This is a genomic window from Actinomadura sp. NTSP31 (assembly GCF_041951385.1).
Classification (GTDB): domain Bacteria; phylum Actinomycetota; class Actinomycetes; order Streptosporangiales; family Streptosporangiaceae; genus Spirillospora; species Spirillospora napierensis.
Genome location: NZ_JBGNUT010000012.1, coordinates 112,951 through 227,702 on the forward strand (window position 1 = coordinate 112,951; position 114,752 = coordinate 227,702).

Here is a 114,752-nt window from a genome sequence, read left to right on the forward strand (position 1 = left end):
GCCGACCTCCTCGTCCGCGACGACGACGGCGCGGACGGGCGCGGGCACCGCGATCCCGGCGGCGTCGAGCGCCTGGAACGCGGTCTCCAGCGCGACGAGGCCGCCCTTCATGTCGAAGACGCCGGGGCCGGTGATGGTCGTGCCGTCGTCGGTGTAGGGCATGTCGGCGAGGCGCCCGACCGGCCAGACCGTGTCGTAGTGGCCGACCACGAGCAGGTGCCCGGGTCCGTCCGGCCCCCAGGACGTGACCAGATGGTCGCCGCTCGGGGACGGCACCCGGCGCACCCGGCCGCCGGCGGCGGCCTGCCCGGCCTCGACCAGGCCGGCGCAGCGGGCCAGCGCCGCGGCGTCGCCGCTGGGCGACTCGGCGAGGGCGTATGCGCGCAGGCGGGCGCGGGAAGGGTCCAGCAGAGCGGCGGCGGCCTCGGTGATGCGGGCGGCGGCAGCAGGGTCCAGCGCGGTCATGTCCCTCCGGCTCCGAAGATCGTTGACGAACATACGAATCGTATGTCCGTCAGCATCCTCGCAATATTTGACGCTGACAAGGCATGATGCTACAACGAGGACATAGATCTACAACATATCTAGGTCAGGACATGTGCTGACAGTAAGCGATGCGATGCCTGTGAGATCCCCGGCCGTCCACGTGCGGCCCCTGTCCGGGCCCGCGGAGATGCGCGCCGCGGTCGCCCTGTACCGCGAGGTGTTCCGGCTCGGCGAGACCGACCCCGCGGTCAGCCCGCGGCTGCTCATCTCGCTCGCGCACAACGGCGGTTCGGTCGTCGGCGCGTTCGACGGCGGCGAGCTGGTCGGGTTCGCCTACGGCTTCGGCGGCATCGCCCCGTCCGGCGCCGTCTACCACTACTCGCAGATGGCCGCCGTCCGCGACGACCAGCAGGGCCGCGGCGTCGGCCGCGCCCTCAAGCTCGGGCAGCGCGAGCAGGTGCTGTCCACCGGCGTCACCGCGATGCGCTGGTCGTTCGACCCCGTCCGCACCCGCAACGCGCACTTCAACCTCGACGTCCTCGGCGCGGTCGCGCGCTGGTTCGAGCCGAACCTGCTCGGCGTCGAGGACGTCGGCCGCGACCGCGGCATGCGCACCGACCGGCTCATCGTCGAATGGGACCTGACGGCCGATCCGGAGTCCGCGCCCCGCCGGGCGCCCGCGCCGCCGCGCGTGCCCTGGGGCGAGACCGCCCGCGACGGGGACGCCGTGCTGCTCGGCCTGCCCGCCGACTGGGACGCCCACGTCGCCGCCGACCGGGCCGCCTCCGTCGCGCTCCGGCAACGCGTCGCGGACGTCATGGGCCGCCTGGTCGCGGGCGGCCACGCCGCCGTCTCGTGCAAGGTCGCCTCCGGCGTCACCAAGGTCGCCTCCGGCGACACCGCCGTCTACCGGTTCGTCCCCGACCCGCAGGAGAAGAACTGATGCCCGCCGTCGCCGCCGTCGAGGCGTTCCGGCTGCGCCTGCCGCTCGTCCACACCTTCCAGACCAGCTCGCACCGCAAATCGCATCTCGAGCACATCGTCGTCCGGGTGACCGACGGCTCCGGCGCCGCCGGCTGGGGCGAGATCGCCTCGCCGAGCGACCCGTACTACTGCCCGGAGACCGTCGACACCTGCTGGGCGATGCTGCGCCGCTACCTCGCGCCCGCGCTGGTCGGCGCCGAATGGGACCACCCGTCCGAGGCGGGGCGCGCCTGGGCGCGGGTCCGCGGCCACCACTTCGCCAAGGCCGGGCTCGACATCGCCTGCTGGGACCTGTGGACCCGCGCCACCGGCACCCCGCTCGCCGCCGCGCTCGGCGGCACCCGCGAGCGCATCGCCGCCGGCGTCAGCCTGGGCATCGAGCCGACCGTCGAGGACCTGCTCGCGCAGGTCGAGCGGCACGCCGCCGACGGGTACCGGCGCATCAAGCTGAAGATCGCGCCCGGCTGGGACGTGGCGCCGACCCGGGCCGTCCGCGAGGCGTACCCGGACCTGGCCGTCCAGGTCGACGCCAACGGCGTCTACCCCGAGTCGCTCGAAGCGCTCGCGACCATGCGGGAGCTGGACGGCCTCGGCCTGCTGCTCATCGAGCAGCCGTTCGCGCCGGGCGCGCTCGCCGCGCACGCCCGCCTCGCCGCCACGATCGGCACCCCCGTCTGCCTGGACGAGTCGGTCGACGACCTCGACCAGCTCGACACGGCCATCGCGCTGAGCGCCGGCAGCATCCTGAACGTCAAGGTGTCCCGGATGGGCGGGCTCACGGCGGCCCGCGCGGCGCACGACCGCGCCGTGGCGGCCGGCTGGAAGGTGTGGTGCGGCGGCATGCACGAGTTCGGCGTCGGCCGCGCCGCGAACGTCGCGATCGCGTCCCTGCCCGGCTTCGACCTGCCCAGCGACGTGTCCGGCTCCGACAAGTACTACGCCCACGACATCGTGGCGCCGCCCATCCGCGCGACCGACGGCACGGTGCCCGTGCCGTCGGGCCCCGGCCTCGGCCACGAGGTCGACGAGGCCCTGATCCGCGCCCAGGCGACCGAGACCTTCCGCACCTGACCCCTTACGGGGCGGGTGGCGGGGGCGTGAGGCCGGTCGCGGTGTAGACGGCGCGGCCGGTGTCGGCGATGAGGGCGGCGGCCTCGTGCTCGCTGTCGATGCCCTCCGTCATGGCCACGAGGATGATCGGCTCGCGGCCCTTCGCGAGGACGATCCCGGCGTCGTGGCAGACGGACGCCAGCTCGCCCGTCTTGTGGGCCAGCGTCACGCCCGGCGGTAGGTGGCGGGGCAGGCGGTCGTTGACCTGCTGGCGGGCCAGCACGTCGAGCGCGAACGCGGTGCCCTCCTCGCCGAGCAGCTCGCCCCGGACCAGGCCGGTCAGCAGCGCGGCCACGTCCGCCGGGGTGGTGAGGTTCTCCTCGCCGCGCTCGCGGGCCGCCGCGTCCATCATCACCCGGGCCAGCACCGTGCCGTGCAGGCCGCGGCCGGCGCACCAGGCGTTCACCGCGTCCCTGCCGACCAGGTCGATCAGCAGGTTGGTCGCGGTGTTGTCGCTGACGATGATCATGAGGGTGACCAGGTCGCGGACGCTGAACTCCGCCGCGTCCGCGAGGTCCTTGATGACGCCGCTGCCCGGGACGCGGGCGTCCGGCGGCGCCGGCAGCCGGTCGTCGAGCGACCGGCCGCCGGCCCCGGCCTCCGCCAGCACCGCCGCCATCACCGCGAGCTTGATCACCGACGCGGAGGTGAAGCGGTGGCCGGCGTTCACCTCCGCGCGCTCGCCGGTGCCGAGGTCGTGCGCGACGACGCCGAGCGTCCCGCCCAGGCGGTCCGCCCGCCGCACCAGTCCGTCGAGTTCGCCGCGCATGTCAGACCTCCAGGGGGCAGTTCTTCCCGAGGGGGGACGACCCCCCACCCCCCCGGGCCGACTTCGTCGGGATTAAAGCAGGATCGCGAACAGCACCAGGAACCCCGCCGTGTTCGCGACCATGATCGCCCAGCCGTTGAACAGCATCATCCGCAGATCGCTGGAGCGGGCCAGGCCCATCTGCCCCATCATGTCCGCGGTCGGGTACGGGCCGAGCTGGTCGATCTGCGCCGTCCCGAGCAGCGACACCGCCCACGCGGCGGGCGGCACGCCCAGCGACGTCACCAGCGGCCCGAACAGCTTGTTGATCAGGACGACCTGGGCGACCGCCGCGCCGGGCACCGCGTGCACGTAGCCGAGGAGCACCACCAGCAGCAGGAACGCGTACGGGCCGACGTCCGGCATGACGTCCTTGAGGTGGTCGAAGATCGTGTCGAACGCGCCGGTCTTCTGCACCAGGGTCAGCAGCGGGTCCAGCAGCCAGAACAGCATGAACAGCCAGATCAGCCGGGCCGCGCCCGCGTAGACGGCCTCCGCCGTCCCCTTGGCGCCGAGGCCGCCGGCCAGGCCGGTCGCGGCGGCGGTGACGACCATGACGACCAGCGCGTAGGAGTACCCCGCCTTGACCCACACGCCGTACACGGCGAGCGCGACGAGGACGGCGATGAAGGCGAGCGCGGCCCATTGCCCGCGCTTGTTCGGCGCCGCGTCGGCGTCGTCGTCCTTGGCGGCGTCCTCCGGCGCGTACTCCTGGTCGGTGTGCTTCTGGATCCAGCGGGCCATGAAGAACCCGGTCACGAGGGTGATCGCGCCGACGGGCAGGCCCGCGTGCAGCAGGTAGTCGCCGTAGGACAGCTTCGCGGCGGCCGTGATCGTCACGACCGGCGGGGTGAACGGGCCGAGCATCAGCCCGGCCGCGCCCGCCGCGTGGAACATCGCGGCGACGGCCGGCGGGCGCCAGCCCATCCGCGCCGCGATCGGGATGACGATCGGCGCGATGATCGCGTTGCCGCCCGCGAGGGTGCCGAGCGCGCCCACGATGACCAGCGACGACACCATGACGCCGAGCTGGACGCGGGTCGGGGTGCTGAGCCCGATCCGGCCCATCACCGTCCGCACGAGGGTCTGCGCGGCGCCGGTCTCCTGCGCGACGTGGCCGAGGCCGGCGCCGAGCAGGATGATCAGGCCGATCACCGCGACCAGCGAGCCCATGGACGTGGCGAGCTGCTCGCCGAGCGGCACCGGCGCGGTCCTGGTCATGATCGCGGCGACGATGACGGCGCCGATCGTGGCGAGCACGACGTCGACGCCGAGCAGCGCCAGGACCGCGTACATGATGATGGGGACGAGGCCCCAGATGCCGGCCTTGCCGCCGGCGACGGCCAGGCCGATGCCCGCGGCGACGCAGATCGCGAAGCAGACCACCGCGGTGAGCTGCCTGCGGTCGAGCCGTCCGCCGAGCGTGACAGCGCTACTCAATCGCGCTCCTGTTCAACGGGGATCCCGGGGGGATCCGGAAAAATGCGCTCAGCCGGCACGGCGCAGCACGCGTCCGGGACGCGCGCCGGTGGCCGTGCCGTCGCGCAGCACGGGGACGCCGCGCACGAGCACGTGCCGCACACCCGTGGCGAGCCGCCAGGGATCTGCGAAGTCGGAGTTGTCGGTCACCGCGTCCGGGGCGAACACGGCGAGGTCGGCCACGCGGCCCGGCCGGATCTCGCCGCGGTCGGCCAGCCCGAGGCGGGCGGCGGGCAGGGAGGTCATCTTCCGGACGGCCTCGGGCAGCGTGAGCAGCCCGTCCTCCCGGACGTAGCGGCCGAGCACCCGCGCGAACGTGCCGAAGCTGCGCGGGTGCGGGCGGCCCGCGCCGGACGGGGCGAGCGTCCAGCCGTCGCTGGCGACGCTGACGAGCGGGTGCGCGAGGACGGCCGACACGTCGGCGGCGGACATGGCGTGGTTGACGATCGAGACGGTCGCGTTGTGCGCGGCCAGCAGCTCGAGCGCCGCCTCCGCGGGATCCATGCCGGTCTCGGCGCCGATCTCGGCGAGGCTGCGGCCGGTGAACCGGGAGTAGGGGCCGTCCGGCAGCCCGGCGACGACCACGCCGGCCGGGTCGATGTCGCGGCCGAACCGGGCGCGCAGCTCCGCGGCGATCCGGCTCCGGGTGGAGCGTTCCATCAGGCGTTCGAGCAGCCGCGGGGCGCCGCCGTCCATCGCCCAGCCCGGCAGCCGCGACGTCAGCGTCGTCGACGAGGCGGTGTAGGGGTACACGTCGGCGGTGACGTCCACGCCCTCGGCGCGGGCCGCCTCGATCCTCGCCAGCGCCCCGTGGACCGCGCCGTGGTTGGCCGGGCCCATCGCCTTGAGGTGCGAGATCTCCAGCCGCGCCCCCGACCGGCGCGCCGCGTCCAGCGCCTCGTCGACCGACGCGAGCAGCTCGTTGCTCTCGTTGCGCATGTGCGTGGAGTACAGCAGGCCGCGCCCCGCCGCCTCGGTGGCGAGCGCCGCGACCTCGGCGGACGAGGCGTAGGACCCGGGCGCGTAGATCAGCCCGGTGGAGAAGCCGAACGCGCCCTGCTCGGCGGCGGCGGCCAGCAGCGACCGCATCCGCGCCAGCTCGTCCTCCGTGGCGGGGCGCTCGTCGGCGCCCATCACCAGCGTCCGCAGCGCCTGGTGCCCCACCTGCGTCGCCAGGTTGATCGCCGGCCGTTCCGCCTCGACGGCGCGGGCGTAGCCGTCCAGGTCACTCCACTGGAAGTCGACGCCGGACGCCAGGAACCCGGCGGCGCCGCGCAGCTCCTCCGCCTCGGCGACCGGGAACGGCGAGAACCCGCAGTTGCCGCCGAGCAGCGTCGTCACGCCCTGGTGCACGGCCGTGTCGGCGGCCGGGTGCTCCTGGACGGTGAAGTCGGCGTGCGAGTGCAGGTCGATGAAGCCGGGCGCGACGACCAGCCCGGTCGCGTCCAGCTCCGGGCCCTCGTGCGTCTTGCCCGGCGGGACGACGTCGCGGATCACGCCCTCGCGCACCACCACGTCGGCCCGCCGCGCCGGCGCTCCGGTGCCGTCCAGCACGTCGCCGCCGGTGATGACGACGTCGTCCGCCTCGTGCCTCGCGTGCGTCGCGTGCCTCATCCGTCCGCGCCCCCTCGTTCGTCGGAGTAGATCGTCAGGGCCCGCGCCAGCCCCTCGCGCCTGGCCAGCCGCCGCCGCGCCCCTTTGGCGCTGGCCGCGGTGAGCGTGGCGAGCGCGTGCACGACGGCGGAGATCGCGGTCGGGGAGTCGCTGAAGGACGCGCTTCCGGTGTCCACCACCACGGTGGTGTGCGCGGCGGCGGCCAGCGGGCTGCCCGCGTCGTCGGTGATCGCGACGACGTGCCCGCCCGCCGCGGCGAACTCGCGCGCCACGACGATGGTGGGGCGGGCGTACCGGCGGAACGAGAACGCGATGAGCACGTCCGTGGGCCGGACGTCGCTGAGCACGTCGATGGCCCGCACGGCGGACTCGTCGATCAGGGTGACCCCGGCGAGGCTGGCCGACAGCTCCAGGTGCAGCAGCGCCGCGTGCGCGCGGCTCTTGGCGGTGCCGAGGACGAACCGGCGGCGGGCCGCGACGACCCGCGCGGCGGCCTGCTCCAGCGTCCCGTCGGCCTGCAGCGCGGCCATGGTGTGCTCGAGGTTGGCGCGGTCCGCCTCGATCACGGCGTTGAGCAGCACCGAGGCCGAGGACTGCCGCCGCAGGCGCGCGCCGTAGCGGGCGTTCGGGCTGCTGAGCCGGCGGTTCTCGGCCGCCGCCTCGTCCCGCGCGTCCGCCGCCGGGGGCCGGCGGGACTCCTCGCTCACGAGCCGCTCCCGTCCATTGATACGTAACCTATCTTGCCGCGCCCTGTTTCTAGCAGTATGGCGCAGCACACGTCAATGATGCTGCTCAGTCCAAATCCAGCCGGGTCGCTCAGAGACCCCGCCACCCTTGGCATCCCCTGACGATAGGGAACGTATCCCGACATCCACGATCCGCACCGATGAGGGCTCCCGACGGGAGGCCGGTCCGGCGCCGGGTCGTCCTGGCGCAGCGCGGCCGGCGCCCGGGACGGGCGCGAACAGTGAGTCTGGGGGTTTTCTGGAGATCTTGACAAAATTCGCGGCGTATCTCCCACGCAGGTCTAGCCTGTCGGAATGATCCCACCCTTAGGCGTTTCCACCCCCGCGACGCGGCTCGGGTGGCTGGACGTGCTGCGGGGGTGGGCGGCGCTGGCGGTGGCGCTCCACCACGCCACGTACGTGTACCTGCCGGACGTGCGGATCGGGCTGCAGGGCTGGTTCGACCCCGGCACCTACGGGGTGCTGGTCTTCTTCCTGGTGAGCGGGTACATCGTCCCGGCGTCGCTGGAGCGGCGCGAGAGCGTGCGCGGGTTCTGGATCGGCCGGTTCTTCCGCATCTACCCGCTGCTGGCGGTGGCGTCCTTCCTCGCGGTGCTGCCGTTCCTGCTGGGCGTGCTGGGCCTGCGGGCGGGACTGGAGCACTACCATCCCGTGACGGCGGTCCTCGCCCACCTGACGATGATGCAGGACCTCCTCGCCGTGCCGAACGCGATGAACGTGCTGTGGACGCTGTCGTACGAGATGGCGTTCTATCTGCTCGTCGTGGCGCTGTTCGTGGTGCGCGCGCACCGGCGGTCGGCGCCGGTGTCCGTCGGGATCGCGGCGGCGGCGGTGGCGGTGGGCGGGCTGCTGCAACCGTGGCTGCTGTCCGGGCTGCTGTCCCGGAAGGCCGGGGTCGGCGTGGTCGTCGCGGCCGGTTCCGTCGCGCTGGTCGTGGCGGTCGCGGCGGCGATGGCGCGCCGTCCGGGGGCGCGCCTCGCGGGCGGGCTGCTCGGCGGGCTGCTCGCGGCCCTCCTGGTGACGCTGAACGGCCGGGTCGACGCGTGGCAGGGCCTGGCGATGATGGCGCTGATGTTCGCCGGGACCGCCGTCTACCGCGCGGAGCACGGGCAGATCCCGCGCTGGTCCGGCGGGGCGGCGGCGGTGCTGGTGCCGGCGGGCGCGCTCGCCGCCGGGCTCTGGAACATGCACGGCTACTGGCACGCCCAGCTCGTCTGGGCGGGAACGGTGGTGACGGCGACGGCGACGTTCGCGGGGGGCTGGCTGCTGCGGCACCGCCGGTTCCCGCGCTGGGCGACGGGCCTCGGCGCCATGAGCTTCTCGGTGTACCTGCTGCATCCCCTGCTGCTGATGGTGTCGGCCCAGTTCCTCGACCGGTCCGGCCGCGAGGACGTGCTGGGCCTGCTGGTCTTCGTCGCCGTCCTGCTGGCCGCCGGCTGGGCGTCCCAGCGCTGGATCGAGGCGCCCGGGCAGCGGATGGGCCGCCGCCTCGCGCGGCGCGCCCCGTCCAAGGCGGCCGAGCCGCCGGTGCTGGTGTCCTGAGGCCACCGCCTCCCGCGCCTCGGCCTGGGGTCAGCGCCGGGTGCGCGGCAGGAAGGCGACCAGCGCGGTGCCCGCCGCCGTGATGATCGCGGCGATCAGGAACGCGGTCGCGTAGCCGCCCGCGAGATCGGCGCCCGACCGGGCCGCCGCGGTCGCGAGGATCGTCAGGCCGATCGCGCCGCCGATCGTCCGGGAGGTGTTGACGACGCCCGCGACGGCGCCCGCCTCGGCCCGGCTCACCCCGGCCGTCGACGCCTCCACCAGCGGCGTCATCAGCAGGCCGAAGCCGGTCGCCATCACGATGCCGGGGCCGAGGATGGAGCCGGCGAACGTCCCGCCCGCGTCCAGGACGGCGCTCTGCCACGCGAACCCGGCGGCGGCCATCAGCCCGCCCCCGGCGGCCAGGAGCCGGGCGTCCATCCGGGCCATCAGCGTCGGCGCGAGCTTCGAGCCCACGATGATGCCCGCGGTGTGCGGCAGGAACGACACCCCGGTCCGGACGGCGCTGTAGTGCAGGACGTTCTGCATGTAGAGCGACAGGAAGTACCAGAGCGCGAACCCCGCCATCGTGCTGACGAGGGTGGCGAGGTTGCCGACCGCGACGCTGCGCAGCCGGAACAGCCGCAGCTGGACGAGCGGCTGCGCCGTCCGGGACTCCACGGCGACGAACAGCGCCAGCAGGGCGAGCCCGGCGAGCAGCGGGAGCAGCGAGTCCGCCGACGTCCAGCCGTGGTGCTCGGTCTGCCCGATGCCGAAGGCGAGCAGGCCGACGCCGCCGGTGACGAGCACCGCGCCGGGCAGGTCGAGGCGCTGCCGGGCGGCGGGCGCGGCCTCCTCGCGCAGCCACCGCGCCGCGACCACCGCGATGGCGGCGCCGACCGGCACGTTGATCAGCAGCACCCAGCGCCAGCTGAGGTAGTCGGTCAGCAGCCCGCCGACGAGCCCGCCGGTCGCGCCGCCGGCGGTGCCGACCGCCGTCCACATCGCGATCGCCCTCGTCCGCGCCGGCCCCTCGGGGAACGTCCCGGTGATCAGCGACAGCGTGACGGGCGCGAGGATGGCGGCGCCGAGGCCCTGCACGGCGCGGGCGCCGATGAGCATCCCGGCGTCCTGCGCGAGCCCGCCCGCGAGGCTGGCGGCGGTGAACAGGCCGAGGCCGGTGATGAACACCCGCTTGCGGCCGAACAGGTCGGCGGCGCGCCCGCCCAGCAGCAGGAACCCGGCGAACGCCAGCGAGTAGGCGTTGACGACCCACTGCAGGCTCGTGGCGCCGAGGCCGAGCCCGCCGCGCATGCCCGGCAGCGCCACGTTGACGACGGAGATGTCCAGGACGACGAGGAACTGCCCGGTGGACGCGGCGAGGAGGGCGGCCCAGGACGGGGTGCCGCCGGCCTCCCGTTCCCCCGCCTCGGCGGCGTCGCTTTCTCGGATCGTGGTCATGGGCCTCATGCTGTCGGCGCCGCGCCCGGCCGCGCGTCGGCCGCCGGACCCAATCCGCGGGGTCCCATCGACCTAGGTCCTCGCCTCGGCCCCGCCGCGCCCGGCGGGCGCGGCGGGGCCGGGACGGTCAGTGGGAGGGGCGGTGCCGGACGCCGATCGCGGCGACGGCGGCGCCCACCGCGCACAGCACGCCGGTGACCAGGACGGCCGCGTGCACGCCGTTCATGAACGCCTGCCCGCTCGCCTCCACGACGGCGGCCTTGACCTGCGCGGGCATCGCGCCCGACGTCGGCGAGACGCCCATCGCGACCGCGTCCTCGGCCCCGGCCAGACCGCCGGTCAGCGGGGCGGGCACGCCGGCCGAGGACAGCTCGCCGGCGTAGGTCGCGCCGACGCGGGCGCTGATCAGCGACACGAGCACGGACGTGCCGAGCGCGCCGCCGATCTGCAGCACGGTCGCCTGCAGCCCGCCCGCGACGCCGCCGTCCCGGACCGGGGCGTTCCCGACGATCGCGGCGGACGACGCGGACAGCACCATCCCGGCGCCGAGCCCGAGCGCGACGAACGGCGGCCACATCACGGCGAACGGGGAGCCGGCGTCCCAGCCGAGCATCGCCAAGCACGCGGCGGCCTGCAGCGCCATGCCGAGCGGCATGGTGAACCGCGGCCCGAACCGGTCGGTCAGCGCGGCGCCGAGCGGCGACGCGACGACCGACGCCAGGCTGAGCGGCAGCGTCCGCACGCCCGCCTCGACCGGCGAGAGCCCCCGGACGTTCTGCAGGTACAGCATCACGAAGAAGATCACGCCGAGCAGGACGAAGAAGTTCAGCGCGGTGATGATCGCGCCGATCGTCAGCGCGGGGTCGCGGAACAACCGCATCGGCAGCAGCGGGTGCGCGACGCGGGTCTCGACCCAGCCGAAGACCAGCAGGACCGCGAGGCCGCCGCCGATCGCGCCGAGGGTGCCGGGCGACGACCAGCCCCACGTCTCGCCCTTGACGACGCCGAACACCACCGCGAGCAGGCCGACCGCGAGCAGCGCGACGCCCGGCAGGTCGAAGCGCTCCTTCCCGGCGTCCTCCTGCTTGCTCTGCGGCAGGACGAACGCGCTGAACACCAGCGCGACGACCCCGATGGGCGCGTTGATGTAGAAGACGGACTCCCAGCTGACGTGCTCCACGAGCAGCCCGCCGACGATGGGCCCGAGGGCCGTGGACACCGTGGACACCATCGCCCAGATGCCCACCGCCATGCCGAACTTGCGCGGCGGGAACACGGCGCGCAGCGAGGCGATGGTGTTCGGCATCAGCAGCGCGCCGAACAGGCCCTGGAGCGCGCGGAAGACCAGGACGCCCTCGATGGACCCGGCGAGCCCGATCGCGATGGACGCCGCGACGAACCCGGCAACGCCGGCCAGGTAGAAGGTGCGGCGCCCGAAGCGGTCGCCGAGCTTGCCGCCGAGGATCAGCGCGGCCGCCAGGGCGAGCAGGTAGGAGTTGGTGACCCACTGCAGGTCCGCGGTGGAGGCGTGCAGGTCGCGGCCGATCTCCGGGTTCGCGATCGACACGACGGACCCGTCGAGGCCGACCATGAACAGGCCGAACGCGACGGCGATGAGGGTGAGCCACGGGTTGGCCCGCAGGCCCCCGCGCTTCCCGTGCGCGGGCCGCGAGCGCGGCCCGGCGGATTCCACGGACGTGGACGGCATTGATGGAACCTCTGTTCTTGCGGTACGTGACGGCAGGCCGGCGCGGCACGTCCTGGCGCGGGCACGCGGGCACGGCGACGAACGCGCACGGCATCGCGCGACCAGGCACGGCGCGGCCGGCTGCCGGGTGATGGGAGGGACGCGGCGCGCGCCGCGGCGTCCGGCCGGGCGTGCGGCCCGGCCGGCGCGGTCAATCGGGGCGCCGGGGAGGCGTCAGGAGTTCAGCGCGCCCAGGGCCGAGCCGAGGGCGTCCCTCGCGCCGTCGCTGAGGGCGCACGGAACCGCCGCGCCGCGCGTGCCGCTGAGGGGCCCGGGCGCGGTCGTTCGGGTCGTCCACCTGCGCATCGACATGGTTCAGGTGGCCGGACTTCCGGAGGCCGTGACGTCGGGCTCCAGGAACTCCGGGGACGAAGGAAGTTCGGCGGCGGCGCGCTCGAAGGCGGCGGCGAGGAGGGTGAGGGCCTCGACGACCCGCTCGCGGTCCGCGCCGAGCCCCGCGACCAGCCGGGATTCGATCCCGACCTGGCGCGGGAAGAGCGCGTCGACGGCCGCCTTGCCGGACTCGGTGATGGAGACGAGGGACGCGCGGCGGTCGGCGCGGCTCGGCGCGCGCTCGATGAAGCCCCGCCTCTCCAGCTTGCCGAGCGCCTTGCTGACGCCGGCCCGGGACATGCGATGGTGCTCGGCGATGCGGCGGGCGATGACGGGCTGCTCCATGTGCCGCAGCGGGATGAGCAGGTCGAGCTCGGGCGCGGTCAGGGGCGCGTCGTCGTAGAGCGGCTCGACCGCGCTCTCCAGCTGGCCGACGATGCGCTTGACCAGCTCGACGATCTGCATCGCCGAGGCGTCCATGTCCGGGTGGCGGGCGGTCCACTGGCGGCGGACGTCCGACGGCCGGGGCAGCATCCGCGCCTCCTTCTGTAAACCAGCGAACTACTCGTTACCGTTCACCATGGTATCCAATCCCCCGACCTGCTGACGGGCCGCACCCGCCGGTGCCAGACGACCAGCGCGAGCACCGCCAGCGCGATGCCGTAGCCGAGGGCGTGCAGGACGAGCGGCAGCGCCGAGTCGCTCGCCTACCACCTGCGCGAGGCGGGCGACGCCGCGCGCGCTCTGGAGGCGACCCTCGAAGCCGCCCGGCAGGCCGCGTCCCGGCTCGCCCACGAGCATGCCGCGGCGCAGTACCGGCGCGGCGCTCACCCCGCCCGACGCCGCCGCCCGCCGCGCCGGGCTGCTGGTGGAGCTGGCGCGCTGCGAGTTCCGCAGCGGCGACGTGGAGGAAGGCTGGCGGCACTGCCGCGAGGCCTGTCGGAGCGGACCGTGGAGAACCACATCTCCCACATCCTCGACAAGCTCGGCGTCGGCAACGGTGGCCGTCCCGGTACGCGCGGCCGTGTTGCAGGATGGAGGGGTGCGTGCGCGAGCGATCACTCCCGAGCGGGCGGTCGAGGAGGTGTGCGGCCGGATCGACGGCGCGCCGCGCGAGGCGTGGCGGCGGGTCGCGGTCGACGGCGCGCCGGCGGCGGAGCCGTGGGTGCTCGCCGACGCGCTGGTCGGGCCGCTGCGCGCGGCGGGACGCGACGTCGTGCGGGTGTCGGCGCGTGACTTCCTGCGGCCCGCGTCGCTGCGGTACGAGTTCGGCCGCGAGGACCCCGACGTGTACTACGACGAGTGGCTCGACGTGGGCGGGCTCATGCGGGAGGTGCTGGCGCCGCTGGAGCCCGGCGGCACCGGCAAGGTGCTGCCGAGCCTGTGGGACAGCGAGCGGGACCGGGCCACGCGGGCGCGGTACACGGCCGTCCGGCCAGGTGGCGTCCTGCTGTTGGACGGGGCGCTGCTGCTGGGCCGGGGCCTGCCGTTCGAGCTGGTCGTCCATCTGACGATGTCGCCCGCCGCGCTGGCGCGCCGGACCCCGGACGAGGAGGCGTGGACGCTCCCCGCGTTCGCGCGCTACGACCGCGAAGCCGAGCCGCTGCGGACCGCCGACGTCGTTCTGAAGACCGACGACCCGCGCCGCCCCGCCCTCGTCGAGTCGGTCTAGGCGCGCCATTCCTCCCGGTAGTCGGGGTGGTGCGCGTACGGGAGGGCGAGGAGGCGCAGGGCCTGTTCGCGGACGGCCTGGGCGGCCTGCTGCTCGGGGGCCGCGCGGCCCTGGGCGATGATCCAGGCGTGTTTCTCGCAGTCGTCGACGAGCTGCCGCCGGGCGGCCACGTCCTGGAGGACGCGGGACGGGTCGTGGCGGGCGATGTGCTCGGCGTACGACGCGTTCTCGGCCGACGCGACGAAGCCGGGCTCGCCACCGGGTTCACCGCCGCCGTCGAGCCGGACGGTGCCGGCGGGCGCGGCCGCCCAGGCGGCGCCGGAGCACGCCCGGGCGACCTGCTCGTCCTTGGCCAGCCGGGCGCGCAGGAAGTCCACCAGATCCATGCGACCATCCTGCCTCGCGGGGACGACATCGGCGCCCGGATACACTCACGGCGGGGAGGATTCATGTCATTGACGACGTCCCATGGCGAGCCGGGCACCGCGCGCACCGGGTTGCGGGCGCGCCGCGAGGGCGGGCCGCTGCGGGTGATCGAGAGCGAGCTCGTCGACTACGCCGAGGCGATCGCGGCCATGGAGCGGATGGTGCGCGACCGGCAGTCCGGCGCGGCCGACGACACGCTGTGGATCCTGTCGCATCCGCGCACGTACACGGTGGGGCGGCGGACGCCGCCGGAGGAGCGGCCCGACCCGGCGCACGGCATCCCGGTGGTGGAGGTGCGGCGCGGCGGGAAGCTCACCTACCACTCGCCGGAGCAGATCGTCGGGTACCCGATCCTGAAGCTCGCCGATCCGCGGGACGTGGTGGGGCTGCTGCGCGACATCGAGAACCTGCTGGTCGGGGTGCTCGGCGAGCTGGGCATCGCGGCGGAGCGGCGGGACACCCCGCCGGGCAGCCCGCTGCTGACCGGGGTGTGGACGGCCGGGGGACGCAAGATCGTCTCGCTGGGGATGCACATCTCGCGGGGCGTCAGCGCGCACGGGTTCTCCATGGACGTCGACGCCGACCCCGCGCCGTGGACGTGGGCGGTGCCGTGCGGGATGCCGGACGTGGAGATGACGTCGGTGTGCCGGGAGCGGGAGCGGCAAGGGCTGGCGCCGGTCACGCAGGCCGAGGTGCGGCGGCTGATCGTGGACGCCTGGCGCAGCGAGGCCTGAGGGGCGAGCCGTTCCCGGCCCGCCCCTCTGTGTCACTTGGCAGAGCAGGTGTCACTTGGCCGGGCAGTTGCCCTGGACGGGCTTCCCGGCGAACCGGTCGGCGAGGAAGCCCATCATGTCCCCCTCGCTCTGGAGCATTCCGGTCGCGTGCTCGGCGATCCAGTAGCTCTTGTAGGTGACGTTGGCGCCCTTGGCGCACCAGTCGCGGTCGAGCGTCTCGGCCTGCTTCGCCGGGATGATCTCGTCCAGCAGCGCCTGCCCCTGGAAGACGGGGACGCTCGGCGCGGTGGAGCCGAGCTTGTTCTCGTCCAGCCGGGCCCGCCACTGCGGGGTGTCCAGCGGGTTGGTGGTGGTGTAGTCGCCGATCTTCTTGAACGCGGTCTCGAGCACCGTGGCCGGGCCGTCGAAGCTGACCAGGCACATGTCCTTGGCCTTCGCCAGCAGCGCGCGCCCGTTGTCGTTGAGGTAGCCGTCCAGCTTCAGTTCGGGGTAGGCGGCGTCGTAGCCGACGGCGGCCATGAACATGAGCGCGACGAACGGGCTGCCGTCCAGGCTCGCCGCGACCGCGCGCAGGTCGGCGGGGACGCCGCCGGCGGCGACGCCCTTGAGGTCGAGGTCCGGCGCGTAGGACTTCGCGAGCTCGGCGGCCCATCCGGCGGACGTCCCGCCCTGCGAGTAGCCCTTGATCGCGACGGGGGCGCCGGCGAGACCGGCGTCCGGGAGGCGCTCGGCGGCCCGCGCCATGTCGAGGACGGCCTTGCCCTGCGAGCGTCCGACCTCATAGGTGTGCTGGCCGGGGGTGCCGAGGCCCTCCATGTCCGTGAGCGCGACGGCCCAGCCCTGGTTGAGCGCGTCGATGACGAACAGTTCCTCGTAGTCGAGGCCCTGGGTGAGGGTGTAGGACGGGGCGCAGGCGTCGCCGAGCCCGCGCGTCCCGACCGCGTAGGAGACGAGGGGGCGCTTGCCGGGGCCCGTCCACGGCTTGTCGGGGACGAGGACGGTGCCGGACACCGCCACCGGCGCGCCGGCGGCCGACTGCGATCGGTACAGCACCTGCCAGGACTTCACTCCCGCGTAGGGCGAGTGGCCGGCCGGGTCGACGGTGAACAGCGACCGGCGGGAGCGGATGACGTCGCCGGGCTGCCCGGCGGGCAGCGGGGAGGGCGGCCGGTAGAACGGATCCTGGCCGGGGGGCTGGGTGGGAGCCGGGGCGTCCTGCGGCGCCGCGGCGGCCGTCCCCTGCAGGGCGGCCGCCGTCACGGCGGCTCCCGCGCAGGACGCCACCACGGCGTGCAGGACCCGGCGGACACTGCTGTGCATGACCTGAACCCTTCGTGTCGTCCCCCCGTCGCCGTCCCGGTGACGGCCACCGAACACTAAGGTAATTAGACACTTATTCCAATGGGCGCCGGTACGCATCGGCGGGCCCGCCCTTGTCAGCCGTGCCACAAACCGCAGGGCCGCGTGCGCGAGGACGTCTCGGCGCCGCCCGTCAGGAAATCTCGGCGCCGCCCGTCACGATGACTTCGCGCCGACCCCGCACAGGAAGTAGTCGCCGCCGGCGCCGATCCTGCCGGTGCCGGGCTCGGGGCGCCATTCGTCCAGCCGGACCAGGCCCGGCTCCAGCAGCGTCCAGCCGTCGAAGAAGCGCAGCTGCCGCTCGCGGCTGCGGTGCGTCATGCCGGTGTTGGCCTGGCCGTAGACCTCGGTCGAGTTCTCCGTGACCGCGTCGTCGCCGGTGATGTGCGAGATCACGACGTGGCTGCCGGGCGGCAGCGCGTCGCGCAGCGCCGCGACGGACCCGTAGGGGTCCTCCCCGTCGCTCAGGCAGTGCAGGACGGCCAGCAGCATCAGCCCGACCGGCTCGCCGAAGTCGATCGTCTCCCGCAGCACCGGGTCGGCGAGGATCGCCTCGACGTTCCGCAGGTCGTGCTCCAGGACGGTCGTCCGGTCGTCGGTGGCGGTGAGGGCGCGCCCGTGCGCGACCACGACCGGGTCGACGTCGAGGTAGGCGACCCGCGCGTCCGGCACGAGCTCCCGGACGACCTCGTGGACGTTGCCGCGCGTCGGCAGCCCGGTCCCGACGTCGAGGAACTGGCGGACGCCCGACGCGGCGAGGTGCCGGGCGGCGCGCAGCAGGAAGGCCCGGTTGTGCCTGGCCAGGACGGGGGTGAACGGCGCGTGGGCGAGGATCTTGTCGGCCGCCTCGCGGTCGGCCGCGTAGTTGTCCTTGCCGCCGAGGTAGTAGTCGTACATGCGGGCCACGTTCGGCACCCGCATGTCCACTTCGCGTGGCGTCCAGCCGTCGTTCACCTCGGGCCTCCCGTCCGGCATTGGAGCGATCTTCAGCCTAACCTGGCGGGTGAGGCGGATTCACGTTTTCCCGTGACAAGCGCGCATCGCCGCCCGGCGGAGACGGCCGATCCGCCCGCGGGCGGTGCTCGCGGCGCGGACCCGGACTGCCTAGAGTCTGCCGATGTGACGCAGACGGGAATCACGGAACTGCAGGACGTCCTGTGGAAGGCCGCCGCGAAACTGCGTGGGTCCATGGACGCCTCGCAGTACCGGGATTTCGTGCTGGGCCTCGTCTTCCTCAAATACGCCTCGTCCGCGTTCCCCGGCATTCCGGAAACGGCCCGATGGCCCGCCGTCGTCGCCGGATCCGGGCCGATCGGCGCGCGGATCGACGCCGCCATGGCGGCCGTGATGCGGGCGGAGCCGTCGCTGGACGGCGCCCTCCCCATGATCTTCGGCGCGGAGAACGTCGACCAGCGGCGGCTCGCCGACCTCGCCGGCGTCATCGGCGACGCGCGGTTCACCGGGCGCGACCGGGAGTCCGCCCGCGACCTCCTCGGCGAGGTCTACGAGTACTTCCTCGAGACGTTCGCCCGCGCGGAAGGCCGCCGCGGCGGCGAGTTCTACACGCCGAAGAGCGTGGTGAAACTGCTGGTGGACGTCCTCGAACCGTACAAGGGGCGGGTGTACGACCCGTGCTGCGGCTCGGGCGGGATGTTCGTCCAGGCGGAGAAGTTCGTGCTGAGCCGGCGGGGCCGCAGCGGGGACATCGCGGTGCACGGGCAGGAGGCCAACGCCCGCACCTGGCGGCTCGCCCGGATGAACCTCGCCATCCACGGGATCGCCGGCGACCTGTCCGCCCGGCACGCCGACACCTTCTACGAGGACGCGCATCCCGGCCTGCTCGCCGACCACGTGCTGGCCAATCCGCCGTTCAACATGTCGGACTGGTACCGCGACACCGGCGACCCGCGCTGGCGCTTCGGAGTGCCGCCGGCCGGGAACGCCAATTTCGCCTGGATGCAGCACATCGTTTCCAAGCTCGGCCCGCGCGGCGCCGCCGGAGTGGTGATGGCGAACGGCTCGATGTCGTCGCGGCAATCGGGCGAGAGCGGGATACGCGCCGCGATGGTCGAAGCCGACCTCGTCTCCTGCGTGGTCGCGCTGCCGCCGCAACTGTTCCGCACGACCCCTATTCCCGCGTGCCTGTGGTTCCTCTCCAACGACAAGGGCCCGGAAGGCGGCCGCGACGACCGGCGCGGGCAGGTGCTCTTCGTCGACGCCCGTTCCATGGGGACGCTGCTCGACCGCACCGAACGCGTCCTGACCGGCGACGACATCGCCAGGATTGCAGGGACCTACCATTCCTGGCGCGGCGGCCCGAGCGCCTCGCGGCCGTATGCCGACGAACCGGGTTTTTGCCGTTCTGCCGCGCTGGAAGAGATCCGGGACCACGGTCACGTCCTCACTCCCGGCCGTTATGCCGGCGCGGCGGAAACGGCGGGAGAGGCGTCCGAACCGGTCCGCGACCGGGTGGAGCGGCTGACCAAGGAACTGCTCACCCGGTTCGACGAATCGGCCCGGCTCGAGCAGGTCGTCCGGACGCGGCTGGAGCGGCTGGACGGCTGAGGGGATGACCAGGCTCGGCGACGTCGTCGCCTTCACGAACGGCAGGGCGCGGTCCGCCGCCGGCACCCGCTACCCGACGTACGGGGCCAACGGCGTCATCGGCACGTCCGGGGAATTCAACGCCGACCGGAACAGCACCATCGTCGGGCGCGTGGGCTCCTATTGCGGCGCCGTCCATTACGCGCACGAGCGGTGCTGGGTCACCGACAACGCCATCATCGCGACGCCGAAGGACGGCGTGCATCCCCGGTACGTCTATTACCTGCTCAAAGGGCTCGGCCTGAACCACCATCGCATCGGGTCGGGCCAGCCCCTGCTGACCCACGCGATCCTCAACACGCTTCCCGTCCACGATCTGCCGCGCGCCGGCCAGCATGCCGTCGCGGAGATCCTCGGCGCGCTCGACGACAAGATCACCGTCAACGAGCGGCTCGCTACCGACGCCGACGCGCTGGTCAGGGCACGGTACGCCGAACTCGCCGCGTCCGCTGCGGACTCGGTCCGGCTGGACGCGCTCGGCGGGCCGGTGACGGCGACCGTCCCCGCCGCGGACATCGGCGCCGGCGAGAACCACATCGGGCTGGAACATATTGCGAAACGGCACATGTGGCTCTCGGAATGGGCCGGCACGTCCGCCGTGCTGAGCACCAAGAGGCGGTTCAGCGCGGGCGACGTCCTCTTCGGGAAACTGCGGCCCTATTTCCACAAGGTCGGCCTGGCCTTCGTGGACGGCGTCGCCTCGACCGACATCCTCGTCGTCCGCCCGAAGGACGCCCGCCGGCGCGGCTGGCTGCTCGCGGCGCTGTCCAGCGACGAGGTCGTCGCGCACGCCGCCGCCCTCAGCGACGGCACGCGCATGCCGAGGGCCCAATGGCCCGACCTGGCCCGCTACGCGGTCCCGTGGCCGGGCGAACCCCGCGCCCGCGAATTCGGCGAGCTCGTGGACGCGCTCGCGGACCGGGTGCGCGCCGCGAGGGCCGAGAGCGCGGCGCTCGCCGGGCTGCGCGACGGGCTGCTCCCCGAAATGCTGGCCGGACGGACGAAGGCGGCTCCATGAGCGACGACCCCGAATACCTGCTGGACAACCGGCGCGCCGAGGCCGGCGTCCGGTTCCAGGCGATCTCCGAGCTGTTCGACCCGTGGACGTTCCGGCACCTGGACGAGCTGGGCGCCGGCCCCGGCCTGCGGTGCTGGGAGGTCGGCGCGGGCGGCCCATCCGTCCCGCGGTGGCTGGGCGAGCGGGTCGGCGAGCAAGGGCGCGTGCTGGCGACCGATATCGACGTGTCCTGGACGCACCCGGCGGCCGGCGGTTCCGTTGAGGTCCGCCGGCACGACATCGTCCGGGACGCGCCGCCCGCCGAGACGTTCGAGCTGGTGCACGCCCGGCTCGTCCTGGTCCATCTGGCCGACCGCGAGCGGGCGCTGCGCACGATGATCGACGCGCTCCGCCCCGGCGGGACGCTGCTGATCGAGGACGCCGACCCGGCGCTGCAACCCCTGGCCTGCCCGGACGAGCACGGACCCGCCGAACGCCTGGCCAACAGGCTCCGCCACGGCTTCCGCGCGCTCCTCGCCGGGCGCGGCGCCGATCTCGCCTACGGCCGCACCCTGCCCCGCCTGCTGCGCGAGGCGGGCCTCGACGACGTCCGCGCCGACGCCTACTTCCCGATCACGTCCCCGGCCTGCGGCGTCCTGGAGGCCGCGACCGTCCGGCAGCTCCGCGACCAGCTCATCGCCGCCGGCCACGCCGCACCGGAGGAGATCGACCGGCACCTCGCCGCCATCTCCGACGGCCGCCTCGACATCACCACGGCACCGCTCATCTCCGCCTGGGCCCGCAAAGGCTGAGCCCCCAGGGAGGCCGAAACCCTTTGCGCCGAAATGGCGGCGCTCCCTAACCTGGGGACCGACAGCGTGTAGCTCAGCAGTAGAGCATCGGGCTTCATACCCGAAGGGCGCGGGGGCGGAACCCGCCACGCTGGCTATGAACGAGGACGTACAGGCCAATCCCGGCTACGCCGCGGGACAGATGTCCAAGGCTTTCGTGACCGCGCTGACGCACGAGAGCGAGGAGACGCGCCGGCTGGCGGAAAAGCGGTTGGAGCGCTGGAGGAGCGTCCTCTCCGGAATGGCGGACGGATCGCTGTCCATCGGCTCCCGGACGCCCGTCGAGGGACTTCCCGCATGGGTGACGCCCGAGGTCGTGCGCGGCGGCTTCGCCACCGGCACCGCCGCCGCGAGCGGCCCGCCGCTTCCGCACGAGCAGGACACCGCACGCCGAGTCGGCATCGCGGGCGACCGGCGCTCGCTGTTCCTGCATTACCTGACCGCCGAGGGCATCGACGAGCTTCACGCGTTGCTGGACAGCGGTGAATACGAGGTCGCCCTTCCGGAAGAGGGCGCGCTGCTCACCGTCGCCTGGCTTCTGCGGGCGGGCGACCGCGCGGGCGCGCTGGAGATCCTCGACGCCATCGGCCCGTTCGCGGACCGGCTCCGTTTCGCGCCCCGGCCCGGCACTCCCCTGGGCGACGCCTCGCTCGTCCACCGGGAGACCGTCGGGCAGGTGCGCAAGCGCATCGAGGGCAAGCCGACGAACAAGGCCGTCGCCGCGATGAACGAAGCGCTCGTGGTCTGGAATCCGTTCGCGGACGAAGTGCTGGAGCATTGGCTGGAGACCGTCCATGAGGGCCGGGTCTTCGCGGTGCTGCCTAAGGGATGGGGCGAGCGCGGCGCGGAACTGCTGGCGCGGTACCGGCGGCTGGCCCGCACCCACACCCTGTGCGGCAAGCACCGCAACCCCAAGGAGAACCTCGCCATTCTCCGGATGTCCCTGGAGAGCCTTTTCGAGGGACGGGGCGTGCCGCGCCTGCTGCAGCACGCCGTCGACTCGATGGTCGCCAGGCGCGGCGTGCCCGGGTCCGCTGAGCACACGGCGCTCCGCGAGCGGCAGGCGGCCGATGGCGCACGGCCCGCGCACCACACGCTCGCGCAGATCGTGCTGGCGCGCCTCGCGGACGTCCCGCAGGACTCCGGGGTGCCGTCCATCGACCCGTTCGTGGCGCCCGTTACGGAGGACGAGACTCGCCGTACGGGCGTCGAGGCGGGCACCGCGCTCCCCGAAGGGCTTTGCGAGATCGTCAAGAACGCGCTCCATGCGCCGGTGCCGGCGCTCATCGAACGCGGGATCGTCCCGTCGGCGGAGGTGCTCGCGGACCTCACTCCCCAGCTCGTCGCGGCGACCACCGCACGCGCCTATCCGGACCCCGCGCTACGCCGCCTGATGGCGGCGCAGTACACCGCGTTCCGTAACCGCCGCACCCTGCTCCTGCTCAACCTGGAAAGTCAGGTGCGGATGGAGGAGCTGCCATGGGTGCGCGCCGTGCAGCGGTACCGCCGCACGGACGGCACCGGTCAGCGGGAGGCGCGCGCCGTTCTCGTTCAGCTCGGTGAGCTGGCTCTGCAGGGCTTCCCGGGAACCGTCCTGCCCAACCCGCTCCTCAGCGAGCTGAGCGCCCTCACCAAGCGCGCGGGGCTGCAGGTGCCGTTCGTAGAGGAACTGGCGGCGGACATCTTCATGGGCACGTTCTCCACCAAGTACCTGCGTGCCGCCCAGCTCGCGGCGGACGTGCTGGAGGGCACCCTCTACGAGCGCTATTACGGGATCGACTACGCGGCCGTACGCACAATGGACGACGGCGGGCGCACGTCCGACGCCTTCGACGAGCTGTGCCGTGCCCGAGCCGGTGACCTGGCGGGCCGCTCGTGGGTCGCCGCCAACGGAAAGGTCATCGAGCAGGCGCAGATCCTGACGTCCCACAACCTCGCCGCGCTCGTCCACCCCATCGGGGTGAGCCCGTCGCCCGGCTGGGACGACCTGGCGCGCCGCGCGTTCGCCGTCACCTGCCGGCTCGTCGAGCAGGTGCACGGGAACCCGCGCCCGCTGGGGACCGTCAAGGACGCCGCGTACGCGTGGCGGCAGGCGGTGTTCTTCCTCGCGCTGTGCGGGTTGAAGGAGCAGGTGTCCGTCATCGCGTGGATGCAGGACGAGCTGGACCGGCGGCCGCCCCGCACCACCGCCCGCCTCGACCCGGTGCTCGCGGGGCTCCGCCACGTCCTGACGGGCGGGAGCCTGGACGACGGAACGGCACCGGGCGCACGCCGGTTCACCGGCTGGGCGCCGTCCGGCCACTGGCTACTGAAGACCCGCTGACCTGCGCCTTCACCATCGCCGTCAGATTGTCGGTGGGCGATGCAAGGCTTTTTCCACCTGCCCGGTCCGGGTGGGAGAACTTTGCGCGGGCCATGATCGTCCGCGCCGAGGGTGGAGGTCGAGGCGTTGGACGCGGAGAGGGCCGCCGGGCGTTCCGGGAGCGGCGGGGACCGGCGCAGCGTGGTGCGGGTGGTGCGGCCGGTCCGGCCGCGCAGGCTGGCGAAGGTGCCGTTCGTCGAGCTGGCGGAGGGCCGGCTGCAAGGGGTCGTGTCGAGCGGGTCGGACCTCGCGCGGGTGTACGTGTCGTCCATCGCCGCCGGCAGCCACGACTTCAGCTGCAGCACCAACAACAACCGGCCGTGCGGCGGGCTGGGCGGGTCGTCCATGTGCAAGCACCTGCGGTCGCTCGTCGACGAGGCCGTCATCCAGTACGGGCTCGAACGGGTCGCGCGCTACCTGAAGGCGGAGGCGGGCGACGGCGACCTCGCCGGGGCGCTGCGGGGGGCCAAGGCGTCCGCGCCGGCGGCCGGGGTGTTCAGCCGGTTCCTGCGCCACCTGTCCTATCTGGAGGTGCCGGGCGCGGCCGAGCCGCTGCCGGAGATGCACTGGTTCCCGGCGATGGGAGCGGCCAACTGATGCTCGGAACGCATCTGGCCGGGCTGCTCGGCGCGACGCCGCCGGGCGTGGACGAGGCGCTCGACGTCGTCGCCGGGTTCGACGGCGCGCTCGTCGACGGCTTCGGGCGGCTCGGCGACGAGGGCGCGGCGGCGCTGAGAGCGCTGGCGGACGCGCTGGCCGGGTCCCCGCTCGGCGGGCCCGCCGCCGAGGCGGCCGAGAAGGTCGCGGCGGGCTCGGTCGCCGGCACGCACCTGGCCGCGCTGGCCGGCGGCCGCACCGCCCTGCTCGGCGCCGTCCACGACGCCCTCCTCACCCACCTCGACACCGCGCTCGGACGGACCCGCGCCGGCTGGACGGCGGGCGACGATCTCCCGGCCGCCGCCGAGAACCTGCTCGCCGGAAGCCGGTCCTGGCTCGGCGAACTGGCCATCGCCGGATGGCGCGGCGTCGACCACGACCTGGTGTCCGCCTCGGACCAGGTGGTCGAGGCGCTGCTGGCGGAGCCCGCGCTGCGGCGGCAGGCCGTCCTGCTCGACGGGCTCGCCGCCGAACTGCGCGCCTGCTCCCCCGTCGCCACGATGGACGAGATCCCGGCGCGCCGCTGGGCCGACCTGTGGGCGCGCGGGGTACTGCTGGCGCAGCCGGGCGGCGCCGCGCCCGCGCGGGAAACGGTCGACGGGCGGCTGCTGCTCCTCGGCGTGGACGTCCACGAGCACGGAACGGCCGTCCAGGTGCAGGCGCACTGGATCCTGGAACCGGCCGGCGACGGGCCGCCCCGCCTGGTCCGCACCAGCGCCGCCGCGGCGAAGGTCGACACCATCGTCGGCCCGGCCGTGTGGCGGGTCCTCGCCGACCGTCCCGTGCTGCTGCGGGCGCTGGCCGAACAGCGCGCCGTCCAGGTCGAGGGCCTCGTGCTGGCGGGCGGCGACCTGCTGTGGGAGGAGGACAAGGCGCGCCTCGGCTTCGTCGCCGACCCGTTCGCCTCGGCCCGGCTGCACCTGCCCGGCGCGGTCGCCGCGCCCGTCCCGCCCCTGGAACGGCACCCGGCCCGCATCGGCGAACCCGTCCTGCTGGAGGGCTACTCGGTGGAGGGAACGACCCTGCTGCTCGACGGCCACGCGCTCGACGTCGACATGGACCGCCTCCCGGCATGCGGTCCCCTCACCCCCGACCTGGTGACCGCGTCGTCCGCGTGCATCGGGCTCGTCCGCTGGGACGCCGGCCGGTGGACGCTCCAGCCCCTCGCCGTCCAGGCGACGGTCAGGAAGAAGCAGGTGGACGCGCACAACGGCGACTGGGCCCTCGGCCCCACCGACCCCAAGGCCGAGAAGGCCATGGCCAGATCCGGCGACACGGTGCTGGTCCTCCAGGAACGAGCGGGACGGCTGCTCCGGAAATGACCGAGACCGAAGCGAAGGCCGACGAGAACCGGCGGCAGGTCCTGTACTGGCGGCTGCTGGCCCGCCTCTTCGACTCCGAGGAGCAGGCCCCGCTGGAGGCCGCGAGCGTCGCCGTCGTCGACGACCTCGGCCTGCCCGCCGCCCTCCTCGACCCGTCCGTCTCCGTCGACGCCCTCGTCCAGCGCTTCCCCGACCTGGCCGCCGACTTCGACGCCCTCCTCCCCTCCCCCGCGACCGCCGGCGGGGCGCCGGCCGCCGAGGATTCGCGGGAGCGGGTGCGGCGGGCCGCGCTGGTCTCGAAGCTGCTGCTCAGCGTGTTCGCGACCGGCTCGGGCAGCGTCAGCGCCGCGCAGCTCACGGAGTGGCAGCGGGACGCGGCGCGGCTGAGACGAGCCCTCGGCGGCGACCCGGCAACCGGAGCCGGGCCGGGCGCCGGCGCAGGACAGGGACCGGGCGCCGGTGCAGGTGCCGGTGCGGAGGCCGGCGCCGGAGATGGCGCCGCTGCCGGAGAGAACGGGACCGGAGACGGCGATACCGGAGGAAACGGGACCGGAGACGGAGGCGGCGGAGACGGTGCCGGGAGCGGCGGGCTCGGGCGCGGACTCGGGCGCGGGCTCGGGACGGGGGACGGGCTGCGGCCGCTGCTGGCGGAGATCGAAGGCGACCTCGTCCGGCGCATGCAACTGCGAGAGGTGCTCTCGGACAACCGGCTCGCGCGGCAGCTCACGCCGAGCATGTCGCTGATCGAGCAGCTCCTGCGCGACAAGGCGAACCTGTCCGGCGTCGCGCTCGCCAACGCCAAGGCGCTGATCCGCCGGTTCGTGGACGAGGTCGCCGAGGTGCTGCGGACGCAGGTGCAGCAGTCGAGCGCGGGGAAGATCGACCGGTCCGTGCCGCCGAAGCGGGTGTTCCGCAACCTCGATCTCGACCGGACGATCTGGAAGAACCTCACGAACTGGAGCCCGGAGGACGAGCGGCTCTACGTGGACCGGCTGTTCTACAAGCGCACCGCGAAACGCACCACGCCGGCGAAGATGATCGTCGTGGTGGACCAGTCGGGGTCGATGGTCGACTCGATGGTGAACTGCACGATCCTGGCGTCCATCTTCGCGGGGCTGCCGAAGGTGGACGTGCACCTGGTCGCCTACGACACGCGGGCGCTGGATCTGACGCCGTGGGCGCACGACCCGTTCGAGGTGCTGCTGCGCACGACGCTGGGCGGCGGCACCGACGGGACCGCCGCGATGGCCCTGGCCCGGCCGAAGATCACCGACCCGCGCGACACGGTGCTCGTGTGGATCTCCGACTTCTACGACAACCGGGCGCTGATGACCGACTTCGAGTCGCTGCACCGGTCCGGGGTGAAGCTCATCCCGGTCGGGTCGGTGACCGGCTCCGGGCAGGCGATGGTGGACGGCTGGTTCCGCGACCGGCTGAAGAGCCTCGGCACGCCGGTGATCTCCGGCCACATCCGCAGGCTCGTCGACGAGCTGAAGTCCTTCCTCGCGTAGCGGACGCGAGCCCCCCGAACCGATGAGGAGAGCGATGACCGACGACATGCTGCGCGCCCCGGCCGAGGTGAAGTACGCCGAGGAGCTCGACCACCTCGAGTCGATCGACGACGGGCCGAAGCCGTTCTCGTGGCGGCTGAGCCCGCGGATGGTGCGGCTGTTCGTGCTCGGCTCCGAGCGCGCCGACGGCCTCGACCGGGAGATCCCGCAGAAGTGGTTCGGCGACCGCGGCTTCGTGGAGCGCGCCATCGTGACGCTGGCGTCCGACCGGGGGCTGCTGCTGATCGGCGACCCCGGCACCGGCAAGAGCTGGCTCGCCGAGTTGCTGGCCGCGGCGATCTGCCGGAACTCGACGCTGGTGGTGCAGGGCACCGCGGGCACCACCGAGGACCACATCAAGTACTCCTGGAACGTCTCCATGGTGATCGCCAAGGGGCAGTCGCGGGCGTCGATGATCCCGTCGCCGATCATGACGGCGATGGAGGGCGGGGTGATCGGCCGGTTCGAGGAGCTGACCCGCTCGACCAGCGACGTGCAGGACGCGCTGATCTCGATCCTGTCGGAGAAGTACGTCTCGATCCCCGAGCTGGACACCGACAACATCGTGTTCGCCAAGCCCGGGTTCTCGATCATCGCGACGGCCAACAGCCGGGACCGGGGCGTGAACGACCTGTCGTCGGCGCTGAAGCGGCGGTTCAACTTCGTCCGGATCCCGGTGGTGACGAACAAGCGGAGCGAGGCGGAGATCGTCCGGTTCCGCACGGCGGAGCTGCTGCGCCGGCACGCGATCGAGCTGGAGGTGCCGCCGTCGCTGCTGGACGTGCTGCTGCAGAGCTTCGCCGATCTGCGCGCGGCGGCGGCCTCGGCGACCGGCGACGACGAGCGGCTGGAGTCGGCGCTGTCGACGGCGGAGCAGATCGGGGTGCTGGAGGACGCGATCCTGCACAGCCAGTTCTTCGGCGACCGGACGCTGAAGGCCGAGACGCTCGGCGGGTCGCTGGTGGGGTCGCTGGCCCGCCGCAGCCCGGAGGACCTGGCGATCCTCAACAAGTTCTGGCACGGGGTGGTGGAGCCGCGCAGCCGCGACGACGAGCGGGACGGGCCGTGGCGCGGCTTCCTCGACGGCGGCCGCCAGGCGATCTCCACCCTGTCGTGACCGTCTTCGAGCCGCTGCGGGAGCAGCTGACGGACGCGGCCCGCGCGTTCGGCGGGGACGCGGTCGCCGGGATCCTGACCGGGATCGTCGACGACGTGGGCCGGGCGCTTTCCGAGGAGCCGGAGATCTTCCCGGTGTGCCACCACTCGCCGGCGTCGGCGCTGGTGATGGCGCGGCGGCTGCGCGGCAAGCGGCCGTCGGTGATCTACCTGGAGCTCTGCGAGGACCTGGCACCGCTGCTGGCGGAGCTGCGCAACTGCAAGCTGCCGGTGGCGCTGCAGGCGTTCGCGAGCCGGCTGGAGGGCTTTCCGGCGGCGTGGGCGCCGCTGAGCGTCGTCGCGCCGATCACCGAGGCGTCGGCGGAGTACCAGGCGATCGCGTACGCGCTGGACACGCCGGGCGTGGAGATCGTGCTGGTCGACCGGTCCACCGACCACGTCTTCCAGTGGCAGCCGCGCGACGGCGACGAGGACGCGGCCGCCCCCGCCGCCGGGGAGGACGACGACCGGCAGGAGGCGCTGCACGGCGACTCGGTCGGCATCGAGATCGGCGAGCTGCGGCCCGGGTTCGCGGAGCTGGAGGAGCACCTGCTGCGGCACGGGAGGGTGCGGCACTGGTCGGAGTGGTGGGACCAGTACGTCGAGCAGCCGCTGTCGGGCGCCGACTACGCCACGTACCGGCAGGTCATGGTGATGATCGGCAGCCTGTTCCGGCGGCTCCGCCCGCAGGACGCCGCCCGCCGCGACCGCGACGAGGACCGCGAGCGGTACATGTGGACGCGGATGCGCGAGCACCTCGCCGCGACCGGCACCGACCCGGCCGACTGCCTGTACGTCTGCGGGGCGTTCCACGCCGCGAGCCGCGTCGAGCAGTTCGGGCTCGCCTCGGACGCCGAGCCGTTCGCGATCACGCCCCGGACGGGGACCCGCTGGCGGTACGGGCTGATCCCGTCCAGCCATTCGGCGATCGAGGCGCAGTTCGGGCTGGCGTCCGGGTCGGTGTCGATCGCCGCCGCGACCTGGGAGAAGGCCGTCAAGCGCAGCGGCGTGAAGCCGTTCCGGCTCAGCGGGCAGCAGGGCAAGGCGCCGCGCGGCCGGAAGGTCCCGGCGGCGAAGGACGGGCCGCCCGCCGACCGGCTGTCGGGGTTCCTGTCCGGCCCGCCCGCCCTGGACGGGCTGGACGAGGCGGAACTGCTCGGCTGGTGCGTCGACATCGTCCGGCTGGCGCGCCGCAACGGCTACCTCGCCAGCACCGCCGACGCGATCGCGGTGTTCGAGACGTCGGTGCTCCTGGCGGGGATGCGCGGCCGGGCGCGCCCGACGCCCTACGACTTCCAGGACGCGGCCGTCACCTGCATCGAGAAGGACCGGGTGCCGGGCCGCCGGGACGTGGCGCGGCTGTGCGAGATCCTGCTCGGCGGCGACCGGATCGGCGCGGTCGGCTACGACGCGCTGCCGCCGCTGGCCCGCGACGTCCACGACCGGCTGGAGCCGCTCGGGCTGGACCTGCAGCGGCGGACCGTGCAGCGCGCCCTGCTGGACCTGCACGCCGAGCCGGACCTGGTGCCGTGCTCGGACCTGCTGTGGATCCTGCGGCGGCTGCTGCCGGACGGCGCCGCCCGGCCGATCATGGGGTCGCGGCGGCTGGGCGAGCGGCCGATCCAGGAGAGCTGGGACCTGGCGATCGGCCGGCACCAGCGGGAGCTGGTCGAGCTGGGCTACGAGGGCGTCAGCGTCGAGCAGGTGCTGGAGCAGCGGCTGCGGCGCGCCGCCTGGGGTCCGGACGCGACGGCCGTGACGGCGCTGGAGGCGGTCGAGGACGCGATCCTCTACCTGGGCGGCGGCCGGTTCGCGGGCGAGCTGGGCGCCCGCGCGGTGGAACTGCTGGCCGCGGAGCGGACCGTCGACGAGGCGCCCGAGGTGGTGCGGCGGATCCGGCGGCTGCTGGCGCACTACCGAGCGACGCGGCCGGAGCTGCCGCGCTGGTGCCAGGCGTTCGTGGTGGAGGGCTACGCGCACTACTGCACGCTGCTGCCGACGGCGTTCGCGGACGAGGCGTCCGGCGTCCGGCAGGTCGCGGCGATGCTGGGGTTCCTGTTCGGGATGGAGAGCCTGGCGCTGTCGCTGGGCTGCGACCACGCGCAGCTCGAGCTGGCGGTGCGGCAGTCGCATCCGGAGGCGCCGGCGAAGGTGGCGCTGCTGTGGGCGGCGAAGGCGCAGCTCGGCCTGATGACGCGGGACGAGCTGCGGGCCCGCTGCGACGCGCTGCTCGCGAACCCGCTGGTGGTGCCGTCGTTCCCGCTGTACCTGAGCGGGTTCGTGCAGGCGCTGGACCCGGCGCCGGCACTGGCGCCGCTGGTGGTCGAGGCGATGTCGAAGGCGTTCGGGCGGCTGCCCGACGCGGTGCTGCTGCCCTGGCTGCCGAACCTGATCGGCACGCTGCGCGAGCATGCGCGGGAGCTGGTGCCGGTGCTGGTGCGGGAGGCGGCGCGCACGTTCCCGGCGTCGCTGCCGGCGCTGGACTCCTGGATCCCGCCGTGGGAGTCGGCGGCACCGGCCGCCGCGCCGGCCGCGCCGGTCGCGTCCGGCCCGGTCGCGGAGCTGCTCGCCGCCGGACCGCTGACGTGCGACGCCGTCGCCGCGCTGCTCGGTCACCCGGTGCGATGGGACGAGCCGGCGCGTCCGGCCGGAGACGGGAAGGCGCGGGAGCTGCTGGAGCGGCATCCGGAGACCACCGGGGCCGTCGCCGAACTGCTCGCCCTGGCGGGCGGTGCCGCCCGGTAGCGGTCCGGGGCGGGACGGGCGGCCCCGCCCGTCCCGCCGCCGCGGCCGCACGGGCCACGCCGGGCCGGGGCAGGGCCCGACGTGGCGGATCTTGGACGGACGGTGACGCTCCGCAGCGTGCCGCAGGGCCCTTGCGTGCGTGCAAGCGACGGTGACCGCCGCCCGTTCACTGCGTCAGAGTGTCTGTCGTGTGAGCGGCGGCATGGCGCTCGAAGGCCGGACCCGCTCGCGCGTTCCACGTCCACGCCCGACTCTCCCCCAGGCCGAGAAGCACATGTTCGCTTACAGCCCGACACGGAGACGTGAAGCCGTCGCTGCCATGAACGCAACAGACGTGGGGACGGGCGCGCTCGTCCCGGCCCCCTCGCCCTCGCTGGAACTCGGCACCACCGCCGCCCGCAACGGCACGGCCGCCGGCCGGCTGCTCGGCGAGATCGACCTCGCGGCGACGCCCGCCGCCGTCCGGCTCGCCCGCTCCTACGTGCGCGAACTGGTCGGGCTGTGCTTCGGCGCCGACCGCGCGGAGCTGGCCGACCTGGAGCTGCTGACCAGCGAGGCGATGACGGAGTCGGTGCTGCGGTCCCGCCCGCGGCCGGACGGCACCGTGACCCTCGCCGTCCTGCACCTCGACCGGTTCCTCCGGGTCGAGATCACCGACGGGGGCGTCCCGCCCGGACCGCCCCGGCCGCCAGACGACCAGCTGCCCGGCGGCGGGCGGGGGCGGCTGCTGATGCAGGCGCTCGCCGCCGACCAGGGCGCCCACCGCAACCGGAACGGGACGAGCACCTCGTGGTTCGGGGTGCCGGTCGGGGAGCGGTGGAGGCGCCCGTGATCCCCGGGCCGATGCCGAGCCTGAGCCGGTGGGCGGAGCTCACCGGCGGCGAGGAGGACGGCGTCGCCGCGGTCCCCGCGCGGGCCCCGAGCGTCGCCCGGATGTACGACTACTACCTCGGCGGCAAGGACAACTACGCCGCCGACCGGGAGATGGCGGAGCGGGCGCTCGACCGGGCGCCCGTCGTCGCGCGGCTCGCCCAGGTGAACAGGGGCTTCCTGGAATACGCCGCGGGACTGCTCGCCGAGTCCGGAACGCGGCAGTTCGTGGACGTCGGATGCGGGCTGCCCGCCGCGCGCAACGTCGGGGACGTCGTGCGGCGGGCCGCGCCGTCCTGCCGGGTCGCCTACGTCGACAACGACCCGCTGGTCCTCGCGCACGCGCGGGCGCTGCTGGCGGTCGACCGGAACACCGGCGCGTTCGGCGGCGACGTGCGGGCCCCGGCGGCGCTGCTCGGCCATCCGGGGCTGCGCCGGCTGATCGACTTCGGCCGGCCCATCGCGGTGCTGCTGCTCGGCGTGCTGGACTTCGTGACGGACGGGGAGGACCCGCGCGGGATCGTCCGGGCGCTGCTCGGCGGCCTGCCGGCCGGCAGCCACATGGTGGTCACGCACACCGAGCGGACGCCCGCGCTGGAGTCGCTGGCGGAGACGGCCCGGCGCGCCGGGCTGGCGTTCACGCCGCGCCGCCGCGCGGAGATCGCGGAGATCTGCGCGCCGCTCGACCCGGTCGGCCCGTACCCGGCGGCACTGCCGCTCGCCGACGCGGCGGGCCTGGACGGCCCGCTGCCGCTCGTCGGCTGCATCGGGCGCAAGCGGGGCTGACGGCCGCGATGCTCTCCACCCTCAGTCACAAGGCGGCCGCATATCCGCGCGAACCGTCCCCGGAGCCGCGCCCTTCGCTACGATCGGGGCGTCGAGAAATGCCGGCTCTAGGGCGAGTGATGACAGCGGACGGCGCGCCGAAGTCTCTCTCTGAAATCACCAGGGACATGGGCCTCAACATGTCCGACGTGGCCGCGTTCTCGGGGCTCGACGAGAGCACGGTCTTCCGGCTCTGGGACAACGCGGAATGGCTCGACCGGGTCAGCGGGCGCTCGCTGCAGAGCCTGATGTCGTCCATTCCGGGAATCGCCGAATACTCGAAGGCGCACGCGATTCGCAAGCGCCTGGACGCGCTGGTGTCCGATCTGGGCGCGGAAGGCCTCGCGGTCGACCTGAACGCGCTCGACCGGTCCCCGGTCCCCCGGCAGCTGCTGCTGAACGCGCTGGAGGCCGGGCTGCGCATCGTCCGGGGCGAGGCGAACCAGCGGACGTCGTCGTTCATCGCCCGGTTCTGGGGGCGCGAGCCCGACACGGCGCTGGAGGCGCTCTACTCCACCGAGCCCGGGCACGGCCTGCTGTCCGACCCGGCCAGGCTGTTCGAGTCGTCCGTGGAGCTGGCGCCCCGGCTGAACCGCAAGAGCTACTCCTTCCACTCCATCCTTGCCCTGAACATCCTTACCCACCAGGTCAGCAAGGTGACGGGCGCGCTGGACGCCGACCTCGGCTTCGAGGTGCCGGGCCGACAGAGCGCCTTCATGATGCGCGGCGTGGTGATGGGCTCGCTGATCAGCTCCGACGACCTCGACCTGGCCGAGCGGTACCGCCGGGAGCTGGACGCGACCCCGGTCTACGCCGCGCTCGAGGAGTGGTCGTTCCCGACCTACATGCGCGACGGCCGGATCAGCTCCGACTTCACCCTGCCGAGCGCCCTGTCGCTGCGCAACACGGCGGAGGAGGTGCTGCGGGAGATCGCCGGCTACAGCGACGCCTACGTGTACTACCTGGCGTCGACCTACATCCCGCTGGCGCTGCGGCGCGACCCCGCCTTCGGCGGGCGGCTCGCCGAGCTGGCGCACGCGCTCGAACTGCGCGGCGCCGACTGCCGCGACCGGAAGATCAGAGAGACGTGCAACGCCCTGGTACGGCGGCTGAAAGGGCTGCCGTAGCCGGACGGCGCATTCTCGGGGGTGCCCGCGCGGCGCAGGAGCCGCGCACATCAGGTCGGTGACGTGAAAGGCCCGCGAGCGGGCCGGAGAAATGGGGAGCCGGTGGAAGAGACGGCGGAGGCCATCGCGAATCTCACCCGGGAGCGCTGGGAGGCCAACGCGGACTACTGGGTGAAGGTGATCAGGGAGGGCCGCGACCGGTACCGCACCGAGCTCACCGACGCCGCCATGCTGGACGCGATCGGGCCGTGCAAGGGGCTGCGGGTGCTGGACGCCGGCTGCGGCGAGGGCTACCTGGCGCGGACGCTGGCGTCGATGGGCGCCGACGTCGTCGGCGTGGACGCCTGCCAGGGGCTGATCGACGCCGCCGGGGAGCTCGCCGGCGGGGCGGACGCCGGCCCCGGTTCGCTGTCGTTCACCCGGGCCGGCGTCGACGCGCTGCCCGCCGAGGACGACGGGTTCGACCTGGTCGTCTGCAACCACCTGTTCAGCCACCTGCAGGACCCGTCGCGCGCGATCGCCGAGTTCGGGCGGGTGCTGAGGAGCGGCGGGCGGCTGGTGTCGCTGACCCTGCACCCGTGCTTCTACGTGCAAGACTCCGAGCGCGGCGCGACCGGGAGCGTGCCCGCGGCGCAGTACTTCGCCTCGCGCGGGGTCGACCAGCGGTTCCTGGTGGACGGCCTGGAGTCGCCCTCGATGATCACATCGTGGCTGCGTCCGCTGGAGTTCTACTCTGGAACGCTCCGAGACAACGGTTTCGTCATCGCGGACCTGCGCGAGCCGCATCCGACGCCGGAGCAGCTGCGCGACGACCCGTGGTGGCGGGAGGGCTTCCCGACGGCGCTGTTCCTGCTCCTGGTCGCGGAGCGCCGCTAGGGTCGCCCCATGGACTCCGGTGCGGACGCGAACGAGGGCCCCGGCGAGGACGCGGGCGGCGCTGAGGTGCCTGCGGGCCTCGCCGGGCATCCCGACCGGCTCCGGTGGAACGCCAAGTACGAGAGCGCACCGGAGCCGTCGTTCGCACCGCATCCGCTGGCCGTGCGGGCCTTGGAGGCGACGCCGGGAGAGGCGCTGCCGGACGGGCCCGTCCTGGATCTGGCGTGCGGGACGTCGGGGTCGGCGCTGCTGGCCGCGCGGGCGGGACGGCGCGTGACGGCCGTGGACGTCTCCGAGGTGGCGCTCGGCCGGCTCGGCGCGGAGGCCCGCCGCCGCGGGCTGGACGGCCTGATCACGCTGGTCCAGGAGGATCTCGGAGCGTGGCGTCCCGGACCGGCCCGCTACGCGCTCGTCCTGTGCACCGGTTTCTGGGACCGGGCCGTGTTCGGGCGGGCCGCTGCGGCCGTCGCCCCGGGCGGGCTGCTGGCCTGGGAGGCGCTCACCGCGCGGGCGCGGGACGGCCATGGCACGCTCCCCGCCGACTGGTGCGTCGGCGAAGGCGAGCCCGCGTCGCTGCTCGACGGCGCCTTCACGGTCCTGGAGCAGGACGACCTGCCCGGCGGCCGGAAGCGGCGTTTGCTCGCCCGCGCCCCCGCGGCAGTATCCTGACGAGTCACTGTGTCCCATCGAGACCGCCCGCCGAGGGCGGTCCCCCTGCCAGGAGCGCTCTTCCACGAGGAGTGACCGGTAGATTGCGGGTCGGCCTCCTTTGCGCGGTTTTCACGCTGTTCTTAGGCCGGTGCTGGAAGGGTGGTCACTTTCGTGATGTCGTCGACCCCGGAGCGAGTGAGGAACCATGGCCGAGGATGACAAGCCGGCGGTCAAGGCGAAGATCCCTAACGCCAAGAACATCCGCAGCCCGGAGTTCACCCCGCACGGGATCAGCGCCGGACGCGGCAGCGGGCTGAACCGGCCGTCCGGGCTGACCGCGGCACAGGCCCGCAAGCGGCGGATCGCGACGATCGCCGGGATCGTGGTGGCCGTGCTGGCCATCGCGGGCGGCGTCACCTACTACGTGACCCGCCCCGGCCCGAAGATCGAGGTGTCCGGCAAGTTCGGGTCCGAGTCCAAGGTGAAGATCCCGGCGAAGCTCGCGCCGGCCAAGTCGCTCAAGACGCGCACCGTGATCAAGGGGAGCGGGCCCGCGATCGCCGAGGGCGACACGATGTTCGTCCAGTACTCCTTCTACCAGTGGGCGAAGAAGACCGACGACGACGACTCCAAGAAGAAGAGCACCAGCAAGAAGATCGGCTCGTCGTACGAGCAGCAGTCGCAGAGCGGGTCGTCCGGGCCGCAGGCGCTCACCGTCGGCAAGAGCGGCGTCAAGGGGCTGGACAAGGGCCTCGTCGGCAAGACGGCCGGCAGCCGGGTGCTGGTCGAGGTCCCGCCGTCGATGGGCTTCGGCGACCAGGGCTCGCAGCTCGGCCTCGGCAAGAACGACTCGGTGGTGTTCGTCGTGGACGTCGCCGCGGTCGGGAAGAAGAACGCCGGCCCGCAGGGCGCCCCGCAGAAGCTGGACGACAAGAACCTGCCCAAGGTCGAGGACCAGGGCGCCGGCAAGGCGCCCAAGGTGACGATCCCGAAGGTGGACGCGCCGTCCAAGCTGCAGGCCAAGACGCTCGTCCAGGGCACCGGCCCGGCGCTGGCCAAGGGCGACGCCGCCGTCGTCAACTACCAGGGGCAGATCTGGAAGGGCGGCAAGGTCTTCGACTCCAGCTGGAAGAACGCCCAGCCGGCGCTGTTCCCGATCGGCACCGGCGCCACCGTCCCCGGTTTCGACAAGGGCCTGACCGGCGTGAAGGTCGGCAGCCGGGTGATGCTGGTCCTGCCGCCGGCCGAGGGCTACGGCAAGAACGGCAACTCGCAGGCCGGGATCAAGGGCACCGACACCCTGGTGTTCGTGGTGGACATCCTCGCCAAGGCGCGCAAGTGAGCCCGCGCGCCGCATGACGGCGCGAGGCGGAGACGAGCGGCGGGCACCCGGTCCTGGGTCCCCGCCGCTCGGCGTTCAGGAGGCTCTCAGGAAACTGTGCGCGGGCGTTCGGGGAGGCGCTGCGACATCCGTCACGTCAACCCGGAGGGCCCGGCGGCCGTCCTCCTATTGGGAAGCCAAGGATGCGCATTGGGCGGCCCATCGCATGGATCCCCTCAGGTATCGTCGGTAACGCAATAATCACGGGGGGCTTGTGAGCAGCAGGGAAAAAGGTCAGGAAGACGGCACACCGGGCATGGCACGTGATCTCGGGCAGGATCCCCCGAAGGCCGCCGCGGCGGCCGCGGGGGACGCCGCCGCACCGCGCCACGACCCGGCGGACGGGGCCGCCCAGGCCGGCGACCAGGCCCGTGACCAGGCCGGCGACCGCGAGCCCGGCCGGGAGGGCGGGCCGGCGGAGGCCCCCGCGACCCGGGCGGCGACGCTCACCGTGGACACCGGAGAAATCGCCCCAGACCCGAAATCAGCCCTGAACGACGACATATCTCAGAACGACGGCAAGGCGGATGCGGGGGGCATCGCGGGCGCCACGGAGGCGCAATCCCCGGCCGCCGGCGCGCAATCCCCGGCCGCCGACGCCCAATCCCCGGCGGTCGAAAAGGGCGCGTCCCCCGATACCCCCCGCGCCGCGCGGGACGTTCCGGGCGGCTCCGCCGGCGCTGGTGTGAGCGACTCGGCGGCGGGAGATACCAAGACCATGCCGGCTGCTTCGACCAGGCAAGGGGGGCCACCGGGGCGCGGCCCCGGCGGCGGCTCCGGCGGTGGCGGAGGCGCCGGCGGCGGCAAGGGGCCGAAGAAGCCGCGCAGCCGGCGCGCCCGCTACCTGCGCCGGATCCTGTTCACGCTGCTCGGCATCCTCGGGTTCTTCGTCGCCGCGTTCGCGATCGCCTACGTCTTCACGCCGGTCCCCTCCCCGCAGCAGCAGGCGCTCGCGCAGGGCCCCGCGTTCTACTACGCCGACGGCAAGACGCTGATCGCCAAGACCGGGATGAACCGGGACGCGGTGAAGTTCGACCAGATCCCGAAGAGCACCCGGGACGCGGTCATCGCGGCCGAGAACCGCAGCTTCTACAAGGACCCGGGCGTCTCGGTGCAGGGCACCGCGCGGGCGTTCTGGTCCACCGCGACCGGCGAGCAGCTTCAGGGCGGCTCCACGATCACCCAGCAGATGGTCCGCAACTACTACGGCGGCATCGGCAAGGAGCGCTCGGTCACCCGCAAGCTCAAGGAGATCATGGTCTCCCTGAAGGTGGGCCGGGAGAAGTCCAAGGACTGGATCCTGGAGCAGTACCTCAACACCATCTACTTCGGCCGCGACGCCTACGGGGTGCAGGCGGCCGCGCACGCCTACTACAACAAGGACGTCAAGGACCTCACCCCCGCCGAGTCCGCCTACCTGGCCGCCGCGATCCAGCAGCCGAGCAACTTCTCCGACCCGACCGGCCAGCACCGCGTGTACGCCGAGCAGCGCTGGCGCGCGGTCGTGAACAACATGGTCCGCGACGGGGCGCTGTCGTCCGCCGACGCCGCCGCGATGACGTTCCCGCTGCCCGGCAAGGAGAAGATCACCGACGTCCTCAAGGGCCAGAAGGGCTACATGGTCAACCTGGCCAAGAAGGAGCTGGAGGAGCGGCGCGGCTACACCGAGGACGAGATCAACCGCAGCGGCCTGAAGATCACCACGACGTTCGACAAGCGGCTGATGGACGCGGCGAAGCGGGCCGTCGACGCCGCCGCCCCCGCCGGGATGAGCAAGAAGATCCGCACCGGGCTGGTGTCGGTCGACCCGAACACCGGGCAGGTGCTGGCGTTCTACGGCGGCCGCAACTACCTGACCGAGGCCGCGAGCAGCGCGTTCTACGACACCGCGCAGGTCGGGTCGGGCTTCAAGCCGATCGCGCTGGCCGCCGCGCTGGAGGACGGCAAGAGCCTGTCCGACACCTATGACGGCAGCTCCCCGCAGTACTTCGGCGGCCACCGCATCGAGAACGACAGCGGCGAGAACTTCGGGAACATCAACCTCGTCACCGCGACCGAGCACTCGGTCAACACCGCGTACGTGAACCTCGGCCAGGACATCGGCAACGACAGGATCGCCGGCATGGCCGAGAAGCTCGGCGTCTCGTCGTCGCAGATGACGTCCGCGCAGCGGTCCGCGACGTCGTTCCCGCTCGGCATCGTGTCGCTGCACCCGGTCCAGCAGGCCGGCGTGTACGCGGCGTTCGCCGACGAGGGCCAGTTCCGCCAGCCGTTCGTGGTGAAGTCGGTCACCGACAACGAGGGCCAGACCCGCAAGTTCGCCGAGAAGGGCCGGCGGGCGTTCGGCACGCAGGTCGCGCGGGACGCCACGTACGCGATGCAGCAGGTCGTCCAGGGCGGCACCGGCACCGGCGCGCAGCTGCCCGACGGCCGCGACGTCGCCGGCAAGACCGGCACCACCGACGAGGGCCGCGCGATCTGGTTCAACGGGTTCATCCCGCAGATGGCGACCACCGTGGCGATGTTCCGCGAGGACAACAAGGCGCTGAACATCCCCGGGTACGGGGCGTACGGCGGGCAGCTGCCCACCCAGATGTGGCGGTCGTACATGACCGACGCGGTCGACATCAAGGGCTACGACCCCGAGTCGTTCGGGTCGCCGTCCGAGACCCCCGGCAGCGGCTGGGACGGCCCGCCCACCGGCGGCGGCCAGAGCACCGAGCCGCCGTCCACGCAGGGCCCGACGCACCGCCCGTCCGGCGGGACGGACGAGCCGGGCGGGTCGACGCCGCCCACCGGCGGCCTGCCGACCATCATCCCGTCGCTGCCCGGCGGCGGTGACGGCGGCGGCAACGGCGGAGGCGGCGGGAACGACGGCGGCGGAAACGACGGTGGTGGCGGGAACGACGGCGGCGGCAATGACGGCGGTGGCGGCGGCGACGATGGCAGCGGCGGCCAGATGTTCAATTAGCGCCGCGTCGCAGCGCAGGCCCGGCGGTGGAACCGCCGGGCCTGCGGCCTTCCGTCCGGACGCCCGCTAGTCGCACGCCTTTCCGATGCGCGCGGGCGTGCCGTCCAGCACGGCGCTGAGCTGCGCGGCGTCCCCGGTGTGCACGCTCGCGGCGGCGGTGCGCAGCCGGCCCGCCTCGTCCTTCAGCGCCTTCTTCAGCGCCCCGTCATCGGTCTCCCTCGCCAGCCCGTCGAGCCGGGTCGCGAGCCGCTGCGTCGCCTGCCCCCACTGCGCCGGCTCCGCCGCCGGCACGCTCCTGACCTGGGTGACGTACTGCTGGAACGCCTTCTTCGTGTCGGTGCAGACCTGACCGGAGTCGCCCCCCAGCGCACCGCACGCGCCCAGCAGGCCGGACACGCCGAGCATCACCACGCCCCCGGCCAGCGCCCGAACCGCCCCGTACCGCATCGCACCCTCCCGCTTGATCTGCCACCGGCTCCGCATATACTTCCGCACTAGGTCATGAGCGCCAGCGCCAAGCCCCGGCTCGCTGGCCGGCAACCCTTCGTCCGCGATGGGGTGCCCCGGGTGAGGACCAGGCCGGACGCGGCACCGCGTTCCGGCAAGCGCGGATCCCGCGGGCGCGTCCCCGGGGTCCCTGACCCCGGAAGGAACCGGCATGCCCACGCTCGCCCCCGCACCGTCCCGCTCCCCGTTCACGAGTCCTGAGACGTCCGGCACCGGGCCGGAAGTTCGCGTCCCCCGGATCATCGGCGCGGACGCGCCCGTCCCGCTGGACGACGGCCGCCGCGTCCCGTACGCCAACCTCGACTACGCCGCCAGCGCGCCCTGTCTCGAGGCGGTGCACGAGGCCGTCACCCGCGCGCTGCCCTACTACAGCAGCGTGCACCGCGGCGCCGGTTACGCCTCGCAGGTCACCACCCAGGCGTACGAGGACGCGCGCGAGACCGTCCGGACGTTCCTCGGCGCGTGGCGGCGCGACGCGGTCGTGTTCACCCGCAACACCACCGACGCGATGAACCTGCTCGCGCACGCCGTCCCGTCCGGGACGAGCGTCGTGGTGTTCGAGTCCGAGCACCACGCGTCGCTGCTGCCGTGGCGGCGCGCCGTGCGGCTGCCCGTGCCCGCCACGCCCGCCGAGGCGATCGACGCCGCCGACCGCGCGCTCGCCGCGACGCCGGCCGGGGCCCGGCTGCTCGTCGTCACCGCCGCGTCCAACGTCACCGGCGAGCTGTGGCCGATCCGCGAGCTGGCGCAGGTCGCCCGGCGGCACGGCGCCCGCATCGCGGTGGACGCCGCGCAGCTCGTCCCGCACCGCCCCCTCGACATGACCGCGCTCGGCCTGGACTACGTCGCGTTCTCCGGGCACAAGCTGTACGCGCCGTTCGGCGCCGGCGTGCTGGCCGGACGCGCCGACTGGCTGCGCGCCGCCGAGCCCTACCTCAAGGGCGGCGGCGCGAGCGCGTCCGTCGCCGAGACCGTCCGGTGGGCGCCGTCCGCCGAGCAGCGGCACGAGGCCGGCACCCCGAACGTCCTCGGCGTCATCGCGCTCGCCGCCGCCTGCGACGCGCTCACCGCCGCCGGCTGGGACGCGCTCGCCGCCCGCGAGGAACGGCTCCTCGCCCGGCTGCGCGCCGGCCTCGCCGCGCTCCCCCACGTCCGCGAGCTCACCCTGTGGGGCGACCGGTCGCCGCGCGTCGGGATCGTGTCTTTCACCGTGACCGGCTGGAACGCGCGGGACGTGGCGCTTACGCTGTCCGGGGAGCACGGCATCGGCGTGCGGGACGGCAAGTTCTGCGCGCACCCGCTCGTCCGGCACCTGCTGGACGGGGAGGGCGGCGCGGGCTGCGGCGAGGGGGCGGCCGTCCGCGCGAGCTTCGGGATCGGCAGCACCGAGGAGCACATCGACCGGCTGTGCGCCGCGCTGGCGCGACTGGCGGGGTCGGCAAGGCGCTGACCTGCGGAATCGCCCGCAAGCACAGACGTTTATAGCCTTTGGTCCTGTTCGCCCCTGTAGCGTAGGCAGTCGCGCTACTTCCCGCCGGAACTCCCACCGGGACCCGGCGGGTCGGGGACGAGCACGGACGAAACAGGGGGTGGCGGCGGTGGCCGACGCGTGGCGACCCACGTCGGAGCTGGAACGCCGACTGGAGGAGACCGTACGGGCCGGGGACCAGGAGGGCTACTTCCGCGTCCTCGCGGGCAGCGAGCTCGTGGTGCCCGTCGCCGACGACGCCGTCGACGGCGTCCTCGCCGGCCGGACGCGGCCCGCCTGGCCGACCCAGGAGGAGGACGGCCGCGTGCACGTCCTCGCCTACACCTCCGCCGCGGCGATGCGCGCGTGCCTCGGCCCGTCCTGGCGGCACTTCATGACGCTGCGCTTCGGCGACCTCGCCGAGACCTGGCCGGACGCCCGCTGGTGGCTGGCCGTCGACGCCCCCGGCCACCCCGGCGGCACTCCGCTGCCGATCGAGTCGCGGATGCCCGCCTGGTTCGTCCGCCAGGTCGCCGACGGCGACGGCCGCCCGCCCCTGGTCGGCCGCCCCGAACTCCCGTCCGGCACGGCACCGGCACCGGCACCGGCTCTGGAACCGGCCCCTGCCCCTGCCCCTGCCCCGGAACCTCCGCCCGCCCCGGAACCGGCGGCCGCTCCAGAACCGGCGCCTTCACCGGAACCGGCCTTCTCGCCGGAACCGGCGTCCTCGCCGGAACCGCCGGCAACGCCTCCGGCGCCGTCGCCTGCACCGGCACTGTCGCCCTCGTCCTCGCCCTCGCCGGACGAGTCGCCCTGGGAGGAACTGCAGGGCCAGCACCGGGAGCTGACCCGCGAGGCGCCGCCCGAGCCGTCCCGTCCCGAGTTCCGGCCCGCCAACGACGTCGAACGCGAACTCCTTCGCGCCGCGGCGAACAACGACCACGACCTGTTCCTGCAGACGATGGCGGACACCGAGATCCTGCTGCCCGTCCCGGACGACACCGACTACACGCTCCGCCCCGGCCGTCCCGGCTTCCCGTGGCGGACCCGCGAGGTCGACGGCAACACCGTCGTCCCCGTCTTCACCTCCCCCGAGCGGCTCATCGAGGCCGCGCACGCCGCCGGGACCGGCACCGAGTACATCAAGCTGCCGTTCACCGTCGCGCTGCGCTACTGGCCCGACCACGGCTGGCTCCTCGCCATCAACTCCGGCTCCCCCGCCGGCGGCACCGTCATGGCCGCGCAGCTCCCCGGCCTCGCCACCTGGGCCGACCAGCGCGCCGCCGCCCGGATGACCGACCGCTTCGAGCCGCAGAACGACATCGAGCAGCGGCTCTTCGACGCCGCCCGCCGCCGCGACACCGACGCCTTCTTCAAGATCCTGCTTGGCGCGCAGGTCCTCGTCCCCGCCGATCCCGACACCCCGTGGGGCATCGCGCCGGAGGACCCCGGCTTCCCGTGGCGGCCCGTCACGGTGCACGGGCGCACGTCCGTCCAGCTCTTCACGTCGCTCAAGTGGATGAACGAGGCCATCGGCTCGTCCCGCTTCGTGATGCCGAGCCTGCTGGACGTCGTGTCCGCCTGGCCCGATCCCGGCTGGACGCTCGTCATCAACCCCGGCACCCCGATCGACGCGACCATGCCGGGCGAGCAGGTCCGCGCCCTCAGCGGCCCGCCGCGCACCGCGCCCGAGGAGGCCGCCACGCCGCCGTCGGCCGCGACGCCCCCTCCTCCGGACAACCCCGCCGTTCCCGTCGCCCCGGCCGTCCCGTCCACCGACACCGGCCCGGTCCCGGAGCCCACCCCCTCCGCGAATGGCGAACCGTCACCGGCCCTCCCGGACGGGCCCGCCACTACGGTGCCAGAGCCCGCACCCGCTGACGCCCTGCACCACACCGGCCCGCTCCCCCACGCACCGGAAGACGCCGGAACGCCGCCCAGCAGCACGACGGTCCCGCCCCTCTCCACCGGCCCGGCCGACGTCGACGCACCGCAGGGACCACCGGCCGGCACCGCACAGCACACCGGTCCCCAACCGCAGGTCCCCGCGCCGGCGGACACCGGAGCACCGACCGCCACCGGCCCGATGCCCCAGGTCGACCAGGCCGGACTCGGCACCCCGGAGACCACAGGCCCCGGCTACGAACCGTTCACCGCCGCCGGTGACGACCTGACCAGCGCACCAGCCGTCACGCAGCACACCGGCCCGCAGTCCCAGGTCTACGACCCCTCCGGCAGCGAACCGGCACCGGAAGACGCCGGAGCACCACCGCCTCCGAGCGAGCACACCGGATTCGGCACGGGCCCGCAGGGACTGCCGTCCGGATACACCGGCGACGCACCGGCGGATCCGCCGCACACCGATTACCACCCCGGCGGGACGCCCGCCGGCCCTCCGGCGCAGCAGCCTTACGCCCCGTCCGACCCCGGTCATGGCTACGCGGGCGAAGTCCCGGCGGCGCCCGCGCAGGACGTGGCGGGCGGCGAGAACGCGTCCACCGTGACCGGCGGGCACGCGATCGCCGGCCTCGGTGCCCGGACCGGACCGGCGGACATCGGAACCGCGGAACCCACCGGCCCGGCGTCCGATGCCCTGGGCGACACCGGACCGCTCCCACAGGAAACGGGCCCGGCCGGCCCGGAACGGCGGCTGCAGAGCGTCGAGGAGCCCGAGGCGGTGTTCGAGCCGGGGAACCGGATCGACCAGGAGCTCTACGAGGCCGCGCTCGGCGGGGACTCCGACGCGTTCCTGCGCGTCCTGCTGAACGCCAACGTGCTCGTGCCGATCCCGCCGGACGCGCCGCTCGAGGTGACGCCGGTGCAGCGCGAGTTCCGGTGGGACGCGGCGCTGCGCGACGGCGCGGCCGTCCGGGTGTTCACCTCCCTCGTCCGGCTGCGCGAGGTCCTGCCGGAGTCGCGGTTCGTGTACGCCGACTTCCGCGAGCTGATCGGCGCCTGGCCGCGCGAGGACTGGGCCCTGCTGCTCAACCCCGGCACGCGGATCGGCGCGTCCCTGCGCGGCGACCAGGTGCGGGCCCTGAGCGAGTGGGCCGTGCGGGTCGGGCTCGTCCAGGCCCGGCCGCAGGTCCCCGTACCCCCGCCGCCGCGGGAGCCCGCCGCGGACCTGACCGTGCGGGACGTGACGGCCTCGCCCGCGCCGCGGACCGAGGACCTCGACGACCGCGTGTCCCAGCCGACGATCATGCAGAAGGTCGTCCCGCACGGGCATGTGGGCTGGTACCTGGAGCAGGGCTACGACCGCGTCGGCGGGTTCGTGCACGCCACCGGCGACGTCGCGGAACTCCAGACGCCCGTCCAGCTGTACGAGGCGCTGGGCCTGCTCTACGACGGCACGCCCTTCTCCCCCGCCGACGACGGCGTCTACGTGATCCGGTGGCCCGCGTACTGCCCGGAGCTGTACCGCATCCCCTTCGGCGGACGCGACGCCCAGGAGATGGCCGCCTGGGGCGAGGCCGGATGGGTCATCGAGCGGCCCCCGTTCCTCGGCGGCGGGTTCGCGCCGGGAAGCGCCGGCTCCATCCGCGAGTACAAGGTGGACAGCGTCCGGCTGCCCTATGGCGCGGAGATGTACTACCTGGGCATGGACCGTTCGGAGAGGTTCGTCGCGATGTACGACCCGGACCGGCTCGCATGGCTGCGGCCCGACGCGGCCACCGGCCCCGACGCCGCGGACGGGCGGACGGGGGCCGCGCAGTGATCAGGGACGGCTACGTGGCGCGCTGGCTCGGCCGCGACTTCGAGGCCGCGCCGGGCGCCGACGGCGAGATCCGGCTCTACACGCCCGGGCCGACGGACGGCTTCGAGGAGCTGCGCCCCGGCCGGTTCCGGCGGATCGTCCCGGCCTCCGAGGTCGAGGAGCTCCACTACGTCCGCACGACGTGCCGGTGGCGCGGCGAGCGGTTCGTCGTCGTCGGCGAGCACGAGACGTGGCTGCGGGTCGAGTACGTCGGCGGACGCGCCCCGGTGGCCGAATCCCTCGGCCTCGAGCGCATTGACCAGGGCGTCTGGCAGGCCTGGGCGCCGAGCGCCGAGATAGAGGACGTCCGTGAGGAGGTCATGTGAACGTCCACGGGGTTGCTTTGGCCCGTTGATCCGTGTTGGCATGATTCCTGGGACGATCTCCCGGGTAAAGCGGGCACAGGCGCTCAAAGGCGATGCGACGGAGGTGCTGGGGCGGTGTACTGCCGACCGGCGGTGAAACCGATTTTTGCAGGGCTCGGCGCTGCGGCCATCCTCGCCGCCGGAGGCGCATCCGCCTCCGCCGAGGACACACCGTCGCCACCCCCTGCAGACTCGACCCCCGCATCACCGAGCCCGACACCGACACCGACGCCCAAGCTGAGCGTGGACGTCAAGGCCGGCAGCTCGACCGCGAAGGCGGGCAAGGCGGTCGCCTTCACGACCACGGTCGCGACCAACGTCGGTAGGGCCACCGACGTGCACGTGACCGCCGTCACCGTGTCCACGAAATCGACGAAGAAACCCACGGTCACCGGCGCCTGTCCCACCGCCGGGTCGGACACCAGCTGCGCGTTCGAGAACGTCGGGACCGGCGGGAAGTCCATCACCACGTACGTCTCGCTCCCTTCCAACCTCAGCGCTTCGGCGTCCGTCACGTTCAAGGTCACGGTGACGGGCACCGTCGCCGAAGCCACGAAGGCGACGGACACCGATCAGGCTTCCGTGACCTTCACACCGCTTCCCACCAAGTCGCCGACGAAGAAGCCGTCGAAGTCGCCCTCGCCGTCCAAGAGCGCCACGCCTTCGCCGTCGTCATCGTCCGGGAGTAACAACGGCTCGTCGTCCGGCGGCGGAAGCGGCACCAGTGGCGGGACGTCGTCGGCCGGTGCGGCCGGATCGACCAGCGACAACGTGCTGCCGACGCCGAACTCGTCGTTCGCGGCGCAGAATCCCCACGTGGCCCTGCCGCCGATCGCGGCGCCCAGCCCGTCGATCGCCCCCTCCACGGTCTCGGTGACGCCGAACAGCAGGCTGCGCGGGAACAAGGCGCCCGTCGCGCAGGACCTCACCTTCGAACGGGTCGCGAGCACGCAGGTCGCGTGGCTGGCCGCGCTGCTGGTGGCGATCGCGGTGCTGCTCACGCAGGTACGGCTCGGCAAGCGCCGCGTACCCGCCGGTGCCGCGGCCGCCGCGCGCCGCGCGAAGGGCATGCACCGCCGATCCCGCCGCGGCATGTTCGGCAAGTAAGAGAAACCGCGACCAGCTCCTTACCCCGTTCCGACTGCGGCACCGCGCCGTCCATAGACGTCTGCCGGAATTGCAAATATCACCTTGATCGACTTCGGCGGTGCTCGAATCTCGACGCCATTCCCCTGGTGACGGACTTCCTCGTTTCTCAAGCCATCTGACACCAGGAGGACACCAAACTCCTGAACCCATGGCGGCGGTGACCACCTCACGGGTCGCCCGGACCGCGGGGTCGCAGAGCGTCCGGCCTGGCCAGGCGAAATCGAGATCCGGGGGGGGCGGCATCGGTAGCACGCCGCGGTTTCGCTCGCGGGGGCATCGGGGCCATTCCTCGACATCTCCCTAGAAGGCCAGGCCTGGAAATGGGAGAGCGGCCGCCAAGGTGAAGTGCGATCTGTGTGCGCTTCGCGGTGCGGCGGGCTCGTCGGGTTTCCGGTCAGGGGCGCAGGAGGGTGTAGCAGGCTATGGCGGCGGCGGCTGTGACGTTGAGGGAGTCGACGCCGCGGGAAAGGGCCGTTTCGTTCATGGGAATGCGGACGCGGTGGTCGGCCTCGTCGAGCCAGCGGGAGGAGAGGCCGTCGCCTTCGGAGCCGAGGAGGAGGGCGCGGCGGTCGGCGGGCGGGACGGAGTCCAGCGGGACGGCGCCGGCGGACGGGGTGAGGGCGAGGATCTGGAAGCCGTGCGCGCGCAGGCCGGCGAGGCCGTTGTGCCAGTCGGTCATGCGGGCGTACGGGAGGGCGAACACGGCGCCCATCGAGACCTTGACCGAGCGGCGGTAGAGGGGGTCGGCGCAGCGGGGCGCGAGGACGGCGGCGTCGACGCCGAGGGCCGCGGCGCAGCGGAAGATCGCGCCGACGTTGGTGTGGTCGACGATGTCCTCGAGGACGAGGATGCGGCGGGCGTCCTTCACGACGGCGTCGACGGGCGGGAGCGGGAGGCGTTCCAGGGAGGCCAGGGCGCCGCGGTGGACGGGGAAGCCGGTGACGCCTTCGAGGACGGCGTCGTCGGCCACATAGACCGGGGCGTCGACGCTGTCAAGGACGTCCGCGAGGGAGGCGGTCCAGCGGCGGGCCATCAGGAGGGAGCGGACGGGGTGGCCGGCGGCGACCGCGCGGCGGATCACTTTCTCCCCCTCGGCGAGGAAGAGTCCGTGCTCGGCTTCGAGGCTTTTGCGCAGGTTGACGTCGCGCAGCCGGGTGTAGTCGGCCAGCCTGGGGTCGGTGGGAGAGGTGACGGGGAAGAAGCCGGCCATGCTCCGATTGTGGCGGAGCGGGCGGGGTGCCCGGGCCGGGGCGCGAGGCGGCGACGGCCGGTTCCGGCCGCGCGCGCGGTTCGGGTTTGCGGGAGGATCACGCTCGGTCCACGGGTCCGATCCACCCATGATCGCAGGGCCCGCGCCGCCGTGTGGCGCTCCGAAAGCGGGGCGTGACGGCGGGGAGCGATGCCATGATCGTCCGGACAAACGCTGATGACCTGCGTCATCATCGATTTTGAGTTCTTTGTAACCTCTACTTCGTACTACTACAGTGCCGTGGAACATCGGCGGGTTTCTGGTGAATCGAGGGCAGCCATGAGCGGACGTCATCGCAATGACTTCCCTGAGGGGGCGGGTGAGGGGGGCTATGACCCGTCCACGCCCGTCTTCGGACCCGCGAACGACGGGTCCTCCGACTGGTTCGGCACCAGGGACTCCCAGGGCCCTCTGACGCAGGAGCCGCAGGCGGGGCCGCCTCCGGGCCCGCCCGCCGGCGCCCCTCCGGGTCCGCCCGGCGGTGCGCCGCGGGCGTCCGGGCCGGGCGAGACGCCCGAGTGGTTCACGCCGCGCGCCTCGTCCGAGGAGCCCGTCTACGGCGCCGGCGGCTTCACCGGCGCGTCGGACGCGGGCGGGTACGGGCTCGGCCGGTCCGGCGGGTACGGCACCGGGCGGCAGGACCCCATGGCGGCGCCCACGCCGCAGGAGCCGCCGCCCGGCAGGTCCTCGTCCCCGCTGGCCGGGACCGGGTACAGCGAGTACGACGCGATCCGCAGCTCGGACGAGACGCCGTCCGGGTTCTTCGGCGGCGGGTCCGCGGGGGCGGGCGGCTCCGGCGGCTACGGCGGGGGTTCGGGCGGATCCGGCGGTTCCGGCGGCGGGTCGGGCGGCTACGGCGGCGGGACCGGCGGTTACGAGTACGGCAAGCGCAAGCGCAAGCGGAGCAAGGCCGCGCTGATCGGCCCGATGGCCGGGGCGGTGGGCCTGGCGCTGCTGCTCGGCGTCGGCGTGTACGCGTTCGCCGAGAGCGGCGGCGGGTGCTCCGGCGACGACGCGATGAGCCTGTCGGTCGCGGCGGCGCCCGACATCCAGCCGGCCATCGTCAAGGCGGCGGGCCGGTTCAACGACGCCAAGCACAAGGTCGGCGGCAAGTGCGTGCGGGCCGACGTGAAGAAGGTCGACCCGGCGTCGGCGGCGACGCTGCTGTCCGGGCAGGGCGTGGCGAACTCGTCGAACCAGCGGCCGGACGTATGGATCCCCGACTCCTCGCTGTGGGCCTCGCTGGCCCGCGGCCAGGGCGGCGACAAAGACCTGGAGGCGGCCAAGACCTCGCTCGCGACCAGCCCGATCGTGGTGGGGCTGCCGCAGTCGCTGGCCGTGCAGCTGAAGAAGCAGGGCGTGACCGCCAGCCCGTCCTGGGACAACCTGCTGAAGGCGGCGGGCGGCGTCGCCGGCGGCGCGGTGACCAAGAACCAGATGATCCCGGCGGGCTCGGTCCGGATGGTGGTCCCGGACCCGACCAAGAACGCGGCCGGCATGGGCTCGCTGCTGATCACGAGCATGCTGCTGGCGAACGACCCCAACCGGGACTCGATCTTCACCGGCATCGTCCGGACCGTCCGGGAGAACCTCGTCCCCTCGGTGTCGGCGGAGTTCACGCACTTCCGCAAGGACCGGACGGGCAAGCAGCCCATCTCCCTGTCGTCGGAGCAGGCGCTGTGGAGCTACAACCGGACCAAGCCGGCACAGCCCGCCGTGGCGCTGTACCCGACCGAGGGCACGCTGTCGATGGACTACCCGTTCATCGTCGCCACGAAGGACGGCAACGAGAGCAAGGCCGCGCGCCTGCTCGAGAAGGCGATGACGACCGACGCGACGCGCGGCGACCTGCGCGAGCTCGGCTTCCGCACGTCCGACGGCAAGGCCCCGGCCGGCTTCAACGCCGCCACCGGCGTCAGCCCGGCGCGGCCGCGGCAGCTGCCGGCGCCGAAGAGCGACCAGGTCGCGCAGGTCATGCAGGCGTGGTCGAAGCTGACGCTCGGGCTGCGCATGCTCACGCTGATCGACGTGTCCGGCTCGATGGCCGAGCAGGTCGCCCCGCACACCAACCGGCTGCAGGCGATCGCGCAGGTCTCGCAGGGCGGGCTCGCGATGATGTCGAACGACACCGAGCTCGGCCAGTGGCTGTTCTCCACGAACATGAACGGCAAGACGCCGTACAAGCAGACGGTCCCGATCGGCGCGCTCGGCGACCGCATCGGGTCCACCACGCGGCGCGGGCTGGTGCTGTCGGTGCTCAACCAGATGAAGCCGAAGCCGACCGGCGACACGGGCCTGTACCGGACGATGCTCGACGCGTACAAGCTGATGAACAAGACCTACAAGCCGGAGTTCGGCAACTCGATCCTGCTGCTCACCGACGGCCAGAACGACGACCCGGACGGGCCGTCGCTCAACCAGACCCTCACCGAGCTGAAGGCGCTGAAGGACCCGAACAAGCCGATCCAGGTCAACATGATCGGCTTCGGCAAGGGCGTCGACAAGGCCGAGCTGGAGAAGATCGCCGCGGCCACCGACGGCAACGTGCAGGTCGCCATGACCCCGCAGGAGATCTCCAAGATCTTCCTGAAGATGCTGTCCCGGCGCATCACTTCGTAGCGCTCCGGTCGCGCCGGGTATTTCCGGGGATTTTCTTGGATCCGGCGTCAACCGGGCGCCGGAGTCGATCGTCATTTCATGTGGAGGCCCGACGGGGAGCGGGGCCGTCGGGCCTCCGACCTTCTCCTCCCCGGCCCGCGACGGGGAACCGCCCGGAGCGCGCGCCGGGAGAGCGGAACCGCTCCCTTCTTCCCTGAGCCCGTCCCCCGGCAGAGCGGACGAGGACCCGCCGCCCGAGGCGGCACCAGAGCCGCCCGAGGCGGCACCAGATCCCGCGGGAGGACCCTGTGTCCGGTTGGCCTACCCTCGACCGCGCGGACGACGAACGTCTCGCGCGGGAGCTGGCCGCCGGCGATCCCGGCGCCCTCATGCAGGTCATGGATCGCTACGCGGCCCGGCTGTACGACTACTGCCACGCGCTGCTGCGCGACCAGGAGCCCGCGGCGGGCGCCCTCCACGACGCGCTGGTCGCCGCGTACGCGAACGTGCCGGTGCTGCGCGAGCCCGAGCGGTTCCGCGGCTGGCTGTACGCGCTGGCCCGCAACGAGTGCATGCGGCGGCTGCGCGACCCGGACCGTCCCGCCGAGCGGCACGAGGCCCCCGAGGCCGGTGACGGCTTCCTGGACGGCGAGGAGCTGGCCCGCAGGCTGGAGGCGCGGCGGCTGGTGCACGGGGCGCTGGCCGGGCTGCGCGGCCGCGAGCGGGAGGCCCTCGACCTCCTGCTGCGGCACGGCCTCGACGCGGCCGACGTCGGCGCCGTCCTCGGCCTGGACGCGCAGGAGGCCACCGACCTCACCGGCACCGCGCTTGCCCGCCTCGACGACGCGCTCGCCGCCGCCCACGTCGCGCACGCCGGACGCGACGAGTGCCCCGCCGTCGCGGACCTCGCCGACGACGGCGACTGGCCGCTGCCGCCGCCCGCCGTCCGGCGGCTCGTCCACCACATCCAGGACTGCCCGGTCTGCTCCGAGCGGCGCCGGCGGAACGTGTCGGCGGCGCGGCTGCTGAACGTGCTGCCGGTCGCGATGATGCCGACCGACCTGCGCGGGCACGTCATGGCGACCGCGACGGACGCGGCGCTCGCCGCCGACATGGCGGCCCTCGCGCACGCCGCCGGGCCGTTCGACGCCTGGGGATGGCCCGAGCATCCCGGCCAGGAGGCCGCGGACGCGCACCGCCGCACCCCGCGCGCCCTGTGGCCGGCGGTCGCCGCGGCGGTCGCCGTGCTGCTGATCGTCTCCGGGGCGTTCTTCCTGATGCCGGGCGGGCCGTCGGGGAACACGGGCGCGCAGTCCGCCCCGTCCGGGTCGTCGTCGGCGCCGGACCCGTCGGAGAGCAGCACGTCCCTCGAACCTTCGACGTCGCCGTCCCCGACCACGAGCAGCGAGACCCCGACGCCCACGCCGACGCCCACCTCGGCCACGCCGACCCCGACGCGCACCCGCGGCAAGGCGTCCCACTCCTCCAAGCCCGCCCCCACCCACAGCAAGCCCGCCAAGGGCACCCTGTCGGTGTCCGGGTGCACTATCTCCGGGGCAGGGGGCAGTTGCCCGATCTCCGTGCAGGCGGTCGGAGGCCCCGTGACCTGGTCGGTGACGGGCACCTCGTCCTCGCTCATCAGCGCCGGAGGCGGCGGCACGCTCTCCGCCGGCGGCTCGACGAGCGTCACCGTCACCCTCTCGGGAAGCTGCACCTCCTCCGACAGCGGTACGGTCTCCTTCTCGCCCGGCGCGGCGGCGGCGGTCAGCTGGACCTGCGCGGCGCCGCCGCCGGACGGCGGAGGCGGGTCCTCGCAACACTGAGACCCACATCACATTCGCTCGCGTAGCCGCTGTTCGTCAAGGCGATACGGGCACACCGCGTACCGTAACGGTCACAATTATCGGCCGGACGGGAGAAATTCCAGCAGGTTGGTGGCAAGATCGGGCAACCAGAGCGCGCCTGCAGGCGTCGAGGCGCCGGCGCTCACCGGGGGCACGTTCAAGAAACCGATCTGACTGGAGGGTTCCCGTGGCCGGTGAGCCGGGGTCCGCGCACAACGACGACCTGAGGCTGGCGGAGTCGCTGCGGGCCGGAGACGTCATCGCGCTGACCGAGGTGTACGACGCCTACGCTCCATTCATCTACGACTACTGCCACGGCCTGCTGCGCGACCGCGTGGAGGCGGCGGGGGCGCTGCGCAACTGCGTCATCGCGGCCCGCGAGCACGCCGGGCGGCTCGCCGAGCCGGACCGGCTCCGCGGCTGGCTGTACGCGATCGCCCGCAAGGAGTGCATGCGCCGCCGGGACAGCCCGAACCGGCACGTCGGGCAGGAGGCGCCGGAGGCGGAGGACGACCTGTCCGCCGAGCAGCTGGCCCGCCGGGAGGAGCGCCGGCTGCTCGCGCACAGCGCGCTCACCGCGCTCAGCGGCCGGCAGCGCGAGGCCATCGACCTGTCGATCCGCCACGAGCTGGACGAGGTGGACCTGGCCGGCATCTTCGGCATCCCGCTGGAGGAGACCCTCGGGCTCGTGGAGCGGTCCCGGCTCGATCTGGACGCCGCGATCCGCGCGTCGCTCATCGCGCAGAACCACTGGAAGGACTGCCCGAGCGTCGCGGCGCTGACCGAGTCGTGGCCGCTGGCGCCGCAGACGGCGACGTCGCTCGTCCGGCACGTGGCGAGCTGCCCGGTCTGCACCGAGCTGCGGACGCCGCCGCTGCCCGCGGACCGGCTGCTGTCGGTGCTGCCGATCGCCGCGATCCCCGCGGACCTGCGGCTGGACGTGCTGACGGCGGCGACGGCCGAGGACCGGGCCGGCAACCGCCGGGCCATCGCGGCGTGGACGGAGCCGTTCGACGAGTACGGCTGGCCGCTGCCCTACGAGCCGACGCCGGCCCGGGCGAAGGACCGGGGCACCGGCGGCCGGCGGCGCGGACCGCTCATCGGCGCCGTCGCGGCGGCCGTCGCGGCCATCGTGGTGCTGGCCGGCGCGTTCGCGGCGTTCGGCGGCGAGTCCGAGCCGGGCGCGGCGGGGACCCCGCCGGCGGCGGCCGGATCGAGCGGCGACCCGGGAGATCCGAGCGCGCCCGCCGAGCCGACGCCCACCGACCCGTCCCCGAGCGTGTCGGCGACCTCGCCTTCGCCGTCGAAGTCGCCCTCGGAGTCGCCGTCGCCGTCCAAGTCCCCGTCGAAGACGCCGACGACCAGGCCCCCGTCCCAGCCCGTGACCCACGCGCCCCCGCCGCCGAAGGCGGGTCATCTGGCGGTCAGCGGGTGCAGCATGGGCAACGACGACTCGTGCGCGGTGACCGTGCGAGCGGTCGGCGGGCCGGTGAACTGGCGCGTGACGGGTACGTCCGGCGGGGTGAGCGCGCACGGGTCCGGGCATCTGGCCGCGGGGCAGACCGCCACCGTGTCGGCGTCGCGCCCGGACGAATGGTGCTGGAGCTCCAAGTCGGGGTCCGTCTCGTTTGCCCCCGGCGGGTCCGCGTCCGTCCGGTACTGCTGACATGAGAAGAGCGCGCCCGGGATCGCGGGCGCGCTCTTCACCGCGTCGGTCAGGCGCGGGTCACCAGGGGGAGCCGGCGTCGAGGATGCCGTGCGCGCGGCCGAGCAGCAGCGGGACTGCGGCGCCGATCTGGTCGAAGCCCTCGCCGACGGTCGCGTTCTGCAGGAACCGGGCGTGGATGCCCTCCAGGATGACGGCGAGCTTGAAGCACGCGAACGCGACGTAGAAGTCGAGGTCGGCGAGGTCGAAGCCGGTCAGCTCGGCGTACCGCTCGGTGAACTCGCGGCGGGTGAAGAAGCCGGGCGCGGAGGTGATCGTGGCGCCGACGGGGAGCTGGTCGGCGTCGCCGGCCTCGGCCCAGTAGACGAGGGTGAGGCCGAGGTCGGACAGCGGGTCGCCGAGCGTCGACATCTCCCAGTCCACGACGGCGGCGATCTCGGGGCGCGGCTCCAGCCGGGCGAGGGCGTTGTCGAGCCGGAAGTCGCCGTGGACGAGCCGGGCGGGCGCGTCGGCGGGCAGCCGTTCGGCCAGCCGCGCCACGAGCCGGTCGTACTCGGGGAGGTCGTGGGTGTTGCCGGTGGCCTTGATGGCGTCCTGCGAGCTGTCCCACTGCTTGCCCCAGCGCTTGAGCTGCCGGGCCATGTAGCCGGTCGGGCGGCCGAAGTCCTCCAGCCCGGCGGCCTTCACGTCCACCGTGTGGATGGCGGCGAGCGCGCCGGCGAGCGCCTCGCTGAGCCCGCGCGCCTGCTCGGGGGTGAGGTCGTCGGCGTCCTCGCGGGTGCGCAGGACGCGGCCCTCGACGAAGTCCATGAGGTAGAAGCGGGCGCCGATGACGTCCTCGTCGTCGCAGAACGCGAGGGTGCGCGGGACGGGGACGGCGGTGGCGTCGCCGAGCGCGGACAGCACCCGGTACTCGCGGCCCATGTCGTGGGCGGTCGGCAGGACGTGCCCGAGCGGCGGCCGGCGCAGCACGATCCGGCGGCCGCCGTCCAGGGTGATCCCGTAGGTCAGGTTGGAGCGGCCGCCCGCGATCAGGTCGACCGCGCCGATCCGGCCGGCGCCGGGCAGTGCGCGGGCCAGCCAGTCCGCGAGGCGGGGGACGTCGATGCCGGGCACCCCGGCCGGAAGGTCAGCGTCAACGGTCATGACCCACCATTAGAACGCGGCTCGGTGCGGGCCGCGCGGCCGCCCCCCGGCAACCCGCCCGATCCCCCTGCCCGCCCCACCCGGAATATGCGCTCGGTAACCTCTCGGCCACATCCGGACACCGCTCCAACCCGGTAAACCGGACCCCCATGACGGCGCTGACCTGCACGGATGATGTCCGAAATGCCCTTAAACCTCCGGGAGGCTGAAACTTGCCGAGAAAACGGGTTTGCACGGGTGCAAGCGGAAGACGGCCTGGGTACGCCTTCGCTTCGACTGCCGCGAAGAGTGGGCTTCGCCGTGGTCGGAAGCACCAGCCGTTCGTTCCCAGCCCGTGGCGGCAAGCTGGACTCCTGGGTCTCGCTGGGCTAAGAGAAGAGGACTAGACCATTCGGGGCTAGACCGCCCGATTGGGGGGACGCAACCGTGGCAGACGCATGGCTGCCGGGAGCCGGCCGCATGCCGGCACGACAGGACGGTGGAGCGCTACGGGGAGGTGCGCCCCGTGCCGTATGGCTGTCCGGCGAGTGCGACCCTCGCACCGTCTCGGCGCGCTCGGCCGCGGCCGACCTGGTCAAGGAGGAACGGCCGCCGCACCTGGTCTGGCACCCCGGCTCCGGGGACGTCGTCCAGCTCGTGCCGGTGACCCGGGCGGCCCGGCTGCTCGGCCCGCCGGTCGGCCGGGAGGGCCGCGTCTGCGTGCAGATCATGGTGGTGGGCCAGTCCCGGATCCCGTTCACCGGCTCGCTGCTCGTCGGCGTCGAGGCGATCGTGACGTGGCTGGAGGCGTGGGGGGTCGCGCGCCGCTGGCCCGCCGGCCCGCCGCTGCCGTCGCCGCAGTCCTACCACGCGCTGCGCTCCCGCCGGGACTGGGCGCTCGGCGGCCACTTCGGCGCGTCGCAGGTGCCGCTGGCCGAGCGCCCCGACCCGGGCGGCATCGACATCCGCCGCATCACCGGCCCGGACACTCCGGTCGCGCCGATCCCGGTGCCCCGCGCGCCGATCCCCGGGGCGGCGGACGCGCCGCTGCTGCTCAGCCGCCCGGTCCGCGCCCCCGACCCGGTCCGCGCCCCCGAGCCGACCCGCGCTTCCGATCCGACCCGCGCTCCCGAGCCGGTCCGGGCGGAGCCGGTCCGGGCGGAGCCGGCCGAGGCGCCCGCGCGCCCCGCCAGGGCGGCGCCGCTGCCGGGCGTCCCGTCGAACCCCGACCATCCGCCGCCGCAGGGCGACCCCGTGCCGGTCGGCTCCTCGGCACTGTCGCACTAGCTCCCGGACGCGGTCCCCTCCACGTGCCCGGCGTCCGGTCCCGCGACCGCGGCGCCGGCCGCGTCCTGCCCCGACTCCGCCGCCGGCGCCGGCTCGCGCAGTGCGGCCGCCGCGAGCCCGCGGACGATCGCGCACCCGTTCCGCAGTTCCGCCGGGCTGCCCGCCGAGCCGTAGCCGACGACGAGCCCGCTGAACGACCGGGGGCCCGCGTGGTGGCGTTCGAGCGGGTCCACCAGGACGCCGCGCTCCGCCGCGTCCCGCGCGACCCGCTCCGCGACCGCGTGCGGAAGGTCCACGACCAGGTGCAGCCCGGCCGTGTCGCCGCGCAGCCGCAGCCCGTCCAGCGCCCCCACGACCACCTCGCGGCGCCGCGCGTACTCCCCGCGCATCCGCCGGACGTGCCGGTTCAGATCGCCGCGCTCGAGGAACAGCCGGAGCGCGTGCTGCGGGACGACCGCCGTCCGGTCGTTCAGCTCCTCGCGCCGCAGCGCGATCGCCGCCACCAGGTCGGGACGGCCCACCAGCCAGCCGACGCCCATGTCCGCGGTCAGGATCTTCGCCGACGTGCCCAGGTAGACCACGACGTCCGGGTCGAGCCCGTACAGCGCGGGCAGCGGCGCGACGTCGTAGCGGAACTCCCCGTCGTAGTCGTCCTCGGCGATCAGCGCGCCGGTCCGCCGCGCCCACGCCAGCAGCGCCTGCCGGCGCGGGACCGGCAGCACCCCGCCCATCGGGTACTGGTGGGACGGCGTCGCGTAGACGAGGCGCAGGTCGTCCGGCAGGCCGTCGACGATCATCCCGTGCTCGTCGACCGGGCACGACACGATCTCGGCGCCGCGCCCCGCCAGCACCGAGCGCGCGCGCCGGTAACCCGGCTCCTCCACGCCGACCCGGTCGCCCGGCCGCAGCACCGTCGCCGCCAGCAGGTCCAGGCCGTTCGTCGCGCCGCGCGTGATCAGCAGGCCGTCGACCGGGCACGCCACCCCGCGGCTGCGCCGGATGTACTCGGCCAGCGCCACCCGCAGCTCCGGCACCCCGTGCGGCTCCTGCCGCTGCTGCGGCGGCATGCCCGCCGCGAGCCGCCACGCCCGCCGCCAGGCCGGGGTGTCCAGCGCGCCGACCCACGCCATCCCCGGCCGCAGGTCGATCTCCCCTTGGCGCGCCGGCCTGCGCATGCTCCCCGCCAGACCGCGCGGCTGCTCCCCGCTCGGTTCCGGATCGGCCGCCACCCCGTCCGTCACGTACGTCCCGGACCCGTGCCGGCCCTCCAGCCAGCCCTCCGCGTACAGCTGCTCGTAGGCCTCCGTCACCACCGTCCGGCTGACGCCCAGCAGCGCCGCCAGCGCGCGGCTCGCGGGCAGCCGCTCCCCCGCCGCGAGCCGCCCCTCCCGCATCGCGGCCCGCAGCTGCGCGACGAGCTGGGCGTTCATCGGCTCGGGCGCGTCCCGGTCGATGCCGAGCGGTAGATCGATCGACAAAGTGGCCTCTGGCTTTCCGTTCCAAGTGGCCCTACTGACCAGGCCACTCGCGTCCTAGCGTAGACGGGCATGGAACCGCTCTCCGCAACGCCCCGCACCAGCCTCGGCCGCTACCCGGAACGCTCCACCGCCGACCGCGCCGTCCTCTACGAGATCCTCGACGCCGGCCTGATCTGCCACCTCGGCGTCGTCGTCAACGGCACGCCCCGCGTGGTCCCCACCTGCTACGGCCGCCTGGACGACACCCTCTACGTGCACGGCTCCACAGGCGCGTCCAGCATGCTGACGGCGCCCTCCCAGGAGATCTGCGTCACCGTCACCCACCTGGACGGCATCGTCCTGGCCCGCTCGCTCTTCCACCACTCGATCAACTACCGCAGCGCGATGGTCTACGGCGTCCCGTCCCCGGTCGCCGGCGAGGACGAGAAGCGCGCCGCCCTGCGCGTCGTCACCGAGCAGCTCGCCCCCGGCCAGTGGGACGCCGCCCGCCGCCCCACCCGCAAGGAACTCGCCGGCGTCGCCGTCCTCGCCCTCCCCCTCGCCGAGGCGTCGGTCAAGATCCGGCAGGGCCCGCCCGGCGACGACGACGAGGACTACGCCCTCCCGACATGGGCCGGCGTCCTGCCCGTCCAGCAGGCGTTCGGCGCGCCCGTCCCCGACCCGGCCCTCGCCCCCGGCATTTCCGTCCCCGCGCACATAGCCGCCCGCTGACTCGATGCCCCGCGCAGTCGTCCATGGTCGTAGGGTGAACCCATGAACGAGCGGCTCGTGTGGATCGACTGCGAAATGACGGGACTCGACCTGCGCGCCGACGCGCTCATCGAGATAGCCGCCCTGGTCACCGACAGCGAGCTGAACATCCTGGACGAGGGCGTCGACGTGATCATCAAGCCGCCGCCCGAGTCGGTCGCGCAGATGACCAAGGTCGTCCGCGACATGCACACCACGTCCGGCCTCCTGGAGGAGCTCCCGGGCGGCATCACCCTCACCGAGGCCGAAGAGATCGTCCTGGACTACGTCCGGACGCACGTCAAGGACGCCAAGAAGGCCCCGCTGTGCGGCAACTCGATCGCGACCGACCGCTCGTTCCTGGCCCGCGACATGCCCGCCCTGGACTCCCACCTGCACTACCGCATGGTCGACGTCTCCTCCATCAAGGAGCTGGCCCGGCGCTGGTACCCCCGCGCCTACTTCGCCAGCCCGGAGAAGAAGGGCGGGCACCGCGCCCTCGCCGACATCACCGAGAGCATCCAGGAACTGCGCTACTACCGCGCCGCCGTGTTCGTCCCGCAGCCCGGCCCCGACTCCGAGACCGCCCGCGCCCTCGCCGCGGACATCTCCGCCCGCTGACGCCGCAGCCCGGCTGACCCACTCCCCGGGAGCCGCTACACTACTGGGAGCCGGGAGCGATCCCGGCCATGGTGGGTGTAGCTCAGCTGGCAGAGCACTTGGTTGTGGTCCAAGATGTCGGGGGTTCAAGTCCCCTCACTCACCCCAGGCAACGGAAGCCCTGGTCGTCGCGGAGACGACCAGGGCTTCCTGCTTTCCGCAGGCGGGGAGCCGCCGCGATTCTGCTTCAACGGCCCCACCGCGCCATGACCGCGTGCCCGGGCCCGTGGCGGCGCTTGTGGTTCTTCGTTGGCTCAGGATGATCGGACGGTTATGCTCCGACCCTATAAACGCCAAATGACACCCCAAGGGCGACGGATGAGTGTCGATGAGACAGCCCCACTGCGCGTACTTGTGGTGGACGGCGACGCCCGCGTGCGGGCGAACCTGATCACCCTGCTCGACGGCAGCAGCGAGATGGAGGTCGTGGCCGAGACCCATGACGCGGCGGCGGCGCTGCCGCTGGCCGAGCGGCTGCGGCCCGACATCGTGCTGCTGGACGCCGGCGCCGCGCAGCACGCGTCCCCGCTCAGCCGCTCGTCCCGGGTGTTCGTGCTGGCCGCCGCCGACGACGGACCCGCCGTCGAGACCGCGATCCGCGGCGGCGCCTGCGGGCACCTGGTGCCCGGCGCGTTCACCGTGCACGACCTGATCCGGAGCGTCCGGGACGCCAACCGCGTCTCGCTCGGGCTGTCCGCGCGGGAGGCCGAGGTGATGGACCTGATCGCCACCGGACGCTCCAACGGCGAGATCGCCCGGCAGCTGTTCCTCAGCGAGAAGACCGTGAAGAACCACGTCAACCGCATCTACGGCAAGCTCGGTGTCAGCTCCCGCGCCACCGCGATCGCGCTGTGGCGCGGCATCGTGAGCGTCCTGCCGGGCGGCGACTAACCGATTCGCACTGGTCCGCGGGTCCTGCTACTGTTCTTCCTGTCGCCAGGGACACCGGCCAAGGCCGGAGCCCCTAGAGACAGGCGCCGTTAGCTCAATTGGCAGAGCAGCGGACTCTTAATCCGCGGGTTCGGGGTTCAAGTCCCTGACGGCGCACCCCGCAACCACTAGCGACAACATCCTTCCGGATGTCGTCGCCGGTTACCAATGGGCCGAACTGAGGCCCATCTGCGCCCGGCGCTGTGTGCCTGTTTGGGCGCTATCTTTCGGCCTTCTGTGCCACCCCGCCGCAGCGGAATCCAGGCATCAGCACCACCGCGCCGGCCTCGAAGGTTACCGGCGGAAAGCCTGAGGGCTCTTGAAATGCGCCACCGGGCCGATTCGCAGGCGGCCGGTTAATGCGTCTCAGCGTCTTTTCGGATGGCTGATCTGGCGACCGGGATGAACTCTCGATCCGGCGGTCGGCGTCGGCCGAGCGGCACGGTCCCTACGACCGCGCCGCTTCCTGTCGCCAGGGGCGCGGCGGCGAGTGCGGTTGGTGCCCGGAGCCAGGCGGCCAGTTTGCCATCGACGAGTGGGACGCGGATCGCTTCGGCCTGGCCGCCCTCGAACGACGGGCCGCCCAGAAACCCGCTTGCGCGTGGGTGCAGGCAGAGCGCATTTATCGGGGGAAAAGCTCAACCCCCTTACCGCCAATACGCATGGCTACCGTTAAGGGCATGGACGCCCACCGCGCCCAGATCCGGGGAATTCCTCGGCCCCGCTCACATCGCCCGCGACCTGAAGTACCGCTGACCCTGCCGAGAACCCCGTTTGCGCCTACCTGGGCGAGGTCGGGCCGGTGATCAGCGTGCTCGGCGTCGTCGTGGCCCTCGGCTGGGCTGACGGCAAGGCGCCCGGACGGGGTGGTCCGGGCGCCCTTGTTGTGCGGTCGGGGGTGTCAGCCGTTCGCGACGGTGCAGGTGCGGTCGCCGGTGAAGGCGTTGTCCACGGCCCACCAGCCGGAGAGCTGGCCCCGGTAGTGGAGGCGGTAGCGGACGTTGGGCTTGCCGTTCGCCTGCGGGATCGGGACGACCTGGGTGGACGGGCCGGGGGCTCCGGGGAAGCCCTTCGCCGTCCACGCGTTCGTCCAGGTCCTGCCGCCGTCGAGGCTGACGTCGACGGACGTCGTGGAGTTGATGGCCGGTTTCAGGTCGTGCGCGAACTCGACGGTCGCCTTGGTGCGGCCGGACATGTCGTAGGACGGGCTGGTCAGGTAGGTGTCCTGGACGCGGCCGGGCCCGGAGTGGAGGGAGTCGACGACCGCGAATCCGCCGCTGCCACCGGTGTGGTTGCCGCGCTTGCCGGGGTCGTTGAACACCCATCCGGGCCGGTAGTCGTAGTTGGGGATGCGGGGGTCGACGTTGGTCACCTTCCATCCGTTGGGCAGGCGTCCGGTGCCGAAGGCTTCGGTTTTGCCGTCGCGCTTCACCTGGTAGCCCTTGGCGACGCACGCGAGGCTGACGGTGAGCCCGACATCGAGGGTCTGCCCGGTGTCGCCGAGTTCGATCTCGCGGGTGGCGGGGTCGTAGCCGGGTTCGGTGGTGGTGAAGGTGAGCCTGTAGGAGAGGTTCGGGATCAGGGGCAGGGTGTAGGCGCCGGAGGCGGAGCCGGTCGTCGTCCAGGTGTGGCCGTCGCCGTCGTCGGCGGTGATCTTCGCCGGCAGGCCGCCGCCCTTGCCGGACCCGTCGGTGACGGTTCCGGTGACGTTCACCCGCGGGGTGGGGGTCATGGAGACGTCCTGGGTGAGCGATCCGTCCTTCGACAGGGTGACCGTGGCCGCGCCGGCCTGGAAACCGAACGCGGTCGTCGTGATCTTGTATTCACCGGCGCTCACCCGGAACGTGAACGCCCCGTCGGCCCCGGTGCTGAAGGTGCGGTCCATCGGCCCGGCGGCGTGGACGGTCGCGCCCGCCACGGGCCGTCCGGTCGTGGTGTCGGTGACGGTGCCCGACAGGGTGCCGAGGCCCGCCGTGCCGACGGTGACCAGCGCGAGCGCGTCCAGCCGGCCCTCGCCGTAGGCGTTGTTGTTCTCCGGCGTGCCACCGCACTGGCCGTCGGGCGTGTCGATCGCGGTGACGTTCAGCAGTTCCCTGGTCCTGGTCAAGTCGCGCTGGTATTCGGGCCGGGCCGACCACAGCAGCGCGACGGCGCCCGCGACATGAGGGGTCGCCATCGAGGTGCCGTCAAGTTCGGCGTACCCTCCGCCGGGCACCGACGAGCGGACGCCCACGCCGGGAGCGGACAGGTTCGGCTTGACCTGCCCGTCCTGGCCGGGTCCCCGGCTGGAGAATGAGGCGATCTTGTGGTCGGCGCCGTACGCGCCGACCGAGTAGTTGATCGTGCGGCTGCCCGGCGCGCCCGCGGTCTCGCAGTTCGGGCCGTCGTTGCCGTTGGCCCATACGCCCATGATCCCCGCGGCCGCCCAAGCGAGCTGGACGTCCTCGAACATCGGATCGTTGGACGGCGCCGAACCCCAGGAGTTGTTCACGATGTCCGGGCGTTTGGCCGGATCCGGGTGCTGGCCTTCGTGATCGGTCGGGGCGAGCATCCACTGCAGCGCGGCCAGCAGGCTGGTGTCGGAACAGCCGCTGGACTCACAGCCCTTCGCGGCGATCCACTTCGCGCCGGGTGCGACGCCGACCTGGTGGCCCTGCCCGTCGTCCCCGGCCATGGTGCCCATGGTGTGCGTCCCGTGCTCGTTGTTGTCGCAGGGGGCGGCGTTCTTGCAGATGCGGGCGGGGTCGAACCAGTTGTAGTCATGGGTGAACGTGCCGTCGCCGTTGTTGCCGCGGTACTGCCGGACGAGCGCCGGATGGTCGTACTGGACGCCGGAGTCCACGTTCGCGACCACGACGCCCTCGCCGCGCCGCCCGGTCTGCCTCCACGCCTGGTCGGCCTTGACGTCGGTCAGGCCCCACGGCAGCTCGTCCACGGCGGTGCGCGTCCGGGCGCCGGGCACCGGCTTGGGCAACTGGAACGTCCGGGACTGGCGGATCTCCGCCACCCCCGGCATCGCGGCGATCTTCCGGGCCACCGGTTCGGGCAGGCCGGGCACGTAGATCGTGTTGGCCGCCCAGTAGGCGCGGCCCGGCAGCCCCGCGGCCTTCAGCACCTTCTGGACCGGACCCTGCGAGCGGCCGGCCTCGGCCTTCAGGTCGTCCACCACCGTCCGGCCGCGCGCCGCACGGTCCTTGATCTTCGCGGCGCCGGACAGGTCGGCCCTGGCGGTCATCCGCACCCAGACGTTCGCCGTGCCGCCCCCGGCGTACGTCGAGAGCACCGCGCCGTCGAGCTTCGCCGTGGACGCCGCGGGCGACGCCTGTGCCGCCTTCGCCGAGCCCGGCGCCGGCGTGGCCGCCACCAGGGACGCCGCGCACGCCACCGCCGAGGCGAACCCGGCGGTCATTCTCGTGAACCGCATGGCTCATCGCCTTCCGCAGGTCAGGTGGGCGAGGGCTGGGTGGTCGTACGCGAACGGCATGCCGGGGATGTTGGACGGCTCGGTGGTCATGTACAGGCCGACGGCCCACACGTCCCCTGTCCCGGTGCCGTCGACGGCCCGGTAGATGTAGCTGACCCCTCCGGGCTGGGCCCCCTCGGGCACGACCCTCGACCAGGTCGTGCCGGTGCGGTGCACCAGGTATTTCCCCGCGACGGCCCACACGTCGTTCGGGCCCGCGATGTGGAGGTCGTTCATGTAACCGCCTCGGACCACGTCGCCGGGCCCGGTGTCGACGGTCCATTTCCGGCCGTCCCAGTGCATGACCACGCCCTGGTAGTCGTCGAAGTCGGCCCAGGTGCCCCGGATGCCCCCGACCCAGACGTCGTTCGGGCCCTTCACCACGACGGTGGACGCGGTCGCGTCGGGAACACCGATGCTCGGCATCGTGACCTCGCTCCACTTCGAGCCGTCATAGTGCTGCGCGTACGCCACGTGAGGGCCGCCGCCCGGCGGATACTGGAACCCGACCGCCCACAGGTCGGTGGCCGAGGAGCCGTGGATCTTCAGCAGCTGTGTGTTGGGGGTCGTGGCCGCCGGGTTGTCGACCACCTTCCACTCGGTGCCGTCCCAGTGCTCGATGAGGGCGCCGGTCTCGTCGAGGTAGCCCACGGCCCAGGCCGAGTCCGGAGCGAGGGACAGCACGTCCTGCAGGGCCGGGCGGGCCGACTCCGGGCGCGGCGAGACGGCGGTCGGGGTGAGCGTCCACCGGCCGCCGTCCCAGCGGGCCATCACGGACGCGGCCACGTCGGCGAGACCGCCGCTGGGCCAGGTGACGGCCCAGCCGCTGGACGGGGAGCCGTACGAGCCGGTGGTCGTCATGAACGCGGGGTGCTTCGGCGCGACGGGAATCTGCGGCACGGCGGCGGTGACCTTCGCACCGTCCCAGGCCAGCTGCGACACGCCGCCACCCGCCTCGAGGGAGAGGTTCGCGGCGAACCGGACGTCCTTGGCCGAGAGCGCGTGGACGTCCTGCACGTCCGCCCCGGCGACCGGTGGCGTCTCGAACTTCCACGCCGGGACGCAGCCCGCGTTCGCGGGGAGCGTCGTGCCCGCGGAGAGGATCAGTGTGCTGAGGCCCGTCAGGGCCGCCACGCGTCGTGCGCGGCCAGGCGTGCGCGAGGAGGCGGTGGCGGGCGGATGGGGCAGGAGGCGTTGCCCGCGCAAAGGGCGTGGGAGGGGAAAGAGGTCTCGCATGGTTCGTCTCCTAGAAGGCGCCGGTGCCGTTGGGGGCGCCCATGCCGCTCGGGCCGTCGTAACCCGGGCCGGTGGTGCACAGGTAGCTGCCGGCGCACGAGCCGTTCGCCCCGCTGGTCAGGTCGAACAGGTACCGGGCGTTCGCGTAGAGGCGCCGGGGCGCCGGAGTGGCCGAGGTGTTGCCCGCCAGCCCGTACACCCCGCCGATCAGCGCCGCCGCCACCGGCGCGCCGGACACCAGGGCCCAGCCCGAGCTCGTGGCGTCATAGACCGCGACGGGCGTGTAGTCCGACGCGACGGCAGCGACGTCGGCGACGGTGCGGCGGTCGCCGCAGTCGCCCTTGCGCTGCCAGGCGGGCCGCTTCTCGTACAGCGAGCAGCCGGACGTGGTGTCCCGCCAGGCCGTCTCGGACCAGCCCCGTTTCGCCGCGGGGTCCCGGTACAGGTTGGTCCCGCCCACGGACACGACCGACGGGTACGCGGCGGGCAGGGCTTCCCGGCCGCCGCCGTTGAACGAGGAGGACCCGGAGGCGGCGACGATCGCCACACCCGGATGGTCGAAGTGCGCCGCCTCGGCGTCCTGGCCCTCGTACTCGGGGAACCAGCCGTTCATGACCACGACCGTCCGCGCGCCCTGCGCCACCGCCTGGTCGACCGCGGCGCCCTGGTTCGCGAGCGTGTCGTCGTCGGCCTCGACCAGGAGGAGGTGGCAGTTCGGACAGGCGGCCGACGCCATGTCCAGCCCGACCGCGGCGTGCAGCGTCCAGGCGGTGCCGGCCGGCGGCGGCGTCGTCCCGCCCCGCTGGTCGATCCTGCGGAAGCAGGGGAACTCGGCGTCGCACACGTGCATGCCGTTGGCCGTCCGGTAGGTGGCCAGGTCCTTCTCGGCGGAGGTGTTGCCGAACGGAACCACCACCGCGATCGTGCTCCCGCCGCCCAGCAGGTCGCTGGGCAGCTTGTAGGCGTCCTGAAGGTCGGCCGCCGTCAGCGCGCCGGCCGGCATGCCCGCGGCCGCGGCCTTCGCGGAGCCCGGTTTCCGGGGGCTGACGCGCAGCATGCAGTCGGGCTCGGCATCGCCGACGGCGCAGACCGGGCGCCCCTTCGGGGCTCCGTGCGCCGCCGACGCCGGCGATGACAGTGCGGCCAGCACGGCCAGCGCTCCGGCGGCCGCCAGCGCGGCCGGCCTCTTCGTTGAAATCCTCATGTCGGTCGCTCTCCCGCTCAGCCGTCGAGCCGGTAGGCGTGGATGTTCGTCTGCGTGACGGACGCGCCGTCCGGACCGTGCGCGGTGACTCTCAGCGACACCCACCGGTGGGCCTGGTCGTACGCCGGATGGGTGATCGGCGCATGGAACGCGCCTGCCGCGTCCGCCGTGGCGTCGACCGGCTTCGACCAGGTGTCGCCGTCGTCGTAGGACACCTCCACGGTCGCGGTGACGCCGGTCGGCGCCGCCTGGTACTGCTGGTGCGACACCCGGAACCCGACGTCGAACGCCTGCCCCGCCTTGGCGCGGGAGCTCTCGTCCAGCGCCAGGTCGTAGGTGACGAACAGCAGCGGCACGAACGAGCACCCGCGTGAGGTGTCCACGCCGCAGAACGCCGTCTTGGGCAGCGCCGCCGCCGCGCCGCCCGGCGCGGACCGGAACGTCCAGTCGGTGGTGCTGATGGCTCCCGGGACCATCTCGTCCTCGGAGTCCCAGATCAGCCGGTAATCCGCGGCGCGCGGCAGCATCGGCAGGTTCGTGGGTCCGAGGTTGGGGGCGGTGTACTCCAGGTCGGAGGTGTAGGCGAGTTCGCCGTTCCGGTAGAACCGGACCCGGTTGCCGGTCGGGGCGTAGTAGTAGTGGTGCGTCGGGTCGGTGTCGCCGCCGCCCTTCAGGTACAGCGCGGCGAGGTCGTCCTGCCGGCACGCCGCGCAGACCTGGGCGAGCGGGTCGCTCATGTCCTGGCCGCCGGAGCCGCTGAGGCTGAACCCGGTGGTCAGGATGTAGTCCGCCGTGATGGACGGCGTCAGCGGCGCGCCGTTCCAGGTCTGCTCGATCACCTGGCCCGGCTTGACCGTCCTGCGCAGGTCGTTGAGCCGCTGGCCCCGGTCGGGGTTGAGGGACCAGTCCCACACCACCTGGTCGGGTGCACTGCTGTACAGGTAGTCGGTGCGGTCCCCGGCGGGCACGCGCTCGGTGAACCCGACCGATGTGTACGTCCAGGGCAGGTACGCGGTGGCCCAGTAGCCCGCCTGCCCGCCCGACGCGTCGTCCGACGGGTGGTCGTGCAGCCGTGCCTTCACCGTGGTGAGGTCCGAGGCGGCCAGGGTGGGGGCCTGGTTCGCGGAGATCGCGCCCTCGGACGGGAACATCAGCTTGTAGGTCGGGCCCGGGCCGATCGCCTCCTCGGTGCCCGTGCTCAACGAGGTCGCCCCCAGGAAGTGGAGCCTGCCCTTGGTGACCGGTCTGGTCGGGGTGACGTACAGGTTCGGGTAGCCGTTGGCAGAGGCCGAACCGACCCGGAGGTTGAAGAAGCCGATGATCGAGCCGAGCCCGTTCCCGGGGACGCCCGTCTGGCTCCCGCGCGCGTCCTCGCGGATGAACGACATGAAATCGATGCGGGGCATGTCCGGCTTCGGTGCCGCGGCGAGGTTCGGCTTGAACTGGACCGCCTTGCGGGCGTCCAGCGTGACCGTGGTGTCCTTGCCGACCGTGATCTCCGGTTCGATGACCAGCGCGGCACGGCTGCTCAGGTCGTCCGCGGGGCCGGTGAACACGCTCGCCTCGATGCTGTACGTCCCCTCCGCGACGCTGAAGGCGCGCCTGCCCCCGCCCGGGTAGTCGATTCCGAAGCTCCCCAGGCCGGCGTCGTCCACGTTGTGGACGAACCCGACCATCACGCCGGGCTTCCCGTCCAGGTCGACGGAGTCGACCGTCAGGTTGTGGAAGCGCACGCCCTTCACCGCCGCCTTGGAAGCCGACTGCATCAGCGGCGGGGCCGCGGGCGGCTTCGGCGCGCCGCTCGGTGCCGCCACCGCGACCTGCTTCACCCCGGACAGCGCGGGAGCGGTGCCGCCCTTGGCCGCCGTCCGCCAACTCTTCGCCAGCAGCTTCCCGAGCCCGCCCGCGTTCTTCTTGGCGACCTTCGCGCGCACCGTTCCACCGGAGGACGAGGTGACGCTCGTCCCGGGCAGCGCCGCCGCCTTCCCGGCGGTCGCCTTCAGGGTCACCGGCAGGGTCTTGGCGTTCGCGTCGTCGAGCTTCGCCCGCACCAGGTAGCCGACGTCGAACAGCCGCGGGTCCAGCGTCGTGCCGATGTACGGCGCGGCGTTCGCCGGGATCACGTAGGTGTCCCCGTTGTAGGTGAACTGGGCGAACGTGCTGGACTTCTCACCGGCGACGGCCAGCGGGCTGGCCTGCTGGGTTCCGTCGTCCGCCACGTCCACCCGGAAGCGGTCGCCGGTCACCAGCGTCACCTCCGCGCTCTTCACCACCTTCGCGGGGGGCGCCGCGAATCGCGTCACCGGTTGCCGCGGCGGCGGCTTGGCGGCGGGCTCCCCAGGCTGCGCCGTCGCAGTCCCGGCGGCCGCCCCCGCCAGCACCACGGCCGCGCCGATCGCGACCCCCATCCCACGCCGTCGTCGCCCTGTGCGCCGCGCCCGGGCGAGCGCTGCGGTCAACCGAAATCTGGACACGGATCCTCCTGCCGTTGCCGGGATCACGCCTGGTGGGCTCAGGCGTCCACCCACTCCTCGTCATCGGTGTCGGGATCGTCTGCCTCGTCCGGTTCAGGCAGCAGGCAATCGCGATGAAGATTGGACATGGCGTCAGGATCGCGGCGGTCAGGGCGCCGGAACATGGGGGAGATCACCCATTCGGCGGGGCCGCGGACCGGCCGGAAATCGATGGGGGTCCCCGAAAGACCGGCCGAACGCCACGAAGACCGCAGGCCGCCGGCCCCCGCCCGAAACCGCTGCGGGCCGGCGGGCCCGGTCGGCCCGGAACGTGCGAGCCGACCCGGTCGGGCCGGGGCACGCGAACGTGAGTGCCGCCGGGCGTGCCGTCGGCCGTCCCGCCGAGCGGGGGCCGGTGGGGGTGCTCAGCCCGTTGCGGCGTCCGTTTCGTCTGTTGCGGTGCCGAGGTGGGCGGCCAGGGCCGCTCGTGATCGGAGGCCGAGTTTGCGCAGGGCCGAGGCCAGGTGCTTCTCCACGGTTTTCGGGGACACGAACAGGCGGCCTGCGATGTCGCGGTTGGTCAGGCCGGTCGCCGCGAGTTCCGCCGCCTCTCGTTCGCGGGGCGAGAGCGCGCCGCCGTAGCCACGCGGACCGCGGCGGGTCGGCGGGCGGGCGGCGGTGTCGATCCCCCATCGCCGGGCCGTCCGCGAAGCCCGCTCCAGGTCCCAGCGAGCGCCCAGCCGCTCGAACGCGGTGACGGCGGCCGTCAGCGCGGCGGCGGCCGCCGCGGCGTCGGTCTCGCGCAGCGCCCCGGCCGCGTGCTCGCGCGCCCGGGCCGCCTCGTACGGCGCCCGCAGCCCGTCGTAGGCGTCGGCGGCGGCGAGGCTCTCCGCCGCCGCCCGTGCCCCCGCGCCGTCGGCGGCGGCCAGCAGGCCGCGCGCGTACCGGAGCGCGCAGGCGGCCAGCGGGGCGTCCAGGCCGTCCGACCGGGCGGCGTACCGGCTCACCAGCGCGCGGGCATCGTCCCGGCGGTCGACCGCGATCATGGCCTCGGTCAGCGCCGGGACGGCCCGCAACCCGACCGGCCACATGCCGCGCGACTCCCACAGCGCGACGTGCCCGGCGGTGGCGGCGATCGCGTCGCCGGCCTCACCGCGCGCGATCGCCGAACGCAGCCACGCGTCCACGATGATCGGCAGCAGCGTCGCGTCCCCCGGCTTGGCCGCCTCGCCGAGCGCGCGCAGCCGGTCGGTGAGCCCGGACGGCTGCCCGACCGCGAGGTCCAGGCAGGCCGCCGCCACCTCGGCGAACATCCACTCGATCCGGTCGCTGAGCCCTTCGAGCACCTCCGGGACGGCGTCGGCCTGCCCGTCCCACTCGCCGCGCAGGTAGGAGAGCAGCAGCAGCGCCGAGCGGCTGCGGTAGGCGATCCCTCCGGTGGGGTCGACCTCGGTGCTGATGTCCAACGCGGTCCGCAGCGACTCGCGCGCGAACTCGTGATGGCCCGCGTACCCGGCGCTGAGCCCGAGCGAGTAGAACCCGTTCGCCCGCCGCGAGTCGAGCTCGGCCGGGCCGGAGCGCATCCGGGCGGCGAGGTCGGTCCAGCGCGGATCCCCGGTGATCAACCTGGCCATCGCCAGCTTGCCCAGGACGAACTGCTGCTGGGCGGAGTCCTCGATGTCCGGCACGATCGCGATGGCCCGGTCGATCCAGCGCGCGCGTTCGGCCACGTCCAGGCCGGTCGGCTCGGTGGGCATGCCGAGTGCGAGCATCGCCCACGCGGCGAGACCCGAGCGGCGGTCCAGGTCCTCGACCGATTCCAGGACGGTCGCCCACTTCTCGTCCGGGTCGAGGCCCACCGCGTCCAGATGCAGGCCGTACCGGAAACGCAGTTCGGCCCACAGCCGCCGCGGCAGGCCCGGGCTGAGCGCGCGCGTGAAGACCTCGCGCAGATCGGGCACGTGCAGGATCTCGAACGACGCCCGCGCCAGCAGGACGGCGAGTTCCGCCCGGCGGACCGGGGTGAGGTCGGCGTCGCGCAGCACGCCCTCCAGCAGCCGGACGGCCTCCGCGTCGTCCCGCAGCTCGATCGCCTGCATGGCGGCCCGCACCGCGACCTCGACCCACTCCCGTTCACGGCCGGACTTGCGCAGATGGTGCGCCAGCACGCCGAGCGGCACCCGGTCCAGGTTCCGGACCGCGTCGGCGGCACGGCCGTGCAGGGCACGGCGGCGCGTGGCCGGAATGCCCTCGTACACCGCCTGCGCCGCCAGCACGTGCCGGAACCCGAAGTGCGCGCCGCGTTCGGCGATCAGGCCCGATTCGACCGCCTCGTCCAGACCGTCGGCCGTGCCGCCCCGGGAGGCCGCCAGCAGAACCGCCTGCGGGACGTCGGTCATCAGGGCCGCCGCGGCCTCCGCCACCGCCCGCGCGCCTTCCGAGAGGCGCGCCACCCGCTCCAGCACCGAGTCGCGCACCCGCACCGGCACGTCCAGCTCCGCGACGATCCTGCGCGCCCACCGGCCCCGCCGCCACGCCAGCGTGCCGCGTTCGCGCAGCAGTGCCAGCAGTTCCTGGACGGCGAGCGGCACACCCGAGCCGCGCTCGCACAGGAAGACCGCCAGTTCCTCGGTGATCCGCTCGGCGCCCAGGATCGCCTGCGCCAGCTCGCGCGTGCGCTCCACGTCCAGCGGGTCCAGCTCCAGCAGGACGCGCGTCACCTGCGGCGCGGGTCGTGCCGTCACCAGCCGCAGGTCGGGCCCCGCGTTCTCCGCCCGGTAGGTCACCACCACCGAGAGCGCGGGCGGCGGGCCCGCCAGCAGGTAGTCCATGAACTCGAGCGTCTGCTCGTCCGCCCAGTGCGCGTCCTCCACCACCAGCACCGCCCGGCCGAGCGCCGCGAACACCTCGGCCAGCCCGCGGAAGATCCGGTGCCGTTCGGCGGCCCGGTCGCCGAGCGGTTGCGGCGCGGGCGGCAGCACGTCCTCCAGCTCCGGCAGCAGTGGCCGCAGGGCGCCCGCGACACGCGACAGCTCCGCCCCGGCCAGCGCCGGACCCGCGTCGCGCAGGACCTCGACGATCGGGCCCAGCGGGAACGGCTCGCGGATCGAGCGGCACGTGCCGGTCAGCACCCGTACGCCGCGCAGCTCCGGGCGGGCGGCCATCTCCGCCACCAGCCGCGTCTTGCCGATGCCGGCCTCGCCCGTTATCACCACCGCCGCGGGGGCCCGGTGGACCGCGGCCAGCAGCCGCGCCATCTCGGCGTCCCGTCCCACCAGCAAGGGCGACACGATCCGCCCCACGGTCGACCGACCGTCCACACTCATAGGCCGCGCATCCGCTCTCCGACGCGTATCTCATGGCTTGGACTGCACCAACGGCCCCGTTGCCTCATTAAACCCCCACAAGATTGTTTACGCCATGCCGAATCGATCTTCGAATTCTCGTGCCGGCGGGGCCGCCAGATGCTCGGCGATGACCAGGAAGGCGATCGGGAACGGCGGCGCCGCAGGATCTCCACTCGGCGTGCCGTCGACGGAGTCGGCGCTGGTCCGAGTGATGTCGAGCCCCCGGGCGAGGTCGCGGGCCGTGAGCATCGTTGCGGCCTCCAACCGCGCCAGGGTGGCGGCCAGGGGTTTGCGGGGTGGGCGGCCGGCAGCGCCGCACAACCCCACCAGCCGCTCGGTGCCCGCGACCTGCTCGGTGAGGCGGGATCGGGAACGCCGACGTGCAGCGCCAGCAGCCGCCCCAGCATCTCGCGTGCCTCGGCTGGGCGCAGCACGTCCAGATCCAGCAGCCGACCGCCCAGCCCGGGCAGCGCGTGCTGGGACGTCACCACCACCGGAAGCAGCTCGGTGACGCCGCTGTCGGTGACGAGTTCGGGGTTCAAGTTCCTGACGGCGCGACCCGGGACGCGAAAAGGGCGGCATCCCGAGTGGGATGCCGCCCTTTTCGTTCATTCGTTACCCGAGGGGCTTGGGGGTGCCCTTCTTGCCGGCGCCGTGGCCCCAGGACAGGACCTGGTACTTGACGCCCTTGAGGTGGCCGACCGAGGTGCCGGTGTCGTACTTGCTGCTCGGCTTGTGGCCGTCGACCAGGTGACGGAAGGTGTAGGTGTCCAGGTCGAGCATGACACCGCGGTGCGAGGGCTCGCCGGGGCCGCGGTCGCCGACAAAGCCGGTGACGCTGCGGCCGTTGTAGGTGACCTTGACCTTGGTGTTCATGGGCCAGCTGGGGCTGGCGAACAGGCCCTTTTGCATCGGCTTGCCGCTGGCGGGGGCGCCGGTGTCACCGTTCACACCCGAGCCGTCGTCCCAGAAGTAGGACGCGGTGGTGCTGCCCGACAGCACGCCGCGGGTCTTGGTCGCGGCCTTGCCGGCGGTGTGGCCGGTGGTGTGGCCGGTGGTGTGGTGCCCGGTCGCCTGCTGGGAGGTGGTGTGGTGCGCCATCGGCTGGTCCGCCGGGGCGCCGTGGGCGCTCTCGACCGCCACGCCCGCGACCAGCAGGCCCGCCAGGGCGGTACCGGTCAGGGCGGACAGGGCGGTGTCGATGGCTCGCTGCTGCATGTGCATCCTTCGCTCGGTGGTCCAGGCACCGGGGGGTCACGCCGCTCAGGGCATGAGGAGTCACACCGTTCGGGCGTGACGGGGTCCGGTGCGCGGCACGCGGTCGTGATCGCGCGGGGGGAGGAAGGGGGGAAGCACCACTGGACGGTGCGGGAAGAAAGGGGGAGGGCGGGGGGCCGTGGTGCGGCCCCGCCGGGGTTACCGGTATTCGGGGTAGCCGTAGCCGGCGACGGTGGAGGTGTCGCGGACCTTTTCCTTGACGGCGTTGCCGGTGTTGCCCTCGATGGTGTTGATGGTGCCGTCGTGGTTGTCCTTCACCACGATGCCGACGTGGTCGATGCCCTTGATGCCGCCGCCGTTCCAGGCGAAGAACACCACGGCGCCGGGCTTGGCGGTCTGCCCGAAGCGGCCGGTCTTTTTGAACCACTGGGCGTGGCTGACGGTGTAGGCGTCAGCGCCCATGCCCTTGGCGCCGGTGTTCTGGCCCAGCCAGGACACGAACATGTCGCACCAGGACTGGCCCTTGTAGACCGAGGCGCTCTTGGCACCGATCCGGTGGGCGTTGAGCTGACCCAGCGAGGAATCGACGTACCAGTCGTTGAACTTGCTGTTACCCGAGGCGTCCTCGTGCGTCCCGACCTGGGTACGCGCCAGCTTGATCACGTCCTGCGCCGAAGCACCGGCCTTACCGCTGCTGGCACCGGCCGCAGCGCCCTCGGCGCCCTTGGTGTCGGCCTTGGAGACGGCGGCGACGTGCACGGTGTTCGCGGGCTGCGCGGGCTTGGTGTCGGCGTGCGCCGCCGGGGTGAGGGAGGCGATGCCGAACGCGCCGGCCACAGACAGCACGGCGCCGGCGGCGACACGGGTGCCGATGCGCTTGGTCAGATCGAAGGTGGGAGCGGTCATGAGAAGGGTTCTCCTGAGGTTCTTCCAGTCCGCCTACCGGGTTAGCTGTCGGGTTCGGGCGTGGAAGTGGCCCTACCGTCACCCCGCGCATGCGGGGGTGCGGATTCACCCCGGTGTTTCGGTGGGTCCCCGGCTCCGCGTGGCCTTTGAAGATCGGCGCTGTGTGCGGACTCGGCGGCGGACGTGCCTTGATCGGCCGTCCTGATGATCAGGGACTCGATGCGCCCTTCGTCAGATCGAAGCGGGCGCCCCGGACGGGCTTCCCCGTCGGTCACACATCCACAACAGGTTCAACCCACCCCATATTTCGTCAAGCCCACCCCAAACCACAGGCCCACCAGCAAAGACAACCCAAAACCCCCACCACGCGGGGGCTCACGGCCAGTCCGCCGGCACCAAAAAAAGTTCGGATGATCTCGCGCCTGGAGGGATGCGGGGCCTCCGGCGGGTCAATCCGGGGGGCCGTATCGCCCGGTACGCCGGTCGTCGTGGTGGTAGGTGGACCACTGCGGGCCCGCGGCTTTACCTGCGGTTGCCCACGCAAACAGGTAACCCTCGCGGGTGGAGACAACAAGATCGGTTTTACCATCGCCGTCCAGATCCCCCGCGGACGGGGACCAGATCGTCCAGCCGCCGGTGAACAGCGGGAACCCGGCGGCCTGCCCGGACCCTCCGAAGGCGTGCAAAGTGGATGTGTCGCCGCCGCCGACGACCTCGGCGCGGCCGTCGCCGGTGACGTCCACGATGATCGGCGAGCCGAGGAAGGCCAGGCCCGTGCGGCGCTGCGGGAAGCCTGGCACGGGCAGGGCCGTGGCGGCGTCGTAGCCGCGCTGGTAGTTGCCGATCGGCTGCCCGCTGCCGGGGAACAGCAGCGCGGCGACCAGGGACGCGGCCCCCGATCCGCCCTCGGTGTAGCCCAGCCGGTTCAGCGGCCCGAACCGGCCGAAGGCCCCGGAGGTGGTGAAGGAGAGCGGGACGTCGGCGGGCAGATGGCCGCCGAGCACGGCGGACGGGTCCAGGGCGGGGTTGGCGAGCGGGCCGAAGTCGCGCAGGATCTTGCCGGTGCCGGAGATCAGGTAGGTGGGGCCGAACGACGGACCCGTGGCCACTTCGTCCTTGCCGTCGCCGTCCACGTCGGCCGTCACGGGCTGGTTGACGCCCTCGGTGATGAACTCCTGGGCGCTCCCGTAGAAGGTCATGACCGATGACAGCCGGACGGGCCAGCCCGGCACGGGCGTCCCGTCCGCGTGGAAGGCGAAGGCGTAGTTGGCGCCGTAGAACTGCTCTCCGCCGCCCTTGCTGTCCGACAGCTGGGAGCGGAGGACGATCTCGGGCTTCCCGTCGCCGTCGAGGTCGGCGACGGCGGGGGTGCCGGGCAGCTTGTGGTCGTCGATCCGGATGTACCCGGCGGGCGGTCCGTTGCCCGCGCGCACTTCGATCGGCCAGCCGGGCAGGTCGGAGCCGTCCGGGCGCCAGGCGTGGACGCGCCCGTCCCAGCCCGTCTGGACGACGTCGAGGCGCCCGTCGCCGTCGAGGTCCACCAGGACCGGCGAGGCGGTCGCGCCCCGCACGGGCAGCCTGGTGTACTCCAGGGCGGGACGCGGGACGGGTGGCGGCACCACCCCGGCGTCGAGGGTCTTCGGCCAGCCGGGCAGGAGCCGCCCGGAGGCGTCGAAGGCATAGGTGCGGCCTGTGGTGCTGGTCACGACCACCTCCCGGCGGCCGTCGTGGAACAGGTCCCCGATCGCGACCGGTGCCACGACCGGCTCATGACCGGGGTCGATGCCGGGGTAGGTGCGCTGCGGGACGGTCGGCAGCGTCGTGGCGGGCCAGCCGGGCAGCTCCTTGCCGGACGCGCCGTCGAGGGCGTGCACGCGGCCGTCGCCGTCGGCGTAGACGATCGCCTTCCGGCCCTGGAGCTCGGTGATCGCGGGCTGGCTTTCGTTGCCGACGCCGAGCTTCTTGGGGAATCCGGCGCGCAGGGCGGCATCGTGGTGGACGGCGATCGCGCGCCGCTCCTCCGCCATCCGGCCGGAGGCGTCCCATACGCGCAGCCGCAGCGTGACCGTGTACTGCTCGCTGGCCGACAGCGCCTTGTCGTCCGACAGTTTGTACGGCTTGTTCCACACCGATTCCGGGACCCGCGACAGGTCGAGCGTGCCGATCCGCCCGTCGTGGGGTGAGGTGCCCGAACCGGAACCGGCCTCCGTGAAGGCGCCGTCGGACGGCTCGATGCCCGGCGCCCACTCCAGCTCGTACCGGTAGCCGGACGACCGTGGCGCGGCGACATACCCGGTGACATCGACGGATTTCGTGGTCGTCGGATCGTAAAGCGCGTACCAGTCGGGGCCGGTGATCGAGCCGACGGGCGGGATGGCGCCGTCCTTCACCGCCTGCATGGCCTTGGCGACGTTGGGCCGTCCGTACCCGTACTGCCGGTCCCATCCGGGTTTGCCGGGCCAGGGCAGGGACGGGTCGTCGATGTCGGAGGCGGTCGCGCGCAGCACCTGGACGGCCTCCTCGTTCGTGAGCGGCCGGCCCGCCTGGATCCCGTAGGACAGCAGCAGCCCGAACACCCCGCCGGTCGTCGGCGTCGACTCCGACGTCGAACCGCCCTGGGTGGCCACGGAGAACATCGCCTTGGCGCCGAACGACGTCTGGCCCGAGCGCGTCCGGTAGGTGGTCGTCAGCGTGTTGGCCAGCGGGTCCGGCACCCCTTTGCTGTTCGGGACGAGGCCGTTGCCCGGGACGACGTGCGGCCAGAACATGCCGCCCTGGTGATCGGTGGAGTCGAAGTCGTTGCTGGCCTCGACCATGACGACGCCGTCCCGCCACAGCTTCTCGACGGTCTGCCGCATGTAGGCGGAGTAGCCGAGGTCGGCGGTGGTGCTGACGATCACCTTCGCGCCCATGTGCGCGGCGTACAGCCACGCCTGCGCCAGGTCGTCCGTCCGGTCGAGGGCCTCCTGGCCCGCGCGGACGGGCAGGATCCGGCAGCGGGGGCACACCCCGGCGCCCTGCACGCCGTTGTCGGTCTGCGCGGCCAGCGTCTTCATCTGGCCGTTGGCGTGCCCGTACGTGGAGTCGTAGGTGGCGGGGTCGTTCTGGTGCTCGTAGAAGTCCCAGCCGGAGACGTCGTCGGTGAAGCCGTTGCCGTCGTCGTCCTTGCCGTTGGAGAAGGCGACGATCAGGTCCTCGGGGTCGACGCGCCCGTTGCCGTTGGTGTCCTTGACGCGCGGGTCCTGGGCGTAGTCGGCGGCGGTGACCGCTCCGTCGCCGTCCTTGTCGTAGGCGGAGGAACCGTCCGGCTTGGGCAGCTCGCCGGTGTTCAGGAACACCTTGTCGGCCAGTTCGGCGGCGTCGCCGTTGTGCCAGTTGACGCCGCCCTCGACATAGGCGATGACGACGTCCGGCGATCCGGTGGTGTACTCGCGCCACGCCTTGTCGACCGACATCCCGGACGCGTTCTCGGGGTCCTTGGCGTTCGGCGCGCACTTCGGCAGGAACGAGTACAGGGCGTGCTGCTCGCCGTTGACGCCGTTCCCGCATCCCTGCACCTCGGCGCGGGCGTAGTCGGGATCATTCGGCGGCGACGCGGGGAACCCGCCCTCGGCGAACGCGGCGGGCCCCCAGGCGAGCAGTCCCGCCACCAGCATCCCGATCACCGGCCGCACGCGCATACCAGGCTCCCGACGTCACCACGGGCACGGAACCTGAATGTCCCTCGCATTCTCTTCGCGGCCTAGTCACCGCATTGACAATGTCACCTCCCGGTCACCGCACATGGGCGCACGTCCGCTCAGGCGTCGCGCGTGCGCAGCAGGACGGTGGCGGCGAGGAGGGCGGCGGCGGCCCAGCCGGCCAGCACCGCGAGGCCCTTCCAGGGGGAGATGGGCAGGTCGGCGAGGTCGGTGGTGGCCTGGACGGCCAGCCCGGCGGGCATCGGGGCGATCTTCTCCAGGCGGCGCTGCCAGACCGGATCGCCGATCACGTGGATGACGATCGGGAAGAGGTACAGCAGGCCGAGGACGGCGCCGATGGCGGCGGCGGAGTCCCGGACGGCGGTCGCGACCCCCAGGGCGAGCAGCGCGACCAGCACCAGGTAGAGGACGGACCCCACGGCGGCGCGCAGCGTCGGGCCGTCGGCGAGCGAGATCGGCGGGTGGCCGCTCGCGGCGGTGAACCCGTTCCCGGGCAGGACGAGCCGTCCGGCCAGCAGGGACGCCGGGACCGCGGCGGCCCCGGCGAGCAGCACGGTGCCGGCGAGGACCGCGCCCTTGGCGGCGAGGACGGTGCCGCGGCGCGGCACCGCGGTGAATGTGGTCCGGATCATCCCGGTTCCGTACTCGTTGCCGATGGCCAGGACGGCCAGGATCGCGACGGCGGCCTGGCCGAGCACCACCCCGGTCAGGCTGAGCCGCGTGGCGTCCGAGGCGCAGTCGGGCGGAGCGCAGCGGGCGGAGCCGTCCGCTCCGGCGCCGAGCGCGACCGTCAGCGCGACCGCGGCGAGCAGCAGCCAGACCGGGCCGGCCTCGGTGCGGAACTTCGTCCACTCCGCGTGCAGGGCCCGCTGGAAGGGCAGGGCCCGCTGGAAGGGCAGGGCCCGCTGGAAGGGCAGGGGCTGCGTCATGCGTCCCTCCGGCGGAGCAGATGGGCGGCGGCGCCGAGCGCGACGGCGGTGAAGGCGCACAGGACGGCGAAGCCCGCCCACGGCGGCAGCGGGAAGTAGCCCGAGGACGGCGAGTAGACGGTGTCGACCTGCGGGTACCGGATGACGGTCTGCTGGATCGCGAAGCCGGCGGCCGGGGTGGCCCGCAGCAGCCAGCCGGACGGCCCGTCCGGCAGCAGCGCGCCGCTGGCCAGCACGTAGGGCAGGACCAGCACCGCGACGATGATCGTGACGGCCGCCGCGCCGCGCCGGATCAGGGTGGCGAGCGCGAGGGCGAGGACGGACGCGACGGCGAACAGCAGCGCGGTGCCGGCCACGACGCGCACCTCGGTCCACCCGGAGACCGGCAGGATGAAGAAGCCGTGGCCGCGCGCCCGCGCGGTGGCGAGCGGGATGGCGACGGCGGCGGCGACCAGCCCGGTCACGAACGCGACCGAGCCGATGACCAGGGCCTTCGCGGCCAGCACGCGGCCGCGGCGCGGGCTCGCGGCGAAGGTGAGGCCGATCAGGCCGCGGCGGTACTCGGCGGAGACGAACAGCGCCCCGACGACGGCCATCACGAGGATGCCGGCGAACGCGCCGACGAGCAGGTTCTCGATGGTGTAGCCGGTGCCGAGGGCGGGGCCGCCGACGACCGGGGCGATGTCGCCGGCGCCCGTGACGGTGAGGCCCGCACCGGTCCGGGTGAATCCGCCGTGCAGCGTGTCGGTGTAGCTGCCGGACGTTCCGGCGCGTCCCACCTGCTCGCCCTTCCAGGCACCGGGCGTCCAGTGGCCGCCCAGCGCGACCTGCCCGAACGTCGCGGTGGCGACGGCGGGGTCGAAGGACGCGCCGTGCGCGTCCGCGGTGATCGACATGGGGGACGCGACGAACGCGCCGGCCTGGACCGTGGACGCGAGGCCGGGCAGCCGGGCGGACCCGACCCGCGTCCAGCGCGCGCCGTCGGCGGAGCCGTAGCCGGTGATCGTGTCGCCGGAGCGGACGAGCCGCAGCCACCGGGCGGACGCGACCGCGCGGGGGGCGGCGGTGTCGTGCACGTAGTCGTGCTGCATCCGCACGCCGTGGTGGCCGGTGACCATGATCGCCGTGTAGGCGGAGCCGGGGCGCAGCCCGTCCTTGACGATGATCCCGGCCTTCGCCCACGGCTCGACGCCGGGCCGCTCGTCCGGGCCCATGCCGACGATGCCGGTCAGCGCGGTCACCGGGACCGTGATCGAGCCGTCGCCCTGGAGCGGCTGGTGCACGAAGTAGAAGGAGTCGTTCACCGCCAGCCCGCCCGGCCCCTTCGGGATCGCGTCCGGCGGATGGTTCAGCGTGGGGCCGGCCGTGCCGAAGAGCCCGATCAGCACGGTGACGACGGCGGCGGCGACGGTCCCGATGACCCAGCCCCGGACGGTCCGGAACTTGGTCCATTCGGCGCGCAGCAGCCGCGCGAAGCCGGCGCGGGAGCGCCGTTCGTCCGCCCGCGGCGGGAGGACGGCGGTCATGACGCCGCCTGCGCGGCACCGAACTCGACCTCGTCGCGGGTCAGCTCCATGTACGCCTCCTCGAGCGTCGCGCGGTGCGCGGCGACCTCGGAGAACGGCACGGCGGCGCGGCCGAGCAGCCCGATGATCTCCTCGGCCGGCAGCCCGGACACGGTGAGGGTCTCCGCGCCGTCGACCGACACGGTGGCGCCCGCCGTCGCCAGCACCGTCATCGCGCGGGTGCGGTCGGACGTGCGGAGCGCGACCCGTCCCCGCGACGCCGCCGCGAGCAGCTCGCTGACGCCCGCGTCCGCCACGACCCGGCCGCGGCCGGCGACGATCAGGTGGTCGGCGGTGTCCTGCAGCTCGCTCATCAGGTGGCTGGACACCAGGATCGCCCGGCCCTCGGCGGCCAGCGACACCAGGAACCCGCGCATCCACCGGATCCCGTCCGGGTCGAGGCCGTTGAACGGCTCGTCCAGCATGAGGACGGGCGGGTCGGCCAGCAGCGCCGCCGCGATCCCGAGCCGCTGCCGCATGCCGAGCGAGAAGCCGCCCGCGCGGCGCCGCGCCGCCCCCTCCAGCCCGACGCGGTCGAGCACGGCGCCGACGCGTCCGGCGCCGAGGCCCTGCGAGTGCGCCAGCCACAGCAGGTGGTTGCGCGCGGTGCGGCTCGGCTGCAGCGCCGCGGCGTCGAGGAGCGCGCCGATGTGGCGGAGCGGGTCGCGCAGGCTCCGGTACGGCCGGCCGCCGACCAGCGCGCGGCCCGCGTCGGCCGCGTCCAGCCCGAGGATCACCCGCATCGTGGTGGACTTGCCCGCCCCGTTCGGGCCGACGAACCCGGTGACCTCCCCGGGACGGACGGCGAACGACATGCCGTCCAGCGCGAGGGTGCGGCCGAAGCGCTTGCGCAGGCCGTCGACTTCGATGGTCGCTTCCATGCTCGAAGACTAGGAACCGGGCGCCCCTCCGGTCGTCACGGCGCCGAGCGATCCCCGTCCCCCGCGCCAGGGACGGCCCCGTCGCTCCTGAGAGCTACTCCTTGGAGCCCGGCACGACCAGGCCGGTCTCGTAGGCGATGATCACCGCCTGGGTGCGGTCGCGCAGCGCCAGCTTGGTCAGGACGCGGCTGACGTGCGTCTTCACCGTCTCCTCGGTGACGACCAGGCGGGCGGCGACCTCCGCGTTGGACAGGCCGTCCGCGACCAGCCGCAGCACCTGCCGCTCGCGCGGCGTCAGCACGTCCAGCGTCGTCGCGGGAAGGCTCCCCGAACGGGGCTTGAGCAGGGCGAACTCGTCGATGAGGCGGCGGGTCACGGCCGGTGCGAGCAGCGCGTCCCCGTCCGCCACGACCCGGACGGCGTCGAAGAGCCGCTCGGCGGTGACGTCCTTGAGCAGGAACCCGCCGGCCCCGGCGCGCAGCGCGTCGTAGACGTACTCGTCCAGGTCGAACGTGGTCAGGATCAGCACCCGCGTCCGGCCCGGACCGGACCCGACGATCCGCCGGGTCGCCTCGATGCCGTCCATGCCGGGCATCCGGACGTCCATCAGCACGACGTCCGGGGACAGCTCGGCACAGACCCGCACCGCCTCGGCGCCGTCCTCGGCCGTCCCGGCGACGGTGAAGCCGGGCTGGGCGTCCAGCAGCGTCGCGAAGCCGGTGCGGACCACCGGGTGGTCGTCGGCGACGACGATGCTGATCGGTCGCGGCTCGCTCATCGTGATCCTTCCGGTGCGGCGGACGGGCCCGTGCCGGCGCCGGTGGGCAGGCTCGCCTCGACGAGGTAGCCGCCGCCCGCCGCCGGGCCGGCGCGGACCTCGCCGCCGACCGCCGCGGCGCGCTCGCGCATGCCGAGCAGCCCGTGCCCGCCGGCCGCCGCCGCCCCGGACGCGGACCCGCCCGGCCCGTTGTCGCGGACCCGGACCCGCAGCGCGTCGCCGGTGTAGTGCAGCTCGACGTCCACGGCGGCGCCGGGCGCGTGCCGGCGGGCGTTGGTCAGGGACTCCTGGACGATCCGGTACGCGGCCAGCTCGACGCCGGGGTCGAGCTGGTCCGGCGGCCCCTGCACGATCAGCCGGGCCGCCGTGCCGGCGGCGTCCCGCGCCTCGTCCAGCAGGTCCAGGAGCTGGCGGAGTCCCGGTTGCGGGCGCCGCTCGGCGGCCCGCGCCTCCGGGCGGCGGGTGTCCTCGCGCAGCACGCCGAGCAGCCGCCGCATCTCGGTGAGGGCGGCCCGCGCGGTGTCGCCGATGTCCAGCAGCCGCTTCGCGCCCGCGTCCGGCATGCCGGGGGTGGCGAGCCGCGCCGTCTCCGCCTGCACCGCGATCATGGAGATGTGGTGGGCGACGACGTCGTGCAGCTCGCGGGCGATGCGGGCGCGCTCGCCGCGCGCGGTGTTCTCCAGCAGCGTCCCGGCCATCGCCTGCCGGACGGTGCTGCTCTCCAGCGCCTCGGCGCCCGCCCGCCGGGCCGCCCCGGCCAGCGCCGCGGCCGGCACGAGCGCGGCGAGCAGCACGGCCCGGACCCGGAACTCCGCCGTCGCGGGCCCGGCGAGCGCCAGCACGGGGAACGGCAGCCCGATGACCAGCGCGGCGAGGTGCGCTCCGTGCCGTCCGGCGCGGTAGGCGGCGACCAGTTGCGCGGCCAGGCCCGCGAAGGTCGCCGAGTGGAAGAAGCCGAGCGTGGCCGCGTCCGCGGCCGTCACCGTGAGCGCCGCGACCGCCGGACGGGGCAGGGCGACGGGCAGCGTCGCGCACAGGCACAGCAGCACCGCCAGCGCGATGACATGGATCCGCACGCCGCCGTCGCCGTCGCGCGCACCCGACATGTCCATCGCCAGCCGCGCGACCGGTTCCCGGTCCCACGCCAGGCCGGCGGCCGCGTCGGCGAGGGACAGGACGGCGAGGCAGGCCGCCGCCGCGAGCAACGAGGACCCGGCGATGCGCGGTGCTCGTCCCCCGAGCCGGGGGGCTGCGCGGTTCACAGGCGCATTATGCAGCAGCCGCGTGGGACGCGGCGCTTCCCGTGTCCGGGAGGGCGGGCGCGCTAAATTGGGAACAGGTATTTCTGGTTCGCGTTTCGCGGTGTTGAGAGTTGGTCGGTTCTGGTGCGTACTGGACGGGTTCTGCGGTTCGACGGGGTCCGGGGCTACGGGTTCATCGTCCCCGACGGCGGCGGTGACGACGTGTTCGTCCACGCCAACGAGGTGCTGGACGACAAGTCGGGCCTGACGCCCGGCGCGACGGTCGAGTTCGAGACGGTCGACAGCGAGCGGGGGCCGAAGGCGTTCGGCGTCCGCATCCTGTCCCGGGCGTCCTCGTCCTCCCCGGCGCCGCGCCAGTCCTCCTCCTCGTCGTCGCAGCTGCTGGACGAGGGGCTGTGCGACGTCCTCGAGCCGGCGGAGCTGCGCGAGGACATCACCGAACTGCTGCTGTCGAGCACGCCCGACCTGACCGGCCGGCAGATCGTCAGCATTCGCGAGGGCTTCCTCGGCTTCGCCAAGAAGCACGGCTGGGTCGAGGCCTGATCGCGCGCGGGGACCGCCCCGCGCCCGCGCGCCGACCCGCGCGTTCACCCGGCCGTCGCCCGCGGGCCGCCGCTCCCGCCCCGAATCGGCTGGTAGATCATGGGTAGTGTCAGGCCCATGAGCGGAGCTCCGACGCGCGTGTTCATCGCGCGGCTCGCCGGGATCGCGGTGTTCGACCCGGCCGGCGACCAGGTCGGCCGGGTCCGCGACGTGGTGGTGGCGCTGCGGCTGGCCCCCCGGCCGCCGCGGGTGCTCGGCCTGGTGGTGGAGGTCGGCCCGCGCCGCCCGGTGTTCCTGCCGATCACCCGGGTGCTGGTGGTCGAGGCGGACGCGATCATCTTCGACGGCCGGCTGAACATGCGGCGGTTCAGCAAGCGCGAGTCCGAGACGCTCGTCATCGCCGAGATGCTCGACCGCACGATCCGGTTCTGCGACTCCGGCGAGCCCGTCTCGGTGGTGGACGTCGCGATGGAGCCGACCCGCACCCGCGACTGGCTGGTCACCAAGGTCGCCGTCCTGCGCGGCGGGCGCGGGCTGCGCCGCGGCGGCGGCCTGCGCCGCCGGGGCGAGAGCCTGGTCGTGGACTGGGACGCCGTCGAGGGCTTCTCCGCCGTCGAGCACGGCCAGGGCGCCGCCGGGCTGATCGCCGCGTTCGGCCAGATGAAGGCCGCCGACCTCGCCAACGTCGTGCACGAGCTGCCCCCCAAGCGGCGCACCGAGGTCGCGGCGGCGCTCGACGACGAGCGGCTCGCCGACGTCCTGGAGGAGCTGCCCGAGGACGACCAGATCGAGATCCTCGGCGAGCTGGAGGCCGACCGGGCCGCCGACGTGCTGGAGGCGATGGGCCCCGACGACGCCGCCGACCTGCTCGGCGAGCTGCCCACCGAGCAGCGCGAGCAGCTGCTGACGCTGATGGAGCCGCAGGAGGCGGCGCCCGTCCGGCGGCTGCTGACCTACGAGGACCACTCGGCCGGCGGCCTGATGACCACCGAACCGGTGATCGTCCCGCCGGACGCGACGGTCGCCGAGGCGCTCGCGCAGATCCGCAACCCCGACCTGAACCCGGCGCTGGCCGCGCAGGTGTACGTGTGCCGGCCGCCGACCGCGACGCCCACCGGCCGCTACCTCGGCACCGTGCACTTCCAGAAGCTGCTGCGCGAACCGCCGCCGACGCTGGTCAGCGGGATCGTCGACACCGCGCTCGACCCGCTGCGGCCCACCATGACGCTGGAGGCCGTCGCGATGATCCTGGCCACCTACAACCTGGTCGCCGCGCCCGTGGTGGACGAGAACGGGCACCTGCTCGGCGCGGTGACGATCGACGACGTCCTCGACCACCTGCTGCCCGAGGACTGGCGGGAGGCCGCCATGGACGCCGCCGCCGAGGCGGCCGCGGATCCCGAGGAAGAGGCGCTCCGGGGCGCCGAGGGGGCGAGATGACCACACGTCTGGACCAGCCGCGCGAGATCCGCCGCACGATCGTGCCGCGGCCGCACTACGACCCCGAGTCGTTCGGCCGGCTGTCGGAGCGGATCGCCCGGTTCCTCGGGACCGCCCGGTTCCTGGTCTACATGACGGGGTTCATCGTCATCTGGATCGGCTGGAACTTCCTCGCCCCGCACTTCCTGCGGTGGGACCCCTACCCGTTCATCTTCCTGACGCTGATCCTGTCGCTCCAGGCGTCCTACGCGGCGCCGCTGATCCTGCTCGCCCAGAACCGGCAGGACGACCGCGACCGCGTCCAGTACGAGCAGGACCGCGCCCGCAACGACCGCACCATCGCCGACACCGAGTACATCACCCGGGAGATCGCCGGGCTGCGGGTCGCGCTGAGCGAGGTCGTCACCCGCGACTTCCTGCGCTCGGAGCTCCAGCAGATCCTCCGCGAACTGGACGCCAAGGACCAGCACCCCACGCTGTCCTAGCGGGGCGCCCCGGCCGGCTCCGCCCGGGTCAGACGGCCTCGTCGGCGAGCTTGTCGAGGATGCTGCCGAAGATCCGAAGGTCCGGCTCGTCGAGCCTGCTCAGCACGTACTCGCGGACGCCGTCGCGGTAGGTGGGCGTCGCGTCGGCCAGCCGGGCCCGCCCCGCCGGGGTCAGCGCCGCGAACAGGCCGCGCGCGTCGCTCGTGCAGGACTGCCGGACGACCAGGCCGTCGCGCTGCAGCCGGTCGATCAGCCGGGTCAGCCCGCTGCGCGACAGCAGCACCCGGTCGGCGAGGTCGTTCATCCGCAGCCGGCCGCCGGGCGCCTCGCCGAGGTGCATCAGCACGTCGTAGGAGGCCAGCGCGAGATCGTGGTCGGCGAGCAGGTCGGCCTGGAGCCGGCGGGAGATCTGCACCTGGGCGCGCAGCATGGTGCGCCACACCGCCAGCTCGGCGGCCGACATGGTGCTGGACAGGGATGTCACGCCCCGATGTTACGGTGCCGGAAGCCGCGGGCGAAGGGGCCGGGGCGGGTGTCGCGCGCCCGTGTGAGGTCCGGCACCCGATTGGCCGATACCGCCGCAGGGTTCATACCATGGGCGCATGGCCCACCAGTTGACGACCGAGCAGGTGACCGCGGCGCTCGCCACGGTGAACGATCCTGAGATCCGCAAGCCCATCACCGAGCTCGACATGGTCAAGGGCGTCGACATCGCGGCGGACGGCACCGTCCGCGTCGGCGTCTACCTGACCGTTGCCGGGTGCCCGATGCGGGACACCATCACCAAGAACGTCACGGAGGCCGTCTCCAGGCTCGACGGGGTCACCTCGGTCCAGGTCGAACTGGACGTGATGAGCGAGGAGCAGCGCAAGGACCTGCAGACCAAGCTGCGCGGCGGCGAGCCCGCCAAGGAGATCCCGTTCGCCAAGCCGAACTCGCTCACCAAGGTCTACGCGGTGGCGAGCGGCAAGGGCGGCGTCGGCAAGTCCTCGGTCACCGTCAACCTGGCCGCGGCGCTCGCCGCGCAGGGCCGCAAGGTCGGCGTCGTCGACGCCGACATCTACGGCCACTCGGTGCCGCGGATGCTGGGCGTCACCGACTCCCCCACCAAGGTCGCCGACATGATCATGCCGCCGTCGGCGCACGACGTGAAGGTCATCTCCGTCGGCATGTTCACCGCCGGGAACCAGCCGGTGGTGTGGCGCGGTCCGATGCTGCACCGGGCCCTGCAGCAGTTCCTCGCCGACGTCTACTGGGGCGACCTGGACGTCCTGCTGATGGACCTGCCGCCCGGCACCGGCGACATCGCGATCTCCGTCGCGCAGCTGCTGCCGTCCGCGGAGATCCTGGTGGTCACCACCCCGCAGCAGGCCGCCGCCGAGGTCGCCGAGCGGGCCGGCGCGATCGCCGCCCAGACCCACCAGCAGGTCGTCGGTGTGATCGAGAACATGTCGTACCTCACCTGCGCGCACTGCGGCGAGCGCCAGTACATCTTCGGCGAGGGCGGCGGCCAGACCGTCGCCGACGCCCTGGCGCGCACCCTCGGCACCAAGGTCCCGCTGCTCGGCCAGGTCGAGATCGACCCCCGGCTGCGCGAGGGCGGCGACAACGGCACCCCGCTGGTGCTCGCCGACCCCGACGCGGGCGCCGCCAAGGAGCTGCGCACCATCGCCGACAAGCTCGGCGGCCGCTCCCGCGGCCTCGCCGGCATGTCCCTCGGCATCTCCCCCAAGGGAAGATGACCAGAAGGGAAAGGCCCCGCCGCCGGCGGGGCCTTTCTCGTACTCGCAAGTTCCTGATGTTTTCTCGCGGGGGCCTAGCCGCGTACTCGCCAGGGCCTCAGGTGGCCTCGTTGTCGTACGGGGGGCGTTCGCCGTAGTCCAGGGCGCCCGCCGTGGTGGGGGCCGTGTACGACGGCTCGTCGTCGTCGAAGAGCTTGCCGTTCAGGAACGAGTCGTCGTCCTCGAACAGGTGCTTGCGGACGAACGTCTTCGGATGCAGGTCGGCGATGTCGAAGTCCTTGAACTCCGGGCCGAGCCCCGCCTCCAGGTCGGCCTTGGCCGAGTTGGCCATCTGGCGGAACTGCCGCAGCATCCGGCCGGCCTGGCCGGCCACCTGGGGCAGCTTGTCACCGAAGATGACCAGGGCGAGGACGACCAGCACCGCCATCTCGCCGAGTCCGACGTCGAACAACCCGTCCTCCACAAGCCGCCGGGGACCGGCCCTGCGCGGACCGGTCCCCCCAGCGTATCCCCAGCCGGGATGAACCCGGCCTTAACATCCGGCGCTACGAACCGAGCGTGATCTCGACCGTGCTCTCCTTGCCGCCCCGCTGGTAGGTGACCTTGATCCGGTCGCCGGGGGCGCGGCTGCGGATCTGCGCGATCAGGTCGGTGGCGTCCTCGATCGGCTGGTCGTCGACCTTGGTGATGACGTCGCCGGGCTTGAGGCCCGCCCGGTCGGCCGGGCCGCCCTTGGTCACCGGCTGCTGGCCCTGCACGGGCTGCTGCATGATGCGGGCGCCGCCCTGCTGGTACTGCGGGTCCGGCAGGACGCCGAGCTTGGCCATCTTCACCTGGCCGGTCCTGATGATCTCCTCGGCGACCCGCCTGCCCTGGTTGATCGGGATGGCGAAGCCGAGGCCGATGCTGCCGCTCTGCTGCCCGCCGCCGAGCGACTGGCCGCCGAGCGTGGCGATCGCGGTGTTGATGCCGATCACCCGGCCCCTGGCGTCCACCAGCGGGCCGCCGGAGTTGCCGGGGTTGATCGCGGCGTCGGTCTGGATCGCGTTCAGGTAGGACGAGTCGCCGCCGCCCTCGCCCTGGGTGGGCACGGCGCGGTTCAGCGAGCTGACGATGCCGGTCGTCACCGAGCCCTGCAGGCCGAGCGGCGAGCCGATCGCGATCACCGGGTCGCCGACCGCGATCTTGGTGGAGTCGCCGAGGGCGAGCGCGGGCAGCGAGTGCTGCCCCTCCACCTTGACCACCGCCACGTCGGACGACGGGTCGGAGCCCTTCACCGTGGCGGGCAGCGTCTTCTTGTCGCTGAAGATCACCTGGATCTGGCCGCCGCCGCCCTCGGACACCACGTGGTTGTTGGTGACGATGTAGCCGCCGTTGACGATGAAGCCGGTCCCGCCGACCTCGCCCTGCGACGACTTCACCCGGATCATCACGACGCTGGGCAGCACCCGCTGCGCCACGCCCGCGACGGAGTCCGGCGGGCGGCTCTGCACCTTGGTGTCGCTGCCGCTGCCGCCGCCGAGGCTGACCGAGCCGCCGTCGTCGCCGTCGTCGGTGGCGATCACCCCGATCCCCGCGCCGACGGCCCCCGCCACCAGCGCCACGATCAGCGCCACGATGGCCAGCAGGCCGAGGCCGGGCCCGCGCCCGGACGAGGACGGCGGGGCCGGGACCGGCGCCCAGTTCGGGCCGGTGCCCATCGGCGGCCCGAACGCCCCCATCGGGCGGGGCCCGCCGGGCGGCGGGCCCATCGGCGCACCCGGAGGCGGCGGCCCCATGGGCGGCCGGGCGCCGGGCGGCGGCGGTGGTCCCTGCTGCGGCCAGCCCCCGTACGGCGGCTGGCCGTGCATCGCCCGCGGGTCCTGGTCGTACGGGACGAACCCGGGCCGCCCGCGCTGGTCCTGGGGACCGTCCATCGGCTTGTCCATCGGCACGGGCGGCGGCTGCGGCATGTCGCGCGGCGGCGCGTCCTGCAGCGGCACCTCCCGGGGCGCCATGGCGCCGCCGGGCACGTCGTCCCGCTGCGCGTCCGGCGGGGCGAACCCGCCGGCCTGCTCTCCCGGGCCGCCCGCCACCAGACGGTCGGCGCCCCCGGCCTCCTCGGCCGCGGGCTCCGGCGCCGGCCGCTCCAGGGGGATCTCCTGGTCGGTCACCGTCTCGGGAGGAGCCGCCGCGTCCTGCCGCTCAGGCTCCTGCCCGGGGACGGCGTCCTCGTCCCCCGGCCGGCGGTTGTCTTCCGTCATCCCCATCTCTCCTACCGAGCATGGTCCTCGTCATCCGTGCTCATCGTGCCGCGATAGGCATGTGGCGAGCGTAAGGCAGAACCCGCCGCGATCGCCTCCCGGGGCGGCGTCTGCGGGGCCCCGCCGGCGCCGGGACGGTCAGAACGGGTCGGCGGCCGAGGCCAGGCGGCGGACACCGCGGGCGAGCCGGGTCCAGAACGAGTCGGAGCCGCGCGGCAGGTCGAACGCGACCGCCTCCGCCGTGCTCTGCGGCGCGTCGGTCAGGACGGTGAAGACGTACCCGCCGGACGCGGCGACGGCCCAGCGGCGCAGCGACTCGCGGCAGAACACCGTCCGGCCGTGCCGGACGGTCTTCTTCCAGCCGGTGAACGCCCCGGTGTCGAGGGCGCCGCGCTGGACGAACACCGACACCGAGGCCAGGCCGTCGGAGTAGCTGAGGTGGACGGCGCCGCCGGCCTCGCGGCGGGCGTCGTAGAGGGTGAGGTGGCCGGGCAGCCGCTTGGGGACGGGCCAGCCGCGGCGCTTCAGGCCGTCGAGGGCGCGGGCGTCGAGCGGCTCCTCCAGCAGCGCGGTGGCGGCGCTGTTGGGCGCGGCGTTGGCGCTGCTCGGGCTGTCGGCGGGGCCGTCCACGGCGGAGCCCCGGGAGCGGCCCCGGCGCGGCGCCGCGTCCGGGGCGGTGAAGCTGATCTCGGAGAAGCCGCTGGTGATCACCGGCCGGCCGGTCGCGTCGATCAGCTCGCGGTGCAGCAGCAGCCCGGTCTCGGCGTCCAGCCAGAACCGGCCGGCGGGCGTGCCGTCATGGCGGCGGGCCTCCACCACGCTGGCGCGGCGGCCGAGGATGGTCGCGTCGGAGCCCCGGACGACGGAGTAGTTGCGGGTCAGCAGCGCGAGCGTCCCCGCGGTGAACCCGGTGGCGTCGCCGGCGGAGGCGTCCGGGAGGTAGCCCTCCGTCGCACCGCCCGAGCCGTAGCGGACCCCGTCGCCCGGGGTGTGCTCGGCGGTGACGCGGGACGTGGCGGACCGGCCGCGGTTCCACGTGGTCAGGAAGCGCCGTCCCTCGTAGGGGACGCGGCGGGCGGCGTCGGCGGCGGCCCGCAGCAGGCGCACGGCGGCGGGGTCGCTGCGCGGGCGGCGCGCGGCGCCGGGGTCGCCGGCCAGCACGCAGGCCAGCGCCAGCGCGCCCGCGAGGCCGCCGGCGATGACGGTGCGGCGCCGTCCCCGGCGGTCGCAGGCCGTCGAGGGCGTCCCGGTCACGGCCCCGGAGCGGTTTTGATCTGGTTGGCCGGGTCGGTGAGCGGGTCGGTGACGGGCGCGTCGCCGGTGGTCAGCGCGTGCTCGACGGCGAACCGGTCGAAGGCGGGCGTGACGGTCGGCGCCTGCTCGCGGCCGCCCGCCGCGTAGGAGGCGGTGCCGAGCCCGATGAACAGGGTGGCGGCGCCGACCACGAGGTAGCGGCGGCGGTGCCGGGAAAGGCCGGAGGCGCGGGCCCCGGGCCGGCCGTCGCGGGGCCGGCCGGACGGGGCGGACCGCAGCGGGCGGGACGCCGACCGCAGCGGCCGGGCGGGCGGCACCGGGCGCATCGGCTGGGTGGCCGCGGGCGGCTCCGGCGGGGTGAGGCCGGGGTCGGCGGCCATGGCGCGGAGCCGGTTCAGGAAGTCGCCGGTCGGCAGGTCGTCGGCGCCGTCGGAGGCGGGGGTCGCGGTCAGGCCGCGCAGCCGCCCCTTGACCCGGCGCAGGTCGTCGGCCTCGGCCCGGCAGCCGGCGCAGCCGGCGAGGTGGGAGAGCACGCGGTCGCGCTCGGCGGGGTCCAGCTCGTCGTCGATCAGAGCGGTCAGGCGCTCACCAAGGCAGCTCACACGGCCTCCTCACGCCGGGGGGTCCCCCCGTGCGCCCCGGCCGCGGCCGGATGGACACCCTCGTTACGCCTGGTCATGACGCCCCTGTTCGTTCCGATCTTCCCCGCGCGCGACGGCCCCGCTGCCCCGCGAGCGCCGCTACACGCCCTCCGGCTGCGGCCGTGCCCCGCGAAAGCCGCCGGCCCCGTCACCGCCGGCCGCCCGCACGCCGCCGGCGCCGGAGACCTCCTCCTCGGCCCGCTCCTGCGTGGCGGCGGCCTCGGCGGCCTGCCAGTCGTTGCGGGTTCCGGGGCGGCGGCGCATCGGCGCCCGGTGCTCCAGCGCGGCCCGCAGCTGCGCCCGCCCCCGGTGGATGCGGCTGCGCACGGTGCCGAGCTTGACGCCCAGGGTGGCGGAGATCTCCTCGTAGGACAGCCCCTCGATGTCGCACAGCACGACGGCCGCGCGGTATTCGGGGGCCAGCGCGTCCAGCGCCGCCTGCACGTCGGCGTCGAAGTTGGTGTCGTCGAACGCCTGGGCGGGCGTGGGCTCGCGGCCCTGCAGCCGCTCCGCGGCGTCGTCGGCGAGTCCCTCGAAGCGGATGCGCTGGCGGCGCCGCGCCATGTCGAGGAACAGGTTCGTGGTGATCCGGTGCAGCCAGCCCTCGAACGTGCCGGGCGTGTAGTTCGACAGCGAGCGGAACACGCGGACGAAGACCTCCTGCGTGAGGTCCTCCGCGTCGTGCTGGTTGCCGGTGAGCCGGTAGGCGAGGCGGTACACGCGCGCCGAGTGCTCGCGGACGACCTCGTCCCACGACGGCGGCGCCCATTCGGCCTCGGGGGCGTTCTCGCGCGCGGTGTTTCCCAGCCCCTGCCTGGGGCCGACCCCCACAGCGCCTCTAAAACTCAGTGCTGCGACTCCCATGGTGCCGGGCTGTTCCTCTCTGGTGAGCCAAGACTGTTCGCCTTGGAACGGCACGGTCTCGCCTGGGCTGGGGCGGTTCTGGACCGGTTCGGTGCTCGTGGTTCCACCCATCCTGACGGCGGGTGCTTACCTTCCCTGCAACGCGCTGGAACTCCGGATGGTTCCCGGTCAGCGATATGGTCTTTCCAGCATGAGCCAGGCGGGGGTCCCGCGAGGAGGCAGCCATCGACGCCATTCAGGCCACCCTGGCCTACGTGGAGGATTACCTCCCCGAAGACGAGCCGTTGCTGGAGGCCCGGCGGCGCGGCCACGAGATCGGCGCCACCCCGATCGGGCCGGCGGGCGGCGCCGCGCTGCGCTTCCTGGCGACCGTGCTGGGCGCCCGGACGGTCGTCGAGGTCGGCTCGGGCTGCGGGGTGTCCGGCGTTTACCTGATGCGCGGGATGCCGAAGGACGCGGTGCTGACCAGCGTCGACATCGAACCCGAGCACCAGCGGCTGGCGAAGCTCGCCTACCGCGACGCGGGGCTCGCCGCGTTCCGCACCCGGATGATCATCGGCCCGGCGCTGGAGGTGCTGCCGCGGCTCACCGACGGCGCCTACGACCTGGTCTTCTGCGACGCGGCCAAGCACGAGTACCCCGAGTACCTGACGGCGGCGCTGCGGCTGCTGCGGCCGGGCGGCGTGGTCGCGTTCGACAACGCGCTCTGGGGCGACCGGGTCGCCGACCCGAGCGCCCGCGACCCCGAGACCGAGGCGATCCGCGAGGTGCACCGGGCCGTCCGCGAGGACGAGCGGCTCGTCCCGCTGCTGGTCCCGGTGGGCGACGGCCTGCTGTGCGCGGTGAAGCGCGACTAGCGCGGACCCATGGACCGCAGCGAGACGCGCGACGCCGCCGCCGAAGAGCCCGCCGTGACCACCGCCGGGCGGGACGTGCCCGCCGAGGCGTTCGCGGTGCACGACCGCGTGACGTGGCGGGCGATCTGGCGGCTCACCGCCTTCCTGATCCTGTTCGTGGCGTCGATCGGGTTCGTCGCGGGCGGCGTGATCCGCGGCGCGGGCGTCGGCAGCGTCGCGTTCATGGTGATCGGCGCCGCCGGCTTCCTGCTGTTCGGCGCGGGCCTGGCCGCCTCGCTCGGCGGGTTCGTCACGCGCCGCCCCGTCCTGGAGCTGGACGCCTCGGGGGTGCGGCGGCCGGCGCGCTGGCCGCTGCCCCGCCGGTCCGGGCGCCTCCTGCCGTGGGACGACGTCGCGGCGATCACGGCGCTGCGGCGCGGCGTCCCCGGCACCCGCCGCGGCGAGCAGGACTACGTGGTGTTCCTGACGACGCCGGAGCTGGTGGAGATGGCCCGCACGTCCGACCGGCCCGTCCTGGTGGCGCTGACGATGCGGGACGTCCCGGCGACGGCGGCGGCCGTGCCGTGGTGCTTCGCGGTCGGCCCCGGCTGGGACGCGCAGCTCCCGAGGATCGTCAAGGAGGCGCGGCGCCGCCGCCGCGTCCCCGTCATCGACCGCCGCACCAAGTAGCCCGGGCCGCGAGCCGGCCGCACCCGGTGGTCAAGCGGTCAGGCGGTCAGCCAGTCCAGGAGGAGGCGGGTGCCGTAGCCGGTGGCGCCGCGGGTGATCTCGGCGTCGTCGGCGGTGGCGCGGCCCGGTCCGGCGACGTCCAGGTGGGCCCAGGTGCGGTCGCCGACGAACTCGCGCAGGAACAGGGCGGCCGCGATGGCGCCGCCGTTGAAGTCGCCGCGGCCCATGTTGGCGACGTCGGCGACGTCGGAGTCGATCCCCTTGCGGTAGTCGTCGACGAGCGGCAGCCGCCACAGCGGCTCGCCCGCCGCGGAGCCGGCGGCGGTCAGGGACGCGGCGAGGGCGTCGTCGTTGCTGAACAGCGCGCCGTGCCGCAGGCCCAGCGCGACCTTGGCGGCGCCGGTGAGCGTCGCGACGTCCACGACCGCGTCGGGGTCGAGTTCGGCGTCGGCGTAGGCGAGCGCGTCGGCGAGGACGAGCCGCCCCTCGGCGTCGGTGTTCAGCACCTCGGAGGTCGTGCCGCCGAAGTGGGTGATCACGTCGCCGGGCCGCATCGCCGAGCCGGACGGCATGTTCTCGGCCGCGGCGACCAGGCCGGTGACGCGGGCGCGGACGCCGAGGCCGCGCAGCGCGCTCATCACGGCGATGACCACGCCGCCGCCGGCCATGTCGGTCTTCATGGTCTTCATGCCGTCGTTCGGCTTGAGCGACAGGCCGCCGCTGTCGAAGGTGATCCCCTTGCCGACGAGCACGACGTGCCGGTCGGGCGTCCCCTCGGGGGTGTAGGACAGCTCGATCAGGCGGGGCGGCCGCGCCGAGCCGGAGCCGACCGCCAGCAGGCCGCCGAAACCGCCTTCGACCAGCTCCTTCTCGCCTCGGACGCGGACGGTCAGGCCGGCCTCGGCGGCGACCTGCTCGGCCCGCGCGGCCAGCCAGGACGGGTCCTTCTCGCCGGACGGGGTGTTGGCGAGGTCGCGGGCGAGGGCGGTGGCGCGGGCCCGCGCGGTGCCCCGCTCGATCGCGGGCGCGTCCGACGCGGGCCCGGCCTCGGTCAGCACGGCCAGGGTGCCGAGCGGGCGCTTGGGCGCGGCGGCGCCGATCCGGAACTCGTAGGAGGCCAGCAGCGCGCCCTCGACGAAGGCGGCGAGGTCGCCCGCGGGGACGCCCGCGACGAGGGCGGCGCGGCCGCGGCCCCGGCGGGCCAGCGCGGCGCCGGCCTTGCGCAGGTCGGCGGGGGTCGCCTCGCCCACCCCGTACAGCAGCAGCTCGCGCACCTGATCGCCGACCCGTACGGGGGCGGCCACGATCTCGCCCGCCTCGCCCTTGGCCTTGTGCAGGGCCAGCAGCTCGTCCAGGGTGAACGGCAGGGCGGCGGCGACCTCCGCGTCCGGGGCCACCGGGCCCGAGCGGACGGGGACCGCGACCGCCTCCGCCCCGAGGTCGACCGCGGTGCCGGTCACGGTGCCGCCGGCAGCGTGGATGCGGGTCTCGATGGGCATGGCGGCAGGTCCCCCCTGAGCTGAGCTTTCGCCGGGTTTTCGGTGGTCGGGACGGGCGACGGCCCCGGCGGCGCGGCCGGGACCCTCGCCCGGAAGGCCGGGATCGGCGGAGCCGTCAGCCCACGACGCCCTTGAGGGCCTCGCCCAGTTCCTTGGCCTCGTCGGCGGAGAGCTCGACCACCAGGCGGCCGCCGCCTTCGAGCGGGACACGCATGACGATTCCGCGCCCCTCCTTGGTCACTTCGAGCGGACCGTCTCCCGTCCGCGGCTTCATCGCCGCCATGCGTGCATCCCCTTCCTGCCTAAAGGCCCCGCTCGGGGCCGTTTGGAGCCTCCGGGCACCGTTGGCCGCGTGGCCGCCTGTCGCATCCGCGTCATCAGTAGTGGTCCATTATCTCGTCTCCTGGGCGCGAAGTGGTAACGATCAGCCTCCAGATCGGAAGACGGCAGGCGGGAGCGGGTGCGGGGTGCTGTTCGGCCGGTGCGGGACGGGTCCGCGGGAGCGGGGCGGAAGGGGGGGCCGGTGCGGCTCGGGGCGGTCACCGCGGGGTACGGGATCGGCGCGGCCCTTGCCCGCCGCGTCCCGGTTCGTCGATGGTTGCCGGGGAAGATCTAGCGCCGACCGGGAGGGGCACCGATGACCGAGACCGTGCTGTACGACGTGACCGAGGGTGTGGGAACAATCACACTGAACCGCCCGGACGCGATGAACTCGCTGACGGCGGAGATGAAGGGCGCGCTGCTGGAGACGGTGCGGCGGGCGGCCGCGGACGCCTCGGCCCGCGCGGTGATCCTCACCGGGGCGGGGCGGGCCTTCTGCGCCGGGCAGGACCTGCGCGAGCATGCCGACAACCTGGCGGACGGCAGGGGGCTGGACGGCACGGTCACGAAGCACTACAACCCGATCGTGCTGGCGCTCGCGGGCATGGCGAAGCCGGTGGTCGCGGCGGTGAACGGGGTCGCCGCGGGCGCGGGCGCGGCACTGGCGTTCGCCTGCGACCTCGCGGTCGCCTCGGACAAGGCGCGGTTCGCGACGGCGTTCACCGGGATCGGGCTGGCGCCCGACAGCGGCATGTCGTGGACGCTGCAGCGGCTCGTCGGCCGGGCCAAGGCGGCGGAGCTGCTGCTGCTCGGGGAGCCGGTGAAGGCGCCCGAGGCACTGGAGCTGGGGCTGGTCAACCGGGTCGTCCCGGCGGACGAGCTGGCGCCCGCGGCGGTGGAGCTGGCCCGGCGCCTCGCGGCGGGGCCGACGGTCGCGTACGGCGCGGTGAAGGCGGCCCTCGACCACGCTGCCTCGCATGACCTGGCGTCAGCGCTGGAGCGCGAGGCCGCGCTCCAGGACGAGTGCGCGGCGACCGCCGACCACCAGAACGCCACCGAGGCGTTCCTCAAGAAGGAGCAGCCCACCTTCCAGGGGCGCTAGGGGCTCCTCCTGGACGGGGGTGGGGGTGCCCCCACCCCCGTTCCTGGAGTGCGCGCCAATGCGGCGGGAGGGCCCCCTGCGGTTGGCTTGAGGGCATGACACAACGATCCGCCGCGCCGCCCGCCGGCCGCGTCGGCGACCACGTCGCCGTCGCGTCCGGGCTGGTGAAGTCGTACGGGACGGGCGACGGCGCGGTGACCGCGCTGCGCGGCGTCTCGGCGTCGTTCGCCCGCGGCCAGTTCACCGCGATCATGGGGCCGTCCGGCTCGGGCAAGTCGACGTTCCTGCACTGCCTGGCCGGGCTGGACACGGTGACGTCCGGTTCTGTGCTGATCGGCGGCGTGGAGATCACCGGGCTGTCGCGGACGCGGCTGACCAGGCTGCGCCGCGACCGGCTCGGCTTCGTGTTCCAGTCGTTCAACCTGCTGCCGATGCTGACGGCCGAGGAGAACATCCGGCTGACCGGGCGGCTCGGGAACCGCCGCGCGGACCGGCGGTGGTTCGACACGATCGTGGACGCGCTGGGCCTGCGCGACCGCCTGGCCCACCGGCCGGGCGAGCTGTCGGGCGGCCAGCAGCAGCGCGTCGCGGTGGCGCGGGCGCTGCTGACGCGGCCCGAGGTGCTGTTCGCCGACGAGCCGACCGGCAACCTGGACTCGCGCTCGGGCGCGGAGGTGCTGGGGTTCCTGCGCTCGGCGGTGGACTCCTACGGCCAGACCGTGATCATGGTGACGCACGACCCGGCCGCCGCCGCGCACGCCGACCGGGTGCTGTTCCTCGCCGACGGGACGATCGTCCACGAGCTCGCCGCGCCCACCATCGACCACGTGCACGCCGTGATGCGCCGGATGGAGGGCTGATCCCCGTGTGGCTCATCGCGCGGCGCTCGTTCGCCGAGGGCTGGCTGCGGCTGGCCGCCACGATGCTCGCGGCGCTGTTCTCCATCGGCCTGATCGCGGGCTCGCTGCAGTTCGCGCTGCGGGCGCAGGAGGCGGTGTCCGGCAGCGACGCCAGCGAGTACTCCCGCGCGGACGTGCTCGTCCAGGGCGGCTCGGTGGACGCCGACGACCCGTACGCGGTGCCGGACGGGCAGGTGGCCCTCGCGAGGGTCGCCGGCCGTCCCGGCGTCGCCGCCGCGGCCGGGGACGCCTCGGTCCCGGTGACCGCGAGCGGCCCGGACCACAAGACGATCATGCCGCCGGCCGGGGCGCGCACGCTGCTGCGGCCCTGGACGCCCGTCCCCGCGCTGAACCCGTACCACCTGGAGTCGGGGCGCGCGCCCGCCGCCGACGGCGAGGTCGCCCTCACCCGGCACGCCGCCCGCGCCGGGAAGCTGGGCACCGGCGACGCGATGACCGTGCTGATGCCGAAGCAGACGCGGACGATGAAGGTCGTCGGGATCGTCAGCGTCGAGGGCCACAGCGCCGTCGCGAGCGGCGACCTGCTGCTCGCACCGCCCGCCACCGTGCAGCAGGCCGCCGGGCTGCCCGCCGGAACCTGGCAGACCGCCTGGGTGAAGGCCGCGCCCGGCGTCGCGCCGGCGACGCTGCGCGGGGAGCTGTCCCGGGCGTTCGGGTCCGCCGCCACCGTCCGGACGGCCGCCGGCGTGCGGCACGCGCAGTCCGCCGACCTCAAGGGCGTGGGGGCGTCCATCGGCGGCGCCATCGGGATGCTGTCGTCCATCGCCGTGTTCGTCGGCCTGTTCGTGGTGTCCAACACCTTCGGCACCCTCGTCCGGCAGCGGACCCGGCGGCTGGCGCTGCTCGGCGCGATCGGCGCCACCCCGCGGCAGATCAAACGGCTGATCCGGCTGGAGGCGCTCGTCCTCGGGGTGGTCGCGTCGGCGGGCGGGGTGCTGCTCGGCTACGCCATCTCCGGCCTGCTGACCAGGCTGTTCGCCCAGGACGGCTTCGACATCACCGCCGCCGACGCGCAGTACGGCTGGATCGCGCTCGCCGTCCCCGCCGCCGCCGGAATCTTCGTCACCCAACTCGCCGCGTGGCGGGCCGCGCGGAAGGCGGCGCGCATCTCCCCCATGCAGGCGCTCAGGGCGGCGAGCGCCGACGACGCGGCCGGCCGCCGCTGGCCCCGCCTCGCCGGCGCCTTCGCGGTCTTCGCCTGCGCGTGGATGTTCTTCGGCCCCGTCTGGGCGATCCGCGCCGAGGAGCCGCCCGGCCCGGAACGCACCGCCGGGACGTCCGTGCTGATCCTGATGGGCGCCATGACGACCGTCGCGGCCCTCGCCGTCCTCGCCCCGTTCTTCGTCGGCCCCCTCGGCGGCCTGGTCGGGCGGGTCGGGATGGCCGTCAGCGGTGAGGCCGGGCGGCTCGCCCGCGCCACCATCACCCGCAGCCCGCGCCGCGTCTCGTCCGCCGCCTCGTCGCTGATGCTCGGCGTCGCGCTCGTCGGCGCGACCGCGATGGTGGTGATGTCGGCGAACGGCCGGTTCGACGAGGCCGGACGGCAGGTGATGCGGGCCGATCACGCGATCGCCGCGACCGGCCGCACCTCGGAGGGCCCGGCGCCGCTCCCCCGCGACCTCGCGGCCAAGGCCGCCGCCGTGCCGGGCGTCGCGCACGCCGCCGCCCTCACCACGTCCAGCGTCAAGCTCGTCTCGCCGGTGCCGAAACACCGTGATGACGACGACTCCACATCGCTGTACGTCACCGTGGCGGGGGTGGACCAGGGCGCGCTGCCGTCCGTCCTGCGCCTCGGCGGGCACCTGCCGCCCCTGCGCGACGGCCAGATCGGCCTCACGTCCACGGTCATGAAGGCGAACGGGCTGCACAAGGGCCAGCGGATCGTCGTGCGGGGCGCGCGGGGCCGCATCCCGCTGACCGTCGCGGGCGCCTACCACGACCCGTCCCACCTGTTCGCCGACGGCGCGCTGGTCGCCCCGTCCACCATGGACCGCCTCGACCCGGACGCCACCGCCCAGGCGATCCTGGTCAGCGGCGGCTCGGCGGACGCGCTGTCCCGCGCGATCGCCGGCGTCCCCGGCACCGAGGTCATGGACAAGGGCGCCTACGTGAAGACCGCGTCGAGCTCGATGACCAAGGGGATGCGGGTGATCTACGGGTTCATCGGCATGTCGCTCCTGCTGTCCCTGTTCGGGATGGCCACCACCGTGTCGATGAGCGTCGCGGAACGCACCCGCGAGTTCGGGCTGCTCGGCGCGGTCGGCGCGACGGTGGCGCAGATCCGGGCGATCGTCCGCTGGGAGGCGGCCACGGTCGTGCTGCTCGGCGGCCTGCTCGGCATCGGCTCCGCCCTCGGCACCGTCGTCCTGCTGCACGTCGCGACCGGCAGCTCGTTCCTGCGGCCGGACGCGCCCTGGTGGCTGTTCGTCCTCGTCGCCGCCGGCGCCGCGGCCGTCACCCTCGCGACCTCGGCGCTCCCGGCCCGCCGCGCCGCCGCCGTCCCGGTCCTGGAGGCCGCCAAGGCCGAATGACCGCTGATCGAGCCGCCGCTCCGGGGCGCGTCAGGTGTACGCGCCCCGGCGGTGGCAGTCGAGCAGGTGGTCGTCGACGAGGCCGCACGCCTGCATGAGGGCGTAGGCGGTGGTGGGGCCGACGAAGCGGAAGCCGTGCCGCTTCAGCTCCTTGGCGAGGGCCTTGGAGTTGTCGGTGTAGGCGGGGACGTCGGACATGTCGGCATGGCCGGGGGCGCCGGGGTCGGCGTAGCGCCAGGCGGTGGCGGCCAGGCCGCCGGGCAGGTCGAGGGCGGCGCGGGCGTTGCCGATCGCCGCGTCGATCTTCGCGCGGTTGCGGACGATCGACGCGTCCGCCATGAGCCGCTCCACGTCCGCCGGCCCGAACGCGGCGACCTTCTCGGGGTCGAAGCCGCAGAAAGCGGCGCGGAAGCCCTCCCGCTTGCGCAGGATCGTCAGCCAGGACAGGCCGGACTGGAACGCCTCCAGGCACAGCCGCTCGTACAGGCCCTGGTCGTCGCGGACGGGACGGCCCCACTCGTCGTCGTGGTAGGCGACGTATTCGGGGGCCGACAGCCCCCACGGGCAGCGGGCCAGCCCGTCCTCGCCTCGGATCGCGATGCTCACCGGCCCGTTCTACCTCATGCCCCCGACAGAACGAATCCGGCGGAACGAATCCGGCGGACGACCGCCGTCAGGCGGAACGAGCCGACAGCGCCGCGAGCCTGCGCAGGCCGAGGGCCAGGAACGCCTTCACGACCGGGCCCGCGACGAGCCATCCAGCGCGGCCGAGGACGCCGAGGGGCAGGTCGACGCGTTCCGCCCACACCACCCGGGCACCCCTGCCGTACGGGAGCACCTCGAACCAGGCCTCGCCGCGCACCACGCGCCCGGTGTGCCGGACGGCGACGAAGCGGCCGTCCCGCCAGTCGGTGACGATCATGGTGTCGAGGAAGCCGACGGGGCCGACGCCGGTCCACGCGCGCAGTTCGGCGCCGATCTCGCGGCCGCCCTCGGCGCGGGTGAACGGCATCCACTCGGCGTGCCGGGGCCAGTCGGTGAGGACCTCGAAGACCCGCTTCGGCGGGGCGTCGGAGAACGCCTCGGCGTGCACGGCGACGCGGCTCACGGAAGTTCCCATGGTCCTTCCTTGCCCGTTTCCGGCTCGTCCTCCGCCTCCTGCGGCTCCGGGTCCTTGCGCAGCCGGGCCGGCGGGGCCTCCTGCTCGGGGAAGCGCGGGTCCTGCAGCCCGTGCAGCGCGCCGATGCGCTCGGGCTCGGGTGCCGCCGAGGCGCCGTGCCGCAGGTCGTCGAGCCGCCGCTCCAGCGCCGCCACGCGGGCGTCGCGCTCGGAGAGGGCGCGGGCGAGTTCGCGGAGCGCCTGGTCCGCCACGGGCGCCTGGTACCCCCAGAACGCGCGGGGCAGGCGCAGCGAGACGACGTCCCGCGGCGCGACGTGCCGGCCGCCGCCGAGCGGCAGCGGCGGATGGTCGGGATGGGTCTCGGTCAGCTCGCCGCCCCGGCCCATCGCGAGCACGACGACGGAGCCCAGCACGGCCAGGCCCGCCAGCACGAAGACCACGACCAACATCTCGCTCCGATCTCCCGGCGACTCCCCACCCCCGATCGTGCCACGCTTGGGCCCATGGGGTTGCACGAGCATGGCGCGGGGACGCGGGAGAGCACGATCCTGACCGGCCCGGAACCGGCGCCGGACGGCACCGTGGACGCGGGCACGGCCCCGCCGGCGTCCCGGGTGAGCGAGCTGGTGGAGCGGGCCGGGCCGTCCGGTGCCGTCCTGGTGACGCTGGAGTCGGACGCGGCGGAGCCCGATCCCGGGCTGATGGCCGCGGCGTCGGTGTACGCCTGGCTGGGCGCGAGCGTGTTCCGCGTGCCGCCGTCGCAGGCGGACGGCGTCCGCCAGGTCCTCGACATGGTCGCCTCGATCCGCGGCACCCGGCCCCCGGCGGTAGCCCGCCGCGGCCTGGCGTAGCGGAGGCGGTCCCTGTCCTGGTGACAGGCCTCCGGGTGCCGGGACTTCCCGGCACCCGGGTCGCGGTGATGCCGGGCTCAGGCGCGGAGCTTGTGCCAGGGACCGGTGATCGCGAACGTGACGCCGGGGCCCTCCTGCCGGTTGGCGAACAGGATCTTGCCGTCCGGGGAGAAGGTGACGCCGGTGAACTCGCTGCCGTTGAGGGCGTTGCGGGCCATCGCGAACGGCTTGCCGGCCTTGGTGGTGCCGACGAGGTGCTGCTCGCCGTCGCCGTCCTCGGCCAGCATCACGCCGCCGCCGTACGGGGAGACGGTGATGTTGTCCGGGCCGTCGAACGTGCCGCCCGGCTTGAACACCAGCTGGAGCTCGATCTCGTTCGTGCGCGGGTCGTAGGTCCAGACCTGCCCGGCGTGGTCGGCGGCGCCGCCGTCGGCCTTGTGGGAGAAGGAGCAGACGAAGTACGCCTTGCCGTGGCCCCACCAGGCGCCTTCGAGCTTCTGGCTGCGGGTGATCGTGTCGAACTGCATGCGGGTCGACTCGGTCTTCGCGGACGGATCCGGCACGGCCACCCAGCGGCAGTGCAGCTTGGTGCCGGGCTCCTGGACGGCGGACAGATCCGGGACGCCCCGGACGTTCAGCGCTTCGAGCCGTCCGCCCTGCAGGTAGGCGTGGTAGTCGCCGCGGTGTGCGCGCGGGCGGAACCGGTAGAGCAGACCGAACGGGCCGTGCGCGTCCTCGGTGAGGTACGCGGTGAGGGTGTCGGGGTCGACGGCGACGGCCTCGTGCGCGAAGCGGCCGAGGCCGGTCAGCGGGACCGGCTCGGTGCGCTTGCCGTTGGGGTCGACCTCGAAGACCCAGCCGTGGCTCTTGGTCTGCCCGGTGAACCCCTCCGTCTCCTCGCAGCTCAGCCACGTGCCCCACGGGGTGCGTCCACCGGCGCAGTTGGTGGACGTCCCCGCAAGGCTCACGTACTGCGACAGCAGGTTGCCGTCCTTGTCGACCTCCAGTGTCGTGGTGCCGCCGTTGGCCGCCGGGTCGTAGGTGAGCGCGGCGGGCGCCACGGCGCGGGTGCCGTTGTTGCTCTGCTCGTGGTTGCGGACGAGCCGGGTGTTCCCCGGCTTACTGCCGGGGAACGTGGCCGTGCCGTCGTGGTGGCCCGGGACGACGACGCCGTCGGAGATCGGGTCGCCCTCGGTCGACAGCGTCTTGTACGAGAAGCCCTCGGGCAGGTCCAGAACGCCCTTGGGGTCGGGGATCAGCGGGCCGTAGCCGTAGGCCTCACCGGTATCGGCGCCCGCGGAGGTCTGGAAGACCGAATCGAGGCTTCCGGCCAGGGCGATGGACAGCGCGCCGGCCGCGCCGCCCTTCATGACACCGCGACGGGTCACGGACATGTGCGGTCTCCTTCAGCATGAGGGGATCACGCAGGAGCGTCGCGGCCGGCGCTGAACCGGAGGTGAACGATCATCTGCCGGACGGCAAACCCCCAGGACAATCTTGGTCCGGGCGGCCGCCGGCGGGGTTCACAGCTCGGCCTCGGCGTAGTCCTCGACGCTCATCGCGATCTTCGGCTGGGACCGTTCCAGCAGATCGAACGCCTCGGACACGTCGGCCGTCCAGCCGACGGCGTCCCAGATCTTCGGCCGGGCGAAGCCCTGCTCGGTGAGCCCCTTCATCAGCTCGCGGAGCGGCTCGTACACCCCGGTCGGGTCGAGGATCACCACCGCCTTGTCGTGCATGCCGAGCGTCCGGGCCGTCCAGATCTCGAACAGCTCCTCCAGCGTGCCGATGCCGCCCGGCAGGATCAGGAACGCGTCGCTGCGCCGGTCCATCTCGCCCTTGCGGCTGCGCATGTCGGGCGTGACGACCAGCTCGTCGCTCTCGTCGTCGGACACCTCCAGGTCGGCCAGCCCCGCCGGGATCACCCCGACGGTGCGGGCGCCGCCGGCCCGGGCGGCGCGGGCGACGGCGCCCATGCAGGAGACCCGGCCGCCGCCGCTGACCAGGCTGTGCCCGCGCCGGGCCAGCTCGTCCCCGACCTCGGCGGCGAGGTCGACGTACCGCCGGTCGATCTTGGCACTGGAGGAGCAGAACACGCAGACGGCCAGGGACATGGCGCACGCCTTTCACGGTCGGGGACGGGCGGTGCCCACTCTAGGAGGTGCCTACTCGGCGAAGTCGTCGCGCAGCCGCGGCGCGAGCGCCACCACGACGATCATCAGGGCGAGGAAGACCACCATCACCGCGTGCAGCCCGGCGGTCCCGGTGAGCGCGCCGATGATCGGCGGCCCCGCCAGGAACCCGACGTAGCCGATGGTGGACGCGGCGGCGATCGCGGGCCCGGGCGCGCCGGGCGCGCGCCGCGCCACGTGGCTGAAGGTGACCGGGACGACGGCGGCCAGCCCGAGCCCGATCAGCGCGTACCCGGCCAGGCTCGTCCAGGTGAACGGCAGCGCGAGGGCGACCACGGCGCCGGTCGCGGCGAGCGTCGCGCAGCCGAACAGGAACCGGTGCGAGCCGGTGCGGGCGCGGATCCGGTCGGCGGCGAGCCGCCCGACCACCATCCCGGCGGAGAACACCGCGAACCCGGCGGCCGCCAGCCAGGGCGGCGCGCCGGCGACGTCGCGCAGGTACACCGACCCCCAGTCGTTCACCGTCCCCTCCCCCATCAGGGCGCAGAACGCCACCAGGCCGGGCGTCCACACGCCGCGGCCGGGACGGGCCACCGACGGCCCGGGGCCGCCGGCGTTGCGCGCGTCGGGCGGCAGGAACGCGGTCGCGACGGCGCACAGCGTCGACAGCAGCACGGCGACCAGCAGGAAATGCGTCTCGGGGTTGAGCCCGGAGTGCGCCGCCAGGCCGCCGGCCGCGGCGCCGGTGACGCCGCCGAGGCTGAACATGGCGTGGAAGCCGCCCATCAGCGGGCGGGCGCTGAGCCGTTCGGCGAGGGCGCCCTGGGTGTTCATCGCGACGTCCACGACGCTGTTGGCGACGGCGAACACGGTGAGCGCCCCGGTCAGGCAGCTCAGCCGCGGGGCCAGCGCGACGAGCGGCAGCGCGCCGAGGTAGATGCCGGCGCCGGCCAGGATGCGCCGGCTGCCGAGCCGGGCGATGAGCAGCCCGGCCAGCGGCAGTCCCGCTAAGGCGCCGGCGGCCAGGCCGGTCAGCGCGATCGACAGCTGGCCGGGGGACAGCTCCAGCGCGTCCCGCACGTCGGGCACCCGGGCGGCCCAGGTGGAGAACGCGGCGCCGTTGGCGAAGAAGATCGCGCCGACGGCGGCGCGCGCGGCCCGGCCGCGGGCGACGTGCGGCGGCACCGGGGGGCCGGCGCCGGCGTCGTCGGTGCCCGCGCGGGGCCCGCCTCGTGTCCTGCTTCTGGGCATGCTCGACTCCCCTGGGGTGTGGGTGCGGTGCTCGGCCCGCCGCAGGACCGCCGCTCGGGGCCGGCGGGCGCGGGCTCGAACCGAGGGCCCGCGCGATCGGCGTCCCGGCCGGTGCCGGGCACGCTCGCGCGGGCCGTCGGGAGTGAATTTCTTGGAACGTTCCTACGCCGGCTCGGCCGGCGCGGGCGACGCCTGCGGGGCGGCGGTCACGCCTGGACGGCGGGCTCGCGGCTGAAGGCGACGGTGACGCTGGGCAGCTCGGGGAACGGGCCGAGATGCTCGGCGAGCGACTTCAGGCCCGCCGCGAGCGTGATCTTCGGCTCGTACCCGATGCCGCGCAGCTTGGAGATGTCGGCCACCAGCCGGAAGCTGTCGGCCAGCTCCGACTCGTCCGGCTTCAGCCGGGCCGGCTTGCCGGTGGCGACCGCGACGGCGTCGGCGAGGGCCCGCATGGACACCTCGCGTCCGCTGCCCATGTTGTAGACCTCCCCCGGCACCCCGTTCTCGGCGATGGTGACCAGGGCCGAGGCCACGTCCGCGACGTGCACGAAGTCGCGGGTCTTGCGGTCGATGTCGCCGACGACGGGGATCGGCAGCTCGTTCAGCTGCCAGCGCAGGAACTGCGACACCTCCCCGCCGGCGGTGCGCGGGTCCTCGCCGGGCCCGTACACCACGAACGACCGGGCGATCATCACCTGCAGGCCGAGGGCGTCGTGCAGGCTGCGCAGCGTCAGCTCGCCGGACAGCTTGGACGCCCCGTACGGCAGGAACGGCGCGATCGGGTGCTCCTCGGTCATCGGGAACGTCTGCGGCGTGCCGTAGACGATCGCCGAGGACATGTACACCAGCCGCCCGACCTGGTTCTCCACGCAGGCGTTGCCGACGTTGCAGGTGCCGAGGCCGTTGACCTGGAAGTCGAACCTCGGGTTCTGCACGGACAGGGTGCCGCTGGCGTTGCCCGCCAGGTGGTAGACGATGTCGACGCCGCGCAGCGCCAGCAGCGTCTCGCCGTAGTCGCGCAGGTCCGCGCGCCGGTGCTGGACGCCCGGCAGGGCGCCCAGCTCCGGTGCCGGCTGGGCCAGGTCGACGACGACGACCTCGTTGCCGTCGTCGACCAGCCGGGCCACGAGATTGCTCCCGACGAAGCCGGAGCCGCCGGTGACGGCGACCACCTTCCGCTGGGGGCGTGAACCGTTCGTTGTCTTGCCCATGGTGAGGCTCCAGACGTCATGTGCACCCTGGCGGGCGCACGAGGGGGTTGTGTGCGGACGCGCGGGGCCGGGTCAGCGGCCCCCGCCGAGTTCGGCGACGCCGCGGCGCACCGCGGCGATCATGTGCTCCACCTGCGCGTCGGTGAGGTGGTCGTAGATGGGCAGCTGGATCTGGTGCTCGAAGTAGGTCTTCTCGGCGACCGGGCACTCCCCGTAGCGATGTCCGAGCGCCCGGAACTCCGGGAGCAGGTGGATCGGGAAGTACCGGATGACGATCTCGATCCCCTCCTTTTCCTGCAGATGGCGGATGAAGTCGTCCTTCGGGGCGCCGACGACCTCGGGGTCGTAGAAGCACGTGTAGAGGTGGTAGACGTGGTGGGCGTAGGGCTTCTCGGACTGGACGCCGATGCCCCGCACGCCGTTGAGCCCGTCGTCGAGCCGGTGCGCGATCTCCCGGCGGCGCCCGTTGAGCCGGTCGAGCTTGCCGAGCTGGACGACGCCGAGCGCGGCGCTCAGCTCGCTCATCCGGAAGTTGTTGCCGACGAGGTAGCGCCCGCCGGCGTAGTCGTGGGTGTAGGAGCGCAGCACGTGCGCGTCCTTGTAGTAGGCGGGCTGCGCGTGCGGGCCGATGCGCTGGTCGTCGCGCTCGACCATCTCGCCGTAGTTGTGGATGGTGCCGAGCGCGCGCGCCATCTCGGCGTAGCGGTCGTGGCGGGTGACGAACGCGCCGCCCTCGCCGGTGGTCATGTTCTTCAGCGAGTGGAAGCTGAAGCAGCCGATGTCGCCGATGGTGCCGAGCGCGCGGCCCTTGTAGGTGGCGCCGGCGGCGTGCGCGCAGTCCTCGACGACGGTGAGGCCGTGCCGCTGCGCGATCTCCATGACCGGGTCCATGTCGACGGCCTGGCCGCCGAAGTGCACGACCCAGATCGACTTGGTCCGCTCGGTGATGAGCGGCTCGATGGTCGTCGGGTCGATGTTGAGCGTGTCGGGGTCGACGTCGGCGAACTTGACGACGCAGCCGCGGGCCTGCAGCGGCCAGGTCGTCACCCAGAACGTCTGCGGCGTGGTGATCACCTCGTCGCCCGGCTGCAGCTCGAGCACCTGGGCGGCCAGGAACAGCGCGGTCGTGCAGGAGCTGGTCGCCTGCGCGTGCGGCGAGCCGAGGCGCTCGGCGAGCAGCCGCTCGAACTCCTTGCCGCGCGGTCCCATCGCCAGCGTGTCCTGCCGCAGCGCCTCGCCGACGGCCTTGATCTCCTCCTCGCCCAGCCGGTTCGAGATACCGCTGTAGGGCACCACGTACGTCATGGCAGTCCTCCCTTGTTCCGTGGTCGACATTCGTGATCGGCATCGGTGTGGCCGGCGCGCGGTCCGTCCGGGACCGCGCGGTCCGCGCCCAATGCGTCGCCGGAGCCCGGCGACCCGCGGAACACGGCGGCATCGACCGGCGAAGGTAAATCTCGTTTGAAGGTATGACGGGGCGCGGCCTACCGGGAAAGCTCATCGGTGCGGCCCGTGCTCCGATGTTAATTGAGTTCAGATCCCGAGCGGTATCGACGTCAGGGAAGAAGATGGTAACCCGCCGCCGGGTCCGGGCGGCGGAACCGTGCGTTAGGTAAAACCTTGATATTGCATTCGACGGTCCAAGGGAAATATCACCCGATGTCGCGCGGGGCCGGACCAAGAGGGAAAAGACCGGGCGAGCGGCGCGGCGGCATGGCCGCCGCGCCCGCGGGTACGGTGATCGACAGGCGCGCCGCGCGGGCGGGCCGTTCCGGCCACTGATCGGCGTCCTGGCCGGTGAGAGCCTTGATCACAACACGACGTGGAGGGTGGACGGATGCGGGAGGCACCCTCCGCCGGCCGGCGGACGGCCCTGGTGACCGGCGCGTCGCGCGGACTCGGCGGCGCGATCTCGGCCGCCCTGGCCCGCGACGGCGCCCGCGTCGCGATCAATTATCTGCGCGACCACGACGCCGCCGAGGCGCTGCGAACGCGAATAACCGAAGCGGGCGGGCATGCCGAACTCTTCCGCGCCGACATCACCGACGAGACCGAGGCCGGCGAATTGCACGACCGTGTCGTCGCGGCGTTCGGAAGCCTCGACATTCTGGTACTGAACGCCACCGGACCGCAGCCGGACCTGCCCGTCGAGGAACTGTCCTGGCGCGATGTCCTCGATCAACTCGAATTCTTCGTCAAGAGCCCGCTGCTGCTCGTCCGCAAGGCGCTGCCGGGCATGCGGGAGCGCCGGTTCGGCCGCATCGTGCAGATCGGCTCGGACGTCGTCGCGCTGGGCCCGGCCCGCTCCAGCGCCTACGTCGCCGCCAAGTCCGCCCAGCTCGGCCTGACCCGCAGCTGGGCCCGCGAGTTCGGGCCGGACGGCATCACCGTCAACTCCGTCGCGCCCGGCTGGATCCCGACCGACCGGCACAGCTCCATCGGCCCCGGCGCCCGCGAGGAGTACGTCGCCCGGGTGCCGCTCGGCCATCTCGGCGTCCCCGCCGACGTCGCCGAGGCCGTCGCGTTCCTCGCCTCGGACCGCGCCGCGTTCATCACCGGCCAGTCCCTCACCGTCAACGGCGGAACGGTGTTCGGCTAGCGGTGGCCGCCGGTCGCGGGTGCCGGAGGGCGCCCGCGACGGCGGCAAGGGGGATCAGGTGCCGTCGGTGCCCTGTTCACCCGCGGCCTCGACGGCGGCCTGCTCCTCCCGCAGGCGGCGCTCCTGCTCGATGTGCGCGTCCACCACGGTCTTGACGACCTCGTCCGGATCGTCGGTGAGGTGGATCAGGTCCAGATCCTCGGGGGAGATCTTGCCGGGCGGCAGCATCGCGGTGCGGATCCAGTCGATCAGGCCGCCCCAGAACTCGGTGCCGACCAGCACGATCGGGAACCGGGTGATCTTCTTGGTCTGGACGAGCGTGATCGCCTCGAACAGCTCGTCCAGCGTGCCGAACCCGCCGGGCAGGACCACGAACGCCTGCGAGTACTTGACGAACATCGTCTTGCGGACGAAGAAGTAGCGGAACTCCAGCCCGATGTCGATGTGGTCGTTCAGCTTCTGCTCGAACGGCAGCTCGATGCCGAGGCCGACCGACACGCCTCCGTTCTCGTCGCAGCCCTTGTTGGCCGCCTCCATGATCCCCGGGCCGCCGCCGGTGATCACCGCGTAGCCGGCGTCGTGCAGCCGGGCACCGATGTCCACGGCCATCTCGTACTCCTGCGAACCCGGCTTGGTGCGGGCGCTGCCGAAGACGCTGACCGCCTTCGGCAGCTCCGCCAGCAGCCCGAACCCCTCGACGAACTCCGCCTGGATCCGCAGCACCCGCCACGGGTCGGCGTGCAACCAGTCGACGGTTCCGCGGCTGTCCAGCAGCCGCTGGTCCGTGGTGGTCTGCGGGACGGCGTGCCCGCGCAGCGTGGCCGGCCCCTGCCGGCGCGTCCGGGGATTCACTTCGCGTGTCATGCGCCCACGGTAGTAGGGCCCGCAGATCGTCAGCCGCCGATTTCCGATCGGCTCGGCGACGGCACGGTTACGGGCTCCCCTTCCGGTTCGTCCGCCGGACGGCCGGGCACGAGCAGCAGCGCCACCAGCGCGGCGACCAGTGCGGCCCCGGACGACGCCAGCATGCCGGCCTGGAAGCCGTCGGTGAGCGCGGCCGCCGGGGCCCGCGCGGAGGAATGCCGGGTGGCGGCGGTGGACACCGCGACCACCACGGCCAGGCCGAGCGCGCCGCCGACCTGCTGGGTGGTGTTGATCAGCCCGGACGCGAGGCCGGACTCCTCCGCCGACGCGCCCGCGGTGGCCGCGACGGTGACCGACACGAACATCAGCCCGCCGCCGATCCCCATGATGACCGCGGGACCGAGGACGTCCGCCGCGTAGTGGCCGGTCGCCGGCATCCGGGCGAACCAGGCCAGGCCGGCCGCGACGGTGGCGAGCCCGGCGGCCAGCGGAGCTCGCGCGCCGAACCGGGTGACCAGCCGGGATCCGGCGCCGGCGCCGAACGCCATCGTGACCGCGACGGGCAACTGCCCGAGCCCCGCCCGGATCGGTCCGTACCCCTTGACCTGCTGCAGGTAGAGGGTCATCACATAGAACATCGGGAAGACCGCCATCGTGGCGAGGACGGCCGCGAGGTTGCCGCCGCGCAGCGACCGCCCCCGGAAGACGCCGAGCGGGACGAGCGGGTGCCGCACGCGCGCCTCGACCGCGACGAACGCCGCGAGCAGCACGAAGGCGCCGGCGCCGCGCAGGTAGGTGCGCGTCGAGTCCCAGCCGGCGTTGTTGGCGTCCACCAGCGTGTAGACCAGCAGCGCCAGCCCGCCGGTGACCGCCGCGGCGCCGAGCAGGTCGAACCCGTGCACCGTCCGGTCTCGCGCCTCGGGCAGCAGGACGGGCGCGAGCGCGATCGCGGCGGCGCCGATCGGCACGTTGACGAACAGCACCGCCTCCCAGCCGAGCCCGTCGGTGAGCAGCCCGCCGAGGATCGCGCCGGCGGCGCCGCCGGCGCCCGCGACCGCGCCGAACAGCCCGAGCGCCCGGTTGCGCTCCGGGCCGTCGGTGAACAGCGTCATGATCAGCGAGAGCGCGGCGGGCGCCACGAGCGCCGCGCCGAGGCCCTGCACGGCCCGCGCGCCGACGAGCGCGCCGGCGCTGGGCGCGAGCCCGCCGGCCAGCGAGGCGGCGGTGAACAGCGCGATCCCGGCGCTGAACATCCGGCGCCGTCCGGCGAGGTCGGCGACCCGGCCGCCGAACAGCAGGAAGCCGCCGAAGGCCAGCGTGTAGGCGTTGCCGACCCAGGACAGGCCGGCCTGGTCGAAGTGCAGCGCGCGGCCGATGGACGGCAGCGCCACGTTGACGATCGAGGCGTCCAGCACCAGCACGAACTGGACGCTGACGAGCAGGGCGAGGGCGAACCCCCGCTGCCGGGAGGCCATGCGCGGCTCCTAGGTGGAAGTCGAATTCCGGTTCCGCTTGCGTCCCGGGGACGATACGGAAGCTCGATTCCGTTTGTCAATTCGTGGTTGACTGGAGGGGATGACCACCACCTCGTCAAGTCCGCGGCCGCTCCGGGCCGACGCGCGCCGCAACCGCCGCCGCGTGCTGGACGCCGCCCGCGTCGCGTTCGAGGAGGGCGGCAACGACGTCCAGATGGAGGACATCGCCAAACGGGCCGGTGTCGGCGTCGGGACGATCTACCGGCATTTCCCCACGAAGCAGGCGCTCATCGACGAGCTGACGGCCGAGTGGATGGCCGACGGCGCCGCCAAGGCCGCCGATGCCCTGAAAGAGCCCGACCCGTGGGACGGGGTCGTCCTGTTCGTCCGCCGCAGCGCCGAGATCATGGTCCGCAACCGAGGGCTGCGCGAGGTCTTCGGCGACGTCGGGCAGCTCTTCGAGGAGGACGCGCGCGTCCAGAACCACGAACTTCAGGACAAGGTGACCGCGCTCCTCGACCGCGCCCACGCCGCCGGCGTGCTGCGCCCCGACGTCGGCGTCAACGAGTTCCGCGCCCTGATGTGCGGCCTGGCGATGGCCGTCACGAACACGCCGCCCGGCGCTCACCAGCTCTACGCCGACGTCATCCTCAAAGGCCTGAAGACCTGACCGCGCCGCGCTGGCGGCCGCTGCTTAGGGCCCTCACCGGTACGCGCGGAAGAACTCGGTGATGTCGCGGGCGAGCAGGCCTGGTTCCTCGTGTGCGGCGAAGTGCCCGCCGCGGGGCATGCGGGTGTACCTGGTGACGTTGTAGGTGCGCTCGGCCCAGCTGCGCGGCGGGCGGCTGATGTCGGCCGGGAACAGCGCGACGGCCGTGGGGACGTCCACCCGTTCCACGCGCCTTGTCAGCCCCTTGCTGTACTCGTAGTAGGGGCGGAAGGAGGTCGAGATGGTCCGGGTGAACCAGTAGAGCGACGCCTGGGTCAGGACGAAGTCGTCGCTGAAGCGGGACGACAGGTCGCCCCCGTTGTCGCTCCACGCGCGGTACTTCTCGACGATCCAGGCCAGCAGCCCGGCCGGCGAGTCGGCCAGCCCGTAGCCCAAGGTGAGGGGGCGGGTGCTCTGCTGGTGCTGGTAGCCACCCTCCTCGGCGCTCCACGCCGCAACGGACTCGAGATGGGCCCGTTCCTCAGGCGTGAGGCTGGACGGGTCGTACGCGGCCGGGGCGGCGACCGCGAGCACGTGGATGCCGACCAGCGCCTCGGGATGGGCCTCGCCGAGGCGCGCGCTGATTCCGGCGCCCAGGTCGCCTCCGTGCGCGGCGTACCGGTCGAAGCCGAGTTCGCCGTGCATCAGCCGGTGCCACAGCTCGTGCGTCTGCGCCGTGCCGTCGAGCGAGGGCCGCTGCGGCGAGAAGGCGAAGCCGGGCAGCGAGGGGACGATCACCGTGAAGGCGTCGGCGGCGTCGCCCCCGTACCGCGACGGGTTGGCCAGCCGGTCGGCGAGGCCGGTCAGTTCGAGGAAGGAGCTGGGCCAGCCGTGGGTCGCGACGATCGGCAGCGCGCCCGGGCGTTCGCCGTCGAAGCGCAGGTAGTGGACCGGCGTGCCGTCGATGTCGGCGAAGTGCGACGGCAGCGCGTTGATCGCGGCCTCGTGCGCCCGCCAGTCGTAGCCGGACGCCCAGTGGCCGATCAGCCGCCGCAGTTCGCCGGGGTCGGTGCCGGCGTCCCACCCGCCGGTCGGCCAGGCCGCCGGCCAGCGCGTGGCGAGCAGGCGCGAGCGCAGGTCGTCCAGTTCGCCGTCGGTCACCGCGATCACGGGCGTGCTACGGGCCATGGGCCCCCCTCTGTCTAGGAGAGCCACGCGCGCATGCGGGCCTCGCAGTCGGCGATCAGCGGCATCTCGACGTACTCGTCCCTGGTGTGGGCGAGGGTGGGTTCGCCTGGACCGTAGTTGACGGCGGGGACGCCGAGCTCGGAGAAGCGCGCCACGTCCGTCCAGCCGAGCTTGGCGCGCACCTCGGTGCCGCCGGACGCGACCGACGACACGAACGCGGCGGCGGCCGGATGGGTGAGGCCGGGACGGGCCGCGGACGCCGCGTCGGTCACCTTCACCTCGAAGCCGTCGAACACCTCGCGCAGGTACGCCTCCGCCTCGGCCAGGGACTTGTCGGGCGCGAACCGGTAGTTGACGGTGACGACGCATTCGTCCGGGATGACGTTGCCGGCGACGCCGCCCTGGATGAACACCGCGTTCAGGCCTTCGTGGTACTCCAGCCCGTCCACCACCGGGCGGGTCGGCTCGTACGCGCGCAGGACGTCCAGAATCCGACCGGCCGTGTGGATGGCATTGGACCCCATCCACGCGCGCGCGCTGTGCGCCCGCTCCCCCTTCGCGGTGACCTCGGCCCGCATCGTGCCCTGGCAGCCGCCCTCGATGTGCGCGCCCGTCGGCTCCATCAGGATGGCGAAGTCGCCGACGAGCAGCTCGGGACGGGTCGCCGCGAGCCGCCGCAGCCCGTTGCGTTCCGCCTCGATCTCCTCGCAGTCGTAGAAGACGTAGGTGATGTCGCGGGTCGGCGCGGGCACGGTCGCGGCCAGCCGCAACGCCACCGCGACGCCGCTCTTCATGTCGGTGGTCCCGCACCCGTACAGCCGGTCGCCCTCCATACGGGACGGGAGGTTGCCGTTCAGCGGGACGGTGTCGAGGTGCCCGGCCAGGACGACCCGCTCGGCGCGTCCCAGGTCCGTGCGGGCGATCACGTTGTTCCCGTCGCGCTCCACCGCGAGGTGCGGGAGCGCGCGCAGCGCCTCCTCCACGGCGTCGGCGAGCGGCCCCTCCGCACCGCTCACCGACTCGATGTCGACGATCGCCGCCGTCAGGTCCGCCACATCAGAGAACAGATCGAGCCGCATGGACAGCAAGCGTACGCGGCTTATGATCGCGGACGTGGAGATG

At 73.6% G+C, this 114,752-nt stretch carries 95 protein-coding genes, 2 tRNA genes, 1 pseudogene and 2 riboswitches (2 of these 100 only partly in view); of the genes and pseudogenes, 47 read left to right on the forward strand and 51 right to left on the reverse strand.

Annotated elements, in window-relative coordinates; genetic code table 11:
- Positions 1–465, reverse strand: the 5' portion of a protein-coding gene (locus ACA514_RS21500; protein WP_375042983.1) for a M20/M25/M40 family metallo-hydrolase. 693 nt of this gene lie to the left of the window's left edge; the window shows 465 of its 1,158 coding nt (coding positions 1–465); it begins with the start codon at positions 463–465; its stop codon lies beyond the left edge, outside the window.
- Positions 466–619: 154 nt separating this feature from the next.
- Here ACA514_RS21500 and ACA514_RS21505 point away from each other — a divergent pair, with 154 nt between their 5' ends.
- Positions 620–1,429 (forward strand): GNAT family N-acetyltransferase, encoded by an 810-nt coding sequence (locus ACA514_RS21505; protein ID WP_375042984.1) that lies wholly within the window; start codon positions 620–622, stop codon positions 1,427–1,429.
- Positions 1,429–2,541, forward strand: coding sequence for an o-succinylbenzoate synthase (gene menC / locus ACA514_RS21510; protein ID WP_375042985.1), 1,113 nt, complete (start codon positions 1,429–1,431; stop codon positions 2,539–2,541). The genes ACA514_RS21505 and menC overlap by 1 nt, the downstream gene beginning before the upstream one ends.
- Before the next feature lie 4 nt (positions 2,542–2,545).
- Here the strand turns inward: menC and ACA514_RS21515 are convergent, their stop codons facing one another.
- From ACA514_RS21515 to ACA514_RS21530, 4 genes are all read right to left on the reverse strand, one after another.
- On the reverse strand, positions 2,546–3,349 hold the full coding sequence (locus ACA514_RS21515; RefSeq protein ID WP_375042986.1) for a serine hydrolase: 804 nt from the start codon (positions 3,347–3,349) through the stop codon (positions 2,546–2,548).
- 72 nt (positions 3,350–3,421) lie between these two features.
- Positions 3,422–4,828, reverse strand: coding sequence for an SLC13 family permease (locus ACA514_RS21520; RefSeq protein WP_375042987.1), 1,407 nt, complete (start codon positions 4,826–4,828; stop codon positions 3,422–3,424).
- A 48-nt stretch (positions 4,829–4,876) separates the two neighbouring features.
- A complete protein-coding gene (locus ACA514_RS21525) occupies positions 4,877–6,481 on the reverse strand; it encodes an amidohydrolase family protein (protein ID WP_375042988.1) in 1,605 nt (534 codons plus the stop codon).
- Entirely contained in the window at positions 6,478–7,188 is a 711-nt protein-coding gene (locus ACA514_RS21530) for a MurR/RpiR family transcriptional regulator (protein ID WP_375042989.1), read from the reverse strand. The genes ACA514_RS21525 and ACA514_RS21530 overlap by 4 nt, the downstream gene beginning before the upstream one ends.
- Before the next feature lie 333 nt (positions 7,189–7,521).
- Here ACA514_RS21530 and ACA514_RS21535 point away from each other — a divergent pair, with 333 nt between their 5' ends.
- Entirely contained in the window at positions 7,522–8,769 is a 1,248-nt protein-coding gene (locus ACA514_RS21535) for an acyltransferase family protein (protein ID WP_375042990.1), read from the forward strand.
- Positions 8,770–8,799: 30 nt separating this feature from the next.
- Here the strand turns inward: ACA514_RS21535 and ACA514_RS21540 are convergent, their stop codons facing one another.
- The 3 genes from ACA514_RS21540 to ACA514_RS21550 all read right to left on the reverse strand — a co-directional run bounded on the left by ACA514_RS21540 (position 8,800) and on the right by ACA514_RS21550 (position 12,823).
- The gene (locus ACA514_RS21540) at positions 8,800–10,209 is read right to left on the reverse strand and encodes an MFS transporter (protein WP_375042991.1); all 1,410 of its coding nucleotides are present in this window, start codon (positions 10,207–10,209) and stop codon (positions 8,800–8,802) included.
- Between the two features lie 127 nt (positions 10,210–10,336).
- Positions 10,337–11,917 carry an MFS transporter gene (locus ACA514_RS21545; RefSeq protein ID WP_375042992.1) on the reverse strand — a complete coding sequence of 527 codons (1,581 nt, stop codon included), beginning with the start codon at positions 11,915–11,917 and terminating at the stop codon, positions 10,337–10,339.
- Positions 11,918–12,271: 354 nt separating this feature from the next.
- Positions 12,272–12,823 (reverse strand): MarR family winged helix-turn-helix transcriptional regulator, encoded by a 552-nt coding sequence (locus tag ACA514_RS21550; protein WP_375042993.1) that lies wholly within the window; start codon positions 12,821–12,823, stop codon positions 12,272–12,274.
- Positions 12,824–13,331: 508 nt separating this feature from the next.
- Between ACA514_RS21550 and ACA514_RS21555 the strand changes: the two genes are divergently transcribed.
- Positions 13,332–13,961 (forward strand): uridine kinase, encoded by a 630-nt coding sequence (locus ACA514_RS21555; protein WP_375042994.1) that lies wholly within the window; start codon positions 13,332–13,334, stop codon positions 13,959–13,961.
- Here ACA514_RS21555 and ACA514_RS21560 read toward each other — a convergent pair.
- Entirely contained in the window at positions 13,958–14,347 is a 390-nt protein-coding gene (locus tag ACA514_RS21560) for a DUF6221 family protein (protein WP_375042995.1), read from the reverse strand. The two genes, ACA514_RS21555 and ACA514_RS21560, sit on opposite strands and share 4 nt — an antisense overlap.
- Positions 14,348–14,410: 63 nt before the next feature.
- On the opposite strand from ACA514_RS21560, the gene lipB reads away from it, so the two are divergent.
- On the forward strand, positions 14,411–15,121 hold the full coding sequence (gene lipB, locus ACA514_RS21565) for a lipoyl(octanoyl) transferase LipB (RefSeq protein WP_375042996.1): 711 nt from the start codon (positions 14,411–14,413) through the stop codon (positions 15,119–15,121).
- Positions 15,122–15,172: 51 nt separating this feature from the next.
- On the opposite strand, the gene ACA514_RS21570 is transcribed toward lipB, so the two are convergent.
- Together ACA514_RS21570 and ACA514_RS21575 are read right to left on the reverse strand one after the other, a co-directional pair.
- The gene (locus tag ACA514_RS21570) at positions 15,173–16,441 is read right to left on the reverse strand and encodes a lipase family protein (protein ID WP_375042997.1); all 1,269 of its coding nucleotides are present in this window, start codon (positions 16,439–16,441) and stop codon (positions 15,173–15,175) included.
- Positions 16,442–16,636: 195 nt separating this feature from the next.
- Positions 16,637–17,455 carry an SAM-dependent methyltransferase gene (locus ACA514_RS21575; protein ID WP_375042998.1) on the reverse strand — a complete coding sequence of 273 codons (819 nt, stop codon included), beginning with the start codon at positions 17,453–17,455 and terminating at the stop codon, positions 16,637–16,639.
- Between the two features lie 144 nt (positions 17,456–17,599).
- Here ACA514_RS21575 and ACA514_RS21580 point away from each other — a divergent pair, with 144 nt between their 5' ends.
- From ACA514_RS21580 to ACA514_RS21655, 16 genes are all read left to right on the forward strand, one after another.
- Complete coding sequence (locus ACA514_RS21580; RefSeq protein WP_375042999.1) at positions 17,600–19,045, forward strand: N-6 DNA methylase; 1,446 nt, start codon at positions 17,600–17,602, stop codon at positions 19,043–19,045.
- A gap of 4 nt (positions 19,046–19,049) precedes the next feature.
- Complete coding sequence (locus ACA514_RS21585) at positions 19,050–20,102, forward strand: restriction endonuclease subunit S (protein WP_375043000.1); 1,053 nt, start codon at positions 19,050–19,052, stop codon at positions 20,100–20,102.
- A complete protein-coding gene (locus ACA514_RS21590; RefSeq protein ID WP_375043001.1) occupies positions 20,099–20,893 on the forward strand; it encodes a class I SAM-dependent methyltransferase in 795 nt (264 codons plus the stop codon). Before ACA514_RS21585 ends, ACA514_RS21590 begins: the two co-directional genes overlap by 4 nt.
- A 136-nt stretch (positions 20,894–21,029) precedes the next feature.
- A complete protein-coding gene (locus tag ACA514_RS21595) occupies positions 21,030–23,255 on the forward strand; it encodes a transcriptional regulator (protein WP_375043002.1) in 2,226 nt (741 codons plus the stop codon).
- Positions 23,256–23,381: 126 nt separating this feature from the next.
- The gene (locus ACA514_RS21600; protein WP_375043003.1) at positions 23,382–23,891 is read left to right on the forward strand and encodes a hypothetical protein; all 510 of its coding nucleotides are present in this window, start codon (positions 23,382–23,384) and stop codon (positions 23,889–23,891) included.
- On the forward strand, positions 23,891–25,273 hold the full coding sequence (locus ACA514_RS21605; RefSeq protein ID WP_375043004.1) for a hypothetical protein: 1,383 nt from the start codon (positions 23,891–23,893) through the stop codon (positions 25,271–25,273). The genes ACA514_RS21600 and ACA514_RS21605 overlap by 1 nt, the downstream gene beginning before the upstream one ends.
- Complete coding sequence (locus ACA514_RS21610; RefSeq protein WP_375043005.1) at positions 25,270–26,784, forward strand: VWA domain-containing protein; 1,515 nt, start codon at positions 25,270–25,272, stop codon at positions 26,782–26,784. Before ACA514_RS21605 ends, ACA514_RS21610 begins: the two co-directional genes overlap by 4 nt.
- A gap of 34 nt (positions 26,785–26,818) precedes the next feature.
- Positions 26,819–27,940 carry an AAA family ATPase gene (locus ACA514_RS21615; RefSeq protein WP_375043006.1) on the forward strand — a complete coding sequence of 374 codons (1,122 nt, stop codon included), beginning with the start codon at positions 26,819–26,821 and terminating at the stop codon, positions 27,938–27,940.
- Positions 27,937–30,723, forward strand: coding sequence for a hypothetical protein (locus ACA514_RS21620; RefSeq protein WP_375043007.1), 2,787 nt, complete (start codon positions 27,937–27,939; stop codon positions 30,721–30,723). The genes ACA514_RS21615 and ACA514_RS21620 overlap by 4 nt, the downstream gene beginning before the upstream one ends.
- Positions 30,724–31,042: 319 nt before the next feature.
- Positions 31,043–31,555, forward strand: coding sequence for an ATP-binding protein (locus ACA514_RS21625; RefSeq protein ID WP_375043008.1), 513 nt, complete (start codon positions 31,043–31,045; stop codon positions 31,553–31,555).
- Positions 31,552–32,379, forward strand: coding sequence for an SAM-dependent methyltransferase (locus tag ACA514_RS21630; protein WP_375043009.1), 828 nt, complete (start codon positions 31,552–31,554; stop codon positions 32,377–32,379). Before ACA514_RS21625 ends, ACA514_RS21630 begins: the two co-directional genes overlap by 4 nt.
- Before the next feature lie 179 nt (positions 32,380–32,558).
- Positions 32,559–33,545, forward strand: a complete 987-nt coding sequence (locus tag ACA514_RS21635; RefSeq protein ID WP_375043010.1) for a hypothetical protein — start codon at positions 32,559–32,561, stop codon at positions 33,543–33,545.
- Between the two features lie 102 nt (positions 33,546–33,647).
- The gene (locus ACA514_RS21640; protein ID WP_375043011.1) at positions 33,648–34,421 is read left to right on the forward strand and encodes a class I SAM-dependent methyltransferase; all 774 of its coding nucleotides are present in this window, start codon (positions 33,648–33,650) and stop codon (positions 34,419–34,421) included.
- A gap of 9 nt (positions 34,422–34,430) precedes the next feature.
- Positions 34,431–35,090, forward strand: coding sequence for a class I SAM-dependent DNA methyltransferase (locus ACA514_RS21645; protein WP_375043012.1), 660 nt, complete (start codon positions 34,431–34,433; stop codon positions 35,088–35,090).
- A 187-nt stretch (positions 35,091–35,277) separates the two neighbouring features.
- Positions 35,278–36,414, forward strand: coding sequence for an FKBP-type peptidyl-prolyl cis-trans isomerase (locus ACA514_RS21650; protein ID WP_375043013.1), 1,137 nt, complete (start codon positions 35,278–35,280; stop codon positions 36,412–36,414).
- Between the two features lie 295 nt (positions 36,415–36,709).
- Positions 36,710–39,424, forward strand: coding sequence for a transglycosylase domain-containing protein (locus ACA514_RS21655; RefSeq protein WP_375043014.1), 2,715 nt, complete (start codon positions 36,710–36,712; stop codon positions 39,422–39,424).
- Between the two features lie 66 nt (positions 39,425–39,490).
- Here the strand turns inward: ACA514_RS21655 and ACA514_RS21660 are convergent, their stop codons facing one another.
- Positions 39,491–39,871 (reverse strand): hypothetical protein, encoded by a 381-nt coding sequence (locus tag ACA514_RS21660; RefSeq protein WP_375043015.1) that lies wholly within the window; start codon positions 39,869–39,871, stop codon positions 39,491–39,493.
- Positions 39,872–39,921: 50 nt separating this feature from the next.
- Positions 39,922–40,038, forward strand: a riboswitch (SAM riboswitch).
- Positions 40,039–40,082: 44 nt separating this feature from the next.
- Here ACA514_RS21660 and ACA514_RS21665 point away from each other — a divergent pair.
- The 3 genes from ACA514_RS21665 to ACA514_RS21675 all read left to right on the forward strand — a co-directional run bounded on the left by ACA514_RS21665 (position 40,083) and on the right by ACA514_RS21675 (position 45,482).
- A complete protein-coding gene (locus ACA514_RS21665; RefSeq protein ID WP_375043016.1) occupies positions 40,083–41,381 on the forward strand; it encodes an aminotransferase class V-fold PLP-dependent enzyme in 1,299 nt (432 codons plus the stop codon).
- Positions 41,382–41,529: 148 nt separating this feature from the next.
- Positions 41,530–45,117 carry an SseB family protein gene (locus ACA514_RS21670; protein ID WP_375043017.1) on the forward strand — a complete coding sequence of 1,196 codons (3,588 nt, stop codon included), beginning with the start codon at positions 41,530–41,532 and terminating at the stop codon, positions 45,115–45,117.
- Positions 45,114–45,482 (forward strand): hypothetical protein, encoded by a 369-nt coding sequence (locus ACA514_RS21675; RefSeq protein WP_375043018.1) that lies wholly within the window; start codon positions 45,114–45,116, stop codon positions 45,480–45,482. The genes ACA514_RS21670 and ACA514_RS21675 overlap by 4 nt, the downstream gene beginning before the upstream one ends.
- Positions 45,483–45,565: 83 nt before the next feature.
- On the opposite strand, the gene ACA514_RS21680 is transcribed toward ACA514_RS21675, so the two are convergent.
- Positions 45,566–46,090, reverse strand: a complete 525-nt coding sequence (locus tag ACA514_RS21680) for a hypothetical protein (RefSeq protein WP_375043019.1) — start codon at positions 46,088–46,090, stop codon at positions 45,566–45,568.
- Positions 46,091–46,093: 3 nt separating this feature from the next.
- Positions 46,094–46,387: a hypothetical protein gene (locus ACA514_RS21685; protein WP_375043020.1), complete on the reverse strand. Its 294-nt coding sequence runs from the start codon at positions 46,385–46,387 to the stop codon at positions 46,094–46,096.
- A 7-nt stretch (positions 46,388–46,394) separates the two neighbouring features.
- Between ACA514_RS21685 and ACA514_RS21690 the strand changes: the two genes are divergently transcribed.
- On the forward strand, positions 46,395–46,628 hold the full coding sequence (locus tag ACA514_RS21690) for a hypothetical protein (protein WP_375043021.1): 234 nt from the start codon (positions 46,395–46,397) through the stop codon (positions 46,626–46,628).
- Between the two features lie 436 nt (positions 46,629–47,064).
- On the opposite strand, the gene ACA514_RS21695 is transcribed toward ACA514_RS21690, so the two are convergent.
- Positions 47,065–47,880: a TrmH family RNA methyltransferase gene (locus ACA514_RS21695; RefSeq protein WP_375043022.1), complete on the reverse strand. Its 816-nt coding sequence runs from the start codon at positions 47,878–47,880 to the stop codon at positions 47,065–47,067.
- Positions 47,881–48,198: 318 nt separating this feature from the next.
- Between ACA514_RS21695 and ACA514_RS21700 the strand changes: the two genes are divergently transcribed.
- The 3 genes from ACA514_RS21700 (at position 48,199) to ACA514_RS21710 (ending at position 54,027) form a co-directional block, all read left to right on the forward strand.
- Complete coding sequence (locus tag ACA514_RS21700; RefSeq protein ID WP_375043023.1) at positions 48,199–50,538, forward strand: substrate-binding domain-containing protein; 2,340 nt, start codon at positions 48,199–48,201, stop codon at positions 50,536–50,538.
- A 287-nt stretch (positions 50,539–50,825) separates the two neighbouring features.
- On the forward strand, positions 50,826–52,340 hold the full coding sequence (locus tag ACA514_RS21705) for an RNA polymerase sigma factor (protein ID WP_375043024.1): 1,515 nt from the start codon (positions 50,826–50,828) through the stop codon (positions 52,338–52,340).
- A 208-nt stretch (positions 52,341–52,548) separates the two neighbouring features.
- Positions 52,549–54,027, forward strand: coding sequence for an RNA polymerase sigma factor (locus ACA514_RS21710; RefSeq protein ID WP_375043025.1), 1,479 nt, complete (start codon positions 52,549–52,551; stop codon positions 54,025–54,027).
- Positions 54,028–54,087: 60 nt separating this feature from the next.
- Here ACA514_RS21710 and ACA514_RS21715 read toward each other — a convergent pair whose 3' ends face one another.
- Positions 54,088–55,173, reverse strand: coding sequence for a phosphotransferase family protein (locus ACA514_RS21715; RefSeq protein WP_375043026.1), 1,086 nt, complete (start codon positions 55,171–55,173; stop codon positions 54,088–54,090).
- A 459-nt stretch (positions 55,174–55,632) separates the two neighbouring features.
- Here ACA514_RS21715 and ACA514_RS21720 point away from each other — a divergent pair, with 459 nt between their 5' ends.
- The gene (locus ACA514_RS21720) at positions 55,633–56,439 is read left to right on the forward strand and encodes a hypothetical protein (protein WP_375043027.1); all 807 of its coding nucleotides are present in this window, start codon (positions 55,633–55,635) and stop codon (positions 56,437–56,439) included.
- Here ACA514_RS21720 and ACA514_RS21725 read toward each other — a convergent pair.
- Entirely contained in the window at positions 56,436–57,917 is a 1,482-nt protein-coding gene (locus tag ACA514_RS21725) for a PLP-dependent aminotransferase family protein (RefSeq protein WP_375043028.1), read from the reverse strand. The genes ACA514_RS21720 and ACA514_RS21725 overlap by 4 nt on opposite strands.
- A gap of 69 nt (positions 57,918–57,986) precedes the next feature.
- On the opposite strand from ACA514_RS21725, the gene ACA514_RS21730 reads away from it, so the two are divergent.
- From ACA514_RS21730 to ACA514_RS21750, 5 genes are all read left to right on the forward strand, one after another.
- Positions 57,987–58,628, forward strand: a complete 642-nt coding sequence (locus ACA514_RS21730; RefSeq protein WP_375043029.1) for a pyridoxamine 5'-phosphate oxidase family protein — start codon at positions 57,987–57,989, stop codon at positions 58,626–58,628.
- Positions 58,629–58,670: 42 nt separating this feature from the next.
- Positions 58,671–59,267 (forward strand): oligoribonuclease, encoded by a 597-nt coding sequence (gene orn / locus ACA514_RS21735; protein ID WP_375043030.1) that lies wholly within the window; start codon positions 58,671–58,673, stop codon positions 59,265–59,267.
- A 71-nt stretch (positions 59,268–59,338) separates the two neighbouring features.
- A tRNA-His gene (locus ACA514_RS21740) sits at positions 59,339–59,414 on the forward strand.
- A gap of 210 nt (positions 59,415–59,624) precedes the next feature.
- Entirely contained in the window at positions 59,625–60,197 is a 573-nt protein-coding gene (locus tag ACA514_RS21745; RefSeq protein ID WP_375043031.1) for a response regulator transcription factor, read from the forward strand.
- 83 nt (positions 60,198–60,280) lie between these two features.
- A tRNA-Lys gene (locus ACA514_RS21750) sits at positions 60,281–60,353 on the forward strand.
- A gap of 784 nt (positions 60,354–61,137) precedes the next feature.
- On the opposite strand, the gene ACA514_RS21755 is transcribed toward ACA514_RS21750, so the two are convergent.
- From ACA514_RS21755 to ACA514_RS21820, 14 genes are all read right to left on the reverse strand, one after another.
- Complete coding sequence (locus tag ACA514_RS21755) at positions 61,138–63,660, reverse strand: S8 family serine peptidase (RefSeq protein ID WP_375043032.1); 2,523 nt, start codon at positions 63,658–63,660, stop codon at positions 61,138–61,140.
- Between the two features lie 3 nt (positions 63,661–63,663).
- Positions 63,664–64,833 carry a hypothetical protein gene (locus ACA514_RS21760; protein WP_375043033.1) on the reverse strand — a complete coding sequence of 390 codons (1,170 nt, stop codon included), beginning with the start codon at positions 64,831–64,833 and terminating at the stop codon, positions 63,664–63,666.
- 112 nt (positions 64,834–64,945) lie between these two features.
- Positions 64,946–66,139 (reverse strand): hypothetical protein, encoded by a 1,194-nt coding sequence (locus ACA514_RS21765; RefSeq protein WP_375043034.1) that lies wholly within the window; start codon positions 66,137–66,139, stop codon positions 64,946–64,948.
- Between the two features lie 17 nt (positions 66,140–66,156).
- Positions 66,157–68,547, reverse strand: coding sequence for a hypothetical protein (locus ACA514_RS21770; protein WP_375043035.1), 2,391 nt, complete (start codon positions 68,545–68,547; stop codon positions 66,157–66,159).
- 470 nt (positions 68,548–69,017) lie between these two features.
- On the reverse strand, positions 69,018–71,867 hold the full coding sequence (locus ACA514_RS21775) for an AAA family ATPase (protein ID WP_375043123.1): 2,850 nt from the start codon (positions 71,865–71,867) through the stop codon (positions 69,018–69,020).
- A gap of 138 nt (positions 71,868–72,005) precedes the next feature.
- Positions 72,006–72,203 (reverse strand): hypothetical protein, encoded by a 198-nt coding sequence (locus ACA514_RS21780; RefSeq protein WP_375043036.1) that lies wholly within the window; start codon positions 72,201–72,203, stop codon positions 72,006–72,008.
- A gap of 351 nt (positions 72,204–72,554) precedes the next feature.
- The gene (locus ACA514_RS21785) at positions 72,555–73,157 is read right to left on the reverse strand and encodes a hypothetical protein (RefSeq protein WP_375043037.1); all 603 of its coding nucleotides are present in this window, start codon (positions 73,155–73,157) and stop codon (positions 72,555–72,557) included.
- Positions 73,158–73,355: 198 nt separating this feature from the next.
- Complete coding sequence (locus tag ACA514_RS21790) at positions 73,356–74,063, reverse strand: CHAP domain-containing protein (RefSeq protein WP_375043038.1); 708 nt, start codon at positions 74,061–74,063, stop codon at positions 73,356–73,358.
- Between the two features lie 16 nt (positions 74,064–74,079).
- Positions 74,080–74,232: riboswitch (cyclic di-AMP (ydaO/yuaA leader) on the reverse strand.
- Positions 74,233–74,512: 280 nt separating this feature from the next.
- On the reverse strand, positions 74,513–77,743 hold the full coding sequence (locus tag ACA514_RS21795; RefSeq protein ID WP_375043039.1) for an FG-GAP-like repeat-containing protein: 3,231 nt from the start codon (positions 77,741–77,743) through the stop codon (positions 74,513–74,515).
- 119 nt (positions 77,744–77,862) lie between these two features.
- Positions 77,863–78,693 (reverse strand): ABC transporter permease, encoded by an 831-nt coding sequence (locus tag ACA514_RS21800; RefSeq protein ID WP_375043040.1) that lies wholly within the window; start codon positions 78,691–78,693, stop codon positions 77,863–77,865.
- Complete coding sequence (locus ACA514_RS21805; RefSeq protein ID WP_375043041.1) at positions 78,690–80,219, reverse strand: hypothetical protein; 1,530 nt, start codon at positions 80,217–80,219, stop codon at positions 78,690–78,692. The genes ACA514_RS21800 and ACA514_RS21805 overlap by 4 nt, the downstream gene beginning before the upstream one ends.
- Positions 80,216–81,139, reverse strand: coding sequence for an ABC transporter ATP-binding protein (locus tag ACA514_RS21810; protein WP_375043042.1), 924 nt, complete (start codon positions 81,137–81,139; stop codon positions 80,216–80,218). The genes ACA514_RS21805 and ACA514_RS21810 overlap by 4 nt, the downstream gene beginning before the upstream one ends.
- 94 nt (positions 81,140–81,233) lie before the next feature.
- Positions 81,234–81,917 carry a response regulator gene (locus tag ACA514_RS21815; protein WP_375043043.1) on the reverse strand — a complete coding sequence of 228 codons (684 nt, stop codon included), beginning with the start codon at positions 81,915–81,917 and terminating at the stop codon, positions 81,234–81,236.
- Positions 81,914–83,179, reverse strand: coding sequence for a sensor histidine kinase (locus ACA514_RS21820; protein WP_375043044.1), 1,266 nt, complete (start codon positions 83,177–83,179; stop codon positions 81,914–81,916). Before ACA514_RS21820 ends, ACA514_RS21815 begins: the two co-directional genes overlap by 4 nt.
- Positions 83,180–83,302: 123 nt before the next feature.
- On the opposite strand from ACA514_RS21820, the gene ACA514_RS21825 reads away from it, so the two are divergent.
- The 3 genes from ACA514_RS21825 (at position 83,303) to ACA514_RS21835 (ending at position 85,647) form a co-directional block, all read left to right on the forward strand.
- Positions 83,303–83,722 (forward strand): cold-shock protein, encoded by a 420-nt coding sequence (locus ACA514_RS21825; protein WP_375043045.1) that lies wholly within the window; start codon positions 83,303–83,305, stop codon positions 83,720–83,722.
- 117 nt (positions 83,723–83,839) lie between these two features.
- On the forward strand, positions 83,840–85,162 hold the full coding sequence (locus ACA514_RS21830) for a magnesium transporter MgtE N-terminal domain-containing protein (RefSeq protein ID WP_375043046.1): 1,323 nt from the start codon (positions 83,840–83,842) through the stop codon (positions 85,160–85,162).
- A complete protein-coding gene (locus tag ACA514_RS21835; protein ID WP_375043047.1) occupies positions 85,159–85,647 on the forward strand; it encodes a DUF1003 domain-containing protein in 489 nt (162 codons plus the stop codon). The genes ACA514_RS21830 and ACA514_RS21835 overlap by 4 nt, the downstream gene beginning before the upstream one ends.
- Before the next feature lie 28 nt (positions 85,648–85,675).
- On the opposite strand, the gene ACA514_RS21840 is transcribed toward ACA514_RS21835, so the two are convergent.
- Entirely contained in the window at positions 85,676–86,131 is a 456-nt protein-coding gene (locus tag ACA514_RS21840) for a MarR family winged helix-turn-helix transcriptional regulator (RefSeq protein ID WP_375043048.1), read from the reverse strand.
- A 118-nt stretch (positions 86,132–86,249) separates the two neighbouring features.
- On the opposite strand from ACA514_RS21840, the gene ACA514_RS21845 reads away from it, so the two are divergent.
- Positions 86,250–87,389, forward strand: coding sequence for an Mrp/NBP35 family ATP-binding protein (locus ACA514_RS21845; protein WP_375043049.1), 1,140 nt, complete (start codon positions 86,250–86,252; stop codon positions 87,387–87,389).
- A gap of 97 nt (positions 87,390–87,486) precedes the next feature.
- Here ACA514_RS21845 and ACA514_RS21850 read toward each other — a convergent pair whose 3' ends face one another.
- From ACA514_RS21850 to sigE, 5 genes and pseudogenes are all read right to left on the reverse strand, one after another.
- The gene (locus ACA514_RS21850) at positions 87,487–87,840 is read right to left on the reverse strand and encodes a sec-independent translocase (RefSeq protein ID WP_375043050.1); all 354 of its coding nucleotides are present in this window, start codon (positions 87,838–87,840) and stop codon (positions 87,487–87,489) included.
- Between the two features lie 94 nt (positions 87,841–87,934).
- Entirely contained in the window at positions 87,935–89,632 is a 1,698-nt protein-coding gene (locus ACA514_RS21855; protein ID WP_375043051.1) for a S1C family serine protease, read from the reverse strand.
- A 138-nt stretch (positions 89,633–89,770) separates the two neighbouring features.
- Positions 89,771–90,886 carry a sigma-E factor regulatory protein RseB domain-containing protein gene (locus ACA514_RS21860; RefSeq protein ID WP_375043052.1) on the reverse strand — a complete coding sequence of 372 codons (1,116 nt, stop codon included), beginning with the start codon at positions 90,884–90,886 and terminating at the stop codon, positions 89,771–89,773.
- Positions 90,883–91,488 carry a zf-HC2 domain-containing protein gene (locus ACA514_RS21865; protein WP_375043053.1) on the reverse strand — a complete coding sequence of 202 codons (606 nt, stop codon included), beginning with the start codon at positions 91,486–91,488 and terminating at the stop codon, positions 90,883–90,885. Before ACA514_RS21865 ends, ACA514_RS21860 begins: the two co-directional genes overlap by 4 nt.
- A gap of 297 nt (positions 91,489–91,785) precedes the next feature.
- Positions 91,786–92,391, reverse strand: a pseudogene (gene sigE / locus ACA514_RS21870) (RNA polymerase sigma factor SigE); the annotation flags it as partial.
- Positions 92,392–92,645: 254 nt separating this feature from the next.
- On the opposite strand from sigE, the gene ACA514_RS21875 reads away from it, so the two are divergent.
- Positions 92,646–93,248, forward strand: coding sequence for an O-methyltransferase (locus ACA514_RS21875; RefSeq protein ID WP_375043054.1), 603 nt, complete (start codon positions 92,646–92,648; stop codon positions 93,246–93,248).
- A 9-nt stretch (positions 93,249–93,257) separates the two neighbouring features.
- Positions 93,258–93,917, forward strand: coding sequence for a hypothetical protein (locus tag ACA514_RS21880; RefSeq protein WP_375043055.1), 660 nt, complete (start codon positions 93,258–93,260; stop codon positions 93,915–93,917).
- 38 nt (positions 93,918–93,955) lie between these two features.
- On the opposite strand, the gene ACA514_RS21885 is transcribed toward ACA514_RS21880, so the two are convergent.
- A complete protein-coding gene (locus tag ACA514_RS21885) occupies positions 93,956–95,416 on the reverse strand; it encodes a leucyl aminopeptidase (RefSeq protein WP_375043056.1) in 1,461 nt (486 codons plus the stop codon).
- A gap of 115 nt (positions 95,417–95,531) precedes the next feature.
- A complete protein-coding gene (locus ACA514_RS21890) occupies positions 95,532–95,699 on the reverse strand; it encodes a DUF3117 domain-containing protein (RefSeq protein WP_083946426.1) in 168 nt (55 codons plus the stop codon).
- 354 nt (positions 95,700–96,053) lie between these two features.
- Between ACA514_RS21890 and ACA514_RS21895 the strand changes: the two genes are divergently transcribed.
- From ACA514_RS21895 to ACA514_RS21905, 3 genes are all read left to right on the forward strand, one after another.
- Complete coding sequence (locus ACA514_RS21895) at positions 96,054–96,839, forward strand: enoyl-CoA hydratase-related protein (protein WP_375043057.1); 786 nt, start codon at positions 96,054–96,056, stop codon at positions 96,837–96,839.
- Positions 96,840–96,934: 95 nt separating this feature from the next.
- Complete coding sequence (locus ACA514_RS21900) at positions 96,935–97,699, forward strand: ABC transporter ATP-binding protein (RefSeq protein WP_375043058.1); 765 nt, start codon at positions 96,935–96,937, stop codon at positions 97,697–97,699.
- A gap of 5 nt (positions 97,700–97,704) precedes the next feature.
- Positions 97,705–100,290 carry an FtsX-like permease family protein gene (locus tag ACA514_RS21905; protein WP_375043059.1) on the forward strand — a complete coding sequence of 862 codons (2,586 nt, stop codon included), beginning with the start codon at positions 97,705–97,707 and terminating at the stop codon, positions 100,288–100,290.
- 30 nt (positions 100,291–100,320) lie between these two features.
- On the opposite strand, the gene ACA514_RS21910 is transcribed toward ACA514_RS21905, so the two are convergent.
- The 3 genes from ACA514_RS21910 to ACA514_RS21920 all read right to left on the reverse strand — a co-directional run bounded on the left by ACA514_RS21910 (position 100,321) and on the right by ACA514_RS21920 (position 101,859).
- Positions 100,321–100,896, reverse strand: coding sequence for a DNA-3-methyladenine glycosylase I (locus ACA514_RS21910; protein WP_375043060.1), 576 nt, complete (start codon positions 100,894–100,896; stop codon positions 100,321–100,323).
- Positions 100,897–100,963: 67 nt separating this feature from the next.
- Positions 100,964–101,410, reverse strand: a complete 447-nt coding sequence (locus ACA514_RS21915) for an SRPBCC family protein (RefSeq protein ID WP_375043061.1) — start codon at positions 101,408–101,410, stop codon at positions 100,964–100,966.
- Positions 101,395–101,859 carry a hypothetical protein gene (locus ACA514_RS21920; RefSeq protein ID WP_375043062.1) on the reverse strand — a complete coding sequence of 155 codons (465 nt, stop codon included), beginning with the start codon at positions 101,857–101,859 and terminating at the stop codon, positions 101,395–101,397. Before ACA514_RS21920 ends, ACA514_RS21915 begins: the two co-directional genes overlap by 16 nt.
- Positions 101,860–101,913: 54 nt before the next feature.
- On the opposite strand from ACA514_RS21920, the gene ACA514_RS21925 reads away from it, so the two are divergent.
- Positions 101,914–102,261, forward strand: coding sequence for a hypothetical protein (locus ACA514_RS21925; protein ID WP_375043063.1), 348 nt, complete (start codon positions 101,914–101,916; stop codon positions 102,259–102,261).
- Positions 102,262–102,338: 77 nt separating this feature from the next.
- On the opposite strand, the gene ACA514_RS21930 is transcribed toward ACA514_RS21925, so the two are convergent.
- The 5 genes from ACA514_RS21930 to ACA514_RS21950 form a co-directional block, all read right to left on the reverse strand.
- Positions 102,339–103,655: an alkaline phosphatase PhoX gene (locus ACA514_RS21930; RefSeq protein ID WP_375043064.1), complete on the reverse strand. Its 1,317-nt coding sequence runs from the start codon at positions 103,653–103,655 to the stop codon at positions 102,339–102,341.
- A 129-nt stretch (positions 103,656–103,784) separates the two neighbouring features.
- On the reverse strand, positions 103,785–104,375 hold the full coding sequence (locus ACA514_RS21935; RefSeq protein WP_375043065.1) for a TIGR00730 family Rossman fold protein: 591 nt from the start codon (positions 104,373–104,375) through the stop codon (positions 103,785–103,787).
- Between the two features lie 51 nt (positions 104,376–104,426).
- Positions 104,427–105,644 carry an MFS transporter gene (locus ACA514_RS21940; protein ID WP_375043066.1) on the reverse strand — a complete coding sequence of 406 codons (1,218 nt, stop codon included), beginning with the start codon at positions 105,642–105,644 and terminating at the stop codon, positions 104,427–104,429.
- A 206-nt stretch (positions 105,645–105,850) separates the two neighbouring features.
- Positions 105,851–106,855, reverse strand: coding sequence for an NAD-dependent epimerase/dehydratase family protein (locus ACA514_RS21945; RefSeq protein WP_375043067.1), 1,005 nt, complete (start codon positions 106,853–106,855; stop codon positions 105,851–105,853).
- Between the two features lie 72 nt (positions 106,856–106,927).
- Positions 106,928–108,160 (reverse strand): DegT/DnrJ/EryC1/StrS family aminotransferase, encoded by a 1,233-nt coding sequence (locus ACA514_RS21950; protein ID WP_375043068.1) that lies wholly within the window; start codon positions 108,158–108,160, stop codon positions 106,928–106,930.
- 532 nt (positions 108,161–108,692) lie between these two features.
- Between ACA514_RS21950 and ACA514_RS21955 the strand changes: the two genes are divergently transcribed.
- The gene (locus ACA514_RS21955) at positions 108,693–109,454 is read left to right on the forward strand and encodes an SDR family NAD(P)-dependent oxidoreductase (protein WP_375043069.1); all 762 of its coding nucleotides are present in this window, start codon (positions 108,693–108,695) and stop codon (positions 109,452–109,454) included.
- Positions 109,455–109,508: 54 nt separating this feature from the next.
- On the opposite strand, the gene ACA514_RS21960 is transcribed toward ACA514_RS21955, so the two are convergent.
- Both ACA514_RS21960 and ACA514_RS21965 read right to left on the reverse strand, forming a co-directional pair.
- Positions 109,509–110,318 carry a TIGR00730 family Rossman fold protein gene (locus ACA514_RS21960; RefSeq protein WP_375043070.1) on the reverse strand — a complete coding sequence of 270 codons (810 nt, stop codon included), beginning with the start codon at positions 110,316–110,318 and terminating at the stop codon, positions 109,509–109,511.
- A 29-nt stretch (positions 110,319–110,347) separates the two neighbouring features.
- Positions 110,348–111,793: an MFS transporter gene (locus ACA514_RS21965; protein WP_375043071.1), complete on the reverse strand. Its 1,446-nt coding sequence runs from the start codon at positions 111,791–111,793 to the stop codon at positions 110,348–110,350.
- A 100-nt stretch (positions 111,794–111,893) separates the two neighbouring features.
- Between ACA514_RS21965 and ACA514_RS21970 the strand changes: the two genes are divergently transcribed.
- Entirely contained in the window at positions 111,894–112,463 is a 570-nt protein-coding gene (locus ACA514_RS21970; protein ID WP_375043072.1) for a TetR/AcrR family transcriptional regulator, read from the forward strand.
- Positions 112,464–112,496: 33 nt separating this feature from the next.
- Here ACA514_RS21970 and ACA514_RS21975 read toward each other — a convergent pair whose 3' ends face one another.
- Positions 112,497–113,630, reverse strand: coding sequence for an epoxide hydrolase family protein (locus ACA514_RS21975; RefSeq protein ID WP_375043073.1), 1,134 nt, complete (start codon positions 113,628–113,630; stop codon positions 112,497–112,499).
- A 14-nt stretch (positions 113,631–113,644) separates the two neighbouring features.
- The gene (gene dapE / locus ACA514_RS21980) at positions 113,645–114,709 is read right to left on the reverse strand and encodes a succinyl-diaminopimelate desuccinylase (protein WP_375043074.1); all 1,065 of its coding nucleotides are present in this window, start codon (positions 114,707–114,709) and stop codon (positions 113,645–113,647) included.
- 40 nt (positions 114,710–114,749) lie between these two features.
- Here dapE and ACA514_RS21985 point away from each other — a divergent pair, with 40 nt between their 5' ends.
- Positions 114,750–114,752, forward strand: partial view of a 4'-phosphopantetheinyl transferase family protein gene (locus tag ACA514_RS21985; protein WP_375043124.1) — the beginning only. It continues 687 nt past the right edge of the window; only the first 3 of its 690 coding nucleotides appear in the window; its start codon is at positions 114,750–114,752; its stop codon lies beyond the right edge, outside the window.

Excerpts from the sequence above, each read along its gene's own strand:
- ACA514_RS21505 (WP_375042984.1), top strand. The coding sequence starts at position 620 with ATGCCTGTGAGATCCCCGGCCGTCCACGTGCGGCCCCTGTCCGGGCCC.
- menC (WP_375042985.1), top strand. The coding sequence starts at position 1,429 with ATGCCCGCCGTCGCCGCCGTCGAGGCGTTCCGGCTGCGCCTGCCGCTC.
- ACA514_RS21515 (WP_375042986.1), bottom strand. The coding sequence starts at position 3,349 with ATGCGCGGCGAACTCGACGGACTGGTGCGGCGGGCGGACCGCCTGGGC.
- ACA514_RS21525 (WP_375042988.1), bottom strand. The coding sequence starts at position 6,481 with ATGAGGCACGCGACGCACGCGAGGCACGAGGCGGACGACGTCGTCATC.
- ACA514_RS21535 (WP_375042990.1), top strand. The coding sequence starts at position 7,522 with ATGATCCCACCCTTAGGCGTTTCCACCCCCGCGACGCGGCTCGGGTGG.
- ACA514_RS21540 (WP_375042991.1), bottom strand. The coding sequence starts at position 10,209 with ATGACCACGATCCGAGAAAGCGACGCCGCCGAGGCGGGGGAACGGGAG.
- ACA514_RS21545 (WP_375042992.1), bottom strand. The coding sequence starts at position 11,917 with ATGCCGTCCACGTCCGTGGAATCCGCCGGGCCGCGCTCGCGGCCCGCG.
- ACA514_RS21550 (WP_375042993.1), bottom strand. The coding sequence starts at position 12,823 with ATGCTGCCCCGGCCGTCGGACGTCCGCCGCCAGTGGACCGCCCGCCAC.
- ACA514_RS21560 (WP_375042995.1), bottom strand. The coding sequence starts at position 14,347 with ATGGATCTGGTGGACTTCCTGCGCGCCCGGCTGGCCAAGGACGAGCAG.
- lipB (WP_375042996.1), top strand. The coding sequence starts at position 14,411 with ATGTCATTGACGACGTCCCATGGCGAGCCGGGCACCGCGCGCACCGGG.
- ACA514_RS21570 (WP_375042997.1), bottom strand. The coding sequence starts at position 16,441 with ATGCACAGCAGTGTCCGCCGGGTCCTGCACGCCGTGGTGGCGTCCTGC.
- ACA514_RS21575 (WP_375042998.1), bottom strand. The coding sequence starts at position 17,455 with ATGCCGGACGGGAGGCCCGAGGTGAACGACGGCTGGACGCCACGCGAA.
- ACA514_RS21585 (WP_375043000.1), top strand. The coding sequence starts at position 19,050 with ATGACCAGGCTCGGCGACGTCGTCGCCTTCACGAACGGCAGGGCGCGG.
- ACA514_RS21590 (WP_375043001.1), top strand. The coding sequence starts at position 20,099 with ATGAGCGACGACCCCGAATACCTGCTGGACAACCGGCGCGCCGAGGCC.
- ACA514_RS21595 (WP_375043002.1), top strand. The coding sequence starts at position 21,030 with ATGAACGAGGACGTACAGGCCAATCCCGGCTACGCCGCGGGACAGATG.
- ACA514_RS21605 (WP_375043004.1), top strand. The coding sequence starts at position 23,891 with ATGCTCGGAACGCATCTGGCCGGGCTGCTCGGCGCGACGCCGCCGGGC.
- ACA514_RS21610 (WP_375043005.1), top strand. The coding sequence starts at position 25,270 with ATGACCGAGACCGAAGCGAAGGCCGACGAGAACCGGCGGCAGGTCCTG.
- ACA514_RS21615 (WP_375043006.1), top strand. The coding sequence starts at position 26,819 with ATGACCGACGACATGCTGCGCGCCCCGGCCGAGGTGAAGTACGCCGAG.
- ACA514_RS21625 (WP_375043008.1), top strand. The coding sequence starts at position 31,043 with ATGAACGCAACAGACGTGGGGACGGGCGCGCTCGTCCCGGCCCCCTCG.
- ACA514_RS21635 (WP_375043010.1), top strand. The coding sequence starts at position 32,559 with ATGTCCGACGTGGCCGCGTTCTCGGGGCTCGACGAGAGCACGGTCTTC.
- ACA514_RS21645 (WP_375043012.1), top strand. The coding sequence starts at position 34,431 with ATGGACTCCGGTGCGGACGCGAACGAGGGCCCCGGCGAGGACGCGGGC.
- ACA514_RS21650 (WP_375043013.1), top strand. The coding sequence starts at position 35,278 with ATGGCCGAGGATGACAAGCCGGCGGTCAAGGCGAAGATCCCTAACGCC.
- ACA514_RS21655 (WP_375043014.1), top strand. The coding sequence starts at position 36,710 with ATGGCACGTGATCTCGGGCAGGATCCCCCGAAGGCCGCCGCGGCGGCC.
- ACA514_RS21660 (WP_375043015.1), bottom strand. The coding sequence starts at position 39,871 with ATGCGGTACGGGGCGGTTCGGGCGCTGGCCGGGGGCGTGGTGATGCTC.
- ACA514_RS21665 (WP_375043016.1), top strand. The coding sequence starts at position 40,083 with ATGCCCACGCTCGCCCCCGCACCGTCCCGCTCCCCGTTCACGAGTCCT.
- ACA514_RS21695 (WP_375043022.1), bottom strand. The coding sequence starts at position 47,880 with ATGGCCGGCTTCTTCCCCGTCACCTCTCCCACCGACCCCAGGCTGGCC.
- ACA514_RS21700 (WP_375043023.1), top strand. The coding sequence starts at position 48,199 with ATGAGCGGACGTCATCGCAATGACTTCCCTGAGGGGGCGGGTGAGGGG.
- ACA514_RS21715 (WP_375043026.1), bottom strand. The coding sequence starts at position 55,173 with ATGACCGTTGACGCTGACCTTCCGGCCGGGGTGCCCGGCATCGACGTC.
- ACA514_RS21720 (WP_375043027.1), top strand. The coding sequence starts at position 55,633 with ATGCCGGCACGACAGGACGGTGGAGCGCTACGGGGAGGTGCGCCCCGT.
- ACA514_RS21730 (WP_375043029.1), top strand. The coding sequence starts at position 57,987 with ATGGAACCGCTCTCCGCAACGCCCCGCACCAGCCTCGGCCGCTACCCG.
- orn (WP_375043030.1), top strand. The coding sequence starts at position 58,671 with ATGAACGAGCGGCTCGTGTGGATCGACTGCGAAATGACGGGACTCGAC.
- ACA514_RS21745 (WP_375043031.1), top strand. The coding sequence starts at position 59,625 with ATGAGTGTCGATGAGACAGCCCCACTGCGCGTACTTGTGGTGGACGGC.
- ACA514_RS21755 (WP_375043032.1), bottom strand. The coding sequence starts at position 63,660 with ATGCGGTTCACGAGAATGACCGCCGGGTTCGCCTCGGCGGTGGCGTGC.
- ACA514_RS21765 (WP_375043034.1), bottom strand. The coding sequence starts at position 66,139 with ATGAGGATTTCAACGAAGAGGCCGGCCGCGCTGGCGGCCGCCGGAGCG.
- ACA514_RS21770 (WP_375043035.1), bottom strand. The coding sequence starts at position 68,547 with ATGGGGGTCGCGATCGGCGCGGCCGTGGTGCTGGCGGGGGCGGCCGCC.
- ACA514_RS21785 (WP_375043037.1), bottom strand. The coding sequence starts at position 73,157 with ATGCAGCAGCGAGCCATCGACACCGCCCTGTCCGCCCTGACCGGTACC.
- ACA514_RS21790 (WP_375043038.1), bottom strand. The coding sequence starts at position 74,063 with ATGACCGCTCCCACCTTCGATCTGACCAAGCGCATCGGCACCCGTGTC.
- ACA514_RS21795 (WP_375043039.1), bottom strand. The coding sequence starts at position 77,743 with ATGCGCGTGCGGCCGGTGATCGGGATGCTGGTGGCGGGACTGCTCGCC.
- ACA514_RS21800 (WP_375043040.1), bottom strand. The coding sequence starts at position 78,693 with ATGACGCAGCCCCTGCCCTTCCAGCGGGCCCTGCCCTTCCAGCGGGCC.
- ACA514_RS21805 (WP_375043041.1), bottom strand. The coding sequence starts at position 80,219 with ATGACCGCCGTCCTCCCGCCGCGGGCGGACGAACGGCGCTCCCGCGCC.
- ACA514_RS21810 (WP_375043042.1), bottom strand. The coding sequence starts at position 81,139 with ATGGAAGCGACCATCGAAGTCGACGGCCTGCGCAAGCGCTTCGGCCGC.
- ACA514_RS21815 (WP_375043043.1), bottom strand. The coding sequence starts at position 81,917 with ATGAGCGAGCCGCGACCGATCAGCATCGTCGTCGCCGACGACCACCCG.
- ACA514_RS21830 (WP_375043046.1), top strand. The coding sequence starts at position 83,840 with ATGAGCGGAGCTCCGACGCGCGTGTTCATCGCGCGGCTCGCCGGGATC.
- ACA514_RS21835 (WP_375043047.1), top strand. The coding sequence starts at position 85,159 with ATGACCACACGTCTGGACCAGCCGCGCGAGATCCGCCGCACGATCGTG.
- ACA514_RS21845 (WP_375043049.1), top strand. The coding sequence starts at position 86,250 with ATGGCCCACCAGTTGACGACCGAGCAGGTGACCGCGGCGCTCGCCACG.
- ACA514_RS21855 (WP_375043051.1), bottom strand. The coding sequence starts at position 89,632 with ATGACGGAAGACAACCGCCGGCCGGGGGACGAGGACGCCGTCCCCGGG.
- ACA514_RS21880 (WP_375043055.1), top strand. The coding sequence starts at position 93,258 with ATGGACCGCAGCGAGACGCGCGACGCCGCCGCCGAAGAGCCCGCCGTG.
- ACA514_RS21885 (WP_375043056.1), bottom strand. The coding sequence starts at position 95,416 with ATGCCCATCGAGACCCGCATCCACGCTGCCGGCGGCACCGTGACCGGC.
- ACA514_RS21890 (WP_083946426.1), bottom strand. The coding sequence starts at position 95,699 with ATGGCGGCGATGAAGCCGCGGACGGGAGACGGTCCGCTCGAAGTGACC.
- ACA514_RS21895 (WP_375043057.1), top strand. The coding sequence starts at position 96,054 with ATGACCGAGACCGTGCTGTACGACGTGACCGAGGGTGTGGGAACAATC.
- ACA514_RS21900 (WP_375043058.1), top strand. The coding sequence starts at position 96,935 with ATGACACAACGATCCGCCGCGCCGCCCGCCGGCCGCGTCGGCGACCAC.
- ACA514_RS21915 (WP_375043061.1), bottom strand. The coding sequence starts at position 101,410 with ATGGGAACTTCCGTGAGCCGCGTCGCCGTGCACGCCGAGGCGTTCTCC.
- ACA514_RS21920 (WP_375043062.1), bottom strand. The coding sequence starts at position 101,859 with ATGTTGGTCGTGGTCTTCGTGCTGGCGGGCCTGGCCGTGCTGGGCTCC.
- ACA514_RS21925 (WP_375043063.1), top strand. The coding sequence starts at position 101,914 with ATGGGGTTGCACGAGCATGGCGCGGGGACGCGGGAGAGCACGATCCTG.
- ACA514_RS21930 (WP_375043064.1), bottom strand. The coding sequence starts at position 103,655 with ATGTCCGTGACCCGTCGCGGTGTCATGAAGGGCGGCGCGGCCGGCGCG.
- ACA514_RS21935 (WP_375043065.1), bottom strand. The coding sequence starts at position 104,375 with ATGTCCCTGGCCGTCTGCGTGTTCTGCTCCTCCAGTGCCAAGATCGAC.
- ACA514_RS21940 (WP_375043066.1), bottom strand. The coding sequence starts at position 105,644 with ATGCCCAGAAGCAGGACACGAGGCGGGCCCCGCGCGGGCACCGACGAC.
- ACA514_RS21945 (WP_375043067.1), bottom strand. The coding sequence starts at position 106,855 with ATGGGCAAGACAACGAACGGTTCACGCCCCCAGCGGAAGGTGGTCGCC.
- ACA514_RS21950 (WP_375043068.1), bottom strand. The coding sequence starts at position 108,160 with ATGACGTACGTGGTGCCCTACAGCGGTATCTCGAACCGGCTGGGCGAG.
- ACA514_RS21955 (WP_375043069.1), top strand. The coding sequence starts at position 108,693 with ATGCGGGAGGCACCCTCCGCCGGCCGGCGGACGGCCCTGGTGACCGGC.
- ACA514_RS21960 (WP_375043070.1), bottom strand. The coding sequence starts at position 110,318 with ATGACACGCGAAGTGAATCCCCGGACGCGCCGGCAGGGGCCGGCCACG.
- ACA514_RS21965 (WP_375043071.1), bottom strand. The coding sequence starts at position 111,793 with ATGGCCTCCCGGCAGCGGGGGTTCGCCCTCGCCCTGCTCGTCAGCGTC.
- ACA514_RS21970 (WP_375043072.1), top strand. The coding sequence starts at position 111,894 with ATGACCACCACCTCGTCAAGTCCGCGGCCGCTCCGGGCCGACGCGCGC.
- ACA514_RS21975 (WP_375043073.1), bottom strand. The coding sequence starts at position 113,630 with ATGGCCCGTAGCACGCCCGTGATCGCGGTGACCGACGGCGAACTGGAC.
- dapE (WP_375043074.1), bottom strand. The coding sequence starts at position 114,709 with ATGCGGCTCGATCTGTTCTCTGATGTGGCGGACCTGACGGCGGCGATC.